Raw genomic sequence first — 109902 nt, forward strand, 5'->3', positions numbered from 1 at the left:
GTTATGGGGGAAGGGGAGCGGGTGGTGTCGTCGGGAAGGCGGGTGCGGCGGTGGGGGTGGGGACTGCTTGCCTGGAGGCGCGGGGCGGGGCCGTCCCGCGCCTCCAGGCCGAAGGTGGCCGGGTCAGGCGTCGTCGTGCGCGGCCAGGAAGGCCGCGACGACCCGGCGGAACTCCGCCGGCTGCTCCAGGTGCGAGCAGTGGCTCGCGCCGGGGAAGACGTGCTGCCGGACGTCGGCGATCCGCTCGACGAACGGCGCCCACGTGGCGGGCGTGGCCTCGTCGTGCTCGCCGGCGACGACGAGCGTCGGCACGGCGACGCGGTCGAGCCGGTCGACTATGGTCCAGTCGCGCATCGTGCCGATGACGTGGAACTCGTTCGGGCCGTTCATCGTGTGGTAGACCGTCGGCTCGCGCTCCATCTGCTCCTCGGAGTCGACGAAGTCTTGCGGCATCGGGACCACGCGGCAGACGTGCCGCTCGTAGAAGACCTGCGTCGCCGCCAGGTACTCGGGGTCGTCGACGGTGCCGGCCGTCTCGTGCCGGGTCAGGGCGTCCTGCACGTCGGCGGGCAGCTGCGCGCGGAGCTCGGCAGCGCCGTCGACCCAGAGCTGCATCGACGCGGGGGAGTTGCAGATCGCCAGCGACCGGAGCCCCGCGGGCTGCTGCACCGCGATCTCGGCGCCGAGCATGCCGCCCCACGACTGCCCGAGCACGTGGTGGTCGCCGAGCCCGAGGTGCTCGACCAGGGCGGCGTACTCGTCGACGAACAGCTGCGGCTGCCAGGTGTCGACCGGCGCGTCCGGGCGGTGGCTGCTCCGGCCGCAGCCGAACTGGTCGTGGTGGACGACGGCCCGGCCGGTCTCGTCGGCCAGGGCCGCGAGGTTCCGGAGGTAGTCGTGGGCCATGCCGGGCCCGCCGTGCAGGACGACGAGGGGCAGCGCGCCCGCGACCGGGGTGTCGGGCGTGGTGACCCGGTACCAGGTCTCGCCGTCGCGGAACGGCATCGTGGATTCGGTGATGCTGGACATGGGGGTCAGCATGGAGCGGAAAAAGGTCCCACGCAATACCTTTTCTGCTGCCTTAACGTGGTCGTAACACCGCAAAGGGGGTCCGTGTTGTCCGATCGTACGACCGAGACGCGCGTCGACAAGGTCGAGGACCGCCTCGTGACCGCCGTCGCCGTGGGCGAGTACCTGCCCGGCGCGAACCTGCCGCCGGAACGCGAACTCGCCGGCCTGCTCGGCGTCGCCCGGGTCACCGTGCGCGGTGCGATCGCCCGGCTCGTCGAACGGGGGCTGCTCGAGACCCGTCGAGGCCGGGGCGGCGGCACGTTCGTCCGCACCGAGTGGCCGGACAACTCATCGGACGCCGTCGGACGGGTGCTGCTCGCCCGGTGGGAGGCGATCCAGGACACCGCCGACGCCATCGCGCTGCTGCACGGCGCGCTCGCGACGGCCGCCGCCGAACGGGTCACCCCGGACGACGCCGCCCTGATCCGTGCACGGCTCGAGGTGTTCCGCGACGCCACCTCGGGCCTCGAGAAGCAGCAGGCCGACGCCGTGCTGCACCGGACGATCATCGACGCCGCGCGGAACGACGCCCTGCGGATGGCGCTCGCCGGGTTGGAGGCGCAGATCTCCATCGCCGCTCCGGCGCACCTGTGGGGCACGGCCGAGGGCATGGCGGAGATGGAGACCCGCGCGCTCCACGAGCACGAACTGCTGGTGGACGCGGTGTGTTCGGGGCGGGCGCCCGAGGCGGGCGTGATCGCCCGGCAGCACGTCGGGATCGACGTCGAACTGCTCGAACGGGCCGTGCGGCGGACGGGGCAGGTGCCCCGCCACTGAGGGGCGGTCTTTCGGTCGGTGCGGCGGTTGGCCGTCAGTGCACGGCGGGTGCCGGCACCGGGTAGACGTCGTCCGGCATCGGCCACGGCGCCCACTTCGGCCGCGGCGCGTACACCAGGTACGGCTGCGGTGTCGGGTAGCTGACGAGCTCGAGCGTCGACCCCCACGGCGTGCGGGTGTACACGAACCGGTTGCCGGCCCCCGCCTCGTCGCCACGCAGGTCGCGCGGGTCGGAGTTCCGGGTGCCGCCGGCCGCCTCGACCCGGGCGAGCGTCTCGTCCAGGTCGTCGGCGTACATCGCCAGGTGCTGCCACCCCAGGTCGGACGGGTGTGCGGCGTTCCGCTGCTCGGGCCCCAGGTACTCGAACAGCTCGAGCCCCGGCCCCTCCGGCAGCGCGAGCATCCGCATGGCCCCTTGCGCCATGGAGCTCGGGATGCCGAGGTAGCCGTGCGCCTCGGAACTGCTGTTCGGCGTCTCGTCACGACGCCGCATGTCGTACAGGACGACGGCGTCGAACGCCGCCTCGAAGAACTGCGTGGCTGCGTCGATGTCCGGCACCGTGACGCCCACGTGGTCGATCCTGATTCCCCTGCTCATGGTCGATTCGTACCACCGGCGGTCCCCGCGGCTCGGGTCGGGGCGAGGTCCGTGCGGGGTCGGTGCCCATCGATGCGGCAAGCCGCACCGCGGCTCCGCGCGCCGCACCGGGAGCGGTCGGCGCCGGTCTCGACCACCGTCCCGGAACAGTCGTTCCAGGACGGGGTGCGGGACACACGACCGTTACACGAGGGAAACGGCGGGGGCGAAGTCGCTCCGTAGCTTCGTGCTCAAGCACGCACCGCCCCGCTTCCCACTCCCTCGGAGGACGCCATGGCTACCGACATCGCGACACCAGTCGCCGCGCCCCACGCCCCCACCACGACCGCCGCTCCCGCCCCAGCGGGCGCCGGTGTCGTCAAGCCCGGGTACGACCCGGCGCTCACGAACGAGGACCTCGCCCCGCTGCGCGAGCAGCGCTGGACGAGCTACAACTTCTTCGCGTTCTGGATGTCCGACGTGCACTCCGTCGGCGGCTACGTCACCGCCGGGTCGCTCTTCGCCCTCGGGATCGCGAGCTGGCAGGTGCTCATCGCCCTGGTGGTCGGCATCCTCATCGTGCAGGTCTTCGCCAACCTGGTCGCGAAGCCGTCGCAGCGCACCGGTGTGCCGTACCCGGTGATCAACCGCGCGGTGTTCGGGGTGCTCGGCGCGAACGTGCCCGCCATCATCCGCGGCCTCATCGCGATGGCCTGGTACGGCGTGCAGACCTTCCTCGCCGCCCAGTCGCTGAACATCATCTTCCTCAAGTTCATCCCGGCGTCCGCGGGGCTGCTCGACCACTCGTTCCTCGGGCTGTCGGCCCTGGGCTGGATCTCGTACGCGATCCTCTGGGTGGCGCAGGGCGCGCTGTTCTGGATGGGCATGGAGGCCATCAAGCGGTTCATCGACTGGGCCGGACCGGCGGTCTACGTGGTGATGATCGTGCTCGCGGTCTACCTGGTCAGCCAGGCGGGCATCGGCAACATCTCGTTCACCCTGTCGGCCGGCGAGCCGCTGTCGTTCGGGGCGTCGATCCCGGTGATGCTGTCCGCGGTCGCCCTGGTGGTCAGCTACTTCTCCGGCCCGATGCTGAACTTCGGTGACTTCTCGCGCTACGGCCGGTCGTTCCGTGCGGTCAAGCGCGGCAACTTCTGGGGTCTGCCGATCAACTTCCTGTTCTTCTCGGTCCTGACGGTCCTCTGCGCCAGTGCGACGGTGCCGGTGTTCGGCAAGCTCATCACCGACCCGATCGAGACCGTGCAGGCCATCGGAGCACCCTTCGCGATCCTGCTCGGTGGCCTGACCTTCGTCACGGCGACCGTCGGCATCAACATCGTGGCGAACTTCATCAGCCCCGCGTTCGACTTCTCGAACGTGGCACCCCGGAAGATCTCGTGGCGGGCCGGCGGCATGATCGCCGCGGTCGGCTCCGTGCTCCTCACCCCGTGGAACTGGTACGGCAACGACCAGGCGATCCTGTACACGCTCGGGGTGCTCGGTGCGCTGATCGGCCCGCTGTTCGGCATCCTCATCGCGGGCTACTACATCGTCGGCAAGCAGCGCATCGCGATCGACGACATGTACTCCACGAGCCGCACCGCCCGCTACTGGTACCGCGGCGGGTTCAACCCGAACGCCATCTGGACCCTCGTGGTCACCGGCGCGATCTCGGTGGCGAGCGCGGTCCTGCCCCCGGCACTCGGTGTGCTGCCGTGGCTGGCGAGCTACAGCTGGTTCATCGGGTGCGGCCTGGGCCTCGTCGTCTTCTGGGCGCTCGAGCGTGTCCGGCCGAGCATGCCCGTGCTCGACGCGGAGGACCCCTCGGTCGACGACGGCGCGGCCGTCGGTCGCGCCTGACAGCCGGCGTCGCGGCCCGTCCTCCACAGGGCGGGTCGCGGCGCTCGGTCGTCCACAGATCCACACCACGGCCGGGAGGCCCGCCCCGCCCCCGCCACGATGGTCACCACCCAGCACCACCGGTTCCACCGCTCCACTCGCTCCACCGGAAGGACCCCGATGCGCATCCGCGTCGTCAACCCCAACACCACCGCGTCGATGACGCGGACGATCGGCGTCGCGGCCCAGGCCGTCGCCGCTCCCGGCACACTGGTCGAAGCGGTCGAACCCTCGATGGGGCCGGCCTCGATCGAAAGCCACTACGAAGAAGCCCTGGCCGTGCCCGGGCTGCTCGAACAGATCGCCCGCGGTGAGCAGGACGGGGTGGACGCCTTCGTCGTCGCCTGCTTCGGGGATCCGGGGCTCGACGCTGCGCGGGAGCTCGCCACGGTGCCGGTGATCGGGATCGCCGAGGCCGGGTTCCACGCCGCCGCGATGCTCGGCCGCCGGTTCGGTGTCGTCACCACCCTGGCGCGGACGACCGGCCGCGCCCACGAGCTTGCCCAGCGCTACGGCTTCGCCCCGCTCGTCACAGAGATCCGGGCGTGCGAGGTCCCGGTGCTCGAGCTCGACGACTACGATTCCGGTGCCCGTGCGCTCGTGATCGAGGAGTGCCGAGCAGTCATCGACGGGGGAGCCGACGCCGTCGTGCTCGGGTGCGCGGGCATGGCCGACTTCTGCGCCGAGGTCTCGCTGGCCATCGGGGCACCGGTCGTCGACGGCGTCGCGGCGGCCACGGTCCTGGCGGAGTCGCTCGTCCGGCTCGGGTTGTCCACGGGCAAGCGCGGCGAGTACGCCCTGCCGCCGGTGAAGGCGATGTCGGGGCTGCTGGCGGGCTTCGAACGCCACCCGGCGGCGGTCGCGACGGCCGGGGCGGGCGCATGACGGGCCTCCCGGCGTGCGACACGGCAGACCTGGTCGTCCGCGCGCAGCGAGCTTGGGTCGACGGGACGTTCCGCCCGGCCTCGGTCGTCGTCGACGACGGCCGGGTCACCGGCGTCCTGCCCGTCGACGCGGTCGTCGACGCCGTGCAGGACCACACCGTGCCGGACGGGCAGGTGCTGCTCCCCGGACTGGTCGACACGCACGTGCACGTCAACGAGCCCGGCCGCACCGAGTGGGAGGGCTTCGCGTCCGCGACCCGGGCCGCTGCGATGGGCGGCGTCACCACGATCGTGGACATGCCGCTCAACTCCATCCCCGCGACGACCACGGTCGAGGCGCTCGCCGTCAAGCGTGCGAGTGCCGAGGGCCGGGTGGCGGTCGACGTCGGGTTCTGGGGCGGAGCGGTCCCCGCGAGTCTCGGCTCGCTCGACGCCCTGCACGATGCCGGCGTCTTCGGGTTCAAGTGCTTCACGGCGCCGAGCGGTGTCGACGAGTTCCCGCACCTCGACCCCGAGCAGCTCCGCGCCGCGATCGCCGAGGTCGCCGGTATCGACGCCCTGCTGATCGTGCACGCCGAAGACCCGGAGCACCTCGTGCCGCACCGGGCGCTCGGCGGCCGGTACGCCGACTTCCTGGCCACCCGGCCCGTCGCCGCCGAACGGTCCGCGATCGCGCAGGTCATCGACGGCGCGCGGGCGACCGGTGCGCGGGTGCACGTGCTGCACCTGTCCGACGCGGGCGCGCTGCCGATGCTCCGCGCGGCGAAGGACGACGGCGTCCGGATCACGGTCGAGACGTGCCCGCACTACCTGTCGTTCGAGGCGGGCACGATCCCGGACGGCGCGACCGCCTACAAGTGCTGTCCGCCGATCCGTGACGACGCCAACCGCGACGCGCTGTGGGCGGGCGTGCTCGACGGCACGATCGACCTCGTCGTGTCGGACCACTCGCCCTCCACCGCCGACCTGAAGACCGACGACTGGGGCCTGGCCTGGGGCGGGGTCGCCGGCCTGCAGGTCGGGTTCCGGGCGGTGTGGACCGAGGCCGAGCGTCGCGGGATCCCGCTCGAGGCGCTGCTCCCGCTGTTCACGACCGGTCCGGCCGCCCTGGTCGGGCTGCGCGACCGCGGGGTGATCGCTCCCGGTGCCCTGGCGCACTTCGCCGTGTTCGACCCGTCCGCCGAGTCCGTCGTCGACGTTGCCGGGCTCGAGCACCGCAACCCGGTGTCCGCGTTCGACGGGCTCCGCGTGCGTGGCAGCGTCACCGAGACCTGGCTCCGCGGCCGTCGCATCGCCACGGCGGACGGCGGCGTGGTCGGCGTCGAGGGGCAGCTGGCCGGACGGCCCGTGCTCGCGGCGGAAACACCCCTGTAACGATCGTTCCCGTATCGTCGGATCAGGAACGGAAGGAACCAGCATGCTCCCAGTGAACCCACCCGCCCGTCTCCTCATGGGGCCCGGTCCGATCGACGCCGACCCGCGCGTGCTCCGTGCGCTGTCGACGCCGCTCGTCGGCCAGTACGACCCGTGGATGACCTCGACGATGAACGAGACGCAGGCGCTCTACCGCCGCGTGTTCGGCACCCGCAACGACGCGACGCTGCTCGTGGACGGCACCTCGCGCGCGGGGATCGAAGCGGTGCTGGTGTCACTGCTCGCCCCGGGTGACCGCGTGCTCGTGCCGGTGTTCGGTCGGTTCGGGCACCTGCTCGCCGAGATCGCAGGCCGTGCCGGGGCCGAGGTCCACACCATCGAGACCGACTGGGGTCAGGTCTTCACGCCGTCCGCGATCGAGTCGGCCATCGCCCGCGTCCGGCCGAAGGTGCTGGCGGTCGTGCAGGGCGACACCTCGACCACGATGAACCAGCCGCTCGACGAGCTCGGTGCGATCTGCGAGCGGTACGGCGTCCTGCTCTACACCGACGCCACGGCGACGGTCGGCGGCAACCCGCTCGAGGTCGACGCCTGGGGGATCGACGCCGTGAGCGCCGGGCTGCAGAAGTGCCTCGGCGGCCCGTCCGGCAGCGCACCCGTCACGTTGTCGCCGAAGGCCGTGGCCGTGCTCGACGAACGGCGGAGCGTCGAGGCCGGCATCCGCGAACCCGGTGACGACGTCGCCGACGAACCCATCCGCTCGAACTACCTCGACCTCGCGATGATCCTCGACTACTGGGGCCCCCGCCGCCTGAACCACCACACCGAGGCCGCTTCGATGCTCTACGCCGCCCACGAGTGCGCCCGCATCCTGCTCGAGGAAGGCCGCGACGCCGTCGTCGCCCGCCACCAGACGGCCGGGCGCGCGATGCTCGCCGGGGTGCAGGCCCTCGGACTCCGGGTCTTCGGCGACGTCGCCCACAAGATGCACAACGTCGTCGCCGTCGAGATCCCGTCCGACGTCGTCGGCGACCAGGTGCGCGGCGCGATGCTCGACGACCACGGGATCGAGATCGGCACCTCGTTCGGGCCGCTGCACGGACGCGTCTGGCGCATCGGCACGATGGGCTACAACGCCCGGAAGGACACCGTCGTCACGACCCTGGCCGCGCTCGAGCACACCCTGCGCCGGGCCGGGCACACGGTCCCGCACGGCGGTGGTGTCGATGCCGCCCTCGACGTCTTCCGCGACGACACCGCAGCGGTCGCTCCCGCCGGGGCGGAGGTGCTCGCGTGAGCGCCGTGCCCGTCCTGAACGCCACCGCCGTGGGCACCGCCGACGCCGAACTCGTCGCCCGCTGGTGCGACGAGCTCGCCGCCCTCAGCGCCGAACCGGGCCGGATCACCCGCGTCTACCTGTCGCCCGAGCACGCCCGGGCGAACGCCGTCGTCGCGGGCTGGATGCAGGACGCCGGACTGTCCACCTGGCAGGACGCCGCCGGCAACCTGCACGGGCGGGCCGCGGGTGCGACGCCCGACGCGCCCGTGCTGCTGCTCGGCTCGCACCTGGACACCGTGGTGGACGCCGGACGGTACGACGGCGTCGTCGGGGTGCTCATGGCGATCCGCACGGTCGCCCGGCTCACCGCCGACGGTCCGCTGCCCGTCGCGCTCGAGGTCATCGCGTTCTCCGACGAAGAGGGCACGCGCTTCGGCAAGGCCCTGCTCGGGTCGTCCGCGGTGGCCGGCGTCTGGGACGACGCCTGGTGGGACCTGGCCGACGGTGACGGCGTCACGCTCCGGCAGGCCTTCACCGACTTCGGCCTCGACCCGGAGCGCGTCGGCGACGCCGCGGTCGACCCGGCCTCGGTGGTCGGCTACCTCGAGGCGCACATCGAGCAGGGGCCGTACCTCGAGCAGGCGGGGCAGGCCCTCGGGGTCGTCACGAGCATCGCGAGTGCCCGCCGGTTCTCGGTCGAGGCCGTGGGAGAGGCCCGGCACGCCGGCGGCACCCCCTACGAGCGCCGGCACGACGCCCTGCTCGCCGCCGCCGAGGCCGCGCTCGCGGTGGAACGGATCTGCCGGGCATCGCACCAGGTCGGCACCGTCGGCACGATGACCGTCGAACCCGGAGCCGTCAACGTCGTCCCCGGGCTCGCACGGTTCTCCGTCGACCTGCGCGGCGAGTTCGACGACGAGCGCGACGAGGTCTGGGAAGAACTCACCAAGGCCTTCACGCTCATCGGTGAACGGCGCGGGGTGAGTGTCACCCCGACCGAGGTGCACCGTGCGCCCGCGGTGTTCTGCTCGCCCCGGCTGATGGACGCCGTCCGCGCCGGGATCGCGTCGACGGGTGAGACCGCACCCATGGAGCTGTTCTCACGAGCCGGCCACGACGCGATGTCGCTCGGGCTCGTGACCGACGTCGGGATGCTGTTCCTCCGCAACCCCGACGGCATCAGCCACCACCCGGACGAGTTCGTGTCGACGCCGGACATCGCCCTCGGCCTCGACGCCCTGGCCGTCGCCGTCGACCGGGTGGCCCGCGCATGAGCACCGCCGGCCCCGACGTCCGCGCCCGGATCGACTCCGTCTGGGAACAGCTCTCGCCCGCCGAACGACGCGTCGCCGCCATGGTCCGCCACGACCCGGAACTCCTGCTCGTCGGCACCTCCGCCGAACTCGCGGCCGAGTCCGGCACCTCTAAGGCCACGGTCTCGCGACTCGTGCGGTCGCTGGGGTTCCAGGACGCCGCCGAGGTCCGGCAGAACCTGATGTCCGCACGGGGCTCGGGCCTGCCCTGGGTCGCCGAGGACGCCGCCCACGTCGACCAGCGCGCGGTCGAGGCGCGGAACCTCGACGCGGCCTTCGCATCCCTCGGCCGAGCGGACCGCCCGCGGCTGGCCCGTCGGATCGTCCGTGCCCGTCGCGTGCTCGTCCTCGGTGAACGCGGCGCGTACCCGATCGCGCTGCAACTGCGGTCCCAGCTGGCGCAGGTGCGGTCCGACGTCCGGGTCGGTCCGTCGCCCGGGCAGCGACTCGGTGAAGAGGTCGCCGACCTGGACCGGCACGACCTCGTGGTCCTGGTGACCGTTCGTCGGCACACCGCCGGGGTCGAACGGATCGTCCGGCACTGCGTCGACTCCGGGGCGGACGTCATCGTCCTCGGCGACCCGACGGCCGCGGTCATCGCCGCTCCCGCCGCCACCGCGATCCTCTGCCCGGTCGACTCACCGTCGGCGTTCGACTCGATGGCCGCGCTGTTCGCCGTCGTCGCCGCGATCACGAACGACGTCTACGACGCTTCCGGTCCCGGTGGCCGGGTGCGGGTCGACGCCGTCGCCACCGCCTACGACGCGCTGGGGGAGCTCGCCGCGCCCTGATCGCCGTCTGACCCGGCGCGCTGCTCGGCACGCAGTTCGGCGGCGAGCGAGGCATTGCGGTCGGCGATGAGCCGCGGCATGTACCGGGCCAGCGCGAGCACCTCGGCCAGGCGGCCCAGCGGACCGAGCGGTGCGCGGAACGTGATGGTGTCGACCATGCGCGTGCCGCCGGCCGACGGCTCGAAGCGGTGCTCGTGGTGGAACCGGGCGAACGGCCCACGCACTTGTTCGTCGACGAAGCGGTGGGGCGCCTCCAGGGCGGTGATCCTGCTCGTCATCCGCCAGACGATCCCGAAGTGCCGCGCACGCCAGGTGACGGTCTCGCCCAGGCCGATCATGCCGGCCGTCGTGCCGGCGACGGCGCGTTCGTCGGTCGCGGCCATCGATCGCTCGTGCGCGCCGATGTCGAGCGACAGCGCGAAGGCGCGCTCCGGCGGAACCGGCAGGTCCGTCACGACCCGGAACGAGACGGTCACGACATCGGCCAGACCATCGGGTCGGACCGGTCGTCGTCGGCGTCGCCGAGCTCGGGGACCGCGAGCACCAATCGCTCGGTGCGGAGGGTGACGGGCTGCACGGTTGGAGCCTAGCCATGACGGCGCGGGCGGTAGCGTCGGGGGATGACGTTCGACGCGCTCCCGTTCCCGGTCATCGACGGCCACAACGACCTGCCCTGGGAGCGCCGTGACAGCCACGACTCCGGCGTCGAGGGCATCGACACCGAGACCGACTCGCTGCACACCGACATCCCGAAGCTCCGCGCCGGCGGCGTCGTCGGGCAGTTCTGGTCGGTGTTCGTGCCCGCGGACGACCCGGACCCCGTGACGACGACGCTGCAGCAGGTCGACCTCGCGCACCGGATCATCGAGCGCTACCCCCACGACCTCGCGCTCGCCCGCACCGCCGCCGAGGTCCGAGCCGCCGTCGACTCCGGCCGGATCGCGTCGCTGCTGGGCGCCGAGGGCGGGCACTCGATCGGTGACGACCTCGCGGTCCTCCGCACCCTGGCCCGGCTCGGCGTCCGCTACATGACGCTCACCCACAACGACGACACCCCCTGGGCCGACTCCGCGACCGGGGAGCGGGCGCACGGCGGCCTGACCGACCGCGGGCGGCAGATCGTCGCCGAGATGGAACGGATCGGCATGCTCGTCGACCTGTCCCACACCGCACCGGCCACCATGCGGGACACCCTCGACGTGGCGACCCAGCCCGTCGTGTTCAGCCACTCGTCGACCGTCGCGATCGACGACCACCCGCGGAACGTGCCCGACGACGTGCTCGCCCGGCTGGGCGACAACGGCGGCGTGGTGATGATCACCTTCGTGCCGAAGTTCGTGTCGCGGGCGTGGGCGGACTGGGAGGAGTCGGGCATGTCCGGCGAACCGCCCCTGGTCACGGTGTCGGATGTCGCCGACCACGTCGAGCACGCCCGCGACGTCGCGGGCGTGGCGCACCTGGGCCTCGGCGGCGACTACGACGGCACCCCGGTGCTGCCGCCGGACCTGCGGGACGTGTCGCGGTACCCGGTGCTCGCGGCGGAGCTCGTCCGGCGCGGCTGGGGTGAGTCGGACCTGCGTGCGCTGGCCGGCGGCAACGTGCTGCGGGTGCTCGAGGCGACCGACGAGCGGTTCGCCCGCACGGCGTTCGTGCGCTGACGCGGTCGATCGCGCCGCGAAAGCGACTCTCCTCGGCGCTGGTCGTGCTCACTCCCGCGAAAGCGACAGAACCCTGCGAACCTTCCGCGGGCATCTGTCGCTTTCGCAGGCCTGGGCAGGAAGGGGCCTGGAGGCGCGACTCGCGTCCGGCGCGCACGCGCCGTCACGGACAGGACCGCCTGGGGTCCGGTCGCTAGGATCGGGCGCACACCGCGCCTCCAGGAAGAGCGATGCGCGACCTGAGCTGCGAAGGACGGACCGGATGAGCGGCACCATCTACGAGAACATCTCCCAGGCGTTCGGCAACACCCCCCTCGTCAAGCTGAACCGGCTGCCGAAGGCGGGCGGGGCCGAGGTGCTCGCGAAGCTCGAGTTCTACAACCCGGGCGCCAGCGTCAAGGACCGTCTGGGCGTCGCGATCATCGACGCCGCCGAGGCCTCCGGCGCGCTGCAGCCCGGTGGCACCATCGTCGAGGGCTCGTCCGGCAACACCGGCATCGCCCTCGCGCTGGTCGGCGCCGCCCGTGGGTACCGGGTCGTCATCACGATGCCCGAGACGATGAGCGTCGAGCGCCGTGCGGTCATCCGTGCCTACGGGGCCGAGATCGTCCTGACCCCCGGGCCCGAGGGCATGAAGGGCGCGGTCGCCAAGGCCGAGTCGATCGTCGCGGAGACCCCCGGCGCGATCCTCGCCCACCAGTTCGAGACGGCCGCGAACGCCGAGATCCACCGGAAGACCACGGCGGAGGAGATCCTCCGCGACACCGAGGAGCACGTCGACGTGTTCGTCGCGGGTGTCGGCACCGGCGGCACGATCACCGGTGTCGGGCAGGTGCTCAAGGAGCGCGTGCCCGGCGTGCAGATCGTCGCCGTGGAGCCGAAGGACTCGCCCCTGCTCACCGAGGGCAAGGCCGGTCCGCACAAGATCCAGGGCATCGGCGCGAACTTCGTGCCCGAGGTCCTCGACCAGAGCGTCATCGACGAGGTGTTCGACGTCGAGCTCGACGACGCGCTCCGGGTCGCCCGTGCCCTGGCGACGCAGGAGGGCATCCTGTCCGGTATCTCGTCCGGCGCGATCATCCACGCGGCCCTCGAGATCGCCGCACGCCCCGAGAACGCCGGCAAGCGGATCGTCGCCATCGTGTGCGACACCGGAGAGCGCTACCTGTCGACGGTGCTCTTCGAGGGGCTCACTGCGTGAGTCGTCCTCTTCGACGAGGCGTGCTGCGGACCATCCGGGAGGACCTGTCCGCAGCACGCCGCGGTGACCCCGCTGCCCGGGGTGACCTGGAGAACGCGATCGTCTACTCCGGGTTGCACGCCATATGGACGTACCGGGTGACCCACCGTCTCTGGAACGCGCAGGGGCTGCCCGGATCCCGGTTCGCGGCCCGCCTGCTCGGTCAGGTCGCACGGTCGGTCACCGGCGTCGAGATCCACCCCGGCGCGCGCATCGGCCGTCGGTTCTTCATCGACCACGGCATGGGCGTCGTGATCGGCGAGACCTCGGTCATCGGTGACGACGTGCTCGTGTTCCACGGCGTCACCCTGGGCGGACGCGGCGGAGACCACGGGCCGGGAGCCCGACGGCACCCGGTGGTGGGGGACCGCGTGGTGCTCGGCGCCGGGTCGTCGCTGATCGGGGCGATCACGATCGGTCCGGACTCCGTCGTCGGTGCCAACACGGTGGTCACGAAGGACGTGCCGGCGGGGTCGGTCGTCACGGGCGTCGCCGGGACTCCGCGTCCCCGGTCCGGGCACGAGGGCGTCCCGACGCTCTGAGCGCGCCGCGCCGGGCACGGCCGCGGGTGCCGGGCACGCAAAACACCGGTGTTCGCGCAGCGCACCCCGGCGTGCGGGTGTTCAGGACGCGAACAGCGGTGTCCTGCCGGTGTCACCGAGCGAGTGGGAGCGTCAGCTCTTCTCGCAGGCGATGCCGTCCTTGTCGCGGTCGAGCTTGGTGTTCGCCTTGTACAGGGCGTCGTCCTTCTTCACCGTGCCCTTGAGCGCACGGTAGGTGGTCTTGCCGCCGGAGACGACCTTGTTCTTCGTGACGGACTTCTTGGCGATGCCGCCGGAGTACACCTTGTGCACCGCGGTGCAGTTGGCGTAGGACTTCGGAGCGGCCTGCGCGGTCGAGGTCCCGCCGACGACGACGGTGGTCGCGAGGACGGCGGTGGCGGCGGCGATGCCGAGGGTACGGATGATGCGCACGGGTTCCCCCTGGAACTGGTGGTGATCGCGCGAGCGACCGCCGCGTCGGGTGCGCGGCGTGGTGATCCTACGACGTGATCGACACTCATGACCTGCCCCCGAACGGGGTGCGCTGTCGGCGGCCTGCGGCATCCTGGTCACATGGACGGCGAGCAGCTGCACGACATCGCGAGTCGCACGGCACTGGGGCTGCCGGCGGCCGTCGAGACCCAGCCGTTCGGCGAGGGCTCGGTGGTCTACAAGGTCGTCGGCAAGATGTTCGTGATGGTGACCGAGGTGCGTGGGACCCCGATCGTGAACCTCAAGTGCGCGCCGCCGCACGGGGCAGCGCTCGTGCGTGACCACGACGAGATCACGCCCGGGTGGCACATGAACAAGCGGCACTGGATCACGCTGACGCCCGGCGACGGCATCGACGAGACCCTGGTCGAGGACCTCGTGGCGAACGCCTACGACCTGGTCGTGGCCGGGCTGCCCGTGGCGAAGCGTCCGATCGACCCCTCGCGCGGCGTGCTGCCGAGCTGATCGGGCTCGAGGGGCCCGACCGGCTCGACCGGCTCGACCGGCTCAGGCCCGCGCCGCGACCTTCGACAGGTCGTGGACGACCTTCGGCGCCAGCCGTTCTCCCGACTCGAGCACGGCCCGCGCACGATCGGGCGCCAGGTCCCCGAAGATCTCGCCGATGGTCACCCCGTGCTCCGGCCGGTGGGTCACCTCGATCGGGTCACCCGCGGCGACCGAACCGGACTTGACCACGCGGAAGTACGCCCCGGGCCGCCCCTCGTCGGCGAACCGCTTGACCCACCCGTCGATCCCCATGCGCCGGGCGAAGGTGCCGCAGGGTGTGCGGGGGACCGTCACCTCGAGCACGAGGGTGTCGCCGATCCGCCAGCGTTCCCCGGTCACGGCCCCGGTGACGTCGATGCCGCTGGTGCGGAGGTTCTCGCCGAACAGGCCGGGCGGGACCTCGCGCTCGAGCAGGTCGGCGAAGTACGCGGCGTCCTCGTCGGCGTAGGCGTACACGGCCTGGTCCACACCGCCGTGGTACTTGCGGTTCGCCTGCACGTCGGCGCGCAGGCCGAGCGGGCGGACCCGGACGCTGCCGGTGACCGGACGCTTGTCGATGGCGGTGACGCCGATGATGCCGGAGTCCGGCAGCAGACGGTCGACGCGGCAGACGGCGGTGACGAGCGACATGGAGCCACTCTGGCGCACGTGGGCCCGTGCACCAAGCCGCGCTCACGCCCGAGCGACACATCGGCGCTAGCGGTTGAGCGTCCCTCGGAACTACGGTGAGCAAGTTCCGGCCTCCCGCCGACGTGGAGGCAGCGGCCAGCCCGCGTCACGAGTGGAACAGGCAACCAGGGAGGCACGAGATGGCGTTCGTCACCACGAGCGATGGGGCAGAGATCTTCTACAAGGACTGGGGGCCGCGCGACGCGCAGCCGATCGTCTTCCACCACGGATGGCCCCTGTCGTCGGACGACTGGGACGCGCAGATGCTGTTCTTCCTGGGCAAGGGCTACCGGGTGATCGCGCACGACCGCCGCGGGCACGGGCGTTCGTCGCAGATCGGCACCGGTCACGACATGGACCACTACGCGAGCGACACGGATGCGGTCGTGCAGCACCTCGACCTGCAGAACGCGGTCCACATCGGGCACTCCACCGGTGGCGGCCAGGTCGCACGGTACGTCGCGCAGTACGGCGAGCCCCAGGGCCGGGTCGCCAAGGCCGTCCTGGTCTCGTCGGTGCCCCCGATCATGCTGCAGAGCGACACCAACCCGGAGGGCACGCCGATCTCGGTGCTCGACGGGTTCCGGAGCGCACTCGCCGCGAACCGCGCCGAGTTCTTCCAGGCGGTCGCCGAGGGGCCGTTCTACGGCTTCAACCGGCCGGGCGCCGAGGTGTCCGCACCGGTGGTCGCCAACTGGTGGCGCCAGGGCATGACGGGCAGCGCCCTGGCCCACTACGAGGGCATCAAGGCGTTCTCCGAGACGGACCAGACCGAGGACCTCAAGGCGATCTCCGTCCCGGTCCTCGTCACGCAGGGCGACGACGACCAGGTCGTGCCGTACAAGGCGGCCTCGCTCAAGCAGGCCGAGCTGCTCAGCAACGCCACGCTCAAGATCTACGAGGGGTACCCGCACGGGATGCTGACGACCCACGCGGACGTCATCAACCCCGACCTGCTCGCCTTCATCCAGCAGTAGGGCGAGCCGACACACACGACGTCGGCGGCGCGCACCGGAACCGTCCGGGTGCGCCCCCGACGTCGTGTGTGACGAATCGGGTGCGACGCACGTCCCATCGGGGACAACACCTCGAGGAGCCGATGTGACCCGCACCGCTGCAGTCCCCAGGAAAGCCCCCGCACACGCGCTCGCCCTGGCGCGTGTCCGCTCGCTCGCCGCCCGGCCCGCCGGACCGTTCAAGGTCGTGCCGGCACGCGGGCGCACCCAGCCGTTCACCATCCACCACCAGTAGAAGGAACGCGTGCACCACCAGTCCCTCGCCGAGCTCGACGACGCGGTCCTCGCCGGCCGGTCGTCCGACGGCGACGTCCGGGCCTTCGAGGTCCTGATCCGTCGCCACACCCCGCTGCTCCGCGCCTACGCCCGTCGGACCCTCGGTTCCACCGACGAACTCGACGACGTCGTGCAGGAGACCTTCATCACCGCGTGGGACCGCCTCGACTCCCTCGAGGACCTCGCACGCGTGAAGTCGTGGTTGATGCGCATCCTGAGCAGGAAGTGCCTCGACCGGATCCGCGCGCGGCGCGTCCACGACGACGTCACCGAGCTCGAGGTCGCCGCGCCGGCCGACGACGCACCCGACCGGGTCGCCGAGGCGCGCTCGCGCGAGGACGCGGTCGAACGTGCGCTGGCCGAACTGCCCGAAGCCCAACGACGGTGCTGGATCATGAAGGAGGTGCTCGAGTACCGGTACGACGAGATCGCCGCCGAACTCGACCTGCCACCCTCGACGGTCCGGGGACTGCTGTCCCGAGCGAGGAAGAACATGATCCGACTCATGGAGGGATGGCGATGACCGACCACGACGGCATCCGGCCGGACCTGCCCGACAGCCCCGAAGCACTCGACGCCCTCGAACCCGGTGACCTCGACGGCCACTCGATCGACGAACTCGCCGACTACCTCGACGCCGGCATGCAGCCGGCGGACCCGAGCATCGACGACTCGCCCGCCTGCCAGAACGCCCTGGCCGCGATCATCCGCGTCCGCCACGCGTCGCTCCGCTCGCTCGAGGCGGCCGCCCGCGACGAGGCCCCGGCCGACGAGTCCTGGATCAGCGGTGTCCTGGCGAACATCTCGATCGAGTCCCGCTCCGGTCGCGACGTCCCGCTCCGCCCCCTGTCCGAGACCGAGCGCCCGGTGATGACCGAGGGCGCCATCCGGTCCCTCATCCGCCGCACCGGCGACGAGGTCCCCGGGGTGCTGGTGGCCCGCTGCCGCCTCGACGGTGACGTCACCGAACTCGCGTCCCCGATCCGGGTGGTCGTCGAGATCGCGATCGCGTCCGGTCCGTCGATCCCGGCGACCGCCGAGCTGGTCCGCGCCGCCGTGGCCGGTGCCCTGGCCGAGCAGACCGACCTGCTCGTCGAGGCGATCGACGTCGTCGTCCGCGACCTGCTGCCGGACCCCGAGCCCGGCACCGACGAAACAGGCACCGACGAGCCCGGCACCGACCCGGAGGAGGCCCGATGAGCACCACCGACGAGACCCTCGCCGCGATCGAGGCCGCCGTCCTCGAGGTCCCCGGCGTCACCGACCTGTACCGCTCCCGCCCGACGGTCGCGAGCGCCGTGCAGGCGGTCCGCAGCATCGCCACGAGCACCGGGCCGCTCCGGATCGTCGTCGACGACGACGCCCTGCGCGTCGTCATCGGCACCGACGGCTTCCGCCCGGCCCCCGAGGTCGCCCGCGCCGTCCACGACGTCGCCCTGGCGACCGCCGCGGCACACGGCCTGGCGCTCAGCCGCGTCGACGTACGCGTCGCGCGGGTGGGCTGACCGCGACCACGCAACGGACGGGAGGCCCGTGGCGGATCCGCCACGGGCCTCCCGTCCGTCTGCCGGTCGCCGTCGCGACCCGCGCCGATCAGTAGAAGTTGTTCGCCTGCGAGTGCCCCCACGCCGCGCACGGGGTGCCGTACGCCGAGCTGATGTACTGCAGGCCCCAGGTGATCTGGGTGGTGGCGTTGGTGCGCCAGTCCGCGGCGATCGTGGCCATCTTCGAGCCGGGGAGCGCCTGCGGGATGCCGGTCGCGCCGCCGTTCGCGTTGACGGCCTGGTAGTTCCAGCCGGACTCCTTGGTCCACAGGTTGTCCAGGCACTGGAACTGGTCGGCACCCCAGCCGTACTCCGACGACGCGAGCGAGCTCGCCGTGGCCTTGGCACCGGCGACGGTGTTGCCGGCGGCGAGCTTCCGGGCGGCCTCCGCTGCCTCGGCGGCCGCCTTGCGCTCGGCTGCGGCCTTCGCTGCGGCCGCGGCCTTCGCGTCGACGTCCCGCTTGTCCTGCGTGGCGCTCGCCTGGGCGACGTGCGTGGTCGACGCGACCGTCGTCGAGATGCGGTTCGTCAGCGCAGCGCCGGACAGGTCCGGGTAGTCGCTCAGCGCGTCGACGCGCTGTTCGAGCGCCGAGGTGTCGACCTTGTGGTTCGCGGTCTGCATGACGGTCTTCGCCGTGGTGATCGTGGCGGCGGCCTGGGCGCGGTCGAGCGCGGTGCCGCGCAGGGCGGGCTCCGCGGTCGCCGATGCGCTCGGGGTGCCGGCCGGCATGCCGAGGGCCTCGCCGATGGCGGGCTGCGTGCCAACGGTCAGGGCGCCACCGGCGACGGCCAGGACCGCCGCGCCGCCGGCGATCAGCGTCGCGCGGTGCCGCAGGGCCCGACGCATCCGGCGGGTGGGGGTGTTCAGGGCTTCACGTCGGGTCGAGGCCGTCGTGGTGGGGAGCTCAGGGGTGTGTCGCATCGGTTCCGCAGGTCGGCGGCTCGCTGGGGGAGGGACTCCTGCTCGCGCGACCGAGGTCGTGCGGGCACGCCGGAGGCTGGCGGTGTCGGTGACACCGTCGACGACGACGAGGAGTCCTCGAGCCGGTGAGGACCGGACGGTGGTGTGGGGCCCGTCCGTCCGCCGGGAGCAGCCGTGGGGTGGCCGCGGTCAGGCGGAGCCGACACCATGACCGGTCAGACTGGGCAGCGCGTCCAGGAACGCTGGCAGAACGGTCCGTCCACCACTTGGTAACGGTTCGGTAACGGTCCTACGGGGCCTAGAAGGTGTGAGGTTCCTGGGCGTGCTCGCCCTGGGCGACACGCTCGAGCGCGGCCAGGGCGCCGGCGATCGCCTGGACGTCCGACTCGTCGAGCTCGGCGATGAGTTCGGCGACGATCCCGGTGCGGTTCGCGCGGGCCTGCTCGACCGCCTCGATGCCCTCCGGTGTGGCCGTCACCATGAACGCCCGGCCGTCGCGCGGGTCGGCCTCGCGCTGGATGAAGCCGCGCTGCTCGAGCTCGGTCAGGATGCGGGTCATCGTGGGCTTCGTGACCACCTCGATCCGCGACAGGTCACCGGGGCGCAGGGGTCCGTGCCGCTGGATCGACGCGAGCGCCGACACGATGCCGTACCCGAGCGAGGCCGAGTCGGTGCGGGCCCGTCGGTTGATCCGACCGACCGCGGCGGCCAGGCGTGCGGCGACCTCGGTACGGTCCGTCGGGCGGGGGTTCATGTGCTGCTCCGGGTGCCTGGTTCAGGTGGTCGCCAGCGATGCTATCGGTCCGCGCGGCCCCGGGACTGGGAGCGTCACGCGCGTGGCCGGGCCACCGACCGGGAGGCCCGTGGAACGTCGACCGCCCGCCTCGCGTGTGCGAGACGGGCAGTTCCTGTACGCGGGTACAGGTGGACTCAGTGCTTCTCGCCCGGCAGCTGGTGGATCGCCTCGGTCGCGAGCTCGGCCGCGACGTTGTCGCCGGACTCGGTCGCCGCCCGGAGACGCCGGAAGTCCTCGGTCATCCGGTCCCAGTCGACCAGTTCGTCGAGGTTCGGCAGTCGCAGTCGGAACGCCAGGCCGTCCATCGTGTCGCGGCAGACGCGCTGCAGGTTCTCGTTGCCGCACTCGGCGACGTACAGGGCGAAGACGTCGAGGGCGTCGTGGTTGACGGCGGCGACCTCGTGGGCCTCGAGCTCGGTGATCGTCTTGTCGAGCTGGGCCAGGATCTTCTTGCGGCTCGCCGAACCGAGGCGTGGGACCGCGAGCCGGACCACGCCGCCGAACAGCACGCCGAGGGTCTGCATCGCTTCGATGACCTCGGCGGGGTCCGGCGTGGTGACCCGGGTGTACCGGTTCGGGGCCATCTCGATCAGGCCGGCGCGGGACAGCTGGCTCAGGGCCTCGCGGATGGGTGTCCGGGAGACGCCGAGCCACGAGATGAGCTCGTCGTCGTTCAGTCGTTCGCCCGGCAGGAGCGTGCCGTCCATGATCGCGTCGTGGATCTTGTGGCGGACGGTGTCACGGAGCAGCTGGTGCTCGGTCGGGGCGCTGCGGGGGACCGGCATGCGTTCTCCTTCGGGGGCGGCGGCGTCGGGGCGCCGGGCGAACGGGCACGGTCGACATCGCACGTGCTCGCATCACCGTACCTGATATGACAACGGCGTTGCGGTCGGCTCAGCGCGTGTCAGTGTCGACGTTCAGATGCCGGTCACGCGTGTCGGGCGTCGTGCGTCGCGTGCGTCACTCGCGACCCGAGTGCTCCTCGAGCAGGCGGACCGTGGCCGGGTCCTCGGCGCCGTCGTACCAGCGGTCCAGCACGGCGGCGAACGGCCGCGGGTCGGTCGCGACCCGGGCGAAGAGCGTCATCGACGACCGGAGCTTCACCGAGTCGATGCCCCCGAGCAGGGCGTCGGCGGAGCGGGCGGGGGCGTGGTGTGCGATGTCGGCCGCGGTGAGCAGACGGGGCCCGAGCACCGGGTGCGTCAGGTAGGCGCGGGCTTCGACCACGCCGGTGATCGCGTAGCGCACGGCCGTGGCGCTCCGCCCCAGACCGGCCAGCTGCGGGAACACGAACCACATCCAGTGCGACGACTTCCGGCCCCGACGGAGTTCGTCGAGTGCGACGTCGTGCACACCCTGCTGGGCCCGGACGAAGCGGTCGAGGTCGAACGGGTCGTCGGCCGGTGCGTCGGGGCGTGCGCCCGTCACCGGACGACCCCGCCCCAGCCGTACCGGACGGTCGTGCCGTCGACCACGAGCAAGGAGTCCGGCGCCCGGTCGAACAGTCCGGGCATGCCGACGGCGTCGGGCAGGTCGCCCTCGAGTCGGTCGAGCGTGGCCGAACGGGTCGTGAGCGCCGGGTGCTGTCGCTGCCAGAACAGGGTCTGCGCCAGGTACCGCGCGTGGATGCCGGCGCGGGTGGTGAGCTCGGCGGCCAGCGGGGTGTCGACGACCTCGCCGGCGGTCACCCGCACCGAGGCAGCGTGCTTCGGCCGCACCGCACCGGTCGGGCGTTCCTGCCGGAGCGACCGCGCCCACCGCACCGGGTGCAGCGCGCGGGTCGGGTGCCGGACGGACCGGTGCGCCACCGCGTCACCGCGGCGACGGGAACGTGCGTGCGCGAACGTGTACGGCACGCCGAGCAGTGCGTGCGCGGCCACGATGGCAGGCACGTTCGCGGTGTCGACCGTGCGGTAGGTCACCCCGCGCCGACCCTGGTCGTCCACCGTGAGGACCTCGATCGTGACCTCGGTCATGGTGCCGAGCCGCCCGGCAGAGGGGAACGGCGGCACCCGGGTCTCCCGGAACACGTACGCCGACAGCCCCACCCAGGCGCTGCCGTCGACCTCGTCCGGACGGGTCCCGCGGGGGACGAGCCGCTGCAACGACGCCGGGTCGTGCCGCCAGTGCGCGAACACGATGTCCTCCCAGGCGTGCTGGGTGACCGGGCGGTGCAGGAGCGGCACCGCCGCGCGGGTCCACGACGGCTGGGTCACGGCTTCGGTGCGTGCCGACCGACGCGCATGCTCCAGAGGACCAGCGGCAGCTGCAGGGGGAGCCGCAGGACCCCGATCAGCCGCATCGCCCGGCTCGAGCGGGGATGGTCGAGCAGGTCGTTCGCCATCTTGACGTTGGCCGGGAACACCGCCGCGAACAGCGCCGCCGCCGCCCAGCCCGAGGCACGGCGGGTGGCGGGGAACGCGAGCCCGGCGGCGATGCCCAGCTCGGCCACCCCGGAGGCCAGCGTGGTCAGCCGCGGGGGCAGGGCCTCCGGCACGATCCGGTCGAAGTGGGTCGGGCGCAGGAAGTGCATGGTGCCCGCCGCGCCGAGGGCCACCGCCAGGATGGTGGCCGTGCGGTTGGCACGTTTGATCCGCTCACGTCGTCGCATGCGCCCCATCGTGCCCGCTCGTCCTCGGAAGCAGCCGGAGACGCTGCTCACGTCAGTGTGCATTCACGTCAGTGTGCATTCACGTCAGGGCGGTCGCGACGAGGTCGAGGACCGCCGTCGCCACCTCGGCCTTCGTGCCGGAGGTCTCGCGGACCACCTCGCCACCGGGCACCAGGACCTCGATCGCGTTCTCCTCGCGCTCGAACCCGGCCGACCAGCCGACGTGGTTCACGACGAGCAGGTCCGCCGGCTTCCGGCTGATCTTGGCGCGTCCGAGCTCGATCCGTGCGTCGCGGTCGGGCTCGGTCTCGGCGGCGAACCCGACGATGATCTGCCCGGTCCGCCGTGCCGCCACGAGGTCGGCGAGCACGTCCGGGTTCCGCACCAGCTCGAGCGTCATGCGCTCGCCCTGCGCGTCCTTCTTGAGCTTCTCGGTGAGCACCTCGGCCGGACGGTAGTCGGCGACGGCGGCGGTCATCACGACGACGTCCGCTTCGGTGGCGGCGGCGTGCACGGCCTCGGCGAGTTCGAGCGCGGACCCGACGGATACCACGGTCGCGTCCAGCCCGGCGGTCAGCGAACCCTCGACGTTCGCGGCGACGAGGGTCACGGACGCGCCACGGCGGATGGCGTCCGCGGCGATCGCGATGCCCTGGCGGCCGCTCGAGCGGTTGCCGACGAACCGCACCGGGTCGAAGGGCTCGCGGGTGCCGCCCGCGCTGACGACGACGCGGACGCCGGCCAGGTCGCCCTGTTCGCCACGGGCCCCGGTGCTGGACGCGGTGCCGGTCTCCGCACCGCGGCGGCCGGCGGGGGCGGGGTGCTGGTCGAGCACGGCGAGCGCGGCGGCGACGATGTCCTCGGGCTCCGCCATCCGACCGATGCCCGCATCGTCGCCGGTGAGTGCGCCGACGACCGGGCCGACCAGGTGGACGCCGCGGTCACGCAGCGTGGCGACGTTCGCCCGGGTCGCGGGGTGCTCCCACATCTGCGGGTGCATCGCCGGGGCGACGACGACGGGTGCCTCGGTCGCGAGCAGAGTCGTGCCGAGCAGGTCGCTCGCCAGGCCGTGCGCCATCCGGGCCAACGAGTCGGCGGTGGCGGGGGCGATGACGACCAGGTCGGCCCGGCGACCGAGCGCGACGTGGCGCACCTCGGCGACGTCGTCCCACACGCTCGTGGTGACGGGGTTGCGGCTGAGGGCCTCGAGCGTCGGCAGTCCGACGAAGCGCAGGGCGCCCTCGGTCGGGACGACGTGCACGTCGTGGCCGCGCTTGACGAGGTCGCGGACGACCCCGACGGCCTTGTAGGCGGCGATGCCCCCGGTGATCCCCACGATGACGGTCAGGGCGCGCTCTGCTGCTGCGTTCACCTGGCTCACGCTACCGGGGCCACGTGCGAGGATCGACGGCATGTGCACCGTCGTCGTCCGCGTCGACCCCGGGGCCGCGTGGCCCGTCACCGTGCTCGCCCTGCGGGACGAGTCGCCCGAGCGCCCGTGGGACCCGCCCGCGGCCTGGTGGCCGGACCGGGACCCGGACCTCCGTGGTGTCCGTGACCGCTCCGCCGGTGGTGCGTGGCTCGCCGCCTCCGACCGAGCCGGCCTGGCCGTGGTGCTCAACCGCGCCGAACCCGTGACGAGCGTCGACGGCACGTGGACGACCCGCGGCGTGGTGCCGGTGGACGCCGTCGCCGACGACCTGTTGCCCGGACACGACGGCACACTGCCGACCACCCGGGCCTTCAACCTGGTGCGCGCCACGGCCGAGGGTGCCTCGGTGCTGACCTGGGACGGCGAACAGGTCCGCACCACCGACCTCGGCCCCGGCGTCCACATGGTCACGCACGGTGCGGCCGACGACCCCGCGGCGCCGCGCATCGGTCGGTGGCTCGAGGCCTTCCGTGCCGTCGACGCCCCGGCCGGCCCACCGGTGCTCGGCCCGTTCGACGAACTCCGCACCGTGGACTCCGGTGGCGACGCCGGGGACGGCTGGGGTGGCTGGTTCGGCGTGCTGGCGGGGTCCGCAGCGCTGCCGAGCGACCACCCCGACGCGATCCTCCGCGACGTGCACGAGGCCGAGGGGCACATGACGACCCTGTCGATCGTGGCCGCGGCGATCGCGCCGGGCCGCATCGTCCTGCAGCACGCACGCCTGACCGAACCCGGGAAGCTGGACGGGTCGGTGGAGCTGCACCGCGCCTGACGCTGGCGGCGTGCCGGACCCGCCCCGGGCCTCCTGGCCGTCCCTCGCCCGCTCCCCAACGCGCACGACGTCCGAGTGGTGCGAGGTTGCGTTCTCGGTGCGACCCGCACCCCCTCGCACCACGTCCGGAACCTCGCACGGGCCGCGGCGCCCCTCGCACCGTGCGAGGGGCGCGGCCAGCGCGACGCCGGCGTCGCGGCTAGAGCGGCGGGCGCGTCCCGGTGAGGTCCTCGGCGACGGCCCAGAGCGAGCGGGCGAGGTCGGCGCTCCGCGCGGACCCGGGGATCGACACGGTGGTGGTCGGACCGGTCATGCCGAACGGACCCGAGGGGCCGTAGTACGCGCCGCCCACGGCGTTCGGCCCGACCGCCGCGTACAGCAGCGGCTCGGTGCCCTGCTCGACCGCCTGGGTGAACGGCAGGGCGCGGTTGCTCGACCGCACCGGCTTCGACCGACCGAGCGAGCGTCCCGCGGCCTGCAGGTTCGTCCGGGTGTAGCCGGGGTGGGCGGCGGTGCTGACCAGGGGCACGTCGGCCTCGACGGTCAGGCGGTGCAGGTGCAGCGCGAGCAGCAGGTCGGCGAGCTTCGACTGCGCGTAGGCGCGCCAGCCGTTGTAGCCGCGCTCCCACTGCAGGTCGGCGAAGCGGATCCGGCCGGGGATCGCGGCGAGGCTCGACATCGTGACGACCCGGGGTGCCTCGGCGAGGGGGGCACCGGTCCGAGCCGCCCCGGCGCGCAGCAGCGACGGCAGCAGCAGGTTCGTCAGGGCGAACGGGCCGAGGAAGTTCGTGCCGAACTGCAGCTCGAACCCGTCGACGGTCTCGAAGCGTTCCGGCGGGGCCATCACGCCGGCGTTGTTGACCAGGACGTCGATCGGACGTTCCTCGTCGACGATGCCGCTGGCGAAGCGGCGGACGCTCGCCAGGTCGGCGAGGTCGAGTTCGCGGACCTCCACGTCGGCTGCGGGGTGGGCGGCGCGGATGCCGGCGGCGGCGGTCTCGCCCTTCTCGGTGCTGCGGACGGCGAGCACGACACTGGCGCCGGCTCCGGCGAGGCGCAGGGCGGCCTCCTGTCCGGTGCCGCTGTTGGACCCGGTGACGACGATGCGGCGTCCGGTCTGGTCGGGGAGGTTCGGCATGCGGGTGACCGTACTCGTCCGTGCTGGCCGACCCCGGTCCGGGCCCGGCCCGGGCCCGTGCCGACCCGGTCGCCGACCCCGTGCGCGCACGCCGCCGTCGTGCTATGTTGATGCAAACGCATGGAAGTGCGACCAGGAGGACACCATGAGCAACGCATTCGGCACCGACCGTCCCTCGGACGTCCCGCCGCCCGCACCCGACCGGATCGGACCGCTGCAGCTCGGCCTCGACACCTTCGGTGACGTCACCGAGCGCGCCGACGGCAGCCTGCAGTCCGACGCGCAGAGCATCCGCGACGTCGTCGACCAGGCCGTCCTCGCCGACCAGGTCGGCGTCGACTTCATCGGCGTCGGGGAGCACCACCGCGCCGACTTCGTCGTGAGCGCCCCCGAGGTCGTCCTCGCCGCGATCGCCGCCAGCACCGAGCGCATCCGGATGGGCTCCGCGGTCACGGTGCTGTCCTCCGACGACCCCGTCCGCGTGTACGAGCGCTTCGCCACCGTCGACGCCCTGTCGAACGGCCGCGCCGAGGTCATCCTTGGCCGTGGCTCCTTCACCGAGTCGTTCCCCCTGTTCGGCTACGAGCTGAGCGACTACGAGGTCCTGTTCGAGGAGAAGCTCCAGCTCTGGGCGGCCCTGCGCGGCGGCGACGCCGTCACCTGGTCCGGCACGAAGCGTGCGGGTCTGGTCGACCAGGACGTCTTCCCGAAGCTCGAGCACGGCGCCATCCCGACGTGGATCGGTGTCGGCGGCTCCCCGCAGTCGGTCATCCGTGCCGCGTCGTACGGCCTGCCGCTGTTCCTCGCCATCATCGGCGGGCAGCCGGCCCAGTTCGCCCCGTTCTCGCGCCTGTACCGCCAGGCCCTCGCGCAGCTCGACCTGCCGCAGCAGCCCATCGCGATGCACTCACCGGGCTTCGTGGCCGCCACCGACGAAGAGGCCGCCGAGCGCTACTGGCCGTACCACAAGGCCGTCACCGACCAGCTCGGTCGGGAGCGCGGCTGGCCGCCCCTCGACGTCGCCGGGTACCGCGCGAGCCTGTCGGCCGGTGGGTCGCTCTACGTCGGCTCGCCGGAGACCGTCGCCCGGAAGGTCGCGCGCAACATGCGGATCCTCGGCGCCTCGCGCTTCGACATGCGGTACGCCACGGGTCGCCTGCCGCACGCCGACATGATGCGCTCGATCGAGCTCTACGGCACCGAGGTCGCGCCCCGCGTGCGCGAGCTGCTGGCGCAGCCCGTCCCCGTCGCCTGACGGTCGCGGGCCCGGTCCGTGCGGGTGACGGCCGGGAGGCCCGGGGCGGCCGCCGAGATCGGCTCACGGGGGCCGCGGGTACGGTCCAGGGCATGTCGTCACGCCCCGACCACGCCTCCGGTCCCGCTGCTGGTCACGCCTCCGACTCCGTCGTCGAACGCCGGTTCCGCGGCCGGATCATGGGCGTCGGCACCACCTCGGGTGTCCGCATCGTCGTCGGCATGTGGGACCGCTCGCCGTTCGGGCCGTTCACGGACGTGTTCCTCGAGCTCCCCGACGGCACCAGCGTGCTGCTCGCACCCGACGAGATCGTCGCCGCGTACGTCTCCGGCACCTACCGCTTCGACACCGTCTCGGTCGTCGACGTCCACGCCCGGCGCACCGCCAGCGGCCTCGAGCTGTCCGCCGGGGCGCTGCAGGCCTCGATTGACGTCGGCGGCATCTCGCCGCTCGGCCGGATCCTGCGCATCGTCCCGAAGCCGATCGCCCGCGATCCGCGCTGGCTCGCCGCGATCGACCCGGTGGCTCGCCTGCTCGCGCCGGGGTCGGGCACGGCGGGTTCGGCGGGCAACGGCCGCCGCGAGTACTACGGCGTGACCGGGGCGCACGACGTCACCGGCGTGCGGGGGACCTGGGCGGGGGAGCCGCTCGGTGACCTGGCGCCGCTCGACCCGCCCGTGGCGTTCGGCTTCGCCTCGATGCCGAAGATCCCCCAGGTCGTCGACGTCGAGACCACCATCCGCGAACCCGCCTGACCCCGGCCGGCCCGGAGTCGGTTCCGTGCGCGTGCATGTTCCGACGATCCGCGCGTCGATCGACTCGTGTCCGGTCGCTCGATGCACGCGCATCCGGTGCTTGTGCATGCAACGACGTTCCACCTGTCGATCGACGCGTGTGCTGTCGCTTCCTGCACACGCATGTGCGGCCCGACGGCCGGGATGCGCCCGGCGGGGGCGGCGTGGCGGACGTGCACCGGGCCTCCAGGCCGACCGTGACCCGGGCACGTCGACGCGCCGGGCTGACGCGTCCAGCGCCGGAGGGGCACACTGGTCGGAACGGTACGGCCCCGTGCACCGACGGTCGCACGTCGGCAGGAGCGGGGCGCATGACGCAAAGGAGCACCATGACCGACACACAGACGGAGCAGCGCGCCGCCATCTCGGACATCGTCCACGGCGCCCACACGGCACTGCTCACCACGGTGAGCGAGGACGGGAACCTGCACGCCAGGCCCCTCGCGGTGCAGGACAAGACGTTCCACGGGACACTGCGGTTCCTGGTGCAGGACGGCAGCGAGAAGGTCGAGGACATCGCGCGGAACCCGCACGTCAACGTCTCGATCGAGTCGCAGGGCGGGTACCTCTCCATCGCCGGGACCGCGACCGTGACCCAGGACGACTCGGTCGTCGACGAGCTGTGGTCCCCGTTCGCCGAGGCCTGGTTCCCCGAGGGCCGTCAGGACCCGTCGATCCGGCTGCTGACGGTCGAGGGGGTCTCGGTCGAGTACTGGACCCAGGACACCGGGCCGGTCGGCAGCCTGGTGCAGATGTTCAAGGCGGCGCTCGGCAAGCAGAGCCAGCCGGACACCGGCGACCACGGCACGATCGAGCTCTGAGGCGCGACGCCTGACGCCTGACGCACGACGCCGTCGTCCTGTCCGGACGGCGGCGTCGCGTCATGTCGGGACGCGTGCCTCCGAGAGCTGTGCGTCAGCCGCTCACGGAGGGCCGAGCAGCCACAGCACCGCGACCAGCACCGGCTGCCCGGCCAACGCGGCCGTCACGAAGGTCCACCGCATCCAGGGCTTCGCGACCAGCTCGGGCGATCCGAACAGCGGCGCGAGCGGCATGAGCAGCCGCGGGGTCGAGGCCATCGGCAGCGACACCGCGAAGATGTACAGCGCGTACGCGGCCGAGTACAGCACCGTCGTGGGCCCGAGCCGCAGCGTCGACCGGCGGAGCAGCCAGATCGGGTACGTGACGAGCAGGAACACCACGATCAGGATCCCGCCCACGCCGAGCCAGCGGCCCGCGATGAGGAACCACGGCGTCAGCGGCACGAAGTCCACCCGGCCGATGAAGTTCACCCACCAGGACATCTCGGTCTCCAGGTAGGCGTTCGGTGTCCCGGTGGCGTGCGAGGCGATCACGGGCCAGGCGAGCCCGGCGAGGACCATGGTCAGGCCCGCGGCGACGACCCGGACCTGCTCGCGCAGCGGGAAGCCCTCGAACACCCGGCCGGTCTCGCGCCGCGCACGGACCCACCGCACGAGTGCGACGACGCCGAGCACGAGCGGGATCGCCAGGGCACCGGGGCGGGTGAAGGCCGCGGCGACGCCGAGTGCCGTCAGGAGCCCGTAGCGCCGACGCTCCAGGGCGAGCAGCGCCCCGAACGACAGCGCGAGGAACATGCTCTCCGCGTACCCGACCTGCAGCAGGAACGACAGCGGACCGCAGCTGAAGAAGAAGACCGCCCACATCGCGGCGGCGTGCCCGGCGCGGTCCCGCACCAGGCGGTGCAGCAGGTAGGTGGCGAGCAGCCCGGCGACGATCGCGACGAGCGGTGCGCCGAGTTCGAACGGCACCCCGGTCGAGGCGGTCAGCGCCCGGATCGTGAAGGGGAACGCCGGCAGGAAGGCCCAGGCGTTCTGCGCGACGTTGCCGGCGGCGTCGAGCGGCAGCGCGTCGGGGTACCCGTGCAGCGAGATCTGCTCGTAGTACTGCCCGTCCCAGGCCACCAGGAACGCGCCGAACCCGTGCTCGTTGCCCCAGATCGCGTTGCCCGGGAGCGCACGACCGATGAGCGGGTACGCGAGCGCGAGCCACAGGGTCGACAGGACCCGGCCGCCCGTCCAGACGAGCAGGACCGCCGCCCACGCCGGCAGGGAAGCCACGGTGTCCAGGACACGTCGTCGACCGCTGGACGTGCCCGCGGCGACCACGCCGGCACTGTCGGTGCGGCTCACGCGCGAGTTCCTCGGCGTTCGGGTGGTCGGGTCGGCACCCGGCCAGGGTAGTCGGCCCGAGCATGAGGATCGCCCGGAACTGCGCCTGGAGGCCCGTCCCGCGTCGTGTGCGCCGCGTCGCGTCCGGTGGGTGGCGGGTGCGGGGTCCGGCGGATGGTCGGTGCCGCGCCCGGTGCCGCGCCCGGTGTCGCGTCCGGTGTCCCGTCCGGTGGGCGGCCCGTCCGTGACGGCGCGGACGTCCGCGGGCATAGTCTCGGTGGGCGATGACGACGACGGCGACGACACCCAGACGACGGACGCGCAGCACGGCGGTCGCCGTGCTGGTGGCCGGGACCTTCTTCATGGAGCTCCTGGACGGCACGATCCTGGCGACCGCCGCCCCGGCCATGGGGCGTGACCTCGGGGTCGACTCCGCCGCGGTGGGCGTCACGATCACCGCGTACCTCGTGACCCTCGCGGTGTTCATCCCGGTGTCCGGCTGGCTCACCGACCGGATCGGTTCGCGGACCGTCTTCGCCTGGGCCATCGCGCTGTTCACGATCGCGTCCGCCCTGTGCGCGCTGTCCACCGGGCTGGTCGAGCTGACGCTGTGGCGCATCCTGCAGGGGCTCGGTGGAGCGCTCATGGTGCCCGTCGGCCGGCTCGTCGTGCTCCGGAGCGCCGGGCGCGAACAACTCGTCACCGCCATCGCCATCCTGACCTGGCCGGCCCTCGCCGCACCGATCATCGCGCCGTTCATCGGCGGCGTGCTCGTCGAGACGCTGTCGTGGCACTGGATCTTCCTCATCAACATCCCGCTCGGCGTCATCGCCTTCGTCGCCGCCCTGGTGCTCGTGCCGCAGGAGCGTGCGGCACAGCGGGTGCCGTTCGACTGGTTCGGGTCGCTGCTCGCCTGCGTCGGGCTCGGCTCGCTCGTGGTCATGGCGTCCTTGCTCGCGCTCGACGTCGTGCCGGTCACCGCGGTCGTCGTCTCCGGCATCCTCGGCGCGGTGTGCTGCTGGCTCGCGATCCGGCACTTCCGCCGGGCTCCCCACCCGATCATGGGGCTCGACGCGTTCCGGCTCGAGACCTTCCGGGTGTCGCACGCCGGCGGCGGCCTGTTCCGCCTGGCGGTGTCCGCGGTGCCGTTCGTGCTCCCGCTGCTGTTCCAGGACGCCTGGGGTTGGAGCGCCGTGCTCGCCGGGTCCGCCGTGCTGTGGGTGTTCGTCGGCAACCTCGGCATCAAGCCGATGACGACTCCGTTCCTCCGTTGGTTCGGCTACCGCCCGGTGATCATCGTGTCGTCGGCCGTCGCCGCGCTGACCGTGGTCGCGATGGCGTTCATGACCGAGGACACCCCGTTCTGGCTGCTCGCCGTCCTGCTCGTCGTCAGCGGTGCCGCCCGCTCGGTGGGCTTCACGGCGTACAACACCATCGCCTTCGCCGACGTCGAGCAGGCCGACATGACCCCCGCGAACACGCTGTCGTCGACGCTGCAGCAGACCGCCGCGGGCTTCGGTGTCGCCGTCGCCGCCGTGGTCATCCGCGCGGCCTCCGGGCTGGGCGGCGACGGGCCGTACGCGGCCGCGTTCTGGGTCATCGCCGCCCTGCTCGTGGTCGCCTGCGTGGAGGGCATCCTGATGAGTCGCACAGCGGGCGACACCGTCCGCCCGGTCCGCCGTGTCCGCGCCTGATCCCGCCGCTGTCCGTTTCCGTCACGGTCACACGGACGAAACCCGGCAGGCGTTACAGTCTCAGCAACCGTCCGCGGTACCCGAGTACGGTGACCGCGGCAGGGTGACCGGAACACCCGGACAGGAAGGCAGCATGGCCGCGCCAGAGCAGCAGAGCACGATCGCATCAGAGCAGACCGTGCAGCCCACGCAGCTCCGTGTCGTCAGTTACAACCTCCGCGAGCACACCGCGAACAGCGAGCTCGCCGCACTGGCCGAGGCATCCGACGCCGACGTCCTGTGCGTGCAGGAGTGCGACAGCAACGACCTCGCTCCGTCGATCGGTGGCCTCTCGCTCGCCGCCTCGACCCGGACCAACCGACTCGGGCTCGCGATCTACAAGCGTGACGACCGCTTCGAGGTGCAGGACTTCAGCATCCACTCGCTGCAGAAGTCGCTGCACGACCGGGTCCTCGCGCCCGCGCACGAACGGCTCATCGCGATGCACCTGCGCGACACCGAGGCCGATGCCGAGGTCGTCGTCGCGTCGTTCCACGCCTCGCCCCTGACCGCGACGAACTCCCTGCGCCGCAAGCAGATCGAGGCGGCGCACCAGTTCCTGCGCGAGCTGGCGAAGGACGTCCCCGCGGTCATGGTCGGCGACTTCAACTACCCGTGGTTCCAGACGAACCTGCGCCGCAAGATCGAGCAGGGCGGGTTCGCGCTGTCGCTGTCCGACCAGCCGACGTACCTGCGCTACCGCAAGTTCACGGGCCACTTCGACTTCGCGACGAGCGTCGGCCTGCACATCGCGGGCGTCGAGACCCTGCCGGCCGGCATCTCCGACCACCGCCCGATCCTGGTCCGTGCCCACTACGAGCACCCCGGCGAGACCGGCGCCGTCACCACCGTCGAAGCTCCCGCCGCCTGACCCGCCGGCAGCCGCTCGTGCCGAGGTCGCACGACATGCCGCGTGTGCATCGCCGGGTGGTCACGAACTGTCGGTTGCGGAGGCGCCAGCCGACACTTCGTGCGACCCCGGCGGAGGTTAGCGGGGAGTCGTGACCGCTCGGCAGCCCGTGCCGAGGTTGCACGACGTGCCGCGTGCGTGCCGCCGAGTGGTCCCGAACTGTCGGTTGCGGGGGCGTCGGGCGACGGTTCGTGCGACCTCGGCAGAGGTGAGCGGGGGGTCGTGACCGCTCGGCAGGGGGCCGTCGGGCGCGTCGGCGGTGCGTGCCGAGGTCGCACGACATGCCGCGGGCGTATCGCCGAGTGGTCGCAAACTGTCGGTTGCGGGGGGCGCCGGGCGACGGTTCGTGCGACCTCGGCGGAGGTGAGCGGGGAGTCGTGACCGCTCGGCGGTGCGTGTCGAGGTCGCACGACGTGCCGCGTGCGCATCGCCGAGTGGTCGCAAACTGTCGCTTGCGGAGACGCCAGTCGACGGTTCGTGCGACCTCGGCGGAGATGAGCGGGGAGTCGTGACCGCTCGGCGGACGACGCTGGGCGCGCCCGTCGGGGCGGCGACGCACCGGAGGCCCGGTGCCGGTCTCGTGGACCGGCACCGGGCCTCCAGGCGGTTGCCCTCGGAACCCGCCCGCGTCAGCGACGCAGCGTCGCCCGCGCCAAGCGGTTGCCGATGAACTGGCCGAGCTGCACGATGACGACGATCGCCGCCACCGAGACGTAGACCACCCACCAGTCGTAGCGCTGCGAGCCGTAGGTGATCGCGTACTCGCCGAGTCCGCCGCCACCGATCAGCGCACCCTGCGCCGTCATGTCGACGATGCCGATGTAGATGAACGTGTAGCCGAGGATCAGGGGGCCGAGACCCTCGGGGATGAGCACGGTCAGCAGGATCGAGACCGGGTGCGCACCCGAGGCCCGAGCAGCCTCGACGACGCCTGGGTCGACCGACAGCAGGTTCTGCTCGACGATCCGGGACACCGCGAAGGCCGCGGCCAACGAGATCGCGAAGGTCACCGCGGGGACACCGATCGTGGTCTGCACGACGACGCGCGACAGCGGCGCGATCGCGGCGAGGAAGATCACGAACGGGATCGGGCGGATCAGGTTCACGAACACGTTGAGCACCGTGTACGCGGTCCGGTTGCCGAGGACGTTGCCCGGCCGGGTCGCGTACAGCAGCAGGCCGAGCGCGAGGCCGATGACCCCGGCGATGACCAGCGAGATCAGCGACATCACGATGGTGTCGCGGATGGCGGCGAGGAAGACGTCGAACGTGTCGATCACGCTCTGGAACGAGTTGTTGTTCACGCGGCGGCCTCCTCGTCGGTCGTGACGCCGTCGGCGCGGAGTGCGGCGATCGCGCGATCGATGGCGTCGGGCTCGGCGCCGGGCGCGCTCAGCTCGTAGGTGAGCGACCCGATCCGACGCTCCCGGATCTCGCCGACCCCGCCGTAGACGAGTTCGGCGGTGACCCCGGCGGCGCGGAACGCGGCGTCGATGCGGTTCTGCAGCCCGGCCTCGTCGGTGATCTGCACCGTGACGAGCCGACCCGGGTGCCGGTCCCGCAGGCGCCGGAGCGTCTCGGGGGAGGGCCGGTCGTGCAGCGCGGTGCGGACGAAGCGCTGCGCGGCACCGGTCTTCGGGGTCGAGAACACGTCGTAGACGTCCCCGACCTCGACGACCCGCCCCTGCTCCATCACGGCGACCCGGTCGGCGATCTGCCGGACGGCGTCCATCTCGTGCGTGATGACGATGATGGTGACGCCGAGCTCTCGGTTGACCCGGCGGAGCAGCGCGAGCACCTCGGAGGTGGTCTCCGGGTCGAGGGCGCTGGTCGCCTCGTCGGCGAGCAGCAGGTCGGGCGACGCGGCGAGGGCGCGGGCGATGCCGACGCGCTGCTTCTGGCCGCCGGACAGCTGCTCCGGGTAGGCGTGGGCGCGCTCGAGCAGGCCGACGAAGTCGAGCAGCTCGGCGACGCGACGGTCCCGCTCGGCCTTCGGCACACCGGCGACCTTGAGCGGGTACGCGACGTTGCCGGCGATCGTGCGGGACCGGAACAGGTTGAACTGCTGGAAGATCATCCCGATGTTGCGACGCGCCAGACGGCGGTCCCGCTCGGGGATCGCCGTCAGCTCGCGGCCCGCGACCGTCACCGTGCCGGAGCTCGGCACCTCCAGCGCGTTGACCAGGCGGACCAGGGTGGACTTGCCGGCACCGGAGTACCCGATGACGCCGAGGACCTCTCCCTGGTGCACGTCCAGGGAGACGTCCTCGACGGCCACCACGGTCTCGCCGGTGTCGGCGCGGCGGTAGTGCTTCGAGACGCCGCGGAGTTCGACGAGGACCGGCACTACTGCTTGGCCGCCTTCGCGTCCTGCTCGACCTGGGCGAGCTCGTCCTGCAGCTTCGAGGCGCTCTCGTCGCGGGCGACGGCCTCGGGCAGGTCCTTCGCGAAGGCCTTCTGCACGGCGTCGTCCTGGAACAGCTCCGCCAGGTCGAGGTAGGTCTTGTTGCCCTTGTCCTCGTCGCGGACGGCGAACACGTTCACGTACGGGGCGGCGCTCGCGCTCGAGGGGTCGTCCTGGTAGATCGCGTCCGAGATCGGCAGGCCGGCGGCGGTGGCGAAGTTGTTGTTCACGACGGCCGCGGCGACGGAGCCCTGCTGCAGCGCGTTCGCGGTCTGCGAGGCGTCGAGAGGCTGGACGTCGACCTTCTTCGTCTCGATGTCGTCCGCGGTGGAGAACGCCGAGCCGCCGTCCTTCAGGGTGATCAGGTCGGCCGCCTGCAGGATCAGGAGCGCACGGGCCTGGTTGATCGAGTCGTTCGGGATCGCGACCTTCGCGTTCGCGGGCAGCTCGGACGGCTTGTCGTACTTCGTCGCGTAGAGCGGCAGCGGGTACACGGCGGTCGAGCCGATCGGCTGCAGGTCGTCGTTCGAGGTGACGTTGTAGTCCGCCAGGTACTGGATGTGCTGGAACTGGTTGATGTCCAGCTGGCCGTCCTTGAGGGCGGGGTTCGGCAGCGAGTAGTCCGAGAAGTTGGTCAGCTTGACGGTGACGTTGAGCTTGTCCTTCGCGAGCTTCGTGTACGTGCTCCAGTAGCCGAGCGACTTGTCCGCGACACCGATCGTGACGGTCTTCGGGGCGGCGTCACCGGCGGCGCCGGCGTCGTTGCTCCCGGAGCGGACGGCTCCGACGATGACGGCGACGACGATCGCCACGACGACGATCGCGGCGGCGATGATCCAGCCGATCGGTCGCTTGCCCTTCGGCTTCTCGGGCAGTGCGGGGGCTGCGGACATGCTGGTGCTCCTCGTGGGCAGTGCGTGTGGGGGAGCCGCGGTGGTCCGCGGCGTGGAGACGAGTGTGACGTGCGGTCCACCCCCGGTGCGAGTTCCGTTCCGTCGTGTTACGCAGCACTCGACCCGTGCCGCCTGCGTCGGAGCACGCGTCCCGACACGACTTGGTTGACTCGGATCGTGCGCAGCATCGAACTCGTCCTCGGCCCGGAGTCGGACGCCGCCGTGCGGTCCGCCTGGCAGGCCCTGATCGACGCCGACCTGCCGAGCCTCGGTCGGCACCCGTCGCCGTCGAACGCCCCGCACGTCACCCTGGCCGCCGGGGACACGCTGCCCGTGCCGGCCGGGTTCCGGACGTCGGTCCCGACCGCGATCCGGCTCGGCGGGCTGCTGCTCTTCCCCGCGGGTGCCGGTCGGTCGGTGCTGGTGCGCGCGGTGGTCCTCGACGCGGCGCTCACGACCTTCCACGCCGAGGTGCACGCGGTCGCCCCCGGCGGCGTCGAGACGTCGCTTCCCGGGCACTGGTCGCCGCACGTCACGCTGGCCCGCCGCGTGCGTGACGAGGACCTGCCGAGCGCCGTTGCTGCGCTGCGCGCCGTGCCCCTGCCGGAGACGCTCGACGTCGGTGGCGTCCGGCACTGGGACGGTGAGACGCGGACGATCACGCCGCTCGCGCTCACGACCGACTAGCGGGGCACTGCCTGGAGGCCCGGGTCAGGTCCCGAGCACGCGCTCGCCGAACGCGGATGCGAACGTCCGCTCCGGGTCGGCTCGGGCGACGAGGTCGCGGAAGTCCGCCAGCCGCGGGTACAGCCCGGCGATGGCCGCGTGGTCGAGTGAGCTCATCTTGCCCCAGTGCGGACGGCCGTCGAATGCCGCGAGCCGGGCCTCGAGGTCGGGCAGGAGCGCGGCGACCTCGGCCGGGTGCTTCTTCCACGTGAAGGCGATGCAGAGGACGTCCTCGCCCTGGGTCGGGCTGAGCCAGAACCCGTCGGCGGCCATCGTCCGGAGTTCGCAGACGTGCAGGTGCGGCTGTATCCGGTCCGCCAGCCCCCGGAGCGCGTCCAGGGCGGCCGCCGCGTGCCGGAGGGGGACGAAGTGTTCGCTCTGCACCTCGGACCCGTGGCTCGGGACGGATCCGATCGGGAAGTGCGGCAGTCGGTCCCACCACGGGCCGACCGACCCGTCGCGGGCGGTGCGGCGGTCGTCACCGGGTGTGCCGGGCAGCCGGGGTGCGCCGACGAGTGCGTCCGGGACGGGCACGTCGTCGGCTCCGTCGGGCACGCGCGACTTCACCAGGACCTCGGTGATCGCGTCGCCGAACACCGTGTACGCGCACACCGAGTACGCGGCGGCGTGCACGTCAGCGACGTTCGCAGTGAAGGTGTCCCAGGGGATCGCGCCGTAGACGTCCTGACGCATCCGGTAGGCCGGTTCGACGTCGAGGGTCACCCGGGTCACGATGCCGAGCAGTCCGAGGTGCAGCACGGCGCCGTCGAACGCGGGGTCCGTCCGGTCGATCGTCCGGGCGGAGCCGTCCGGACCGAGCACCTCGAACGCGCGCACGGCGGTGGCGAGCGACCCCAGTGTCGTGCCGGAACCGTGGGTGCCGGTCGCGACCGCACCCCCGATGGAGATGTGTGGCAGGGACCCCGTGTTGTGCAGGGCGAACCCGGCACGGTTGATGTCGGCCGCGACGTCGCCGTACCGGGTGCCGGCCCCGAGCGTGACGGTGCGGTGCTCGGCGTCGACGACCAGGTCGGTGGGGATCCCGGTCAGGTCGAGCAGGGTGCCCGGGGAGTCGGCGACGTCGTTGAACGAGTGCCGGGTACCGAGGCCGTGCACCCGATCGGCGTCGGCCACGACCTGGGCGGCCTCGTCGATCGACGACGGGCGGACGACCCGTTCGGCCGTGTAGGTGACCGTGCCGGACCAGTTGAGCTCGCTCGTCGTCGACCGCATGGCGCCCACCCTGCCACGCGGTCCGGAGACGGGCGCGGGCCGGGCGCCGGTCCCGTCACGGGTTCGGCGTCCGGCCCGGCTCGTCGGTCAGTGCGCGAGGCTCGTCGGTCAGTGCACCGGCGGGGGCGTCGGCGCGCCCTCGGGCACCTCGGGCCGGCGGACGAACACCGACGCGAGGATGCCGAACAGCGAGATGATCGCGCCGACCATGAAGGCGGTGCCGACGCCCGACGCGGTGGCCACCTGGACCCCGCGGGCACCGGAGCCCTCGACAGCGGTGGCCGCACCGATCGTCAGCAGCGTGACGAACAGGGCCGTCCCCGCCGCACCGGCGAGCTGCTGCGCCGTGCCGAGCACCGCGCTGCCGTGCGAGTACAGCTTCGGGGGCAACCCACCGAGCGCCGCGGTGAACAGCGGCGTGAAGGTCAGGGCCAGGCCGATGCTCAGCACCACGTGCGCACCGAGGACGAACCACACGCTGGTGTCGACGCCCACGGTGGAGAGCGCCCAGAGCACGGCGCTGACGATGATCGATCCGGGGATGAGCAGCACGCGCGGGCCACGGCGGTCGTAGATGCGACCGACGATGGGGGAGAGCAGGCCCATCAGCAAGCCACCGGGGAGCAGCAGCAGGCCGACCTGCAGGACCTCGAGGCCGAGCACGCGCTCCAGGTAGATCGGCAGCAGGATGAGCGTGCCGAACATCGCCATGAAGCTCAGGCCCATCGCGACGATCGGCACCGTGAAGCCACGGGTGCGGAAGGTGCGCAGGTCGAGCAGGGCGCTGTCGGTGCGCTGCAGGCGCGTCTGCCGGACGATGAACACCGCCAGGGCCACGGCACCGACGACCAGGGCGGTCACCGGGACGAGCGGACCGGTCGTGCCGGCTTCACCGATGCTGGACAGGCCGTAGACGATGCCGCCGAACGCGAAGGCGGAGAGGACGACCGAGACGACGTCGATCGGTGCCTTGCGCGGCGTCGAGACGTTCTGCACCTTGACCATGCCGAGGATGAGCGCCGCGATCGCGATGGGCAGCACGAAGCCGAACAGCCAGCGCCACGAGAACGCGTTGAGGATCAGGCCGGAGATCGTCGGGCCGATGGCCGGAGCGACCGAGATGACGATCGAGATGTTGCCCATGATGCGGCCACGGTGCGCGGGGTCGACCAGGGTCAGGACCGTCGTCATGAGCAGCGGCATCATGATCGCGGTGCCGCTGGCCTGCACGATGCGGCCGACGAGCAGGACGGTGAAGCCCGGCGCGAGCAGGGCGATCAGCGTGCCGACCGAGAACAGGCCCATCGCCCAGACGAACACCGGTCGGGTGTTGAAGCGCTGCAGCAGGAACCCGGTGATCGGGATGACGACCGCCATGGTGAGCAGGAAGCCGGTGGTCAGCCACTGGCCGGTCGCGGCGCTGATGTCCAGGTCGTCCATGAGCCGGGGCAGGGCCACGCCCATGATGGTCTCGTTGAGGATGACGACGAACGCGGAGACGAGCAGCAGCCCGATCACGAGTCGGGTCTCGGCAGCGGACGGCTGCGAGACGCTTCCCGTGCGGGGGGCGGAATCGACGGCCTGGGTCATGCGGGTGCTCCTGGTGGGTCACGACGGGTGGAACGGGTGTGGCGCAGGACGCGCAGACAGGCCAACTCCCTGAGTGGATGCGATTATTCCGCTTCGCTCCGACATCCGCAGGTGAACGATCGGTGCCGAGCACGCCGGTCGTCGGCGCAGCTCCCGTGCACGTCCACTCAGTGCAGGATCGCGAACCCGTCGGCGTCGCCGTGCGGCACGACCGACCGCAGGCTGACGTCGGTCACCGTGGCCGACGGCGGACCGGTGCGCAGGCACTCGACCAACGAGTCCACGGCGACCGAGGGTCCCTCGGCCTCGACCTCCACCGTGCCGTCCCAGAGGTTCCTCGCGTAGCCGACGAGGTCGAGCCCGTCCGCCTTCCGAGCGGTCCAGTACCGGAAGCCGACCCCCTGGACCGTCCCCGACACCACGGCATGCACCCTCGTCACCGTCGTCATGTCCTCCACGCTAACCGCGACGGCCCTCCGGGAGTTTTCGGCCCCGTGACGATCTGTTTCCGGCTCGTGACGAGCGCGCCGCGTCGGCAGTGATAGTGTCATCCCAACTCGAACACTTCGAGTCAGATTGACACTATCTCCACCATGGACGAAGCAGGCATCCGCGTCGCGGTCTCCACCGTGATCGTCGCACTGCGCCCGCACCCCGACACCGGGGCCCCGGCGCTGTGGATGCCGCTCGTCCGTCGCGTCGCCGAACCGTTCGAGGGTTCCTGGGCGCTCCCCGGCGGCTGGGTCGGCGACGACGAGGGCCTCGAGGACTCCGCGGCCGCCCGACTGCGCGAGACGACGAACGTCCAGCCGCGGTACCTCGAGCAGCTCTACGCGTTCGGTGACGTCGGACGCTCCCCGAGCCGCGTGGTGTCGATCGTGTACTGGGCACTCGTGCACCCGGACGAGGCGAACGTCGTGCCCGACGACTGGAACGTCCGGTGGTTCCTGGCCGACGAGCACCCGCCGCTCGCCTTCGACCACGACCGCATCGTCGAGTACGCCCTGTGGCGGCTGCGCAACAAGATGTCGTACTCGCGGATCGCGCAGGCGTTCCTCGGCGACCGCTTCACCCTCGCCGAACTCCGCGGCGTGTACGAGGCGGTGCTCGGCCGTGCACTCGACCCCGCGAACTTCCGTCGGCAGGTCGAGAAGACCGACGCGGTCCTGCCGACCGACGAGACCACGAGCGGGGGCCGGCACCGTCCGGCCCGCCTGTACCGCTCGAACCCCGACCTGGCCTACGCGGACAACGGCCCGCTGCAGACCGGGGCCGATCAGCACCAGCAGCGGAACCGATAGGAAGCCCCGTGTCCATCGCCACGACGATCGAACTCATCTCCAACGGCAAGGCCGGCGGCAGCACCTGCACGCCCGACCTCGCCATGCCGACGTGGGACTTCGACTCCCGCCCCGGGTACGGCCCGGGGTCGTCGATGTCCGACGTCATCCCGACGAGCGCCCCGCGCCAGGGCGTCCTGCCCGACGAGTACAAGACGACCCCGACCGACGAGCTCCACGAACGCATCGAGCGGGCGAAGGCCACCCTCGGCGACCGGGTCGTCGTCCTCGGGCACTTCTACCAGCGCGACGAGGTCGTCCGGCACGCGGACTTCCTCGGCGACTCGTTCCAGCTCGCGAACGCCGCCCTGACGAAGCCCGACGCCGAGGCGATCGTGTTCTGCGGCGTGCACTTCATGGCCGAGACGGCCGACATCCTGGCGCGCGACGACCAGCGCGTGATCCTGCCGAACCTGGCCGCCGGCTGCTCGATGGCCGACATGGCCGACATCGACAGCGTCGAGGCCGCGTGGGCGGAGCTGACCGCGGTGTACGGCACCGAGCCCGACGCCAACGGCCGCGTCCCCGTGATCCCGGTCACCTACATGAACTCCGCCGCCGACCTCAAGGCCTTCTGCGGTCGCAACGGCGGCATCGTGTGCACCTCGTCGAACGCCGCGACCGTGCTCGAGTGGGCCTTCGAGCGTGGGCAGCGCGTCCTGTTCTTCCCCGACCAGCACCTCGGCCGCAACACCGCGAAGGCGATGGGCATCAGCACGGACCTGATGCCGATGTGGAACCCCCGGAAGCCCCTCGGCGGCAACGAGACGAGCGACCTCGAAGCGGCGAAGGTCATCCTCTGGCACGGCTTCTGCTCGGTGCACCGCCGCTTCACCGTCGACCAGATCGACCAGGCCCGCCGCGAGCACCCGGGCGTGCAGGTCATCGTGCACCCGGAGTGCCCGATGGCCGTCGTCGACGCCGCCGACCACGCCGGCAGCACCGACCTGATCCGGAAGACCGTCGCCGCGGCCACCGAGCCGACCACCTTCGCGATCGGCACCGAGATCAACATGGTGAACCGCCTCGCCGCCGAGTACCCGCAGCACACGATCTTCTGCCTCGACCCGGTCGTCTGCCCCTGCTCGACGATGTACCGGATCCACCCGGGCTACCTCGCCTGGGTGCTCGAAGCCCTCGTCCGCGGCGAGGTCCTCAACGAGATCGTCGTCCCCGCCGACGTGCAGGCCGACGCCAAGGTGGCGCTCGAGCGCATGCTCGCCGCCAAGCCGCGCGGCTGAGACGCGGACCCGACCGAACGAGGGAGACCACCGTGCACGTCGTCATCGTCGGCTCCGGCATCGCCGGGCTGACCGCAGCGATCCGCGCCAGTGCCCTGCACGACGTCACCCTGGTGACGAAGGGGGCGCTCGCCGACAGCGCCACCGCGTACGCCCAGGGCGGGATCGCGGTGGCGCTCGGTGCCGACGACTCCGCGGCGCTGCACCAGGCCGACACCCACGTCGCCGCGGCGGGCAGCGCCGACGCGCGTGCCGTCGAGGTCCTGTGCACCGACGGCCCGGCCCGCGTCCGCGACCTGCTCGCCCTCGGGGTGCCCTTCGACCGGTCGTCGGACCCGGCGACCCTCGACCGGTACGGCGACGACCTCGCCCGCGGTCGTGAAGCCGCGCACGGCCGGTGGCGCGTCGTGCACGCCGACGGTGACGCGACCGGGGCCGCCATCGAACGCACCCTCATCGCGGCACTGCACCGACGGCACGTCACGATCCTCGAGCGCACGAGCCTGACCGACCTCGTCGTCCGCGGCGGCGTGGTCGTCGGCGTCGACGTCCTCGACCTGCTCGGGGAACCCCGCCGGCTCGACGCGGACGCCGTCGTCATCGCGTCCGGGGGAGCCGGACACCTGTACCGCGAGACGACGAACCCCCTGGTCGCCACCGGCGACGGGGTCGCCGCCGCCTGGCGCGCCGGTGCCGTCCTCGCGGACCTGGAGTTCGTCCAGTTCCACCCGACACGGCTGGCGGTCCCCGGCGGCGGCCTGGTGTCCGAAGCCGTCCGCGGTGAAGGCGCCGTCCTCCGAGACGCCGCCGGGCACCGCTTCATGACCGACGTGCACCCGGACGCCGAGCTCGCCCCGCGTGACGTCGTCGCCCGGGGGATCGCCGCCGCGGTGCGCGACCAGGGCGGCTCGCCTGTGCTCCTCGACGCCACCGGCCTCGACGCCGGGTTCCTGGTCACGCGGTTCCCCGGACTCACCCGGGCCACCCGCGCCGCCGGCTTCGACTGGACCCACGAGGGCGTCCCGGTCGCACCGGCCGCGCACTACTCGATGGGCGGCATCGCGACCGACGCCGAGGGCCGTACCAGCCTGCCCGGACTCCTCGCCGTCGGCGAAGCCGCCTGCACCGGGGTCCACGGCGCCAACCGGCTCGCCTCGAACTCGCTGCTGGAGGGACTCGTCTTCGCGGTCCGCGCAGCGGACGCGGTCGCCGCACCGCGACCCGGCCTGCTCCGCCTGCGCGGGGACGCCGGTCTCCACGTCACCAGCGTGCCCCGAGCGGCCGACGCGATCCGTTCCTCCCGTCCGACCCCGCCTGGAGGCGCGACCCACCTCGACGACGTCGGTGCCGTCCGACAGGTGGTCCAGTCCGTCATGACGGACCGCGTCGGGCTGCTCCGTGACGCCGTCGGGCTGGCCAGCGCGCGCCGCGACCTCGACGCGCTGACCGCGCCGACCGGCGGCGGCGTGCGTGAGCACGAGGACCGTGCGCTGCTCGACCTGGCCCGACTCGTCGCGCTCGCCGCCGAGGCCCGCACCGAGTCGCGCGGGGCGCACGCCCGCACCGACCACCCCGACACCGACCCCAGCGCCCCGGCCTCGTACGCCTGGGTCGCCGACCCCACCGACGCACACCCCGACGAGCACACGGACGAACGCACCGACGGCTCCGCAGTCGTCGCGCAGGAGGTACCCGCATGACCACCGACCCCGGCACCATCCCGCCGCACGCGCTCCGTCGCGTGATCGAGACCTCGCTCGAGGAGGACGCGCCCTGGGGCGACGTCACCAGCGAGACCCTGATCCCCGCCGAGGCGACCGCGACCGCGACCCTCGGCGCGCGCGAGCCCGGCGTGCTGAGTGGCGGCGCGGTGTTCGTCGCCGTGATGCACGCCGTCGACCCGTCGATCCACGCCGTCGTGCACGTCGCCGACGGCACGCGCTTCGTCGCGGGCGACGTCCTCGCGACCGTGACCGGGTCGGCGCGCGCCGTGCTGCGGGCCGAGCGGGTCGCCCTCAACCTGGTGCAGCGGATGTCGGGCATCGCGACGACCACCGCGGCGCACGTCGCCGCCGCCGCTGGCACCTCGGCGCGGATCGTCGACACCCGGAAGACGACGCCCGGCCTCCGAGCACTCGAGCGGTACGCCGTCCGGTGCGGCGGCGGACACAACCACCGCACCTCGCTCTCCGACGCCGTGCTCGCCAAGGACAACCACCTGGCGGTGCTCCTGGCCGGCGGCATCGGCATCGGCGACGCGATCGCCCAGGCCCGCCAGCGGCTCGGGCACACCGTGCACGTCGAGGTCGAGGTGGACCGCATCGATCAGATCGAACCCGTCGTCGCTGCGGGGGTCGACACGATCATGCTCGACAACTTCACCCCGGACGAACTCGTGACCGGGGTCGGCATCGTCGCCGGACGCGCGCTCGTCGAGGCCTCGGGAGGCGTGTCGCTCGACACCGTCGCGGCGATCGCGGCGACCGGCGTCGACGTCATCTCGGTCGGGGCGCTGACCCACTCGGCGCGGGCGCTCGACCTCGGACTCGACATCGACGTCGCGGTGCCGGTCCGGGACTGACCGTGTTCTACCTGGACCGCGCCGCCACCACCCCGGTCCGCCGCGAGGTGCTCGAGGCGATGTGGCCCTACCTGACGGGGGTGTTCGGCAACCCCTCGTCGACGCACGGGGTCGGGGGCGAAGCCGCGCGGGGACTCACCGCTGCACGGTCCGCCGTCGCCGGGGTGCTCGGGTGCCGGCCCGCCGAGGTCGTCTTCACCACCGGCGGCACCGAGGGTGCGAACACCGCGATCAAGGGGATCGCCCTCGCCACGCCCCGTGGTCGGCACGTCGTCACGAGCGCCATCGAGCACGAGGCCGTGCTGGAGAGCTGCGCGTACCTCGCCCGCTTCCACGACTTCGACGTCACCGTGCTGCCCGTCGGCCCGGACGGCCGCGTCGACCCGGCGGTGCTGCGCGCGGCACTCCGCCCGGACACCACGCTCGTCTCGATCGCGCACGCCGACAACGAGATCGGCACCGTGCAGGACGTCCCCGCGCTCGCGGCGGTGGCGCACGAGGTCGGGGCGCGGTTCCACACCGACGCCGTGCAGTCCGCGCCCTGGCTGCCGATCGGTCTCGGGGTGCTGGGCGTCGACGCGCTGTCGTTGTCCGGGCACAAGCTCGGCGCCCCGAAGGGCACCGGCGTGCTCGCCGTGCGCGCCGGCGTCCCGCTCGAGCCGCTGCTGCACGGCGGGGGACAGGAACGGGGGCGGCGGTCCGGTACCGAGGACGTGGCCGGTGCCGTGGCGGTGGCGACCGCCCTCGGGCTGGCGGCGGAGACGGTGCGGTCGGGGGAGGGCACCGCGACCACCGTGCGCGACGCGGTGCTCGACGGCGTGCTCGCTGCGGTCCCCGGCGCGTTCGTCACCGGGTCGCGGGAGCACCGGCTGCCCGGGCACGCGTCGTTCTGCTTCCCGGGCGTCAACGGCGAGACCGTCCTGCTCGAGCTCGAGCAGCGCGACGTGGTGTCGTCGTCGGGCAGTGCCTGTGCCGCGGGCAGCACCGATGCCTCCCACGTGCTCACGGCGCTCGGGATCCCGGAGGACGTGGCCCGCACCGCGCTCCGTCTGACGTTCGACGCGGCCCTCACAGCCGACGACGTCCCGGTCGTCGTCGGGGCCGTCGCCGACGCCGTGGCGACCGTCCGTGCCCTCGGCTGAGGTGTACTAGACGTTCTACTCCATCTCTGGGTACGTGTCCCCCCTTCTGCGGACAACCGATCTGCGTCAGAGTGTCGTCATGGCAAACGCGATGATGACCCGGACACGACGGGACGACCGCTTCCGAGCGGTGCAGCTCCTGCCGGCGCCGGCCACCCTCGTCGCGCTCGCCCTGGCAGCGCAGCACGACCTCGGCACGGCCCCGCTCGGGATCATCGCCGTGGTCGGAGCGCTCGCGACCGCCGGGAGTGCCCTGCTCCCGATGGTCCGGCCAGCCGCCGCCCACCGGTCGATGCCCGCACCGACCGAGACGGACCGGTACCGAGAGGACACCGAACACCCTTGAGGTCCACCACCGTGCGGTTCCCCTGAACCGAGCCGCGCGGTGGACCCAGACCGGATGTCGACCCCCTGATCGACGTCCGGCGCGGGGCGCGACGTTCCCCCTGTCGTCGTGTCCCGCCGTACACCGCGATCCCGCCGTGGGTCGACGTCCGCACCCCTGAGCGGCGTCGGTTCCCCTGCAGCCCACGGCGGGATCCGGTTCCCCGGTAGCGTCGTCGCATGCCCTCGTACCGTGCGACCCTGGCGATCGGTGCCCTCGCGCCCGGCATCGCCCCGGACGCCGTCCTGCCCGCCGCGGCCGCCCTCGTGCGCGAACACGCCGTGGTCGAGGCCGAGGACGTCCGGCTGCTCCGTGGCGTCCCCTGTGCCGTCGTGCGCTTCGAGGCCGAGGACGACCGTGCCGCGGCGGCCGTCCGCGACGCCGCCGTCGACGGGCTGCGGGACGTGGTCGAGATCCGCTCCGACGTCGTCACGCGGCGCGAGGGCGGTCGCTGGATCCCCGTCGCCTGACGGTCAGGCGGTGTGCGTCGCCGGTTCGGGTGTCCCCGGCCAGACGTAGTCCAGGTCGTCCGGCACGTCCGGGAACAGCTCCCGGTAGTGCTCCGGCGCCTTCTGCACGAGCTTCGAGCGGTGCGAGACGTGCAGGGCCTCGTCGTCGTTCCACGGCGGGACCGGCACGTCGCCGCGCTCGTACGCCGCCAGGTCCTCCGGCACACGGCCCAGGTCGAGCAGGGTCTTCTCGAGACACGTGTCGGCGTACCCGCGCTCGGCCCAGACGCGGCACGTGGCCTCCTGGTACGCCATCAGCGCCGGACGGTAGCCGCGCCACATCGCCGTCACCGGGTGGTGCTGCCAGCCGTAGTCGGGGAGCGTCAGTGCGCGCATCACCTGCAGGGTCTCGACCCGCTGCTTGCCGAGCCGCCGGTCGTCGAGGACCTCGGCGGATGCCCGGAAGTCGGCGTACGGCAGGAAGGTCTGCATGGCGCGGACGCTACCCCGACCGACTGGCACCCGACACATGTCGTCACGAACGTGCCGCCCGCCCCGGCAGCGTGTGAGCATCGACCGCATGAGCGGAGAACTGGTCGTCGGCGTCAGTGGCAGCCCATCGGACCCCTCGCGGACCTCGACCCTGGTCGCGGCGACGGTGGCCCGGTTGGCCGAGGAGATCGACGGCGCCCGGACCGAGACCATCGAGATCGGCCCGCTGCTGGCCGACCTCGGAGCGGCGTCGGGTCGCGAGACGATGTCCGACCGCACCCGCCGGGCCCTCGAGACGGTGGAGGCCGCGGACGTGCTCGTCGTGGGCAGCCCGGCCTTCCGGGCGGCCTACTCCGGTGCCTTCAAGCTCTTCTTCGACTGGGTCGGGCAGTACGACCTCGTCGACACCCCGGTGCTCCTGACCGCCACCGGCGGCAGCGACCGGCACGCCCTGCTCGTCGAGCACCAGATGCGCCCGCTGTTCGGGTTCTTCCAGTCCACGACCCTGCCGCTCGGGGTGTTCGGCAACGAGCGAGACTTCACCAAGCGCGAGGGTGGCTACGACATCGCGAGCGTCGACCTCGAGCTCCGCATCGACCAGGCCGTGCGCCGGGCCGTGCCGCTCATCCGCGGCGGCTTCGCCACCGCCGGCCTGACCGACGTGCGGCGCCCCGCCGAGTTCTGATCCTCGTGCGCGCGCCCGGCTCTTCCGGGCGTCCCCGGTGGTTCCGGGCGTCCCTGGTCGAAAGTTCTCACCAGGTATGCCCGGAACCACCTGGCATCGCGCGTGCCATGGGAAGGAACGGGCGCGACCCAGCGTGACCAGATGGCGGACGGGAGGCCCGTGGCGACGCCGCCACGGGCCTCCCGTCCGGTCGTTGGCTCAGCCGAGCAGGGACGCGACGTGCGCGACCGCCAGGCGGTAGCCATCGGCGCCCGCGCCGGCGATGACCGCCGTCGCGGCGGTGGCGACGTGGTCGACGTGGCGGAACGGCTCGCGCTTCCACGTGTTCGACAGGTGCACCTCGACGACGGGGACCCACAGGGCCTCCACCGCGTCGTGCAGCGCGACCGAGGTGTGCGCGTAGGCGGCGGGGTTGATGACGACCGCGGCGAAGTCGTCGAGGGCCTCGTGCAGCCACTCGACCAGCTCGCCCTCGCGGTTCGTCTGGCGGAAGTCGGCCTCGAGCCCGTGCACGGCCGCCTCGGTGTGCACGATCGCCTCGATCTCGGCGAGCGTCACGGTGCCGTACTGCTCCGGGTCGCGGCGCCCGAGGATGTCGAGGTTCGGGCCGTTGAGGACGAGGATGCGCGACGCGTCGGTCATGGGCCGAGCGTAGCGAACCGGGGGCGCGCTGCGCGGCTCGGACGATGCATGCGCTGGCTATGTGAACGGTCACAATCGGTGTAGCGTCTCCGTCCGGGTCGGCAGAGTTGTCGACTGCAACACACTGACGTGGAGATGTGAATGGTTCTCGCTGCAGCGAACGAAGGGATCCGGCTCGACTTGGGCTGGGTCGACTACCTGATGATCATCGTGTACTTCGCGGTCGTCATCGGGATCGGGTTCACCGCCCGCAAGCAGGTCCGGACGAGCATGGACTTCTTCCTGTCCGGCCGCTCGATGCCGGCGTGGATCACGGGCCTGGCGTTCGTGTCCGCGAACCTCGGCGCCACCGAGATCCTCGGCATGGCGGCCAACGGTGCCCAGATCGGCATGGCCACCCTGCACTACTACCTCGTCGGCGCCGTGCCCGCGATGGTGTTCCTCGGCCTCGTGATGATGCCGTTCTACTACGGCTCGAAGGTCCGCTCCGTGCCGGAGTTCATGCTGCGCCGCTTCGGCAAGGCGCCGCACCTGGTGAACGCGATCGCGTTCGCGGTGTCGAACGTGCTCATCGCGGGCATCAACCTCTACGCGATGGCCATCGTCATCGAGGCCATGCTCGGCTGGCCGGAGTGGCTGGCGATCATCGTCTCCGCCGGCTTCGTGCTCGTCTACATCACCCTCGGCGGGCTCTCGAGCGCGATCTACAACGAGGTCATGCAGTTCTTCGTGATCATCGCCGGGCTCATCCCGCTGACGATCGTCGGTCTGCACCGCGTCGGCGGCTGGGACGGCCTGTCGAAGGCCATCACCGAGACCCAGGGCGTGCAGCACCTGCAGGCCTGGGCCGGCACCGGCTTCGGTGACGTCACCAACCCGATCGGCGCCAACTGGCTCGCAATCGTGCTCGGCCTGGGCTTCGTGCTCGGCTTCGGCTACTGGACCACGAACTTCACCGAGGTGCAGCGCGCGTTCTCGGCGAAGAACATGTCCGCGGCCCGCCGCACCCCGCTCATCGCCGCGATCCCGAAGCTCTTCATCCCGGCCATCGTCGTGATCCCGGGCCTCATCGCCGCGGCCGTCGTGGGCAACCAGTTCGCCGACGGCACGCTGACCTACAACGACGCGATCCCGAAGCTCATCCAGATGTACCTGCCGACCGGTGTGCTCGGCATCGCGGTGACCGGTCTGCTGGCGTCCTTCATGGCCGGCATGGCGGCGAACGTCTCGTCGTTCAACACCGTCTTCACCTACGACATCTGGCAGCGCTACATCCGCCCGAACATGCCCGACCTGCACTACCTGAAGACCGGCCGCTGGGTCACCGTCGTCGGCGTCGTGGTCGGCATCGCAACCGCGTTCATCGCGGCCCAGGCGTCGAACATCATGACGTACATGCAGACGCTGTTCTCGTTCTTCAACGCACCCCTGTTCGCCGTGTTCATCCTCGGCCTGCTGTGGAAGCGCATGACGACGCAGGGTGCGCTCTGGGGCTACGTCCTCGGCATCGTGACCCCGACGATCACCTGGATCGCCTACCTGGTCAACCCGGACCTGTTCGCCACCGCGACCGCGGAGACCCTGTACGGCGCGATCATCTCGTTCGTCACCGTGCTGGTCGTCGGCTTCGTCGTCTCGATGCTCACCAAGCCGAAGGACGAGAAGGAGCTCGGTGGACTCGTCTACGGCGTGGGCAAGATCGACCTGCACGGCGACTCGGTCGCGACGGACACCGCCTGGTACCGCTCGCCCGCCCTGCTCGGCACCGTCGCGCTCGTCCTGTGCGTCGTCCTCTACCTCCCGTTCCTCTGATCCGCGAAGGAGACCACTTCTCATGAGTGACACCACCACCCCCGGCGCGATGACCGAGGAGCAGAAGGCAGCCCTCGTCCGTTCCACCCGCCGACTCGACCTGCGCCGCATCCTCGGCGGCCTGTTCGTGCTCTACGGCGTGATCACGACCATCGTCGGGATCGTGCACTGGAACACCGACCCCGAGAAGACCGGCGGGATCCACATCAACCTGTGGGTCGGGATCTCGCTGCTCGTCGGCGGCGGCCTGTTCTTCCTCTGGGACCGCCTGAACCCGGTGCCCGCCGAGGACATCATCGGCCAGGCCGAGGCCGAGTCGCACCAGCGTGCCGCGGGCGAGGGGCGCGAGCTGGCCTGAGGTCGCTCGGGTCGGGCGTCCCCGGCCAGACGCAGAATGACGAAGTCGCTGTCGGACGACAGCGACTTCGTCGTTTCCGGCCGCGGCGGCCGGCGCCTTGACCGGGGCCGGGCGTTGCGGGTAGCATTGATATGTCGATCGGGTGCTGCTCGGTCGAAAGTGATCCTCGGATGTCCTGCAGCCAGCGCGGGCCCGAGGATTTGCGCTTTCGGGGGCTTCCGTCAGGAGACCAGGATCGGGCTCGACAGTCCGTGATCTCCGGCGAGGCCGGCAACATGAGCCCCGCAGGCGATGTCGGCCAACGCGAGGAGCGGCTCCTCGGAGGGGTTGAGGTGCTCGAACCGCACTCCGTGACCGACTCCACGATCGCGGAGCGCATCGAACATCGCTCGGTCATCCTTGTCCCGGGCGGGTCCGCGTGTCTCGAGGACCACGTGCCCGACCTTTCGCAGCTCGAGTTCGTGCACGAGGCGTTCGATGCACCGTCTTCGCCGACGTTCCGTCCGTGCCACGGCGCCGTCGTACCGGACCACGATGACGGCCACCGCATGCCGGAGGAGATCGAGCCACGAGATGCGCTGGCTCGGCAGCGCCTCGTACCAGTGCAGCTTCCGCATCCGCCTCGGAGTCGCCGCTCGGACGTCAGCACGCGCGGCGTCGCTGATCGAGACTGAGATGATCACCGCAGCGAGGACGTACGCGGTGTGGTCCCGTCCACCACCGGGTTCTGACTCGTCCACGTACGCCCGCATCCGACCAGCATATTGTGTACCGGTTGGTTCCCCCACGAAACGGTTGCGCGCTGGACCGGGTGGGTCCAGGTTGAGCGTGACGAAAGGAACCGCCATGGACACGATGGTCTTCATCAACCTGCCCGTCACGGACCTCGAGCGCTCGAAGGCGTTCTACGAGGCGCTCGGGTACTCGATCAACCCGGCCTTCAGCGACGACACCGCGGCGTGCGTGGTGGTGTCCGACACGATCTACTTGATGATCCTGACGACGGCGAAGTTCGCCGAGTTCACGGACAAGACGATCGCCGACACCGACACGATCGAGGTCATCAACTCGCTCAGCGCCCCGTCGAAGGAGGACGTCCACCGCATCGTCGACGCCGCGGTTGCTGCCGGCGGCACCGAGGACCGCCCGGAGATGGACCTCGGCTTCATGTACCAGCGGAGCTTCACCGATCCGGACGGACACCGCTGGGAGTACGTGTGGATGGACGACCAGGCGACGCAGGACGGCCCGCCCGCCGAGTGAGTGATCGGCTGTCGGCGGCGCCCGCCAGGATGGTCGTATGAGCACCGAGCCCGTCGACGCCCCACCCGTGCCCGACCTCGTCACCGGCGACGACGGCCTCGCCCGGCCGGTCTGGGCGTCGTCGGACGAGCTCCTGCGCGACTACTACGACACCGAGTGGGGCATGCCCGTCCGCGACGAACGCGGGGTGTTCGAGCGGCTCTCGCTCGAGGCGTTCCAGTCCGGTCTGTCGTGGCGCACGATCCTCGCCAAACGACCGGCGTTCCGGGCCGCCTTCGCGGACTTCGACGCCGACACCGTTGCGGCCTTCGGCGAGGACGACGTCGCACGCCTGATGGCCGACGCCGGGATCGTCCGGAACCGCGCGAAGATCCTCGCGACGATCACCAACGCGAACGCCACGATCGCCCTGCGGCAGGACGGCGGGCTCGCCGACTCCGTGTGGTCGTTCCGGCCGACGACCACCCCCGAGCCACGGTCGTTCGCCGAGGTCCCGACGAAGTCGGATGAATCCCTCGCTCTGTCGAAGGCGCTGCGGAAGCGCGGCTTCGCCTTCGTCGGACCGACGACGATGTACGCCCTGATGGAAGCGCTCGGCATCGTCGACACCCACCTGATGGGCAGCCACCGGCGCGGGACCTCCGGCGTCTGGAACTGACAGGCGAGCCCAGCCGAGCCGAGCCCCGCCCACGGACACGAGCAGGCACGAGAACGAGAACGCCGGGACTATGGTCACGACATGGCCGACGACATCCGGATCGCGTTCCTGCTGTTCCCGCACCTGACCCAGCTCGACCTGACCGGTCCGGCGCAGGTCCTCAGCTGCGTGCCCGGCGCACGCGTCGAGTACGTCGCGGCGACGCTCGACCCGGTGCCGAGCGACTGCGGCTTGGCGCTCGTCCCCACCGTGACGATCAGGGATGCAGGCCCCGCGGACGTGCTCGTGGTGCCCGGTGGGGACGGTGCCTTCGACGCGATGCTCGACCCGGACGTCGTGGCCTTCGTGCGGCGCCAGGCCGAGCACGCGACGTGGATCACCTCGGTGTGCACCGGCGCCTTCGTGCTCGGCGCCGCCGGGCTGCTCGCCGGCAGACGCGCGACCACCCACTGGGCCTCGAAGCCGATGCTCGAGGCCTTCGGCGCGCAGCCGGTGGACGCCCGGATCGTCCGGGACGGTGCCGTCGTCACCGCCGCCGGGGTGAGCGCGGGCATCGACATGGCGCTGTGGCTCGCCGCCGAGCTCGCTGGACAGCCCGCTGCCGAGGCGATCCAGTTGCAGATCGAGTACGACCCGCAACCGCCGTTCGACCACGGATCGGCCGAGCGCGCCGACGCCGTCGTCGTCACCCGGGCCCGCGCAGCAGCCGAGGAGTCGCGCGGCGCGAGGGTGACCCGGGCCGCCGCAGCCGTCCTGCGCTAGACCAGCGGCTTCCGCATCTGCGCCGACGTCACCTGGTACCCGAGCGCCGCGTAGAGCTCCTGCGCCCCGGTGTTGTAGCCGAACACGTTCAGCCCAATGCTCGTCGCGCCGTTCTCGGCGGCGGCGCGGTGCCCGAGCTCGAGCGCCCGCCGTGCGTGCCCGCGGCGCCGGTGTGCCTCGTCGATCTCGACGTTGAACACCCACCAGTCGGTGCTGCCCGGCGTGAGCGGTCCGATCCACAGGTACCCGATGACGGTGTCGTCCTGGTCGGTGACGTCCCACACGAGGTGCCCGTCGGCGGGGGACCCGCCCGGGAACCAGCGGTCCCGTGACTGCTGCTCGTTCGCCTCGGCCTGCTCGCGGGTCTCGCCCGCCTGCATCCGCGACTCGACGTACTCGGCCATCGTGCGCTGGAGCCAGGCCGGGAGGCGCGTGGCCGGCATCAGTGCCAGCCGCGTGTCCGTCATCGGTTGCCCTTGGAACCCCGGCTCGGCTTACCGCGCATCTTGCCGCGTCCGGGTGTCGGCCCCTTGCCGGTGTTCGACTTCTTGCCGGCGCCGGACTTACCGCTGCCGGGCGACTTCGCCTTGGCCTTGCCGCCGGCGCCCGCGGCGCCGCCCTTGGAACCCGACGCACCCGACCCGCCGGACCCACCCGACCCGCCGGACGCACCCTTGGCACCCGACCCGGCCTTGGCGCTGCCACGAGCCGGACGCGAGTCGTCGTCGGCGTCGCGATCCGGGCCTCCTGGCTGGCGCGAACTGTTGGCGGTCCGCCCGCGCACAACGCCGATGAACTCCTCGGTGGTCTCGGTGGCGTCCTCGTCCCGCCAGACCAGCGCGATGCGCGTGCCCTCGGCGTCCATGAGCGGACGACCGACCAGGTCCTTGCGGCTGGCGGCGCGGAACAGCGACTGGGGGAGCACGACGACGCCGACGTTCGCCTCGACCAGGTCGAGCGATCCGTCGATGTCGGCCGGCACCGGGCCGGCGTCGATCACGTGGACCTCGGCGTCGGCGAGGTCGACCTCGGCGAGTTCAGCGAGGGGGGAGTCCTTGGGCATCGCGACGACGGCCGTCTCGGTCCAGAGCGGGATGGCGTTGTGCTGCTCGGACACGGGCATGCGTGCGAAGACCATGTCGGCCTCGCCGGCCAGCGTGTCGTCGACGTCGTCGGCGCCGATCGGCCGCAGCCGGAGCTCGATGGAGGGGAAGCGTTCCCGCCAGACACGGGCCCACTTTGCGGGGGAGACCCCCGGCACGAAGGCGATGGTGAGAGCCGCGGTCATGCAGACGAGCATAGGGGCCGTACCCTTGTCCTCATGGCGCAGGAACAGACCATGAAGCCCGAGACGGCTGCAAAGAAGCTCGGCATCTTGCTGACGGCGGCTCCGGAGTCCTTCCAGAGCGCTCCCCTCACGCGGACCGCCTTCGACGAGCTCCGCACCGAACCCCCGACCTGGCTCGAGGACCTCCGACGCGACGGCCCGCACCCGCGACCCGTCGTGGCGCAGAAGCTCGGCATCTCCATCTCCGGCCTGAGCCGTGCGGGGATCGACGACGCCCTGACGACGGCGGACATCAAGACGCTGCTCGAGCAGAAGCCCGAGTGGCTCGTCCGCGAGCGTGCGACGCAGGCCGCCGTCCACGCGGAGAACGCCCGCGTGAAGCAGGAGCGCGCCGCCAAGGCCGCTGCCCGCGCCGAGGACTGACCCCACCCCGCACCACTCCGCCGCACCGAGGACGCCCCACGTGCACGAGACCGTCGCCGACGCCATGCTCGTCGTGCCGCAGTTCGCGTCCGTGTGCTGCATCGTCGGTGACCGCTACCGACCGCGCCCGGGCGTGATCGTGCCGGCGGGCGTGATGCTCGTCGCGATGCTGATGCCCGTCGTCGACGCCGGAGCGGTGTGGACGCTGTTCGCCGCGACCCTCCTGCTCCTGCTCGCGCCGTTGCCCGTGATGCGTCGCCGCCGCGCCGACGGTCGCCGCGCGGAGCCGATGGACGTCCACCGCGCGCTCTCCGCCGTCGTGATGGCGGGGATGCTGCTGATGGGCCACGCCTCGGGTGTCGCCGGCGACCACGCGGGGCACGGCATCGCACTGTCCGCGGTCCTCGGCGCCGGCGTGATCGGCTACTGCGCGTTCAGCGGCTGGCTGCTCCGGTACGAGTGGGGCCGCGAGGACCGGCGGGCCGTCCGCAGCGGCGAGGTCTTCGCGATGACCGTCGCCGTGGTCGGCATGACCCTGGCGATGTAGCGGAGCCCGCGCTGGCGGACGCGGCCCCGCAGCCGGTCCGTCCGGTCCGTCAGTCGCGGGCGGCGCTGTCCGTCGGGGCGCCCGCCGCGTGCGTCACCCGCTGCTTCGCCGCCTGGATCGTGTCCTTCGGCACCGGCGGCACACCCCGCCGGATCCCGCGCAGGCCGACGACGAACAGGATCGCGGTCACGATCGCGAACACGACGAAGGTGATCCCGGTCGCCGCCCACAGCGGCAGCGCGAGGGCGAGCAGCGCCACCGCGAAGCCGGCCAGTGCGACCAGGGTCGTCAGGGCGAACCCGACAGCGACACCGGTGAGCACCAGCCCGGTCTTCGCACCGCTCGCGCGCTCGCCGATCTCGCGCCGCGCCGAGGCGACCTCCTCGCGCACGGCGCGCAGCACCGGTTCGAGGGCCTTCTGCACGAGTCCGGCGGTCACGGTGTCGCGGAACGACGGCCGTCCGGGAGTGGTGGTGTCGTCGTGGTCGGTGCTGCTCATGGGGTCTCCTGTCCGGGCGCGGCGGTCCGCGTCCCCTGACAGGACGCGACCGGTCCGATGATCGTCACGCTGACTCGCGTGCGCCCGGTGCGTTCCCAGGTTGTGCAACGGACGGGAGGCCCGCCCCGCGTCGTCGACGCTGGACGGGCCTCCCGGGTGGTCGGGCCCACGGCCCTACTCGGCGACCTCCTCGAGGTCGTCGATCCCACGGGCGGCGGCCGCTGCGCGGCGGGCACGCATGGTCGGCGCGGCGAGCGCGGCGAGCACGGCCACGACCGCCACACCGGTGCACGCCCAGAACCCGATGGTGAAGGCGTCGTCGGTGGGCAGTCCCTGCGGCGTGCTGTGCGAGGTGATCAGCGCGGCGATGACTGCGGTGCCGACGCTCGAGCCGATGGTCCGGACGACCGTGTTGGCGCTGATGGCCTCACCGGTCTGGTTCGCGGGGACGCTCTCGATGATCGCGTTCGAGCAGGCGGCGAGGGCCATGCCGATGCCGATGCCGGTCAGGACGCCGGAGGCCACCACCTGCCACAGCTCGGCGTGTGCGATCGCCGGCAGCACGAACGCGGCGACGATGGCGAACCCGCCGATGAGCATCGGCGGCTTCGGGCCGACCTTGCGCACCAGGATGCCCGCGATGGGCCCGGCGACGACCATCATCACGACGGTCGGCAGCAGGAAGAGACCGGCCTGCGTGACGTCCTTGCCGAAGCCGTAGCCGAGCGCCGTCGGGAGCTGCAGCAGCGTCGGCACGAGGACGAAGGTGCCGAACATCGCGAACCCGAAGACGAGTGCGACGACGTGGGCGGTCCAGACGCCACGGACCGCGAAGAGCCGGACGTCGATGAGCGGCTCGGCGACCCGGAGCTCGACCAGGACGAACACGACCAGTGCGACGGCGCCGAGGACCAGCAGACCGATGGTCTTGCCGTCACCCCAGCCCCAGGTCTCGCCCTCGCTGACGGCGAGCAGGATGGCGACGAGCGAAACCGCGAGGACGAACGTGCCGGCCATGTCCAGGCGGCCGGGCTTCCGGACCGGGGACTCCGGCATCCCGAAGACCGCGCCGAGCAGTGCGATGACGACGAGCACGGCGGGGAGCCAGAACAGCCAGTGCCACGACAGGTGCTCGACGATGGGCCCGGCCGCGACGATGCCGACACCGGCACCGATGCCGAAGATCGCCGACAGCAGACCGATCGTGACGCTGACCTTCTCCTTCGGCAGCTCGTCACGGACGATGCCGATCGACAGCGGCATCACGGCTCCGGCCGCACCCTGCAGCGCGCGCCCGACGATCAGCACGCCGAGGTTCGGGGCGAGGGCGGCGAGCACGGCGCCGACGAGCAGGATCGACAGCACGACGATCAGGACCTTGCGCTTGCCGATCATGTCGCCGAGGCGACCGAGGATCGGCGTGAGCACCGAGGCGGAGAGCAGGTACGCGGTGAGCACCCAGCTCGTCGCGCTGGTGGAGGCGCCGAGGTCCTGCCCGATGGTCGAGAGCGCCGGGGCGACCAGCGACTGCAGGACCGCGAAGGACAGGCCGCCGAGGGACAGGTAGACGATGATCGCCGTGCTGTTCGGACGGCGCCCGTCGGTGGTGGGGTGCGAGCCGGTGCGTGGGCTCTGCATGGTGTCGGTCATCGTGCTCCGTGTCGTCGTGGTCGTCGATGTAAACAATTGCTGACATGACGAGCGTACGCGTTCGAGAGGGCATGTCAACGCTTGCTTACATCCCTGTGAGGACCGGTAGGCTGCGCTCCATGAGCAAGGACGCCGCGGCCACCCGACTCCTGCTCGTGCAGGCCGCCCGGCGTCGGTTCGCCTTCGACGGGTACCGCGCGACGACCGTCCGCGACATCGCCGGGGACGCTGGAGTGAACGTCGCCCTGATCAACCGGTACTTCGGTTCGAAGGAGGGGCTCTTCCGCGCCTGCCTCGACCGGGTCGTCCGCGACCTGGGGGCCGAGGAGACGAGCGAGCAGGGCCTCGAACGGGCGCTGACGGGCATCATCACGCACATCGTGCGGGCCCCGACCGACGACGACTCACTGCAGCTGATGCTCCTGCTCCGGTCCTCCGGTGACGACGGCGCCGATGCCATCCGCCGAGAGACGCTGCGCCGGTACGCCGAACGGCTCGCGGGCACGGTCGGCGGCGCTGGTTCCGAGGAGCTGCTCGTCCGTGCCGAGATCGCGCTGGCGGTGGTGCTCGGGATGTCGATGCTCCGACAGTCCACCGCGGTGGAACCGCTGGCATCCGCCGACGACGCCGTCGTGTCGGCGGCGCTCGAGGACGCCCTCCGCGCCCTGCTCGCGCCGCCGCGGTAGCGTCGAGGCGTGTCCGACCGTCCCGCACGTCGCCCCGACCCCGCTCCGCGCCTCGACGAGGTCGACGAGCGCATCCTCTGGACCCTGTCGGCCGACGCCCGGATCCCGAACAACCGGCTCGCGGCCGCCGTCGGCATCGCGCCGTCGACCTGTCTGGCACGGGTCCGTGCGCTCGAGGACGCCGGGGTGATCCGCGGCTACCGGGCCGAGGTGGACGTCGCCCGGCTCGGGTTCTCGATCGAGGCGATGGTGTCCGTCCGGGTGCACGCAGCGGCCCGCCACGAACTGCGGGACTTCGCCAAGCGCCTGCTGCGGGTGCCCGTCGTGCAGGACGTGTCCTTCCTGGCGGGGGACAAGGACTTCCTCGTGCACATCGCGTGCGAGTCGACCGAGCAGCTCCGGGACTTCGTCGCCGACGAGCTCAGCGGTGACCCCTCGGTGGCGACGACGCAGACGAACATCGTGTTCGAACGCCTCGTCGCCGACCGGGCCACGCAGGGCCGCTCGTTCGACGAACTGCGGCGCTGGCGGGCCTGACGCGCGGAACCCCTGATCAGAGCGGTCGGAACAGCGCCGTCGGGTCAGCGCTTCCGGGTCATCGGGATGTGCGGGATGCGGTCCTCCAGGTACTCGTCGCCCGAGCGCACGAAGCCGAAGCGGCCGTACCACTGCTCCAGGTGCGACTGGGCGCCGAGGGCGATGCTCGGCGAGCGCGACTCGGCGATCGCGGCCTCCATGAGCTGCGCGCCGAGCCCCTGGCCGCGGGCGTGCTTCGCGGTGGCGACCCGGCCGATGCGCTCGGTGCCGTCGGGCTCGCGGAGCAGGCGGAGCGTCGCGTCCACCGAACCGTTGCCGGCCCAGAACTGCACGGTGCCGGGCTCGAGGTCACGGCCGTCGATGTCGCCGTACGCGGCTTCCTGCTCGACGACGAAGACGTCCTGGCGGAGCCGCAGGATCTCGTGCAGCGTGACGATGTCCAGGTTGCGGGTCGGAGCGTTGAAGATCGAGACCACGGACGGCCCTTCCTGAGAATTTCTTCCGAAACAGGGTGTGCTCCGGACCGGATCGGCGTACATTGCCGGTCAACCACTCTACGTGCGCAGCCGAGATCAGGAGGTGAGCGCATGGACCACCCGTTGCGCGCACCCTGGCGCGCCGCACTCCGCATCGTCCTGCTGGGCGTCGGGACCCTCGCCGCCCTCGTGCTGCTGTCCCTGCTCCTCGGCGCGCGACCGGCCTCCGCCGCGACGACCTCCGCCGCACCGACCGAGCAGCGCGGACTCGTCGGCAGCGTCGTCGACGGCGTCGGCGGCACCGTGCAGGGCGTGACCGGCGAGGTCGGCAAGGTCGTCGGTGGCGTGACGGATCCCGTCCGCAAGGCCGTGGCACCTGCACCTGCACCTGCCGCGCCCGCTCCGGCCCCCGCACCTGCTCCCGCTCCGGCACCTGCTCCGGTGGTCGCAGCGCCCGCACCGGCTCCAGCAGCACCCGCTCCAGCTCCCGCAGCCCCCGCGCCGTCGAGCCCCGCTCCGGTCGCGACCACACCGGCTGCCCAGCCGACCACCTCCGCCCCTGCGGCCCACCCGGCCACGCGCCCGGTGCGACAGGTCGTCGACCAGGTGAGCAGCGCCTCCAGGCCGGTCACCGACACCGTCGCGACCGTCCTGCGCCCCGTCACCGGCACCGTGGAACGCGTCACCGACGCGCGCCCGGTGACCACCGTCGTCGACACGGTCGACGACGTGGTCGGCGGCGTCCCGGTGGTCGGCACGGTTCTCGGCGACGACACCCTCGGCACCGTCACCGGCCCGGTCACGGGCCTGGTCGACGACACGCTCGGCTCGGTCGGCACGACCGTCGGCACCGTCCCCGACGTGGTCGAGGGCGTCGTCCCGTCCGTCGGCGGCACCCTGCCAGGAGGCACGGACCCCGTCGTCGACGTCCCCGCGCTCCCGGTGGGCGGCGGCTCGAACCCGTCCGCCGGGCCCGTCCCGTCGGTGCCGGACGCGAACGCCCCCGTCCGGCCCGGAACCGTCGCCCCGCAGGGGGCCACGGTGCCCACCGCACCCGCATCGGCGCGTGTCGTCGCCGCCGATGCCCCGGGCGACCGCGCAGCCGGACTCCGCCCTTCGGAGCCGCTCGCTGCAGCCGCCACGACGGCAACGGCCGGTCCGGTCGTCACGGCCGTCGAGGCGCAGGACGCGACCCTCGGCGGACACGCGCTGCTCGTCCCCGCGGACGGCGAGGGCCACGGGCTCCCGTTCGACGGAGCCGACGTCGGCGTGCTCGGTGGCAGTGCCTCCTCGACCTCCGGTGGCGCAGCAGCCGTCGGCATCGTCGGCTCGACCGACGACATCGTCTCCCTCGCCGCGGGGTCTCGCGGCACGCTCTCCGACGACGCGGTCCCCGCATCGGTCGTCGGCGAGCACGACGTCGCCCCTGACTGAGATCGGTGCGCCTGTCCACCACGGCAGGCACGCACACATCCCGGCTGCGTCCGCGGTCGGTGACGATCTCGATCAGGGAGTACGACCATGAACAAGTACGTCTCCAGAGGGCTCTGGTTCGCCCTCTTCGTCGGCGGGCTCACGCTCGGCGGCACGGCTGCGGCGAACGCGGCCACGACATCCGGTGCCGACGGCACCGTCTCGGGCACCCAGGTGGCCCCGGCCGTGGACGCCCCGGTGTCCCTCGGCGGCAACGCGATCGCCGTGCTCGGCGACGCGGTGTCGACGGCGACGGGGTCCACGCCCGCCGCTCCGGCCCCGGCGCCTGCTCCGGCCACGACCGCTCCTGCCCCCAGCACCTCGGGCCAGGACGGCACGCTCTCGGGCACCCAGGTGGTGCCGGACGTCGCGGCACCGGTGACGGTCGGCGGCAACGCCGTTGCCGTCGCCGGTGACGCGGTCTCGGCCGCCGCACCCGCGGCTGCTCCGGCGCCTGCTGCCCCCGCTCCGGCTCCTGCCGCTCCCGCTCCGAGCACCTCGGGCGAGGACGGCACCGCTTCCGGCACCCAGGTCGCTCCGGCCGTGACCGTCCCCGTGACGGTGTCCGGCAACGGGATCGGCGTCCTCGGCGACGGCACCTCGACGTCGACCGCCCCGGCGGCGGCGACACCGGCGCCGGCTGCCGAAGCCCCGTCGGCGCCCACCACCTCGGGCACCGACGGACTGCTCTCCGGCACCCAGGTGACCGGTCTGGTCGACGTCCCGGTGTCCATCGGTGGCAACGGCATCGGCGTCCTCGGTGACGGGACCGCGACGGGCACGGCGCCCACCGCGGGTTCGGGTACCGGGACCGCTCCGGCGGCCGGTGGTTCGACCTCGGGTTCGGACGGCACGGCTTCGGGCACGCAGGTGTCCCCGGTCGTCTCGATCCCGGTCACCGTGGCGGACAACGGCATCGGGCTGCTCGGGTCGGGCACCGCGACGGGCACGGTGCCCGCCGCAGGCACGGGTACCGGGACCGCTCCGGCGGCCGGTGGTTCGACCTCGGGTTCGGACGGCACGGCTTCGGGCACGCAGGTGTCCCCGGTGGTCGACGTCCCGGTGACGATCGGCGGCAACGGCATCGGCGTCCTCGGTGACGGCACGAGCACCGGCGGCGCCACGGCTCCGGCCACCGGGACCGCTCCGACGGCCGGTGGTACGACCTCGGGTTCGGACGGCACGGCCTCGGGCACGCAGGTGTCCCCGGTCGTCGACGTCCCGGTGACGATCGGTGGCAACGGCATCGGCCTCCTCGGTGACGGCACGAGCACCGGCGGCGCCACGGCTCCGGCCACCGGCACCACGACCCCGACGACCGGCGGTTCGACCTCCGGCGACGGCGGCCTGCTCTCCGGCACCCAGGTCACCCCGGTGATCAGCCTGCCGATCACGATCGGCGGCAACGGGGTCGGCATCGTCGGTGACGGCACCAGCACCACCCCCTGCACCGGCACGAACCCCGGGACCGACCCCGGGACGGACCCGGGCACGGACCCCGGCACCGACCCTGGCACGGACCCCGGCACCGACCCGGGCACCGACCCCGGTACGGACCCCGGTACCGACCCGGGCACCGTCCCCACCGACGGGACGGGCATCGACACCGGCACCACGCCCGGTACGGTGACCATCCCGGTGGGCGTGGTCGACGTCGTCGAGCCGACCCGGGCCTCCACTGCGGGTGTGGTGACCACCACGACCGCTGCCACCAGCGGGGTCCGCACCAGCGCCGGGACCGTCGCGGTAGCAGCCGCGGCCGGTGACGGCCAGCCGGAGCTCGCCTACACGGGAGCCGGCTCGCCGGTCCTGCCCGCCGGGTTCGCGCTCCTGCTGCTCCTCGCCGGAGCGGGCACGCTCGTGCTCCGTCGCCGGCACTGACCGGCGGGTGATCGAGGGGCGTCACACCGTGGCGCCCCTCGTCACCGTGCCCGGAGGGGCGTGCGCGTTCCACGACAGAACACCGGAGGATCGACGGATGTCCTGTCGGAACATGTCGGCGCATCGGATGCGCGTGCATGTTCCGACGGAACGCTCGTCGATCGACTCGTGCATCGTCGCAGTGCGGACGCCCGCCGCCGGACGCGGACGCCGGACACCGCGGGTGCCACGTGCTGACCGCGCCCGGGGGAGACGCCGGGTTACGACGGCGCGGCCACCGTGGCGCGGCCGTCAGCGGCCTGGGGTATCGTTCCGACTACGCAAGCGCTCCGGGGTCGGTGTAATTCCGAGCCGGTGGTGACAGTCCACGAACTGATGACGGGTGCGAACCCGACAGAGGTTGACCCGGTGGGATTCCGGGACCGACGGTGAAAGTCCGGATGGGAGGCGCGCTGGGCGGACAGGACGACCCCACGACCCGTGGGGTGCGACCCGTCCGTCGATGCCGACGATCGTCGAACGCCCCCGGAGTCCCGTTGAGAGGACACCAGTGTTCACCGGCATCATCGAGGAACTCGGCACCGTCACCGCCGTCGAGCAGCAGGGCGACTCCGTCGCGCTCACCGTCCACGGCCCCGTCGTCGTGCAGGACGCCCGGCACGGCGACTCGATCGCGACGAGTGGTGTCTGCCTGACCGTCGTCGAGCAGACCCCCGAGACCTTCACCGCCTTCGTCATGAAGCAGACCCTCGACATGAGCGCCCACGGTGCACTCCGGGTGGGGGACCGCCTGAACCTCGAGCGCGCCGCCTCGGTGGGTGACCGCCTGGGCGGGCACATCGTGCAGGGCCACATCGACGGCACCGCCACGGTGCTCGAGACGGCCGACGGTGACGGCTGGCGGCGTGTGCGGTTCTCGCTCGCGCCCGCACTCAGCCCGCTCGTGGTCGACAAGGGCTCGATCGCGCTCGACGGCGTCTCGCTCACGGTCAGCGCGGTCTCACCCGAGGACACCGCGCCCGACGCGGCCTGGTTCGAGGTGAGCCTGATCCCCGAGACGCTCGAGGCGACGACACTCGGGCTCCGCGTGCCGGGTGACCGGGTGAACGTCGAGACCGACGTCCTGGCACGGCACGTCCGCCGCATGCTGCGGCTCGACGCCGCGGCGCAGTCGCTCGAGACCGTCGGATCGGAGGCCCGGTGATGGTCGCCGAGGCCGGTGCCGTCCCGCAGGCACTCGGGTTGTCGAGCATCGAGGCCGCGATCGCGTCGATCGCCGCCGGTCGTCCGGTGATCGTCGTCGACGACGAGGACCGCGAGAACGAGGGCGACGTCATCCTGTCCGCCGAGCTCGCCTCGCCGGAGTGGATCGCGTGGACCGTGGCGCACTCGTCCGGGTTCATCTGCGCGCCGGTCAGCACCGAGATCGCCGATGCCCTCGACCTGCCGCCGATGGTGGCGAACAACGAGGACGTCCGCGGCACGGCCTACACGGTCACCGTCGACGCGGCCGTCGGCGTGACCACGGGCATCAGCGCCCACGACCGCGCCCGCACGTTGCGGGTCCTCGCCGACCCGACCTCGGTGCGCGACGACCTGCACCGACCCGGACACGTGGTGCCCCTGCGTGCCCGACCGGGCGGGGTCCGCGAGCGCGCCGGGCACACCGAAGCAGCGATCGAGCTCGTCACCGCGGCCGGGCTCCGGCCCGCTGCGGCGATCTGCGAGATCGTCGACGAGGACGGCAGCATGATGCGGCTGCCGGCGCTCGTCGCACTCGGGGCACGCCAGGGCGTGCCCGTCATCACCATCGCCGCGCTCGCCGAGTGGCTGGACGCGGCAGACCGGGCGGCGGCAGCGACCGCAGCGCCCACGGAAGGAACGACACGATGAGCGGAGCAGGCGCGGCGGACCGCGACCAGGTGGACGGTACCGGGATCCGGGTGGCCGTCATCGCCGGACAGTGGCACGACACCATCGCCGCGGGCCTGCTGGCCGGCGCACAGCGTGAGGTCGAGCGGCTCGGGGCGACGGCCGAGGTCATCCCCGTCCCCGGCAGCTTCGAGCTGCCCGTGGTCGCGAAGACCGCGCTCGAGGCCGGTTTCGACGCGGCGGTCGCGCTCGGCGTCATCATCCGCGGCGGCACCCCGCACTTCGAGTACGTCTCGGGTGCTGCGACGAGCGGCCTGACGCAGGTCGCGATCGACACCGGCAAGCCCGTCGGGTTCGGCGTGCTCACGCTGGACGACGAGCAGCAGGGACTCGACCGAGCCGGGCTGCCCGACTCCAAGGAGGACAAGGGCGCCGAGGCCGCACACGCGGCGATCAGCACCGCGGTGACGCTGCGGTCCCTGCGCCTCCCGGTCTGAGGCGCCGGACACGCCACACAGAACGGCCCCGCACCGGTGAGGTGCGGGGCCGTTCTGTGTTTGCTGATCAGTGCTTGCTGGCTAGCGCTTGCCGAACACGTGGATCGGCAGGAAGAAGGAGAGGCTCATCAGGAGCACGCCCGCCATGAAGACGAAGGCCTGGCCCGACTCGACCTGGAAGGCGAACCCGAACAGGTACATCGACACCAGCAGCAGCAGGATCGAGAAAACAGCGGCGATGACGCGGCCCACGGGATACCTCCGGGTGTCGACGAGTGGATCGTTCCCCAGTCTATCCCCAGCCGGGGGTGTGCCGGTTCACGCTCCGGGTCGCGTGGCGATCAGACGGTCGACGACGGTGAGCAGGGTCTCCATGTCGACGCTGCCCCGCTTCGGTCGCACCTCGCTCGCGGCACCGAGTGAGGCCTGGTGGTACAGCCCGTCGCCGAGGAGCTTGACGGCCTGCGCGGTCGGCTCGTCGCCGAGGGCGTCGACGAGGGTCGCGAGCCAGGCGTTCTCGGTGTCGTCGAGGGTACGTCCGGCCTCTTCGTAGCCGGCCTGCTGCAGGCGGCTCGCGGCGAGCAGGGCGAGGTCCAGCTCGCTGCCGACGAACAGGCAGTTGCGGACGAAGTAGCGCGCGGCACCGTCCTCGGCGTCCTGCATGCGCTCGACGTCGATCGCGGACAGGTCGGACAGGCGTTCACAGAGCCCCTCGACCAGCGCGGCCTTGGAGCCGAAGTGGTAGAGCAGGCCGCCCTTCGAGACACCGGCGCGCGCGGCGACGGCGTCGAGCGTGGCGGGACGCTCGCCCTCCTCGCACACGATGGCGACGAAGCTGTCGAGGACGCGGTCGCGGGCACTGGCCATGCCGAGAGTCTAGGAGCAGTTCCGGGGGTCGCGGACGCCGGCTCCTCCGCCGCCGCCGTGAACGCTCACGAATTGCCGTAGGACCATTGCCGATCGCTCTGGCGCCCGCTAGCGTCGAGCCGACCGTGAAGGTTCACGAGACGACAAGGATCCGCATGTCAGCGCAGACGGCGAACACCGCCACCACCCCGACCTCGACCACCACCGACCGCCCCGGGTGGGCCGTCCTCGGCCCCGGCGGCATCGCCCGACGCTTCCTCTCGCAGCTGCCCGCCAGCGGGGGTGTCCTGGTCGCGGCCGGCAGTTCGTCCGCCGAGCGGGCGCAGGTCTTCGCCGACGAGGCCGCCGGGTTCGGGTTCACGGACGTGACCGCCGGCACCTACGACGAGGTCCTCGCCGACCCGCGGGTGGACGCCGTCTACGTGTCGACCGTGCACACCGGGCACGCCCGGCTCGTGCTCGCCGCACTCGAGGCCGGCAAGGCCGTCCTGTGCGAGAAGCCCCTCGCCGTGAACCACGGCACCGCGATGGCGCTCACCGACGCCGCGCGCCAGGCCGGCCTGCCGCTCGTCGAGGCGTTCATGTACCGCTTCCATCCGCAGACCGCGGCACTGCTCGACCTGGTCCGCGACGGCGTGATCGGCGACGTGACCCACGTCGACGCCTCGTTCGCGTTCCGGACGGGTGAGCGCACCGGTCGCCTGTTCGACGTCGACACCGCCGGCGGCGGGATCCTCGACGTCGGCGGGTACCCGGTGACGATGGCCGCGGCGATCGTGCAGGCCGCGACCGGGGTCGCCGTCGCTGAGCCGGTGGACCTCACCGCCACGGGCACGCTCGGACCGACCGGGGTCGACGAGTGGACGGTCGCGCAGCTCACCTACCGGGGCGGGGTCACGGCGACGGTCCGGACCGGCGTCTTCGTGCAGGACGACAACGCCGTGTCGGTGTACGGCTCGCGCGGTCGCATCGTGCTCACCGACCCGTGGACCCTGGGCGACGACCCCACCATCGAGATCCACACCGTCGACGAACCCCCTCGCTCGCTGTCGTTCGCGGGTGAGCACCCCTACGCCCGAGAAGCCGACGCCACCACCGACGCCCTGCGTGCCGGTGCGGTCGAGGCGGCGCAGATGACCATCGACGAGACCCTCGCCACCGCCCGCACGCTCGACAGGTGGCGCGCGGCGATCGGCCTGCGCTACCCCTTCGAGGGCGAGACCGCCGACATCCCGACGGTGTCCGGCCGACCGCTCACCGTGCAGGACGGCAACCCGATGCGCTACGGCGAGGTGCCGGGCGTCGGCAAGCGGATGTCCCGCCTGGTGATGGGCGTCGACAACCAGCCCGACCTGGCACACGCCAGCGCGATCTTCGACCTGTTCGTCGAGCAGGGCGGCAACGTGTTCGACACCGGCTACATCTACGGCGGCGGGGTGCTCGAGGGTCGGCTCGGCAAGTGGATCCAGAACCGGGGGATCCGGGAGGACGTGGTGGTCATCACGAAGGGCGCCCACACCCCGCACTGTGACCCGGAGTCGATCACCCGGCAGCTGCTCGAGAGCCTCGAGCGCCAGGGCACCGACTACGCGGACATCTACATGATGCACCGCGACAACCCCGACATCCCGGTGGGGGAGTTCGTCGACGTGCTCGACGAACACCGCCGAGCCGGGCGCATCCGCGTCTACGGCGGCTCGAACTGGACCCCCGCACGGTTCGACGAGGCGAACGCCTACGCACGGGCCAACGGCAAGCACGGGTTCGAGGTGCTCAGCAACCACTTCGGTCTCGCCGAGGCGTACGACGTGCCGTGGGACGGCTGCGAACACGCGACCGATGCGGCATCGAAGGCGTGGCTGGAGGAACGTCAGGTCCCGTTGCTGCCGTGGTCCTCGCAGGCCCGCGGGTTCTTCACCGGCCGTGCGACTCCCGAGGACACCAGCGACGCCGAACTCGTCCGCTGCTACTACTCGGACGACAACTTCGAGCGGCTCCGGCGTGCGCGCGAACTGGGCGAGCAGTTCGGCGTCCCCGCGACGGCGATCGCACTGGCGTACGTGCTCAACCAGCCGTTCCCGACGTTCCCGCTCTTCGGACCCCGTACGATCGCGGAGGCCCGGTCGTCCATGACCGGCCTCTCCGTCGACCTCTCCCCGGAACAGGTGGCATGGCTGGACCTCCGCGCCTGACCCCGGGCGGCCGCGCGACGATCATCGACGTCGCCGCGGCCGCCGGGGTGTCCCGGCAGACCGTCACCCGCGCGATGAACGGGATGCCCGGCATCAGCGCGGCGACCAAGGACCGCGTGCTCCAGGCCGCGGCGGCGCTCGACTACCGTCCGTCACGGTTCGGCCGCGGGCTCGTCACGGGTGGCGACCACCAGCTCGGGCTCGTCGTCAACGACCTGCGGAACCCCTACGCACCGGCACTCGCATCCGCGGTGCTCGGCCTGGCCGCCGCCCGCGGGTGGAACGTCATGCTCGCCGACGTCGGGCTCGCGAGCGACTCGGACCGGATGGTGGAGTCCCTCGGCGCCCAGACCGACGTCGTGATCGGCTACCTCGGGTCCCGCGCCCCGGAGTGGATCGAACGGCTCGGCTCGGTCCCGGTCGTCGAACTCGACCCCTCGGGGCCGGTGACCCGCGCCGCGGTCCGGATCGACCCGACCGCCGCGATCGAGGACCTCGCCGACCACCTCGTCGACGTCGGGGTGAAGCACCCCGTCGTGCTCGACGCCGCTGCCGACGGCGTGCCGAGCCAGCGCGGGGAGCACATGGTCGCGGCACTCCGGCGTCGCGGGTACCTGCCCGACCTCGTCGTCGCGTCCGCGCCCACCGCAGAGGCCGGTGCCGAACGGACCGAACGGATCCTCGCCGAGCACCGCCGGGTGGACGCGGTCCTGGCGTTCAACGACGTGCTGGCCCTCGGCGTGCTGTCGGCCTGCCGTCGTGCCGGCGTCGACGTCCCCGGGGACGTCCGCGTGGTCGGCGTCGACGGCCTGCCGCTCGGCACGCTCGTCGCGCCGACGCTCACCACACTGGCCGTCGACCTCGACGAGGTCGCGGGCCAGGCCCTCGACCTGGCGCTCGGCATGCTCGCGGGCGAGCTGCCGCGCTCGGGCGAGGCCGTCGAGCGCACGGTGCGCCACCGGTTGCTGCTCCGCGAATCGGCGTAGGCCCGACGACGCGACCAGTGGACCGACGCAAGGCCCGTGGCGGGACCGGCACGGGCCTCCCGGCCGTCGTCTGTTGCATTTGCAACCAAAACCGTCCGGACGGTACACTAACGGAGTCCTGACGGGGCGCGTGTCCATCCCGCGTCCCGTCTCGTCTGCCCCACGTACCACCCGCCGTCGACCTGGTCCGGCTCGAAGTCCCAGGAGTCCGCCGTGTCCGCACTGCTCACCAGCCCCGTCGCCACCCGCGTCACCGGGAGCCGCGCCCGACGGTTCCTCGCGCTCGCCGTGCTCATGCTGCCGGTCCTGCTCATCTCGGTCGACAACACCATCCTGAGCTTCGCGCTGCCGTCGATCAGCCGCGCGCTGAACCCGGACGCCACCACGCAGCTCTGGATCGTGGACGCGTACCCACTGGTGCTCGCCGGCCTGCTCGTCGTGATGGGCAGCATCGGCGACCGGATCGGCCGCCGGCGGATCCTGGTGATCGGTGCGACCGGCTTCGCCCTGTTCTCGGTGGCCGCGGCGTTCGCGACCGACGCCTGGATGCTCGTCGCGGCCCGGATCGCGATGGGCGTGTTCGGCGCGATGCTCATGCCCGCGACGCTGTCGATCATCCGCAACGTGTTCGTGGACGCGGGGGAGCGGCGGATGGCGCTCGCCGTCTGGTCGACGATGTTCGCGGCCGGCAACGCGCTCGGGCCGCTCGTCGGCGGCGCGCTGCTCGCGCACTTCCACTGGGGCAGCGTGTTCCTGGTCGCGGTGCCGATCCTCGTGCTCATGCTCGTCGGCGTGCCGTTCTGCGTGCCGGAGTCCCGCGACCCGATGCCCGGGCCGGTCGACCTGCCGAGCATGTTCCTGTCCCTCGGCGCGCTCGCACCGATCGCCTGGGCCATCAAGTCGGTCGTGCACCCCGAGGAGCGCGGCCTCGCGATCGCCATGCTCGCGGTCGGAGTCGTCTGCGGCATCGCGTTCGTCCGTCGGCAGCTGCGGTCCCGCACGCCGATGCTCGACCTGCGCCTGTTCCGCAGCACGGCCTTCACCGGCAGTGTGCTGATGAACCTGGCGGCGATGTTCTCGCTCACCGGGTTCCTGTTCTTCATCGCCCAGCACCTGCAGCTCGTGGCCGGGCTCGACCCGTTCGCATCCGGCGTCGTCCTCATCCCGGGGTCGGTCCTGACCATCGTCGCCGGGCTCGCGGTCGTGCCGATCGTGGCGCGTGTCGCCCCGCGCTGGGTCGTGTCGGTCGCGCTGCTGTTCTCGGCGGCGGCGTACGCCCTGGTCGCGGTCCTCGGACACCACGCCTCCATCGCCGCCCTGGCGTTCGCGTTCGTGCTGCTCGGGATCGGGATCGGGGCGTCCGAGACGGTGACGAACGACCTCATCATCTCGACGGCACCGGCGGACAAGGCGGGTGCGGCGTCGGCGATGTCCGAGACGGCGTACGAGATCGGCGCCGTGCTCGGGACCGCGGTGCTCGGCACGATCCTGGCCACGACCTACCGGGCGCACGTCGTGGTGCCCGACGGGTTGTCCTCGGCGGCGCACGTCGCGGCGCAGGAGACCCTCGGCGGCGCGGTCGCCGCGGCGGGGCAGCTCGGCGGCAGCGCCGGGCAGGTGCTGCTCGAGTCGGCACGGGCGGCCTTCGACTCCGGCGTGACGATCACGGCGGGTGTCGCCGCGGTGCTCATGGTGGTGGCGGCCGCGGGTGCGCTCGTCATGCTCAAGCGCCGCTGAGCGGCCGCGCGGGCGCGCGCTGCGTCGCTGCGCTTCGCGCGCGCCGCTGCGCTTCGTGAGCAGGAATGGTCGGGTGGCCGTGCGGGACCCGACCATTCCTGCTCACGAAGTGACCGCCACGGCGCGCCCGGCCACGCCCGAACCTGTGAATCGTTGACCTCAACCAGGGTTCAGGTCATACGTTGGGTGACAGCCGCCGAGTGACGGCAGCCCCTCCCGAAGGAACGACCACGATCACCATGCCCGACGAAGCACCGGCAACCATCGCCGACGCGTACAAGTCCGCCTTCCGCGGGCACCCTGCCGGTGTCGCCGTCATCACGGCCGAAGGCCCCGACGGACCGACCGGCCTCACCGCCTCGAGCGTCGCGAGCGTCGCCGTCGACCCGCCCGTGCTGGTCTTCTCGCTCTCGACGAACTCCGGCTCGGCCGGGGTCGTGCTCGGTGCGCCGCTGTTCGTCGTGCACCTGGTCGACTCCCTCGGGGTCGCACTCGCCAAGCGCTTCGCGTCGACCGGCAGCCCGGCCGCCGACGACCCGATCTGGGGCACCCTGCCGTCCGGTGATCGCTACCTGCCGAGTGCGGCGAGTGCGCTCCGCTGCCGACCGCTGTCGACGACGCCGATCGGCAGCTCGACCGTCGTCGTGGCCGAGGTGCTCGACATCATCGTCGGCGCCGACCGCGGCGAGCCGCTGGTCTACCACAACCGGGAATTCCACTCCCTCACCGATCGTTCCCGGCTCTCGTGAGCCGCGGAGCCGCGTCCACAACCCACTGATCGAAAGGACCTCACATGGCTGAGTACACCCTGCCGGAACTGCCGTACGACTACGCCGCGCTCGAGCCGCACATCAGCGGCAAGATCATGCAGCTGCACCACGACAAGCACCACCAGGCCTACGTGACCGGTGCCAACACCGCGCTGCAGCAGCTCGGTGAGGCCCGTGAGTCCGGCAACTTCGGTGCGATCAACAAGCTCGAGAAGGACCTCGCGTTCCACCTCGGTGGTCACGTGAACCACTCGATCTTCTGGACCAACCTCGGCCCGGACACGAAGGTCCCCGAGGGCGAGCTCGCCGCGGCGATCGACGAGTTCTTCGGTTCGTTCGAGAAGTTCCAGGCGCAGTTCGCCGCCGTCGCGAACGGCATCCAGGGCTCCGGCTGGTCCGTGCTGGCCTGGGACACCGTGGGCCAGAAGCTCACCACGTTCCAGCTCTTCGACCAGCAGGGCAACATCCCGTTCGGCCTCGTCCCGATCTTCATGCTCGACATGTGGGAGCACGCCTTCTACCTCGACTACCTGAACGTCAAGGCGGACTACGTCAAGGCCGTCTGGAACATCGTCGACTGGGAGAACGTCGCCGCTCGTTTCGAGAACGCGAAGTCGCAGCGGTTCGTCACGCTCTGATCCGCGTCGGCGGGTCACCACGGTGACCACCTGACGAACGGGAGGCACGGTGCCAGCTGGCACCGTGCCTCCCGTTCGTGGTCCGGGTCACGTTCCGGGCCGTGCGCCGTCCCCGTGTCCCGTCGCCGGGTACGCGAGCGGTCCGCGATCGCGTGCGTGCGTGCGCTCAGCGCACGCGGTCTGCGTCGGCCGTGCTGGCTGCCAGGTCGTGGGCGATGCGACGCAGTGCGGCGTCGGCATCGGTGTGCGCGCCGTCGACGAGCGCGCCCCACTGGGCTCCGCGGGCGGCCATGACCGTGTGCTGGGCCGCATGCTCGGCGAGGACGGGGTCGGCGCCGTGTGCTCGGCACCAGGCCCGGATGGCGGCGACCTGGCAGCGGTGCGCGCGGCGCTGCCGGTCACGCCCGTCGAGGGACTCGACCGACCCGAGTTCGAAGGTGAGCCGTGCGGCCAGCGCACGGTGCGGGTCGTCGAGCCCGCCGAAGGTCGCGATCAGGTGATCGGCGAGGGCGTCCGTGTCGGCGGCGGGGTCGAGCGCGGGCGCTCGGTGCGAGGTCGCGAGGTGCTCGACGACGGAGTCGATCAGGGCGTCGCGGGAGCCGAAGTGGTAGACGACCGGGTAGGCGCTCGTGCCGAGTACGCGGCCGAGGCCCCGGACCGTGACGTCCTCGATCTTGGTCTCGACGAAGTGGTCGACGACCTTCTCGAGGATCGCGGGTTTGCGGGTGGGGTCGGGCTTCCTGGGCATGGCATCTCCGTCGTCGGGGCGGTGGTCGCGCGACCGCCCACATACTAGCAGCCGGTATATCAGTGACACCATCGGTCGATGTGTGCGATCTCTCCACCGAACCTCCGTTTTCACCGATAGAAACGGAGAAAAACTCGGCTCCGGGTAGACTGTCTCGGATGTCCATGCCGTACGAGGGCGCTCTGCCACCGTCACGGCCCGAGGGGACCCGCGCCGGACGGGTGGTCGCGGGCCGTCGTCGTGGCGCCGGAAAACGCTTCCTGGTCGTCGGCGACGTCCTGGACGGCGTCCTTGTGCACACCACCGCGCACCGGATCGGGGTGCACGACCCCGCCGCGGAGATCCGCCACCGGCCGACCGGTGCCGGTGGCAACACGGCCACCTGGCTCGGCTGGCTCGGGGCCGAGGTCGACGTCGTCGCCCGGGTCGGGGTCGATGACGTCTACCGGCACGAGCGCGCACTCGAGGACGCCGGGGTCCGCGCCCACCTGCGCTACGACGCGATGACGTCCACCGGGGTCGTCGTCTCGGTCCGCAACGACCACGGTCGCACCGCGATGTCCGACCCCGCCGCGAGCGGGAAGATCAGCGCCGCCGACGTCCCGCCGTCGGTGCTCGCCCGCGCCGACATCGTGCACCTGACCGGGGCTGCCATGCTCGGCGGCGGGGCCGACCGGCTCGCCGACCTGGTGGCGTGCGCCCGGACCGGCCCGGCGCGCGTGGCGGTGGACCCCTCGTCGGTGGCGGTGATCGAGACGATCGGTGCCGACCGGTTCCTCGAAGCCCTGCGGGGCGTCGACGTGCTCTTCCCCGACCAGCACGAGGCGCTCGCCCTCGCCGGGGGTGACGACCTCGACGCCGCGGTGCGGCGGCTGACCGAGCACGTCCCCCTGGTCGTCGTCACGGCCGGGGCCGACGGTGCGCTCATCGGGCGCCGGGGCCGCAGCGTCCACCGGGTCCCCGCGACACCGGCGACCGTCGTCGACACCATCGGGGCCGGGGACGCCTTCGTCGCCGGGTTCGTCCGTGCGTGGGCGACGGATCCCGTCCGCGTCGGCGCGGCAGCCCGCGAGGGCACCCGGGTCGCCGCGCGGGCACTCGGTTTCGTGGGCGGTCGACCGCCGGTCTGAGCCGACGGGTGTCCGCCTGGTGCCGTCGGGTCAGCGCTCCGACGGTTCGGCGACGACGTTCAGGGTCTGGACGCGCCCCGCGGCGGCGGGGGCGAGCCGGATCTCGACGCGCAGCCGCCCGCAGGTGCCGGGGAGCCACCAGCGCAGGTGCGACGGCGCCGCCGAGTACTCGGACACCGGTGCGGCACCGAGGTCGGCGCCGACGTCCGCGACGGCCTGCGCCACCGCCCGCCGCCGCCGGTCGTACGGAACGTCCATCGCCACGTTGGGCGTGCAGATCGCGTCCGCCAGGTCGTCCCGCCAGTCGGCCAGGAGGCGCGTCACGGCGGCCTGGGCGGCTCGCGTCGCACGGGTGGTCGCCGCCACCCCGGTGCTCGCTCCGGTCACGTCGGTGCTGGCTCCCGGCGCGTCGGGTGTGTGGGCCGTCAGCAGCGCGTCGAGCACGAGGTCATGCGCCCGCTGGGCGGCCGCGGAGACCTTGGCCTGCGTGGCGTTCTCGAACGCGACGACCCCGAGGCCGTCGCGCACGGACCACCGCATGTGCGCGGAGAAGCCCGGGTAGCCGCCGGAGTGCGAGACGAGCCCGCCGAAGCGGTCGTCCTGCTCGACGAACAGCCCGAAGCCGTACGCCGTCGCGCGGGCCGAACCCGGGACGACGGACGACGGGACGACCCGCATGGCCTGCTGCATCAGCCGGCGGTCAGCGGGGGAGACCGGGCCGGGTTCCGGCGCGGCGGAGAACGCCGAACCGAGGTGCATCGCCCAGCGCGCCAGGTCGCGGACGGTCGAGAAGAGCCCGCCGATCGGCGAGAAGGCGCCGGGGCCGGTCATCGGCAGGGGTTCCCAGTCGCCCTCGTGTCCGCGGGCACCGGTGACCACGAAGCCGGTCGACTCGGCCGCGCTGAACACCGTGTCGGTGAGGCCGAGGGGACGGAGCACGGTCTCGCTGGCGGCAGCGGTGAAGGGCTGCCCCGTCACGGCGGCCACGACCCGGCCGAGCAGCGCGTAGCCGAGGTTCGAGTAGGCGAAGCGGGTGCCGGGCAGCGAGTCGAACAGCAGGCCGCCGCGCAGGACCTCGTCGAGCTCGGCGTCCGAGATCGACTCCTGCCGGTCGGCCCAGGGGTCGTCGGTGGGGAACCCGGCCGACATCGTCAGCAGCATCCGCACCGTGGGGACCGGGGAGTCCGCGGTCGGCAGGGTGACGGCGCCGAAGGCCGGCACGAAGTCGGTGATCGGCGCGTCGAGGTCGAGTGCACCCCGGGCGACGAGGGTCAGCAGGGTCGCGGCGGTGACGCTCTTGGTGCAGGAGGCGATGCGGTAGACGGTGTCGGCGTCCGGGCTCCGGCCGTCACCGCGGTCACCGTGCCCGCCGGACGCGACGAGGCCGGAGCGGTCGAACACGCCCCACACGCTGCTCGGCGCGAGGCCCTGTTCGACGCGAGCACGGAACAGCTCGTCGACCTGGTCGACGACCGCAGCGATCGCGGGGTGCGACCCGGTCACGAGCGCCGCATCCGTTCGTAGGCGTCGAGCGCCCGCTGCCGTGACGCCTTCAGGTCGACCATCGGCTCGGGCCGCAGCTCGTCGGCGGGGACCCAGCGGTGGACGTACTCGCGGTGCGGGTCGAAGCGCTCGAGTTGCCGATCGGGGTTGAAGACGCGGAAGTACGGGGCGGCGTCGAAGCCGGAGCCCGCGACCCACTGCCAGTTCGCCGCGTTGTTGGCGGGGTCGGCGTCGACCAGGGTGTCCCAGAACCACTGCTCCCCGACGCGCCAGTCGACGAGCAGGTTCTTCACGAGGAAGCTGCCGGCGGCCAGCCGCACCCGGTTGTGCATGGCCCCGCTGTGCCAGAGCTCGCGCATGCCCGCGTCGACCAGGTCGAAGCCGGTGAGACCCTGCCGCCAGCGGTCGACCTCAGCTGCTTCCGGGTCACGCCACGGGAACGCGTCGAAGTTCCGACGGACGTTGACGGTGGCGATGTCGTCGCAGTGGAAGTACTCGTTCCAGTTGAACTCCCGCCATGCCAGCTGCCGGAGGAACGCGGCGGCGTTCTGGCGCTGCGCAGGCTCGAGCCGCTCGTGCAGGCGGTGCCACACCTGGTACGGGCTGATCTCGCCCCACCGCAGGAACGGCGAGAGGCTGCTGGTGGCCTCCATCGCGGGCTCGTCGCGCTGGTCGTAGTCCTCGAGCGCGTGCTCGACGAAGTGCTCGAGCTGCTGCTGCGCGCCGTGCTCGCCCGGGGTCCAGGCGTCACGGAGGCCGCCGGCCCAGTCGGGCTTCGTCGGCAGCAGTGCCCAGTCGGCCAGCGCATCACCCGTGACGTCGGCCGGAGCGGGCAAGTCGTCGGGGTCGGGCAGGGGATGGCGCGGTTCGGGCAGCGCCTGGACGGCGTTCCAGAACGGGGTGAAGACCTTGTACGGCGCGCCCTGCCCGGTGAGCACCGTCCACGGTTCCCAGAGCAGGTTCGCGGCGAAGCTGTGCGCCTCGACGCCACGGTCGTGCAGGGCCGCCTTGATGCCGGCGTCGACGTCACGCTCGACGGCGCCGTACCGACGGTTCCAGTACACGGCGTCGGCTCCGGTGTCGGCGACGAGCTGGTCGATCGCCGTCGCCGCGGCACCGCGCCGGAGGACCAGCCGGGAACCCCGCTCGCGCAGGTCGGCATCGAGGGCGGTCAGGGAGTGGTGCAGCCACCAGCGGCTCGCGGCACCGATCGGACGGAGCCCGGGGGACTGCTCGTCGAGGACGACCGCCACCGTGACGTCGCCACCGTGGTCGATCGCCGCACGGAGCGCCGGGTTGTCCGACAGCCGCAGGTCGTCACGGAGCCAGACGATCGCGCCGGTCACACCGTTGCCGCATCCGCAGCGGCCACCGGGCGGGCCGTCGACCGCCGGCTCGGTGCCGTGCCGACCGCCAGCCGGAGCTTCGTGCAGAGTTCGGTGAGGGTGCGGAGTTCGGGGTCGGACAGTCCGGCGCCGACCTGCTGCGCGATGCTCGCCGCGTGCTGCACGGCGACTTGGCGGTAGACGTCGAAGCCGTGCGGGGTCAGTGCCACGATCACGCCGCGGGCGTCGGTGGGGTCCGGTTGCTTCTCGACGATGCCGCGGGCGAGCAGCCGGTCGACCAGGCGGCTGACGCTCGGCTGGGTGAGGAGCAGGTGCCCGGTGAGGTCGCGCATCCGGCAGCGGCGGCCGGGCTGGGTCGACAGGTTGAAGCAGACGTCGTACTCGTTGAACGAGATCTCGTCGCCGGGGAAGTCCGCGTTGAGACTCCGCATCACGGCGACCTGGGCGCGGAAGAGCGCTTCCCAGGCGGCGACCGCGGTCGCCTTCTCACTGCGGCGTGTCTCGCTCACGTTCGCGTTCCCTCCGGTCGTACGGTCTGACCACACTACCGACGGGGTCCGACAGGAGCCGGGCGACATGCACGAGGGCCGGCCGCCTGTCGGCGACCGGCCCTCTCCCTTGCACCAAGAGTTTCCTGCAATCACATTCCACAGGCGGTGCCACAGCAAACACCGTCTGCACCACCGACTGTATAACGAAGCGGTAACGGCGCGCCAGCCTCTCCGGGGCCGGTTCGCTGCGAGTTCACCAAGAGCAGCCGATCAGGCTCAGAAGAGGTCGGGCGACGGGGTCGACGCGTACCGCACGGCGACGTCCGCGTGGCGGTCGAAGCGGTAGCCGACGCCGCGCACGGTGCGGACGATCTCCTCGAACGCGCCGAGCTTGGAGCGGAGCCGACGCACGTGCACGTCGATGGTGCGCTCGTTCGGGGTCTCGTCCTCGCCGTCCGACCAGAGGCCCTCGATGATCGCGGAACGGTCGACGGTCTGGCCCTCGCGGAGGACCAGGAACTGCAGGAGTTCGAACTCCTTGTAGGTCAGGGGTGCCGCTTCGCCGTCGAGGGTCACGCGCTTCCGCGAGATGTCGATGACGACGCCGGTCTCCTCGGGCTCGGGCTTCTCGGCCTGCTTGCGGGCGGCCACCGCGGAGCGGTCCTGCAGGGCGAGCCGGACGACGTCGACGTCACGGCCACCGGAGTGCTCGGCGGCGACGGCGACGGCCGCGTAGGTCTCGGACGACGGGACGAGCTGCGCGGTGAGGGCCTTCAGCTGCTCGACCACCGCGGCCAGGCTCGTGCCGGCGGCTGCGGCCTTCGCTTCGTCGATGCCGACGTACAGGGCGAAGCCGCGGGCCTCGGTGCCCTCGGGGAGCGCGCGGTTCCGCTGCGGTGCGATAACGGGGCTCGTCGGCACGGTGACCGGTCCGGTCGCCGCCGGGGAGGCCGGGCGCGGACGGATCGGGGTGACGGTGCCGAGGTCGGTCGGGGCCGGTGCGGAGCGGAGCGCGGTGCGGGGCTGGGCGATGGTGAGCGACATGGTGGTTCTCCGGGCGGTGTGGCCGGTGCGCGGGTGGCGCGGCGGCCGGTGTCGAATGCGTCATCCCGGGTACGGCGGTACGCCGATGTGCCCTGCGGTCCTGCTGCGGACCGGGGCCGACCCGGGGGAACGGGAGACAGACCTCGTGACGTGGTGCGCGTCGCCGACGGTGTCCGTCACCCGGGGATCACGCGCTCGCGACGGGGGTGGTGTCGCGGGGGATCCGGCTGGAACGGGTGCCGATCAGGCACACATTCGACAACGCATGACCGGCATGGTCGGCATCATCACGCCGACGGTCCCCACTGCCCCTGCGGAGGAGCACGCCTCGGAGAGGACGCGGGTGGACACGGTTGCAGTCATGTGACGAGTATCTGCGGTATACCAACATGGTGTCAACCGTCCGCGCGGACGGTGCGCTGGGCGCGACCGCACGGACGTCGAGCGCCACGCCGTTTTTTCCCATTGCGCACGCAACGGAAAGTGGAATCGGGCGTACCGGGTGGAAAGAACCGACCGGGTACGCCCGGAACGACCGGGTACGCCCGGAACGGGCGGGTACGCCCTGAACGACCGGGTACGCCCGGAACGACCGGGTACGCCCGGAACGGGCGGGTACGCCCTGAACGACCGGGTACGCCCGGAACGACCGGGTACGCCCGGAACGGGCGGGTACGCCCTGAACGACCGGGTACGCCCGGAACGACCGGGTACGCCCGGAACGGGCGGGTACGCCCTGAACGACCGGGTACGCCCGGAACGACCGGGTACGCCCGGAACGGGCGGGTACGCCCTGAACGACCGGGTACGCCCGGAACGACCGGGTACGCCCGGAACGGGCGGGTACGGTGGGCGCGACCGCACGCGCGTCGAGTGCCACGCCCGTTCCTTCCCATTGCGCCCGCGATGGAAAGTGGAATCGGGCGTACCGGGTGGAAAGAACCGACCGGGTACGCCCGGAACGGGCGGGTACGCCCGGAACGGGCGGGTGCGGTGAGCGCGACCGCACGGACGACAGGAGGCGCGGTGCCAGCTGGCACCGCGCCTCCTGTCCGTGACGTATCGGGTCTGCGCTACTCGGCCAGGCCGTAGAGCCGGTCGCCGGCGTCGCCGAGGCCCGGGACGATGTACCCGTTCTCGTCGAGCTTCTCGTCGAGCGCACCGAGGACGATCGAGACGTTGCGGTCGCCGACGGCCTGCTCGACCATGGCGAGCCCCTCGGGGGCACCGAGGATGCACACGCACGTGATCTCCTGCGCACCGCGGGCGAACAGGAAGTCGATCGCGGCGGCGAGGGTGCCACCGGTGGCGAGCATCGGGTCGAGCACGAAGCACTGCCGCCCGGACAGGTCGTCGGGCAGGCGCTCGGCGTAGGTCTGCGGCTCGAGCGTCTCCTCGTTGCGGGCCATGCCGAGGAAGCCGACCTCGGCCGTCGGGACGAGCTTGACCATGCCCTCGAGCATGCCGAGCCCGGCGCGGAGGATCGGGACGACGAGCGGCCGCGGCTTGGCGATCGCGACGCCCATGGTGTGCGCCACGGGCGTGTCGATCGGCGTCGCCGTGACCCGGACGCCCCGCGTGGCCTCGTACGCGAGGAGCGTGACGAGCTCCTCGGTCAGGGCACGGAACGTGGGGGAGGGCGTCGTACGGTCGCGGAGCACCGAGAGCTTGTGGGTGATGAGCGGGTGGTCGGCGACGTGGACTCGCATAGGGTCGAGCCTAGCGTGCCGTCGACCGTCAGGAGGTCCCGTGGAGGAGCCCGCAGCCCGCCCGTTCGTCCCGGCGATGGAGCGCGCGCTCGAGGAGGCCCGACGGTGCCTGGAGACCGACGACGTCCCGGTCGGCGCCGTGGTGCTCGACCGCGACGGCCTCGTGGTCGCCACCGGCCGGAACGAGCGCGAGGCGCGACAGGACCCGACGGCCCACGCCGAGGTCCTCGCGCTGCGTGCTGCAGCGGCGGTGACGGGGGACTGGCACCTCGAGGAGCACACGCTCGTGGTGACGCTCGAGCCCTGCCCGATGTGCGCCGGCGCCGTCATGGCCGCACGGGTGCCACGGGTCGTGTTCGGCGCGTGGGACCCGAAGGCGGGAGCCAGCGGCAGCGTCTACGACATCGCCAGGGACCGCCGGCTGCCGCACCGCTCCGAGGTCATCGGCGGCGTGCTCGAGGCAGCGTGTGCCGAGTTGCTCGACGACTTCTTCAGTCCGCGGCGAGGATGACGATCGCCTCGGTCGGCGGCTGCGGCCCGGTGCGCAGGACGTCCGGTTCGACGTAGATCACCCGGGCGATCGGCACGGCGCTCCGGACACGCTGCTCGACGGTGTCGATGCCGGCGGCGACATCACCGAGTCGGCGGTCCCCGTCGACGGCGACCTTCACGCCGACCATCAGCTCGTCCGGCCCGAGGTACAGGGTCTTCAGGTGGATGATCGCGTCGACCTCGGGGCCGTCGAGCACCGCCTGCTTGATGCGCTCGACGTCGGCGGCGGTCGCGCCCTCGCCGACGAGCAGGCTCTTCGTCTCGATGCCGAGCACCACCGCGACCGCGATGAGCAGCGCCGCGATCAGCATGGTGCCGATCGCGTCGAACACCCCGTTGCCGGTGATCGCCGTCAGGCCGACGCCGAACAGGGCGAAGACCAGGCCGAGCAGGGCCGCGGTGTCCTCGAGCATCACGACGGGCAGCTCCGGGGCCTTCGCACGGCGGACGAACTGCACCCAGCTCTGCGAGCCCTTCTGCGGTCGGGCCTCGTTCAGGGCGGTGCGGAGCGAGAAGCCCTCGAGCCCGATGGCGATGACGAGCACCACCAGGGGGAGCCACCAGTTCTCGAGCGGGTGCGGGTGGGCGAGCTTCTCGATGCCCTCGTAGAGCGAGAACACACCGCCGACCGAGAACAGGATGATGGAGACGACGAACGCGTAGACGTAGCGTTCACGCCCGTAGCCGAACGGGTGCTCCTGGTCCGCCGCTCGCCGGGCCTTCCGGCCACCGAGCAGCAGGAGGAGCTGGTTCGCGGAGTCGGCCAGGGAGTGCACGCCCTCGGCCAGCATCGACGCCGATCCGCTGATCGCCGCCGCGATGAACTTCACGATCGCGATGCCGATGTTGGCACCCAGTGCGGCGAAGATCGCCTTCGTGCCTCCGGAAGCGCTCACAGCTGTCCCCTTCTCGTGGTCTGCGACACGATCCTAGGCGGGTGGCGTCGGTAGGGTCGGGAGCATGACGATCGACCTGCCCCGCGCCGCCCTGCTCGGCGTCGGCTCCATGTCCGGCGCGGTCCTCGACGGCCTGCTCGCCGCGGGACTCGACCCCGCCACCGTGACCCTCACCACGAAGTCCGAGGCGTCCGCTGCTGCCCACCGGGAGCGCGGTCTCGACGCGACCGCGAGTGACACCGACCCCGACGCCAACCGGTCGGCCGTCCGTGGCGCGGCCCTCGTCGTCGTCGGCGTGAAGCCGTACATGATCGCGGACCTGCTCGACGAGGTCGCCGACGACCTGGAGCCCGGCGCCGTCCTGGTCAGCGTCGCCGTCGGCACCACCACCGCGAGCATGGAGGCACGGGTGCCCGCCGGCGTCCGCGTCGTCCGTGCCCTGCCGAACACCCCGATCGGCGTCGGCCACGGCGTCACCGGCATCAGCGCGGGCACCTCGGCCGACGCCGAGGCCGTCGCACTGGCGTCGTCGGTGTTCACCGCCTCGGGCGACGTCATCGAGGTACCGGAGTCGCAGCTCGACGCGCTGTCCGCCGTGTCCGGTTCCGGTCCCGCCTACGTCTTCCTGCTGGTCGAGCAGTGGCAGCGTGCCGCCGAGGAGCTCGGCTTCACCCACGAGCAGGCGGCGACGATGGTGCAGGGCACCGTCCGCGGCGCCGTCGAGCTGCTCGAGCGGTCGGGTCGTGAGCCCGCCGACCTGCGCCGCGCGGTGACGAGCCCGAAGGGCACGACGGAGCGGGCCGTCGCGGTGCTGCAGGACGCCGACCTGGCGGACACGCTGCTGCGCGCGTCGCGTGCCGCGATCGCGCGTGCCGAGGAGATCGCCGCCTCGTAGACGCACACCGCGTCGTGGACGCAGCCAGAGTGCGGACGGGAGGCCCGTGGCGACGCCGCCACGGGCCTCCCGTCCGTCCGGTGGTCGCTACTCGTACGCGGCGAAGCGCTCCAGGTCGGTCTCGGAACCCGAGACGATGATGACGTCGTCCTCACCGATGACGCTGTCCGGCGTCGCCGGCACGAACGGGCTGCCGGGCGGCTTGATGCCGAGCACGGTCAGGCCGAAGCGGGTGCGGATCACGGTGGTGGCGAGGTCCTTGCCGCGGACCGCGCGCGGCGGGAACATCTTGACCACGGCGAAGTCGTCGTCGAACTCGATGAAGTCGAGCATCCGGCCGGAGACCAGGTGTGCCGTGCGCTCGCCGGCCTCGCGCTCGGGGTAGACGACGTGGTTGGCGCCGATGCGGGACAGGATCGTGCCGTGCGAGCGGCTGATCGCCTTCGCCCAGATCTGCGGGACGCCGAGGTCGACCAGGTTCGCCGTGATCAGGACGCTCGACTCCAGGTCGCTGCCCGTGCCGACGACGGCGATGGCGAAGTCCTGCGCGCCGATCTGCCGGAGCGCGTCGATGTCGGTCGCGTCCGCCTGCACCGCGTGGGTGACCCGGTCGGACCACTTCTGCACCAGTCCGGCGTCGGTGTCGACGACGAGCACCTCGCGGTCCTGGCGCTCGAGCTGGCCGGCGGTGGCGGCCCCGAAGCGACCGAGCCCGATGACCAGGACGGGGGCGTCGTGACTGATGGCACCGTGCTGGTGCGACGAACGGGTGCGGTCAGCCAACGATCGGCCTCTCCTCGGGACGGCGGAACAGTTGCCGGCTCTGGCTGGCGGCCAGGGCAGCGGCGATGGTCACTGTACCGACCCGGCCGAGGAACATGGTGGCGGCGAGCACGTACTTGCCCGGTTCCGGCAGGTCCGCGGACACGCCGGAGGACAGTCCACTGGTCGAGAACGCCGAGATCACCTCGAACAGCACCCGGTCGAGCGAGTCGTCGGTGATCTGCAGGAGCACCACGGTCGCGACGGCCACGATCGTCGCTCCCCAGAGCACGATGGCCACCGCGACCCGCAGGACGTCGCTCGGGATCCGGCGACCGAAGGCCTCCATGCTCTGGCGACCGCGGGCCTCGGCGACCGCGGCCAGGAACAGCACCGCGAGGGTCGTCACCTTGATGCCGCCGGCCGTCGAGGCGGATCCGCCACCGATGAACATGAGCATGTCCGTGACGAGCAGGCTCGAGCCGTTGAGCTGGTCGAAGTCGACGAGCGAGAAGCCTCCCGAGCGGGTCATCGTCGACAGGAAGAGTGCCTGGAACGCGGTGCGCCCGGCTCCTTCTTCGCCGAAGGTCGTCGGGTTCGACGCCTCGAGTGCGGTGTAGACGACCGCACCGCCGAGGAGCAGGATCGCGCTCGTCGCCAGGGTGAGCTTGACGTGGATCGGCCAGCGCCGCGGGGTGCGCAGCTGCTTCGTCAGGGCACGGATCACCGGGAACCCGATGGATCCCGCCACGACACCGATCATGAGCAGCGTCAGGAACCAGTAGTCGTGGGCGAACGGGTCCAGGCCGTCGGCGTTCGGCGAGAACCCGGTGTTCGTGAAGGCCATCGCCGCGTAGTAGAAGGAGTCGCCGACCGCTGTCCAGAACGGGATGCCGGCGATGAGCACCGACGGCAGGAGCAGCAGGCCGAGGACGATCTCGATCGACAGCGTGCTCACCGCCACCGTCGCGAGCAGGGTGCCGACCTCGCCGAGCCGGACGGCCTGGCCCTCGGGCACGGCGCCGTGGTGGGTGCGGAGCGGGTTCGAGTCGCCGGCCGCCATGAGCTTGGCGCGCAGGCCGAGCTTGCGGGTGACGAACAGCCCGAGGATCGACGCGAAGGTCAGGACCCCGACGGCGCCGATCTGCGTGCCGATGACCACCAGGACCTTGCCGAACACCGACCAGTGCGTCGCCATGTCGACCGTGGACAGCCCGGTGACACAGACCACCGACGCCGCGGTGAACAGGGCGTCCGCGAAGTGGGTGCTGCTGCGGTCCGCGGTGGCCCACGGCGTCATGAAGAGCACCGTGAACAGGAAGATCAGCGCGATGAACACCACGATCGCCAGTCGGGACGGCGACGAGCGCAGCACCGTCGCGATCCGGCTCGCTCGCCGTCGGCCGACGCTCACGTGGTGCGGGATCGGCTCGGTTCGGTCGAGCATGCGTATGCCTCCGAGGACATGGGCCGGGACGGTTCGTCATGGTACATCCGTGGTGCCCCGGCTAGCCTTGCCCCATGGCCGACATCTTCTCCGTCGTGGCGGACCCGACCCGGCGCGAGCTGCTCGGCACGCTGTTGTCCGCCTACGGATCGGACGTCACCGGCGGCGAGCTCAGCGTCGGCCAGCTCGTCGAACGCCTCGGGGTCAGCCAGCCCACGGTGTCGAAGCACCTGCGCGTCCTGCGCGACATCGGGCTCGTCACCAGTCGCGAAGAGGGGCAGCACCGCTACTACCGACTCGACCCGGAGCCGCTCGTGCACCTCGAGGACTGGGTCCTGCCGTTCACGGGCGCGGTCGACGCCGACGGCACCCCGGCCACCACCGCGTGGACGCCGGACGGCCAGCCGGTGTCGATCCGCCGGAACGGCACGGCCGGCAAGGCGACTGTCGAGGTGGGCACCGAGCTCGGTCGTGTGATGGCCGAGGCGTCGTACCGGGCGACCGCGGCGATCTCCGGCGCGCAGCAGGGCTGGGAGCGCGTCGTCGACCGCAGCCGCAAGCGCTTCACCCGCCGGGGCGACGAGGACTGAGCCCTGCCGCTCGGGCTTCCGAGCCCGGGGCGGCGCCGGTGCACGCGGCGCGGACTGATCCTGGACACCGGGTCGCACACGCCTCTACAGTTGCCACTGACCACACAGGTCACACCACTCCCGTGCGCAGCGCGCGTGCGAGCCCCGAAGGCGGACCATGACCGGCAGTTTCGACGACGTGCGCTTCCTCACCGTCGCTGAGGTCGCCGAGATGATGCGCGTCTCGAAGATGACCGTGTACCGGATGGTGCACGCCGGTGAGCTCCCCGCCATCCGCTTCGGCCGTTCCTTCCGCGTCCCCGAGTCAGCCGTCGCCGACGTGCTGCGCGGTGGCGTGGCGGACGTCGGCTGAGCGCGCGTTCGACATCCCAGCGGGCAGCCGGTAGACTCGGGCAGGTTGATTTTCCGCGGTCTCTTCGGCCCGGTGTCCGTACATCAGCATCAGTCCGAGCGAGGTCCACATGGGTTCTGTCATCAAGAAGCGTCGTAAGCGCATGGCGAAGAAGAAGCACCGCAAGCTCCTTCGCAAGACGCGTCACCAGCGACGCAACAAGAAGTAGACCCGCACAGGTCTGCGCAGGTCGGAGGACCTGCACGAGAAGCCCCGGTTCGCCGGGGCTTTCGCGTTCCCGGACTACGCTGGGACCATGCCCGCAGTGACGTTCCTGACGAAGCCCGGATGCCACCTCTGCGACGACGCCCGACCCGTGGTCGAACGCGTCGTCGCCGACCACCCGGGGGTCACCCTGCAGGAACGCTCGATCCTCGACGACGACGCCCTCCGCCAGGAGTACGCGGAGGACATCCCCGTCGTGCTGATCGACGGGCGCGTCCACAGCAACTGGCACGTCGACGCCGACCGGCTCGCACGTGCGCTCGAGAAGGCCGAGGCCCGCGCATGATCTCCCACGTCGTCTCCTGGTCCCTGCGGACCGACCTCGACCGCGCCGCGTCGATCGCCCGCATCCGCGAACTCCTGACCGGTCTGGTCGGCACCGTCGAGTCGATCCGGTCGCTCGAGGTCGTCGAGAACGTCGCCTACCCGGACAAGAACCACGACGTCGCCGTGGTCGCCAGCTTCGACGACCTCGCCGGACTCGACGCGTACCAGGTGCACCCGGAGCACCAGGCCGCGGCAGCGGAGATCCGCGAACTGGTCACGGCGCGGGCCGCCATCGACTGGCAGAGCTGAGCCGAGCCTCCCGTCCGCGCGCGCTCGTCGCTCCACGTCGCGCTTCGTGAGCAGCAATGGTCGCCTCCCGCGTCGGGAGGCGACCATTGCTGCTCACCGTGTGCGCGCGGCGTCGCCGCGCACGGTGACTACGGGGTCAGGCGCGTCGGACCACGGAACAGGTACGTGACCTCGCGGATCGACGGCTCACCGAGCATCAGCATCAGCACGCGCGCGAGGCCCATGCCGAAGCCGCCGTGCGGCGGGACGCCGTAGCGGAAGAAGTCGAGGTACCAGCCGAGCTCCTCCGGGTCGAGGCCCTTCTCGACGGCCTGCGCCTCGAGCACGTCGACGCGGTGCTCACGCTGGGCGCCCGTGGAGATCTCGGCGCCGTTGAAGATGAGGTCGTAGCTGTTGGTGACCGACGGGTCGCCGGGCTTGCGCATGTGGTAGTACGGCCGGATCGAGGCGTCGTACTCCGTGACGAACACGAACTCGGAGCCGTGGTGCTCCTTCGCCCAGGCGGCGACGCGGCGCTCGCCCTCGGGGTCCAGGTCACCGTCGGCGCGGACGACGTCGTAGCCGCTGTCGGCGACGATCTTGCGCGCGTCGGCCAGGGTCACGCGGGGGAACGGCGTCGCGGGGACCTGCAGCTCGAAGCCGAAGACCTCCGCGATGTCCTTGCCGTACTTCTCCTTGACGGCGGTGATGCCGGCGACCAGGACCTCTTCGTGCATCGCCATGACGTCCTCGTGGGACTCGATCCACGAGAACTCGGCGTCGACGCTGGTGAACTCGGTGGCGTGGCGGCTCGTGAAGGACGGGTCGGCGCGGAAGGCGTCGGCGATCTCGAACACGGCACCGAAGCCGGCCGGCTGCGCCATCTGCTTGAAGTTCTGCGGCGACTGGGCCAGGTAGGCGGTCGTCTCGAAGTACTCGAGCTGGAACAGCTCGGCGCGCGACTCGGACGCCGACGCCATGAGCTTCGGCGTGTGGATCTCGATGTAGTCGCGGTCGACCCAGTACGTGCGGAACGCGTGCTCCAGCGTCGTCTGGATGCGGAAGATCAGGTTCTGCTTGCGGTTGCGCAGGTCGAGGAAGCGCCAGTCGAGGCGCTTGTCGAGCGACGAGTCGTCGGCGATCGGGGTCTCCGGGATCGCGGCGCTCACCACCTGCAGCGCACCGATCTTGACCTCGAGCCCGCCGAGCTTCACGCGCTCGTCGTGCTTCAGTGTGCCGGTGACGTGCACGAAGGTGCCGTGCGCCAGGCCGGAGATCTCGTTGGTGGTCGCGAGGGCGGACTGTGCGGCGTCGTCGCCGTCCTCGGCCTCGCGCGTCGCCGGGTTCACGAGCTGGACGGCGCCGGTCTCGTCGCGCAGCACGACGAACTGCACCTTCTTCTGGTCTCGGACGGTCTCGACCCATCCGGCCACGGAGACGGGACCGTCGGGGAGGGCTGCCAGGTCGGCGATGCGGGTGCGTTCGATCACGGTGGTCGAGTCTAACCGCCTGCGTCCGGGGGCGTGGGCGGCAGGGTTCTTCCCTCCACAGGGCCGCCTGCGTCCGGCGTTCTCCACCGATGGCCGGGAGGCCCGTGGCGGCGTGCGTGGACTCCGTAGCGTTCTCGACGTGGCCAGGTCGCGGGACGAGAGGGGGACCGGGTGGGGACGGGGACGGGGGAGCTCGCGACCTGGCCGCCTGCGGCGGTCGCGGTGGTTGTGGCGGCGCTCTGCACGGCGGCGTTCACGCTGCTCGTGGCGGTCGTCGGTGGGCTGTGGGCGGTCATCCGGTGGCGGCGGGACGTCGCGCGGGAGCAACGGGACCGCTACTGGGCGCGGTTGACCGTGGTGTTCGACCTGATCACCGCGGCCGAGGTCGGGCGTCGCGAGATCGGCCGGAATCTGGCACAGGCGATGTACGACATGCAGAAAGTGCCTGCCGGAGAAGAACCCGCTGCAAGGGTGTTGGCGGAACTGTTCATCGAGAAGAGGAGACAGTGATGACGACTCGTCTGCGCCGTGCCTGGCGAGAGCTGGTACGGAAGGAAGACACGGTTCCCGCGGAGCGGCCGTACATCGGTCCTGCGCCCGGCGAGAGCATGTGGGACTGGGCGCAACGTGGGGCGATCGACTGGCAGCTCCACGTGGAAGAGGGGGAGCTCAAGCTCGAACTCGAGCGGCAGCGCATGCGCGCCAGGGTGCTCGCCGAGGACACCGCGACATCAGGGGAGCGACGCGCGGAGTGACCCGAGCGTGCCGATGAACTCCTCGGCCATGCCGGCCCGCTCGACGAGCTTGGCGTGCCGGGCGCGGGCATCCTCGAGGTACGCGTCGAGGCGGGCTGCCAGTGCTGGTTCGTCCTCGGGGTCCTTCGTCGCGAGGGCGTCGACCACGCGGAGCAGCTCGGCCATCTCGTCGAGCGTGAACCCGAGCGGCTTCATCCGGCGGATCACGAGCAACCGTTCGAGGTCCTGCGCCGTGTAGACCCGGAAGCCGCCGGTGGTGCGGCCGCTCGGCACGAGCAGCCCGACCTCGTCGTAGTGCCGGATCGTGCGCAGGGACATGCCGGCGCGGTCGGCGAGCTCGCCGATGTGCATCGTGTCGGGGACGTCGCTGGTGCTCACGGCGTACGACTCTACCCTCACGTGAGGGTAGAGTTCCGATCGATGTCCGTGATCACACACGCGCCGACGGCCCCGAGCGTCCTCGCCGCCCTCCGCTCGCCCCGCATGCTCACCCGAGAGGTGCTGGCCGGCATCGTCACCGCGCTGGCCCTCATCCCCGAGGCGATCTCGTTCTCCGTCGTCGCCGGGGTCGATCCCGCGGTCGGCCTGTTCTCGAGCGTCGTCATCGCGATCGTGATCTCGATCGTCGGTGGTCGCCCCGCGATGATCTCCGCAGCCGCCGGCTCGGTGGCGCTCGTCATCGCCCCGCTCGTCCGGGAGCACGGGATCGAGTACCTGGTGCCCGCGATCGTGCTGGGTGGCGTGTTCCAGCTCGTGCTCGGGTTCCTTGGGGTTGCACGGCTGATGCGCTTCATCCCGCGCAGCGTCAACGTCGCGTTCGTGAACGCCCTGGCCATCCTCATCTTCACCGCCCAGCTGCCGAACCTGCTCGGCGACGACGTCCCGTTCGTCGTCTGGCCGCTGACGGCGCTCGGCATCGCGATCATCGTCGGCTTCCCGTTCCTGACGAAGGCGATCCCCGCACCGCTCATCGCGGTCGTCGTCGTCACCGGTCTCACGATGGTGTTCAGCATCGCCGTGCCGACGGTCGGAGACGAGGGCGAACTGCCGACGGCGCTCCCGGGCTTCGGCGGCATCACGACGCCGTTCACCTTCGAGACGCTGCAGATCATCGCCCCGTACGCGTTCGGTGTCGCGATCGTCGGGCTGATCGAGACCCTGCTCACCGCGCAGCTCGTCGACTCCATCACCGAGACGGGCTCGAGCAAGTGGCGCGAGTCGTGGGGTCAGGGCGTCGCGAACATCGCGTCCGCCTTCTTCGGTGGGACCGGCGGCTGCGCGATGATCGGCCAGACGGTGATCAACGTGAAGACCGCTGGTGCCCGGACCCGCGTCTCGACCTTCGCGGCCGGTGTCTCGGTGCTGGTCCTGACGATCGTGCTCCACGACCTCGTGGCCCAGATCCCGATGGCGGCGCTGACGGCGGTCATGCTCATGGTCTGCGTCGCGACCTTCGACTGGCACAGCATCCGACCGCGCACCCTCCGACGGATGCCGCTCGGTGAGATCGCGGTCATGCTCGTCACCGTTGTGGTGGTCGTCGTGACCGAGAACCTCGCGACCGGGGTGCTCGTCGGTGTGGTCGTGGCGGCCCTGGTCTTCGCCCGACGGGTGGCGCACGTGGTGACCGTCGTGCGCGAGCCGGTCGACGACCGCACCGTGCGGTACCGGGTCCGCGGGGCGCTGTTCTTCGCCTCGTCGAACGACCTCGTCACACGGTTCTCCTACGCCGAGGACCCGGAGCACGTGATCATCGACCTGGCCGACGCCCACGTGTTCGACGCGTCCACGGTCGCGGCGCTCGACGGGGTCGAACAGCGGTTCGCGAAGCACGGGTCGACCGTCGAGGTGGTGAACCTCGACACGGGGTCGATCGCGCTGCACGGGCGGCTCTCCGGTGAGCTCGGCGGCTGAGTGCTTCCGCATCCGGTGAATCACCTGAGGGGGCGGTGGGAACCGCGGGCGACCTACACTGGAACCCATGCCCGCGACCCGTCTCCACCTCGTCCGGCACGGAGAGGTGCACAACCCGGGCCGCGTCCTCTACGGCCGGCTCCCGGGCTTCGGGCTGAGTGACCTCGGCACGCGGATGGCGCAGGCCTCCGCGACCGCCTGGAAGGACGCCGGCGTCGACGTGCGTCGGATCGTCGCCTCCCCGCTGCAGCGCACGCAGGAGTCCGCCGCACCCTGGTCGGCCGCCTACGGGCTCGACGTGACGCTCGACGAGCGCCTGATCGAACCGACGAACCGCTACGAGGGGCAGCCCCCCGGGTTCACGAAGCGCTCGCTCGGCCGCCCGGCGGAGTGGCCGTGGATCGCGAACCCGCTGCGTCCCAGCTGGGGCGAGGCGTACGAGTCGATCGCCAACCGCATGCTCGCGGCGATGACCACGGCATGGGAGAGCGTGGACGAGGGCGACGTCGTCCTGGTCAGCCACCAGCTGCCGATCTGGATGGTCCACCGGAAGCTCGCGGGGGAGCCCCTGTGGCACGACCCGCGCAAGCGCCGCTGTGACCTGTCGAGCATCACCACCGTCGAACGTGTGCCCGCCACGTCGACCGGTCGGTTCACCGAGGTCGGGTACGCGGACCCCGCGCAGGAACTGCGCGCGAACGCGGTCGACGAAGGAGCAGTGTGAACAGCACGAAGCGTGCGCGCGTCATCAGCAAGCGGTTCGCGGTCCTCGCAGCGACGACCGTGGCCGCAGTCCTCGTCCTGTCCGGGTGCTCGTCGGACAGCGGCGGCATCGCGAAGCAGTACGGCAACGGCACGACCCAGAACTACATCTCCGGTGACGGCGCCGTGACCGAGGTCTCCGCGAAGGACCGCACCGATCCGGTCACCTTCCGGGCCGAGGACTCGAACGGCGACACCGTCTCGTCGAAGGACCTCCGCGGCAAGGTCGTCGTCCTGAACTTCTGGTACGCCAGCTGCCCCCCGTGCCGTGCCGAGGCGAAGTACCTCAACAAGGTGCACGACGAGTACGCCGACGCCGACGACGTCGCGTTCATCGGTGTCAACGTCCGCGACGAAGCAGCGACCGCGGCCGCCTTCGAGCGCACCTTCGACGTGCAGTACCCGACCGTCCTCGACCAGCGCACGGGCACGATGCAGCTGGCGATGTCCGGGCAGATCGCGCCGAACGCAGTGCCCGCCACGATCGTCCTCGACACCAAGGGCCGCGTCGCCGCCCGCGTCCTCGGCGCGATCGACGGCACGAGCATCCTGCAGACCCTGGTCAGCGACGAGCTCGACGCCGGCAAGGCTTCCTGACCCGTGACCTCCAACCCCTTCGCCGACGCGATCCTGAGCGGCCAGATGGCCGTGGCGCTGCCCGTGGCGGCGCTCGCCGGGCTCGTGTCGTTCCTGTCCCCGTGCGTGCTGCCGCTCGTTCCGGGGTACCTCGGGTACGTCGGCGGTGTCGCCGAGGGCGGGCAGCGTCGGGGTCGTGTGGTGCTCGGCGTGCTGCTGTTCATCGCCGGGTTCACCGCGGTGTTCGTGGCGTACACGACGGTGTTCGGCGCGCTCGGCTTCTGGCTCGTGCGGTGGCGCGACCTCATCACGCAGATCCTCGGGGTCGTCGTGATCGCGATGGGCCTGGTGTTCGTCGGTCGGTTCACGTTCCTGCAGCGCACCATCAAGCCCAGCTGGACCCCGGCCACCGGGCTCCTCGGCGCCCCCCTGCTCGGCATCGTGTTCGGCCTCGGCTGGACCCCGTGCCTCGGCCCGACCCTGGCGGCCATCAACCTGCTCAGTGTCCAGTCGGGCAGCGCCTGGCAGGGCATGTGGCTCGGGGTGGCGTACTGCCTCGGGCTCGGCATCCCGTTCGTCCTCGTCGCCCTCGGCGCCGGTTGGGCCACGGGGGCCATCGCGGCGGTGAAGCGTCACATGCGCACCGTCAACATCATCGGAGGAGCGATCCTGATCGTCATCGGTCTGCTCATGGTCACCGGTATCTGGTCGGCCGTCATGTCGAGCGTCGGGGCGGTGATCCAGAGCTTTGTCCCCGCGGTCTGACCTGAACGAGCACATCCCGACGGGCGCAGGCGACGGGGCCGACAGCGCCTCCGACCCGCAGCGGCCGTCCGACCACGTCGACGGCTCCGGCCCCACCGACGGCGGCATCAACCAGCCGAAGCTCGGCTTCGTCGGGTACCTCCGGTTCTTCTGGCGGCAGCTGACGAGCATGCGCACGGCACTGTTCCTGCTCATGCTGCTCGCCCTCGCGGCGATCCCGGGCTCGCTCGTCCCGCAGCGCACCGCCGACCCGAACGGCGTCGTGCAGTACAAGGCGGACCACCCGCAGCTCTACCCGGTCCTCGACAAGCTGCAGGTCTTCGACACCTACACCTCGGTGTGGTTCTCCGCGATCTACCTGCTGCTCTTCATCTCGCTCATCGGCTGCATCGTGCCCCGCACGAAGCACCACTGGCAGGCGCTGCGGACCCGTCCGCCGAAGACCCCCGCGCGCCTGACGCGACTGGCGGGCTTCCGCACGCTGGCGGTGCAGCCGGACGCCATGATCGACGGGACGACCGGGATCGACGCGACCACGGGCCTCCCGTCCGCCGAGCACGCGGTGACGCGCGCGATGGCGATCCTGAAGCGGTCCGGTTACCGCGTCGAGCGGTTCGGCGACTCGGTGAGCGCGGAGCGCGGCTACCTGCGCGAGACCGGCAACCTGGTGTTCCACGCCGCCCTGGTCGGGGTGCTCCTGGCGGTCGGCGTCGGTGGCGGCTTCGGCTTCACGGGACAGCGCCTGCTGGTCGAGGGCCAGACGTTCTCGAACGTGCTCGGCTCGTACGACTCGTTCAACCCCGGTCGCTGGTTCCAGCAGACCGACCTCAAGGGCTACAACCTCCGGCTCGACAAGTTTGTGACGAAGTACGAGGAGCGCAACCTCGACGCCCTCGGGCAGGCGCTCGACTACTCGGCCACGGTCACGAGCACCGAGAAGGGCGGCGAGCCGAAGACGAGCCGCCTCGGTGTGAACGACCCGCTGCACGTCGGCGGCACGAACGTCTACCTGCTCGGCAACGGCTACGCGATGCAGGTCACAGTGCGCGACGGCGACGGCAACGTGGCCTTCAAGGACGTCGTGCCGTTCCTGCCGGAGGACGCGAACTACACCTCCACCGGTGTCATCAAGGTGCCGGACGCGAAGCCGGACCAGCTCGGCATGGTCGGGTTCTTCTACCCCACCGCGTCGAAGCTCGCGAGCGGCGCCTACTCGAGTGCCTACCCGGACACCCAGAACCCGCTGCTGACGCTGCAGGTCTACACTGGCGACCTCGGGCTCGACAGCGGAGTCCCGCAGAGCGTGTACACGCTCAGCACTAAGGGGCTCGACCAGATCGCCGGTCGGCAGTCGGACACCGCGAGCATCGCGCTGAAGCCCGGCCAGACGAAGAAGCTCCCGGAGGGCGCCGGGTCGATCACGTTCGACGGCGTCAAGCGGTACGTCTCCCTCGACGTGCACCACGACCCCTCGCAGCTCTGGGTGGGCGGGTTCGCCCTGCTCTCCACCCTCGGCCTGCTCACCTCGCTGTTCGTCCCGCGCCGCCGCGTCTGGGTGAAGGTCGTCCCGCGCACGGACACGGCGGGCGGCGAGTACGACCTCGAGTACGCCGGACTCGCACGCGGCGAGGACCCGAACCTCGAACGGGCCGTCGCGGACATCGCACAGCGCCACACGTCGGACCTCGGAGTTAGGATGCCCCAGTGAACGACATGACCACGAACCTCGCGACCTACTCGGTCGTGCTCACGTACTCCGCGATGGCGGTGTACGTGGTCGCGTTCATCTCGTTCGCCCTCGACATGGCCAAACGCTCCGGCGACGTCACGGCCGCCGCGAAGAACGCGGGCGCCGACGACAGCTCTGCCGACGCGGCCAGCGCTGCGGCAGCACCCGGCGCGAAGACGGTCGCGACCGTCCGCGGCGGCACCGTCGTGCTCGAGCAGGTCGCCGCACCGCCGTCAGGCGGTTCCGCCGGCCGCGGCACGAAGTTCGAGCGCGTCGGCATGGCGATGACGATCCTCGCGCTCGTCCTGCACGTCGCCTCGGTCGTCCTCCGCGGCATCGCGGCCGACCGTGTGCCGTGGGGCAACATGTTCGAGTTCTCGCTGACCGGCACGGCGCTGATCACGCTGATCTTCCTGCTCGTGCAGTTCTGGCAGAACCTGAAGTTCCTCGGTGTCTTCATCACCGGCCTGACGATCATCCTGCTCGGCATCGCGACCGTGAACTACTGGGTCCCCGTCGTCCCGCTGCAGCCGGCCCTGCAGTCGTACTGGCTGGTCATCCACGTGTTCGTGGCGATCGCCGGCACCGGGTTCTTCGCGCTCGGCGCGGGGCTCGCGGTGGCGCAGCTCGTGCAGACGTACCGCCAGGGCCGCACGGCCTCCGGCAAGCTCCGCTTCATGGCGACGCTGCCCGACGCCGACCGGCTCGAGGTCCTGACCTACCGCGTCCTCCTCGTCGGCTTCGTCCTGTGGACCTTCACGCTCATCGCCGGTGCGATCTGGGCCGAGCGCGCCTGGGGTCGCTACTGGGGCTGGGACACGAAGGAGGTCTGGACCTTCATCATCTGGGTCGTCTACGCGGGCTACATCCACGCCCGTGCGACCCGTGGCTGGCGCGGTGCGCGGTCGTCCTGGCTGGCCCTCATCGGCTTCGCTGCGGTGATGTTCAACTTCTCGGTCGTGAACGTCTTCTTCAAGGGCCTGCACAGCTACTCGGGTCTGTGAGTCACGCGGGTCGCTGACGCGGCCCTGGTCGCGACCACGACCGGACGGGAGGCACGGTGCCAGCTGGCACCGTGCCTCCCGTCCGTCGTCCGGGGTGCGTCGAGAGCCGCGACCGGTCCGGCGGGACCCCGCCAGCGGTCACGACATGCCGTGTGCGGAGCGGCGTGGTCGCACGAACCGTCGTTCCGGGGCCGTTCGAACGACGGAACGGGTGACCTCGGCGAACGCGAGTGGCGTGTCGTGCATCCTCGACGGACCCGACCGAGCGGCGGGCGCGCTACCCGGCGGCGAGCAGCGCGTGCACGCGCGTCACCCGCTCGCGCCACCACGCCGTGCGCTCCGGCGACGCGGCGTACCGCTCGACCAGCTCCGCAGCGACGTCGACGCGGCGCACCGGCACCCGACCGCCGACCGGCAGCAGCGGATCGGCCGTGACGTCCCCGGCGAACATGGCCGCCGTCCCGAGGCCGGCGGCGTACCCGGGCGTCATCGCGGCAGCGGCCAGGAACGCTCCCATGCCGAGCCCGACCGAGGTGTCGAGCGCACTGGAGACGACGCACGGCAGCCCGGCGTCGGCGATGACGGCACGGGCCGCGGTGATCCCCCCGAGCGGCTGGGCCTTCACGACCAGGACGTCGGCGGCGCCGGCCCGGGCGACGGCGAGGGGGTCGCTCGCCTTCCGGACGCTCTCGTCCGCGGCGACCCGGACGCCGAGGCCGGCGATCCGCGACCGGAGCTCCGCGAGCTCGGGCACCGTCGCGCAGGGCTGCTCGGCGTACTGCAGGTCGAACGGTGCGAGCCGCTCCAGCGCCGCGGTGGCCTGCTCCACGCTCCACAGCCCGTTCGCGTCGACCCGGACCGCGGCCTCGGGCCCCATCACCCGGCGGACGGCGGCGACCCGGGCGACGTCGTCGTCGACGGTCGTGCCGGGTTCGGCGACCTTGACCTTGGCCGTCGTGCAGCCGGGGTACCGGGCGAGCAGGTCGGCGACGTCGTCGGCGGCGATCGCCGGGACGGTGGCGTTGACCGGTACGGAGTCGGTGACGGGTTCGTGGTCGGTCCACCCGAAGTCGACGGTGGCGCGCAGCCAGGCGGCGGCTTCGGCATCGTCGTACTCGACGAACGGCGAGAACTCGGTCCATCCGGCGGGGCCGCGCAGCACGACCGCCTCGCGCGTGGTGATGCCGCGGAACCGCACCCGCATGGGCAGAGCCACCACGTGGGCGTCGGCGAGGAGGTCGGCGAGGTCGGGAAGCACGTCCGCCATCCTCCCACCGCACCCAGGGGCCCTGCCGGTTCCTCGGAGGGGACCGCCAGGGCAGGGCACTAGCATGCATCGGTCGGCCTCGGTCGGCGAGGGGAACGACCCGGAACGAGGGAGGCTCGGTGGCGGTGGATCCGCGGCAGCGCGCAGCACAGCAGCGCGCATCGCAGCGCCCGTCCGACCCGTCGAGCGCCGGAGCGGCACGCCCGGCAGCATCGGCTCGTCCGGCAGCTGCAGCCCGACCCGCGGCGGCGACCCGCCCGGCAGCGGGCGCTCGATCCGCGGCGGCTCCCGGGCGCGACTCCGACGACTTCGCCCGCCTCATGCAGCGCAACACCGTCGACGTGCGGCAGGCGGGTGGCACGAAGCGCCGCAACCCGGTCGTCGGCAAGATCGCCCTCGGCCTGGCCGTGGTGTCGGCCGCGGTGGACGCCAGTGCCTTCGCCGTGTTCATGGGCGGTGACACGAACTTCGCCTTCGGGATCTGCTTCGTCGTCGTGTTCCTGACGCTCATCGCCGCCGTGCTCGGGTTCGTCGCCGCCGTCGGCTCGTTCGGACGCTGGTACGGCGCCGTCGGGGTGGTCCTGGCGTTCTTCGCGAACCCCGTGATCCTCATCGTGATCATGGTGTTCGTCGCGCCGGAGATCCTGACCGACATGGGCGCCTGACCCGACGGACGCCCGGCGGTACGTTGGGAGCATGGCTGCTCCCGTCTCCGACCTGTTCGACCCCGACGTCTGGACCACCGCTCCGATCGCGGAGCAGTTCACCGACATCACCTACCACAAGCACGTCTCCAAGGGCATCGTCCGGGTCGCCTTCGACCGTCCCGAGGTCCGCAACGCCTTCCGCCCGCGCACGGTCGACGAGCTCTACCGCGCCCTCGACGACGCGCGGCAGGACCCCCGTGTCGGCGTCGTGCTGCTCACCGGCAACGGCCCGAGCCCGAAGGACGGCGGATGGGCGTTCTGCTCCGGCGGCGACCAGCGCATCCGGGGGCGGAGCGGCTACCAGTACGTCGGCGACGAGGGAGCCCCGCCCGAGGGTGTGGACCCCGCGGCCGCCCAGGCGTCGATGGGGCGGCTGCACATCCTCGAGGTCCAGCGGCTGATCCGGATGATGCCCAAGGTCGTCATCGCGGTCGTCCCCGGCTGGGCCGCGGGCGGTGGGCACTCCCTGCACGCGATCTGCGACCTCACCATCGCGAGCGCCGAGCACGGGAAGTTCAAGCAGACCGATGCCGACGTCGGCTCGTTCGACGGCGGCTACGGCAGCGCCTACTACGCCAAGCAGATCGGGCAGAAGTTCGCCCGCGAGGTCTTCTTCCTCGCCCAGGAGTACTCCGCCCAGCGCGCGTACGAGATGGGTGCGGTGAACGCCGTGGTGCCGCACGCCGACCTGGAGCGCGAGGCGATCCGCTGGGGCGAGATCGTGCTCGGAAAGTCCCCGACGGCGATCCGGATGCTCAAGTACGCGTTCAACGCCGTGGACGACGGCATGGTCGGCCAGCAGGTGTTCGCGGGCGAGGCGACGCGGCTCGCCTACGGCACCGACGAGGCCGTCGAGGGCCGCGACTCGTTCCTCGAGAAGCGCGCTCCCGAGTGGACCGCGTTCCCCTGGCACTACTGATGCCCCGTTCGCTGGTCGCGACCGGTACGTCGGACCCGGCGGCCGTGCTGCGCGGCCTGGAGGCAGCACTCGCCGGCGGCCCCGCACTGCTCCCCGTCGCCGAGGGGGCACCGGCGCTGCCGACGCCACCTCCGGCCGAGGTCCGGCAGGCGGTCGCCCTGGTGGTCGAGACGAGCGGGTCCACCGGGACCGGAAAGCGCGTGGCGCTCTCGTCCGAGGCGCTGCTCGCCGGTGCCGCCGCGGCGGACGCGGCACTCGGTGGGCCCGGGCGCTGGGTGCTCGCGCTGCCGACGCACTACATCGCCGGCATCAACGTCCTGACCCGCTCGATCACCGCGGGCACCGAACCGGTCGTCGTGCCCTCCGGGCACTTCGCGGCCGCCGCGTTCACCGCGGCGGCCGAACGGCTCGTCACCGGTCCGGCCGCGCCGCGTCGCTACACCTCGCTGGTGCCGGTGCAGCTCGCCCGGGTCCTCGATGACCCGGACGCCACCCGTGCGCTCGCCCGGTTCGACGCGGTCCTGGTCGGCGGGCAGGCCACTCCGGCGCCGCTCCGGCAGCGTGCGCTCGACGCCGGGGTCCGGGTCGTGTCGACGTACGGTGCGAGCGAGACGAGCGGCGGATGCGTGTACGACGGCGTCCCGTTCGGCACGGTGCGCACCGCACTGGTCGACGGCGAGCTGCAGCTGGCGGGGCCGATGCTCGCCGAGGGGTACCTCGACGACGATGCCCGCACGGCGTCGGCCTTCGTCGAACGGGACGGGCTGCGCTGGTACCGGACCGGGGACACGGCGTCCCTGTCCGACGGCGTGGTCCGCGTGCTCGGACGCCTCGACGACGTGGTGATCTCCGGCGGCGAGAAGGTCCAGCTCGGTGCGGTCGAACGGCTCGTCCGCGGGCTCCCCGGGCAGGAGACCGCTGTCGTCGCCCGGCGCTCGGCAGGGGAGTGGGGCGAGGTCCCGGTCGTCGTCACCGAGCAGCCGCTCGACCTCGACGCCGTGCGTGCGCACGTCGGAGCCACCCTGGGCCGAGCCGCCCGGCCGGCGGACGTCGTCGTCCTGGACCGCATCCCGATGCTGTCGTCGGGCAAACCCGACCGTCGGGCCGTGCAGGCGCTCGTGGAGCCGGGGCGCCCGTAGGGACCGCGAGCGGCCGGGCGGCGCATCGGCAATATGATCGGTGCTCGTGGCACGAACGAAGAACTCGACGCAGAAGCAGGGCCGGTCCGGCAACCCGGCGAAGGCCGCTGCCCCCGCCCGCACCAAGCGGAAGGCGACCGCGCGCGACTGGATCGGCGGCGCACGCCTGCGCACCCTGACCCTCGGTGTCGTCCCGGTCGTGCTCGGCACGGCCGTCGCGTTCGTCGACAGCGGGGAGCCCGGCGACTTCGGCGACTACCTGGCGAAGGACGGCCATCTCGCCGTCGCGCTGCTCGCCCTGGCCGTGGCGCTGTTCCTGCAGATCGGTGTGAACTACAGCAACGACTACTCCGACGGGGTCCGCGGCACCGACGAGTACCGCGTCGGCCCGGCACGACTCACCGGAGCTGGTCTGGCCAAGCCCCGGACCGTGCTCACCGTCGCCCTGACGTTCTTCGGCCTGGCCGCGGTCGCCGGCCTGGTCATCGTGCTGCTCACCCAGCTGTGGTGGCTGCTGCTCGTGGGGGCCGCCGCCATCGTCGCCGCCTGGTTCTACACCGGGGGCAAGAAGCCGTACGGGTACAACGCCCTCGGCGAGGTCTTCGTCTTCGTGTTCTTCGGGCTGGTCGCCGTGCTCGGCACCCAGTTCGTGCAGATCCGCGAGGTCACGGTCAGCGGCTGGGCAGCCGCGGTGGCCGCCGGCTTCTTCGCCTGCGCGGTCCTGATGGTGAACAACATCCGCGACATCGACGAGGACCAGCTGGCGGGCAAGCGCACGCTCGCCGTGGTCGTGGGCCGTCCGGTGGCCCGCGTCCTGTACGGCCTGTTCCTGATGCTGCCGTACGTCGTGCTGCTCTGGTTCGTGCTGCTGTACTTCCGCACGGGCTTCACGTACTTCTCGCTGCTGCTGGCGCTGCCGGCGCTGGCGATCGGGGTGTCGTCGCGGAAGCCCCGCGAGCTCATCACGGCCCTGCAGCTCTCGTCGTTCGCCTCGCTCGCCTTCGGCGTGGTGCTCGGGATCACCCTGGCCATCCAGCCGTAGCCGTTCCGGCTGCACGACCGGACGGCCCCGCCCGGCTCCGTCTGATCAGTCGGCGTCGGTGTCCCGGCGCGCCTCGTGCCGGTCGGCGTCGGACACCGGACGGACGGTGGGGGTGGCCGCGGCGTCGGAGTCGGCGGCGTCGACGAAGTCGTCCTCGAAGTCCGAGTCCGCGTCGCGCTCCGGGGTGCCGCGGCGGTTCGCCAGGCTCAGGGCCACCTGCGTGCGCAGTCCGGACAGGGCGATGTACGAGATGAGCAGGCCCACCAGGGCGGCCACGATCGTCGCCCAGTACCACGGCATCGGCGTCAGGAGCAGGAGGAGCACGAGCGCCACCACGAAGATGCCGAGCCGAGCCAGGGTGTACAGGAGCCACGCTTTCACACGGTGAGTCTACGGAGCGCCGACCGGCAGGGGCATCACAGGGTCGCGACCTAGACTTCACCACATGGTCCGCTTGTGGTTGATCGTCGCCGTGGCCGCCGTCGCCTTCACGGTGTACGCGGCCATCGACTGCGGCACGATGCCCCGTCAGCGCGTCCGTTCCCTGCGTCGCGGCGTGTGGCTGCTGCTCGTGATCATCCTGCCCGTCCTGGGCGGCGTCCTCTGGTTCCTGCTCGGTCGCACCCCGGCGGCCGACCCCGGTGCGTCGGCCCGGTACCGTGGACCCGAAGACGACCCGGACTTCCTCGGCACTACGCCGGAGCCGGGCACCACCCTCACGGACAAGGACCAGGACGACGCGACCCTCCGAGACCTCGAAGACCAGTTCCACGAGCGCGACGACGACGGCCGCACCGATCGCTGACGGCCCCGCCTGTTCGGGCAGCCCGGCGACGGACACCGCGCTCGCCCTCCTGCAGGAACTCGTGCGTGCCGGCGTCACCGACGTCGTGGTGAGCCCCGGTTCGCGGTCCCAGGCGCTCGCACTCGCGGCGGTCGCCCTCGAGCGCGCCGGCGGGCTGACCGTGCACGTGCGGTTGGACGAACGGACCGCCGGGTTCTTCGCACTCGGGCTCGCGGTCGAGACGCACCGACCGGCAGCGGTGGTGACGACGTCGGGCACCGCGGTGGCGAACCTGCACCCCGCCGTGCTCGAGGCGCACCACTCCGGCGTGCCGATGATCGTGCTGAGCGCCGACCGTCCCGACGAGCTGCGCGGCATCGGCAGCAACCAGACCACCGTCCAACCGGGGATCTTCGGCCAGGCCGTCGCCTTCGTCCGCGACGTCGAGGCCCCGTCGTCGCACGGCGTCGACGCCTCGGTCCGCGACACCCTGCGCACCCTCGCCCGCCAGGCGGTCGCCGCGGCAGCCGGACACACCGGACAGCCCGGACCCGCGCAGCTCAATGTCGCGTTCCGTGAGCCGCTGTCCGCCGGACTCGCTCCGGAGCACGTCGGCCCCGTGCCCGAGGACGAGGTCGACCTGGCGTTCGCGACCCGCCGGGCGCACACGGGTCTGCCGGTCGCCGAACTCACCCCGGACGACGAACCGGGCACCGTCGTCATCGCCGGGCACGACGCCGGCGAGGACGCCGAGCGGATCGCCTGGGAACTCGGGGCGCCGCTCCTCGCTGAGGTCTCGAGCGGCGCGCGCTTCGGCCGCAACCTGGTGGTGGCCTACCGCGAACTCCTGCGCGACGCCGACCACGGCGGCGCCGTCCGCCGAGCCGTCGTGCTCGGCCACCCGACCCTCAGCAGAGAGGTCCCCGCGCTCCTGCAGCGCGACGGGGTCGAGACGATCGTCGTCCGGGGACCGGCGGCCGACCCCTTCGACCCGGCCCGTTCCTCCCGACCGGACGCCACGACCACCTTCGTGTCCGACGTCCGCGTGACGGGGCGGCCCCGGCCGGAGCACCGCGCGTGGGTCGGCCGCTGGGTCGGCGCCAGCCGCCGGATCCTGGGGGACGGCGACGCCGGCCCGGACCTCGACGCCAAGCGCTCCGCCGACCGCGCCGAGCGGAACAAGTTCCTGCGTGACGAGGTCGCGCTCCGTCGCCGACCCGTCGACCGGGCCATGCTCGCCGAGGCCGTCTGGGGCGTGACCTGGCCGCACGACCGGCTGGTCCTCGGGGCGTCGCAGCTCATCCGTGAAGCCGACGCCCGGGTGCTCGGCAAGAAGATCCGGGTGCACGCGAACCGCGGGCTCGCGGGTATCGACGGCACCGTCTCGACCGCACTCGGCATCGCCGCGGCGCTCGAGCAGTCCTCCGCCTCCGTGGGCACCACACGCGTGCTCCTCGGCGACCTGACCCTGCTGCACGACCTCGGAGCGTTCGTCACCGGCACCGAGGAACGCACCCACCGGGTGCAGGTCGTCGTCGGCAACGACCACGGCGGCGCGATCTTCCGCGGGCTCGAGGTGGCGAAGACCACGCCCGAAGCCGACATGCGGCGGATGATGTCGACCCCGCAGCACGTCGACGTCGAACGGGTCGTCACGGGCCTCGGGTGGGAGTACCGCCGGGCGGCGACGTGGGGTGACCTGGAGCGGGTGCTCACCGACCCAGCCGAGCGGGTCGTGATCGAGGTCCCGCTGGCCGACTGACCGGCCAGCGGCTGTCGGGGACCGCGCGACCGCGAGGGTCGCGAGACCGCGCGGATCGCGCGACCACGTGGGTCGCGCGCCTGCCTCAGGCCAGCGCGTCGGTGATCGGCCGGAACTTCAGGGCCGTCTCGGCGACCTCGCGCGCCGGCTCCGAACCGGCGACGATCCCGGCCCCCGCCCAGGCCCGCACGGTGCCGTCGTCGTCGATCCGGGCGCTGCGGAGCGCGAGCATCCACTCGCCGTCGCCCGTCGCGCTCATCCAGCCGACCGGCCCGGCGTAGCGGCCGCGGTCGACGCCCTCGAGCTCGGCGACGAGCCGCACGGCCACGTCCGTCGGGGTCCCGGCGACCGCGGCCGTCGGGTGCAGGGCGTCGGCGACGTCCAGCGACGTGGTGTCAGGCGGCAGCGTGGCCTGCACGTCGGTCGCCAGGTGCCACAGGTTCGGCAGCTGCAGCCGGAACGGTTCGGCGTCGGCGCGCAGGTCCGTCGCGAGCGGTGCGAGTGCCGCGAGCAGACTGTCGATCGCGAAGGTGTGCTCCTCGACGTCCTTGGCGCTGCTGGCCAGGGCCTCGGCGGCGGCCCGGTCGGACACCTCGTCGGTGCCCCGGGCGGCGCTGCCGGCGAGCACCCGTGCGGTCAACCGCGTGCCGTCGGTGCGGGCGAGGGTCTCGGGGGTGGCGCCGACCAGTCCGTCCACCGCGAAGGTCACGCACTGCGGGTAGGCGGTCGCGAGGTCGAGCAGGACCGCCCGTCGATCGGCTCCCGGCGGCAGCGTGCCGACGAGGTCGCGGGCGAGCACCACCTTGCGGGCATCCCCGGCCACGATGCGGCGGACCGCCTCGGTCACGTTGGCGGCGTAGGTGTCCTCGTCGATGTGCCCGGGACGCAGCGCGACGGACACGTGCGGCCCGACGTGGGGGACCGGGACCGAGGTCCGGGTGAAGGCCAGGGGCTCCGCGCCGAGCGTGGTGTCGATCGCGGTCAGCCAGGCCTTGCCGCGACGCCGACCGAGGACCACCCGGGGCACGATGAGCATGCTCTCGTCGGCGGAGTCGTCGGCGAAGGCGAACGACCCGAACGCGACGAGCCCCGAACCGCGCAGCTGCACCGGGTCGTCGACGACGGCGGTCTCGACGATGCTGCGCCAGAGGGCCGCGGCGTCCCGCATCCGGTCGGGGCCGGTGAACGTGAACCGGAGCGCCTCACCGATGCCGACGATGCCGTCGCCGTTCCGGACGAAGGCGAGGGGACGGTCGCGGAGCGTGTGGCGGAGGACGGCGCCCGGGTCGTCGAGGATCCGGGTCGAGACCGTCAGCGGGGGCGCCGCCGTGGTGGTTCGGGTCACGGCTCCGATGCTACGCGCCGATCCCGCACCGCCCGGGTGGCTGCGAGTCCGGTGAACGCTCGGTCGGGACCTCTAGGATTGATCGTGTGAGCAGAGCGGACCTGAACAAGCGCCCGGACGAGGTGGCGGCGATGTTCGACGACGTCGCGGCCAAGTACGACCTCACCAACGACATCCTGTCGGCGGGCAACGCCCCGCTGTGGCGTGTCGCCACGGTCCGCGCGGTCGACCCGCAGCCCGGCGAGAAGGTCCTCGACATCGCCGCGGGCACCGGGACCAGCGCAGCGGCCTTCGCCAAGAAGGGCGCCGAGGTCACCGCGCTCGACCTGTCCGCCGGCATGATCGCCGTCGGCCGCGAACGCCACCCCGAGATCACCTTCGTCGAGGGCGACGCCGAGCAGCTGCCCTTCGACGACGACACGTTCGACGCCGTCACGATCTCGTTCGGGCTGCGCAACGTGAACGACCCGAAGCAGGCGCTCGCCGAGATGCTGCGCGTCCTGAAGCCCGGTGGCCGCGTCGTCATCTGTGAGTTCTCGACGCCGCCCCGCGCCCTGCTGCGCCTCGGTTACGGCACCTACCTGAAGCGCGTGCTCCCGGGCATCGCGCGGCTCTCGAGCAGCAACCCGGCCGCCTACCGCTACCTCGCCGAGTCGATCGACGCGTGGCCCGACCAGCAGGTGCTCACCCAGTGGCTCCGCGGTGTCGGCTTCTCGGTGGTCGCCTACCGCAACCTGACGGCCGGTATCGTCGCACTGCACCGTGGCCGCAAGCCCGTCGCCGACACGGTGCGCGAGTCCGCGGCACGACGTGCGAAGGCCCGCCGTGACCACCAGAACACCGGCGAGCAGCCGCGCGTCGACCCGGCCGCCGACTGACCGGTCACCACCCCCGAAGACGGAGCAGCACTTGAATCCGAGCGTCCCGGTCGCACGTCGCGCGCCGAGCCTGCGCGCATCGCTGGGCATCGGCGAGCGGTTGTTCGCCACGCCCGCCGACCGACGCTTCATCTCCGCGGTCGACGACGGGCTCGAGCTCGTCGAGCAGGGGCTCGAGGACGCCATGCGCTCGACCGACACCCTCGCCGACACCACCAGTCGGTACCTGCTGTCCGCCGGTGGCAAGCGCATCCGTCCGACCCTGACGCTCCTCATCGCGCAGCTCGGTGACGGCGTGACGGACGCCGTGGTCAAGGCCGCGGTGAGCATCGAGACCACGCACCTGGCGTCGCTGTACCACGACGACGTCATGGACGAAGCGCCCGTGCGCCGCGGGGTCCCCGCCGCGCAGATCACCTACGGCAACAACGTGGCGATCCTGACCGGTGACCTGCTCTTCGCCCGCGCCAGCCTCATCACTGCCGACCTCGGCACCGAGGGCATCCGGATGCAGGCCGAGACCTTCCAGCGCCTCTGCATGGGGCAGCTGCACGAGACCACGGGGCCGCAGCCGGACGACGACCCGCTCGAGCACTACATCCAGGTGCTCAGCGACAAGACCGGCTCGCTCATCGCCACCGCCGCCCGCGCCGGCGTGATGTTCTCCGGTGCCGACCGCGCCTACCTCGACGCCGTCGGTACCTTCGGCGAGAAGGTCGGCGTGGCCTTCCAGCTCGTCGACGACGTCATCGACCTCGCCCCCGCGACGGACAAGACCGGCAAGATCGCCGGCAACGACCTGCGCGCCGGCGTGGACACCCTGCCGGTCCTGCAGCTGCGCCGGATGGCCGCGACCGACCCGTCCGCGCAGCACCTGGTCGAGCGCATCGAGCGCGACGTCAACGGTGCACCCGACGACGTCGTCGACTCCGCGCCGTACCAGTCGGCCGTCGCCGCGCTCCGCGAGCACGAGGCCACCGCGGCGACCCGAGCCGTCGCCGTCGCCTGGGCCCGCGAAGCCGTCGCCGCCCTCGCCCCGCTCCCCGACGGCACCGTGAAACGGGCACTCACCCGCTTCGCGGACTCCGTCGTCGACCGAAGCCGCTGAACACCCCTCCCGACGGCGCACGCACTGCGGCCCGGTCGGGAGGCCCCCGGGAACCCCCACCCGAACGAACTGGAGACGATCAGTGCCCACCCTCCGACTCGCCATCGTCGGCGCCGGCCCGGCTGGCATCTACGCCGCGGACATCCTGCTGCGCGAGGCCCACGGCTACGACGTGTCGATCGACCTGTTCGAGCAGCTCCCCGCGCCCTACGGTCTGGTCCGGTACGGCGTCGCCCCCGACCACCCGCGCATCAAGGGCATCATCAACGCCCTGCGCGACGTCCTCGACCGCGGTGTCGTCCGGCTGTTCGGCAACGTCCGCTACGGCGAGGACATCACCCTCGAGGACCTCAAGAAGCACTACAACGCGGTCGTGTTCTCGACCGGCGCGATCAAGGACGCCGACCTCGACATCCCCGGTGTCGACCTCGACGGCTCGTACGGCGCCGCCGAGTTCGTGAGCTGGTTCGACGGCCACCCCGACGTCCCGCGCACCTGGCCCCTGAACGCCGAGAGCGTCGCGGTCATCGGCGTCGGCAACGTCGCCCTCGACGTCTCCCGCATCCTGGCGAAGCACGCCGACGACCTGCTGCCGACCGAGATCCCCGCGAACGTCTACGAGGGCCTCAAGGCGTCGCCCGTGACGGACGTGCACGTCTTCGGTCGCCGCGGCCCGGCGCAGGTGAAGTTCACGCCGCTCGAGCTCCGCGAGCTCGGCGAGGTCCGTGACGTCGACATGGTGGTCTACGACGAGGACTTCGACCACGACGAGGCGTCGAAGACCGCGATCGCGACGAACAAGCAGGTCATGGTGATCAACCGTGTCCTCGAGCAGTGGCGCACGCGCGAGGTCGGCCAGGCCAGCCGCCGGCTCCACCTGCACTTCTACGCGAAGCCGATCGAGTTCGTCGGCGACGAGCAGGGCAAGCTGACCGCCATCCGCTACGAGCGCACCCGTCCGAACGGCGAGGGCGGCGTCGAGGGCACCGGCGAGATCCGCGAGATCCCGATCCAGGCCGCCTACCGCGCGGTCGGGTACTTCGGTTCCCCGCTCCCCGATGTGCCGTTCGACGAGCGGCACGGTGTCATCCCGAACCACGAGGGCCAGGTCCTCGACGACGACAACCAGCAGATCCCCGGCGTGTACGCCACCGGCTGGATCAAGCGCGGTCCGGTCGGGCTCATCGGGCACACGAAGTCCGACGCGATGGAGACCGTCCAGCACATCGTCAACGACCAGGCGAGCTGGTGGACGCCGGAGGACCCCTCCGACGAGGCGATCCCGGCCCTGCTCCGCGAGCGCGGCGTCGAGTACACCGACCTCGAGGGCTGGCACCACCTCGACACCCACGAGCAGGCGCTCGGTGCGGTCGACGGGCGCGAGCGCATCAAGGTCGTGCCGCGCGACGAGATGATCGAGGTCTCGCTCGGACGCGTCGACACCCCGACGAGCTGACGACCATGACCGACACGCGCCCCGTCCCGCCCACAGCGGTGCGGGGCGCGTCCGCGTCGGGGATGCGGCTGCAGGGCGTCGACGTGGCCCGTGCGGTCGCGCTGCTCGGCATGATGGCCGCACACATCGGCGGCATCGCGGAGCAGCTCGACTGGACCGACCCGGCCACCTGGACCGCCGTCGCCCACGGGCGCCCGTCCACGCTGTTCGCGGTCCTCGCCGGCGTCTCGATCGGTCTGACGAGCGGCCGCACCGACCCGCCCGGCCCACCCACCATCGGCCGTATCCGTGCCCGGCTCGCGATCCGCGCCGTGGTGGTCGTCGTCATCGGGTTCGCCCTGATGGCGCTCGACACCCCCGTGTACGTGATCCTGCCGACCTACGGAGTGCTGTTCCTGCTCGTGGTCCCCGTGCTCCGCGTCCGACCGGCGGCGCTGCTCGGCATCGCCGCGGTCTGCGCGGTGCTGTCGCCGCTCGCCGCGCTGACGATGGCGCCAGCCTACGCGGACGCCGGCATGATCGGCGTCCAGCTCGGCCTGGTCTACCCCGTGGTCACCTTCCTGGCGTACGTCCTGGTGGGGCTCGCGGTCGCCCGGGTCGGCCTGGAGGACCGTGGCCGGCAGGTCCTGCTCCTGGCGTCCGGCGCGCTGGTCGCCGCCACCGCGTACGTCGCCGGGTCCGTCCTCGCCCCGGCGCCGGACGACGCGGCCCTGGCGTTCCCCGGGGTCCCGTACGCGGGCGAGGCCTCGACCCCCGGCCAGGCCCTCGCGCAGCTGTTCCTGTCCCCGCGCGACCACTCGTCGTCGGTCGTCGACGTGGTGGGGACAGCCGGGGTGGCGGTCGCGGTGATCGCCCTCTGCCTGCTCGTGTTCGACGGCCGCGGGCCAGTCGCCGACCGGATCGCGTTCCCCCTGGCGGCCGTGGGGTCGATGCCGCTGACGGTGTACTCGGGGCACCTCGTGGTCATCGCGATGCTGCCGACGTACCCCGAGTCGGCCGAGGCCTGGGGCTGGTTCGCCCTCGGCTCGGTGGTCTTCGCGATGCTGTGGCGGCGGTTCCTCGGCCGCGGCCCGCTCGAGCGGGTGGTCGGGGCCCTGGCGTCCCTCGTCCCGATGCGCTGAGCGCACCTGGCGGACCCGCACCGGGCCTCCAGGCGGGCTACTGCAGCGCCGCCGTGAGCCGCGCGACGTTGTCGAGCACCTTGGACCGGCGCGGACGGTCGACCCACTCGTCGAGCGTGAGCTCGAAGCTGTGCTCCTTGTACGCTTCCTGCACCTCGCGCAGGGCGTCCACGAAGCGGTGACCGCGCACCATCACGGAGACCTCGAGGTTCAGGCTGAACGAGCGCATGTCCATGTTGCTCGACCCGATCACCGACACCTCGTCGTCGATCGTGAAGTGCTTCGCGTGCAGGATCGTCGGCGCGCGGTACAGCCAGATCCGCACACCGGCGCGGAGCAGTCCCTCGTAGTACGAGCGCTGGGCGTGCCAGGTCATCGCGTGGTCGCCCATCTCACCGACGAACAGCTCGACGTCGACCCCGCGCTGGGCCGTCGTGGTGATGGCGTAGAGCATCGAGTCGTCCGGCACGAAGTACGGCGACGTGATCGAGACCTTCTGCTGCGCCGAGTAGAGCAGCGCGTTGAACAGGCGCAGGTTGTTCTCGCCGTCGAACCCCGGGCCGGACGGCACCACCTGGCAGTCGAGCGCGTCGCCGCGGTCGGCCCGCTGGACGGGGTCGCTCTCGCGCAGCAGCAGCTCGTCGGTCTCGCTGTACCAGTCCGTGACGAACAGGGCGTTGAGCCCCGCGACGACCGGTCCCTCGAACCGGGCGAACAGGTCCTTGTAGACCATGCCCTTCTCGACGTGGGACTTGATGTCGTAGGACGCGTCGATCAGGTTCTGCGAGCCGGTGAACGCGACCGAGCCGTCGATCACCATGATCTTCCGGTGGTTGCGGAGGTCGGGGCGCTGGAACTTCCCCTGCAGCGGCAGGAGCGGCAGCATCAGGTGCCACTCGATGCCCGCCTGGTCCATGAACGACAGGGTGTCCTTGTAGCCCGGGTAACCGCGGCTGGCCCAGTGGTCGAGCAGGAACCGCACGGTGACGCCACGTGCC

General features: G+C 72.0%; 121 protein-coding genes and 1 riboswitch (1 of these 122 only partly in view). Of the genes, 76 read left to right on the plus strand and 45 right to left on the minus strand.

Features of this window, described 5'->3' with window-relative positions; all coding sequences use genetic code 11:
- Window positions 1–123: 123 nt before the first annotated feature.
- On the minus strand, window positions 124–1029 hold the full coding sequence (locus DEJ21_RS08205; RefSeq protein WP_258374963.1) for a proline iminopeptidase-family hydrolase: 906 nt from the start codon (window positions 1027–1029) through the stop codon (window positions 124–126).
- 84 nt (window positions 1030–1113) lie between these two features.
- On the opposite strand from DEJ21_RS08205, the gene DEJ21_RS08210 reads away from it, so the two are divergent.
- On the plus strand, window positions 1114–1848 hold the full coding sequence (locus DEJ21_RS08210; RefSeq protein ID WP_258374964.1) for a FadR/GntR family transcriptional regulator: 735 nt from the start codon (window positions 1114–1116) through the stop codon (window positions 1846–1848).
- 34 nt (window positions 1849–1882) lie between these two features.
- On the opposite strand, the gene DEJ21_RS08215 is transcribed toward DEJ21_RS08210, so the two are convergent.
- The gene (locus DEJ21_RS08215) at window positions 1883–2446 is read right to left on the minus strand and encodes a VOC family protein (protein WP_111224298.1); all 564 of its coding nucleotides are present in this window, start codon (window positions 2444–2446) and stop codon (window positions 1883–1885) included.
- Between the two features lie 273 nt (window positions 2447–2719).
- On the opposite strand from DEJ21_RS08215, the gene DEJ21_RS08220 reads away from it, so the two are divergent.
- The 6 genes from DEJ21_RS08220 (at window position 2720) to DEJ21_RS08245 (ending at window position 9965) form a co-directional block, all read left to right on the plus strand.
- Window positions 2720–4285 (plus strand): NCS1 family nucleobase:cation symporter-1, encoded by a 1566-nt coding sequence (locus DEJ21_RS08220; RefSeq protein WP_111224299.1) that lies wholly within the window; start codon window positions 2720–2722, stop codon window positions 4283–4285.
- Window positions 4286–4444: 159 nt separating this feature from the next.
- Window positions 4445–5209 carry an aspartate/glutamate racemase family protein gene (locus DEJ21_RS08225; RefSeq protein WP_111224300.1) on the plus strand — a complete coding sequence of 255 codons (765 nt, stop codon included), beginning with the start codon at window positions 4445–4447 and terminating at the stop codon, window positions 5207–5209.
- Window positions 5206–6582 carry an allantoinase AllB gene (allB, locus tag DEJ21_RS08230; RefSeq protein ID WP_181435826.1) on the plus strand — a complete coding sequence of 459 codons (1377 nt, stop codon included), beginning with the start codon at window positions 5206–5208 and terminating at the stop codon, window positions 6580–6582. Before DEJ21_RS08225 ends, allB begins: the two co-directional genes overlap by 4 nt.
- Window positions 6583–6625: 43 nt before the next feature.
- Entirely contained in the window at window positions 6626–7879 is a 1254-nt protein-coding gene (locus DEJ21_RS08235) for an alanine--glyoxylate aminotransferase family protein (RefSeq protein WP_111224301.1), read from the plus strand.
- Window positions 7876–9135 (plus strand): allantoate amidohydrolase, encoded by a 1260-nt coding sequence (locus DEJ21_RS08240; protein WP_111224302.1) that lies wholly within the window; start codon window positions 7876–7878, stop codon window positions 9133–9135. The genes DEJ21_RS08235 and DEJ21_RS08240 overlap by 4 nt, the downstream gene beginning before the upstream one ends.
- On the plus strand, window positions 9132–9965 hold the full coding sequence (locus tag DEJ21_RS08245; RefSeq protein WP_111029315.1) for a MurR/RpiR family transcriptional regulator: 834 nt from the start codon (window positions 9132–9134) through the stop codon (window positions 9963–9965). The genes DEJ21_RS08240 and DEJ21_RS08245 overlap by 4 nt, the downstream gene beginning before the upstream one ends.
- Here the strand turns inward: DEJ21_RS08245 and DEJ21_RS08250 are convergent.
- On the minus strand, window positions 9932–10441 hold the full coding sequence (locus tag DEJ21_RS08250) for an SRPBCC family protein (RefSeq protein ID WP_111224303.1): 510 nt from the start codon (window positions 10439–10441) through the stop codon (window positions 9932–9934). The genes DEJ21_RS08245 and DEJ21_RS08250 overlap by 34 nt on opposite strands.
- A gap of 144 nt (window positions 10442–10585) precedes the next feature.
- Here DEJ21_RS08250 and DEJ21_RS08255 point away from each other — a divergent pair, with 144 nt between their 5' ends.
- The 3 genes from DEJ21_RS08255 (at window position 10586) to epsC (ending at window position 13405) form a co-directional block, all read left to right on the plus strand.
- On the plus strand, window positions 10586–11623 hold the full coding sequence (locus tag DEJ21_RS08255) for a dipeptidase (RefSeq protein ID WP_111224304.1): 1038 nt from the start codon (window positions 10586–10588) through the stop codon (window positions 11621–11623).
- Window positions 11624–11885: 262 nt separating this feature from the next.
- Window positions 11886–12824: a cysteine synthase A gene (cysK, locus tag DEJ21_RS08260; RefSeq protein WP_111022171.1), complete on the plus strand. Its 939-nt coding sequence runs from the start codon at window positions 11886–11888 to the stop codon at window positions 12822–12824.
- 20 nt (window positions 12825–12844) lie between these two features.
- On the plus strand, window positions 12845–13405 hold the full coding sequence (gene epsC, locus DEJ21_RS08265; protein ID WP_111224305.1) for a serine O-acetyltransferase EpsC: 561 nt from the start codon (window positions 12845–12847) through the stop codon (window positions 13403–13405).
- A 132-nt stretch (window positions 13406–13537) separates the two neighbouring features.
- On the opposite strand, the gene DEJ21_RS08270 is transcribed toward epsC, so the two are convergent.
- The gene (locus DEJ21_RS08270) at window positions 13538–13837 is read right to left on the minus strand and encodes an excalibur calcium-binding domain-containing protein (RefSeq protein WP_209049853.1); all 300 of its coding nucleotides are present in this window, start codon (window positions 13835–13837) and stop codon (window positions 13538–13540) included.
- Between the two features lie 141 nt (window positions 13838–13978).
- On the opposite strand from DEJ21_RS08270, the gene DEJ21_RS08275 reads away from it, so the two are divergent.
- Window positions 13979–14362: an MmcQ/YjbR family DNA-binding protein gene (locus tag DEJ21_RS08275; protein WP_111022173.1), complete on the plus strand. Its 384-nt coding sequence runs from the start codon at window positions 13979–13981 to the stop codon at window positions 14360–14362.
- A gap of 42 nt (window positions 14363–14404) precedes the next feature.
- Here DEJ21_RS08275 and DEJ21_RS08280 read toward each other — a convergent pair whose 3' ends face one another.
- Window positions 14405–15034, minus strand: coding sequence for an MOSC domain-containing protein (locus DEJ21_RS08280; RefSeq protein ID WP_209082207.1), 630 nt, complete (start codon window positions 15032–15034; stop codon window positions 14405–14407).
- A gap of 179 nt (window positions 15035–15213) precedes the next feature.
- Between DEJ21_RS08280 and DEJ21_RS08285 the strand changes: the two genes are divergently transcribed.
- From DEJ21_RS08285 to DEJ21_RS08300, 5 genes are all read left to right on the plus strand, one after another.
- Window positions 15214–16050 carry an alpha/beta fold hydrolase gene (locus tag DEJ21_RS08285; protein WP_111038163.1) on the plus strand — a complete coding sequence of 279 codons (837 nt, stop codon included), beginning with the start codon at window positions 15214–15216 and terminating at the stop codon, window positions 16048–16050.
- A 124-nt stretch (window positions 16051–16174) separates the two neighbouring features.
- Window positions 16175–16324 (plus strand): hypothetical protein, encoded by a 150-nt coding sequence (locus tag DEJ21_RS18205; RefSeq protein WP_181435827.1) that lies wholly within the window; start codon window positions 16175–16177, stop codon window positions 16322–16324.
- Between the two features lie 9 nt (window positions 16325–16333).
- Complete coding sequence (locus DEJ21_RS08290) at window positions 16334–16888, plus strand: RNA polymerase sigma factor (protein WP_027466268.1); 555 nt, start codon at window positions 16334–16336, stop codon at window positions 16886–16888.
- Window positions 16885–17565 (plus strand): hypothetical protein, encoded by a 681-nt coding sequence (locus DEJ21_RS08295; protein ID WP_146247729.1) that lies wholly within the window; start codon window positions 16885–16887, stop codon window positions 17563–17565. The genes DEJ21_RS08290 and DEJ21_RS08295 overlap by 4 nt, the downstream gene beginning before the upstream one ends.
- Window positions 17562–17870, plus strand: a complete 309-nt coding sequence (locus DEJ21_RS08300) for a hypothetical protein (RefSeq protein ID WP_110863466.1) — start codon at window positions 17562–17564, stop codon at window positions 17868–17870. Before DEJ21_RS08295 ends, DEJ21_RS08300 begins: the two co-directional genes overlap by 4 nt.
- 88 nt (window positions 17871–17958) lie before the next feature.
- Here the strand turns inward: DEJ21_RS08300 and DEJ21_RS08305 are convergent, their stop codons facing one another.
- The 7 genes from DEJ21_RS08305 to DEJ21_RS08335 all read right to left on the minus strand — a co-directional run bounded on the left by DEJ21_RS08305 (window position 17959) and on the right by DEJ21_RS08335 (window position 23586).
- Entirely contained in the window at window positions 17959–18831 is an 873-nt protein-coding gene (locus DEJ21_RS08305; RefSeq protein ID WP_111224308.1) for a phospholipase, read from the minus strand.
- A 298-nt stretch (window positions 18832–19129) separates the two neighbouring features.
- Entirely contained in the window at window positions 19130–19585 is a 456-nt protein-coding gene (locus DEJ21_RS08310; protein WP_027466277.1) for a MarR family winged helix-turn-helix transcriptional regulator, read from the minus strand.
- A gap of 176 nt (window positions 19586–19761) precedes the next feature.
- The gene (locus tag DEJ21_RS08315; protein WP_071405086.1) at window positions 19762–20412 is read right to left on the minus strand and encodes a GntR family transcriptional regulator; all 651 of its coding nucleotides are present in this window, start codon (window positions 20410–20412) and stop codon (window positions 19762–19764) included.
- Window positions 20413–20587: 175 nt separating this feature from the next.
- Window positions 20588–21055 carry a DUF1810 domain-containing protein gene (locus DEJ21_RS08320; protein WP_111224309.1) on the minus strand — a complete coding sequence of 156 codons (468 nt, stop codon included), beginning with the start codon at window positions 21053–21055 and terminating at the stop codon, window positions 20588–20590.
- The gene (locus tag DEJ21_RS08325; RefSeq protein ID WP_181435828.1) at window positions 21052–21843 is read right to left on the minus strand and encodes a YqjF family protein; all 792 of its coding nucleotides are present in this window, start codon (window positions 21841–21843) and stop codon (window positions 21052–21054) included. Before DEJ21_RS08325 ends, DEJ21_RS08320 begins: the two co-directional genes overlap by 4 nt.
- Window positions 21840–22238 (minus strand): hypothetical protein, encoded by a 399-nt coding sequence (locus tag DEJ21_RS08330; RefSeq protein ID WP_181433219.1) that lies wholly within the window; start codon window positions 22236–22238, stop codon window positions 21840–21842. Before DEJ21_RS08330 ends, DEJ21_RS08325 begins: the two co-directional genes overlap by 4 nt.
- Window positions 22239–22317: 79 nt before the next feature.
- Window positions 22318–23586 (minus strand): phosphopantothenate--cysteine ligase family flavoprotein, encoded by a 1269-nt coding sequence (locus tag DEJ21_RS08335; RefSeq protein WP_111224380.1) that lies wholly within the window; start codon window positions 23584–23586, stop codon window positions 22318–22320.
- A gap of 64 nt (window positions 23587–23650) precedes the next feature.
- On the opposite strand from DEJ21_RS08335, the gene DEJ21_RS08340 reads away from it, so the two are divergent.
- The gene (locus DEJ21_RS08340) at window positions 23651–24442 is read left to right on the plus strand and encodes an NRDE family protein (protein WP_181435829.1); all 792 of its coding nucleotides are present in this window, start codon (window positions 23651–23653) and stop codon (window positions 24440–24442) included.
- Between the two features lie 199 nt (window positions 24443–24641).
- Here DEJ21_RS08340 and DEJ21_RS08345 read toward each other — a convergent pair whose 3' ends face one another.
- Entirely contained in the window at window positions 24642–25580 is a 939-nt protein-coding gene (locus tag DEJ21_RS08345) for an SDR family oxidoreductase (RefSeq protein ID WP_111095255.1), read from the minus strand.
- Window positions 25581–25725: 145 nt separating this feature from the next.
- On the opposite strand from DEJ21_RS08345, the gene DEJ21_RS08350 reads away from it, so the two are divergent.
- From DEJ21_RS08350 to DEJ21_RS18210, 3 genes are all read left to right on the plus strand, one after another.
- A complete protein-coding gene (locus DEJ21_RS08350; protein WP_111233255.1) occupies window positions 25726–26835 on the plus strand; it encodes an LLM class flavin-dependent oxidoreductase in 1110 nt (369 codons plus the stop codon).
- Window positions 26836–26927: 92 nt separating this feature from the next.
- Window positions 26928–27590, plus strand: coding sequence for a hypothetical protein (locus DEJ21_RS08355; protein WP_111224312.1), 663 nt, complete (start codon window positions 26928–26930; stop codon window positions 27588–27590).
- 368 nt (window positions 27591–27958) lie between these two features.
- The gene (locus DEJ21_RS18210; RefSeq protein ID WP_181435830.1) at window positions 27959–28450 is read left to right on the plus strand and encodes a pyridoxamine 5'-phosphate oxidase family protein; all 492 of its coding nucleotides are present in this window, start codon (window positions 27959–27961) and stop codon (window positions 28448–28450) included.
- A gap of 102 nt (window positions 28451–28552) precedes the next feature.
- Here the strand turns inward: DEJ21_RS18210 and DEJ21_RS08365 are convergent, their stop codons facing one another.
- A complete protein-coding gene (locus tag DEJ21_RS08365; protein WP_111224314.1) occupies window positions 28553–29800 on the minus strand; it encodes a hypothetical protein in 1248 nt (415 codons plus the stop codon).
- Between the two features lie 263 nt (window positions 29801–30063).
- Here DEJ21_RS08365 and DEJ21_RS08370 point away from each other — a divergent pair, with 263 nt between their 5' ends.
- Both DEJ21_RS08370 and DEJ21_RS08375 read left to right on the plus strand, forming a co-directional pair.
- Window positions 30064–31473 (plus strand): MFS transporter, encoded by a 1410-nt coding sequence (locus DEJ21_RS08370; RefSeq protein ID WP_111224315.1) that lies wholly within the window; start codon window positions 30064–30066, stop codon window positions 31471–31473.
- A 133-nt stretch (window positions 31474–31606) separates the two neighbouring features.
- Window positions 31607–32383 carry an endonuclease/exonuclease/phosphatase family protein gene (locus DEJ21_RS08375; protein ID WP_071405095.1) on the plus strand — a complete coding sequence of 259 codons (777 nt, stop codon included), beginning with the start codon at window positions 31607–31609 and terminating at the stop codon, window positions 32381–32383.
- 668 nt (window positions 32384–33051) lie between these two features.
- On the opposite strand, the gene DEJ21_RS08380 is transcribed toward DEJ21_RS08375, so the two are convergent.
- Genes DEJ21_RS08380 through DEJ21_RS08390 form a run of 3 tightly spaced genes read right to left on the minus strand, consistent with a single transcriptional unit; the run spans window position 33052 to window position 35719 of the window.
- Window positions 33052–33726 (minus strand): methionine ABC transporter permease, encoded by a 675-nt coding sequence (locus DEJ21_RS08380; protein WP_017888525.1) that lies wholly within the window; start codon window positions 33724–33726, stop codon window positions 33052–33054.
- Window positions 33723–34769, minus strand: a complete 1047-nt coding sequence (locus DEJ21_RS08385; RefSeq protein WP_111224316.1) for a methionine ABC transporter ATP-binding protein — start codon at window positions 34767–34769, stop codon at window positions 33723–33725. Before DEJ21_RS08385 ends, DEJ21_RS08380 begins: the two co-directional genes overlap by 4 nt.
- On the minus strand, window positions 34769–35719 hold the full coding sequence (locus DEJ21_RS08390) for a MetQ/NlpA family ABC transporter substrate-binding protein (RefSeq protein ID WP_111224317.1): 951 nt from the start codon (window positions 35717–35719) through the stop codon (window positions 34769–34771). Before DEJ21_RS08390 ends, DEJ21_RS08385 begins: the two co-directional genes overlap by 1 nt.
- 177 nt (window positions 35720–35896) lie before the next feature.
- On the opposite strand from DEJ21_RS08390, the gene DEJ21_RS08395 reads away from it, so the two are divergent.
- Window positions 35897–36406 carry a 2'-5' RNA ligase family protein gene (locus tag DEJ21_RS08395; protein WP_258374966.1) on the plus strand — a complete coding sequence of 170 codons (510 nt, stop codon included), beginning with the start codon at window positions 35897–35899 and terminating at the stop codon, window positions 36404–36406.
- Window positions 36407–36430: 24 nt separating this feature from the next.
- On the opposite strand, the gene DEJ21_RS08400 is transcribed toward DEJ21_RS08395, so the two are convergent.
- The 3 genes from DEJ21_RS08400 to DEJ21_RS08410 all read right to left on the minus strand — a co-directional run bounded on the left by DEJ21_RS08400 (window position 36431) and on the right by DEJ21_RS08410 (window position 39717).
- The gene (locus tag DEJ21_RS08400) at window positions 36431–37678 is read right to left on the minus strand and encodes a D-arabinono-1,4-lactone oxidase (RefSeq protein WP_111224381.1); all 1248 of its coding nucleotides are present in this window, start codon (window positions 37676–37678) and stop codon (window positions 36431–36433) included.
- A gap of 108 nt (window positions 37679–37786) precedes the next feature.
- Window positions 37787–39268 (minus strand): MDR family MFS transporter, encoded by a 1482-nt coding sequence (locus DEJ21_RS08405; protein WP_027466292.1) that lies wholly within the window; start codon window positions 39266–39268, stop codon window positions 37787–37789.
- Window positions 39269–39435: 167 nt separating this feature from the next.
- Window positions 39436–39717: an acylphosphatase gene (locus DEJ21_RS08410; RefSeq protein WP_071247546.1), complete on the minus strand. Its 282-nt coding sequence runs from the start codon at window positions 39715–39717 to the stop codon at window positions 39436–39438.
- A 144-nt stretch (window positions 39718–39861) separates the two neighbouring features.
- On the opposite strand from DEJ21_RS08410, the gene DEJ21_RS08415 reads away from it, so the two are divergent.
- From DEJ21_RS08415 to DEJ21_RS08445, 7 genes are all read left to right on the plus strand, one after another.
- On the plus strand, window positions 39862–40569 hold the full coding sequence (locus DEJ21_RS08415; protein WP_035808830.1) for an NUDIX domain-containing protein: 708 nt from the start codon (window positions 39862–39864) through the stop codon (window positions 40567–40569).
- Window positions 40570–40577: 8 nt separating this feature from the next.
- Window positions 40578–41849 (plus strand): quinolinate synthase NadA, encoded by a 1272-nt coding sequence (gene nadA / locus DEJ21_RS08420; RefSeq protein WP_111224319.1) that lies wholly within the window; start codon window positions 40578–40580, stop codon window positions 41847–41849.
- Between the two features lie 32 nt (window positions 41850–41881).
- The gene (gene nadB / locus DEJ21_RS08425; RefSeq protein WP_111224320.1) at window positions 41882–43549 is read left to right on the plus strand and encodes an L-aspartate oxidase; all 1668 of its coding nucleotides are present in this window, start codon (window positions 41882–41884) and stop codon (window positions 43547–43549) included.
- Window positions 43546–44430 carry a carboxylating nicotinate-nucleotide diphosphorylase gene (gene nadC, locus DEJ21_RS08430; protein WP_111224321.1) on the plus strand — a complete coding sequence of 295 codons (885 nt, stop codon included), beginning with the start codon at window positions 43546–43548 and terminating at the stop codon, window positions 44428–44430. Before nadB ends, nadC begins: the two co-directional genes overlap by 4 nt.
- A 2-nt stretch (window positions 44431–44432) precedes the next feature.
- Entirely contained in the window at window positions 44433–45572 is a 1140-nt protein-coding gene (locus DEJ21_RS08435) for a cysteine desulfurase family protein (RefSeq protein WP_111224322.1), read from the plus strand.
- A gap of 79 nt (window positions 45573–45651) precedes the next feature.
- Window positions 45652–45918 carry a hypothetical protein gene (locus DEJ21_RS08440; protein ID WP_111233264.1) on the plus strand — a complete coding sequence of 89 codons (267 nt, stop codon included), beginning with the start codon at window positions 45652–45654 and terminating at the stop codon, window positions 45916–45918.
- Window positions 45919–46136: 218 nt separating this feature from the next.
- A complete protein-coding gene (locus tag DEJ21_RS08445) occupies window positions 46137–46427 on the plus strand; it encodes a hypothetical protein (RefSeq protein WP_071405104.1) in 291 nt (96 codons plus the stop codon).
- Between the two features lie 3 nt (window positions 46428–46430).
- On the opposite strand, the gene DEJ21_RS08450 is transcribed toward DEJ21_RS08445, so the two are convergent.
- Window positions 46431–46898 carry an MSMEG_6728 family protein gene (locus DEJ21_RS08450; protein WP_111029349.1) on the minus strand — a complete coding sequence of 156 codons (468 nt, stop codon included), beginning with the start codon at window positions 46896–46898 and terminating at the stop codon, window positions 46431–46433.
- A gap of 88 nt (window positions 46899–46986) precedes the next feature.
- Here DEJ21_RS08450 and DEJ21_RS08455 point away from each other — a divergent pair, with 88 nt between their 5' ends.
- Window positions 46987–47583, plus strand: a complete 597-nt coding sequence (locus DEJ21_RS08455) for an NAD(P)H-dependent oxidoreductase (protein WP_027466300.1) — start codon at window positions 46987–46989, stop codon at window positions 47581–47583.
- 198 nt (window positions 47584–47781) lie between these two features.
- Here the strand turns inward: DEJ21_RS08455 and aroQ are convergent, their stop codons facing one another.
- Window positions 47782–48225, minus strand: coding sequence for a type II 3-dehydroquinate dehydratase (gene aroQ, locus DEJ21_RS08460; protein ID WP_027466301.1), 444 nt, complete (start codon window positions 48223–48225; stop codon window positions 47782–47784).
- A gap of 141 nt (window positions 48226–48366) precedes the next feature.
- On the opposite strand from aroQ, the gene DEJ21_RS08465 reads away from it, so the two are divergent.
- Both DEJ21_RS08465 and DEJ21_RS08470 read left to right on the plus strand, forming a co-directional pair.
- Entirely contained in the window at window positions 48367–50037 is a 1671-nt protein-coding gene (locus tag DEJ21_RS08465; protein ID WP_071405106.1) for a sodium:solute symporter family protein, read from the plus strand.
- A 22-nt stretch (window positions 50038–50059) separates the two neighbouring features.
- Window positions 50060–50395 carry a hypothetical protein gene (locus DEJ21_RS08470; protein ID WP_027466303.1) on the plus strand — a complete coding sequence of 112 codons (336 nt, stop codon included), beginning with the start codon at window positions 50060–50062 and terminating at the stop codon, window positions 50393–50395.
- 221 nt (window positions 50396–50616) lie between these two features.
- Here DEJ21_RS08470 and DEJ21_RS08475 read toward each other — a convergent pair whose 3' ends face one another.
- Entirely contained in the window at window positions 50617–51147 is a 531-nt protein-coding gene (locus DEJ21_RS08475; RefSeq protein ID WP_111038136.1) for a DUF3800 domain-containing protein, read from the minus strand.
- 94 nt (window positions 51148–51241) lie between these two features.
- Here DEJ21_RS08475 and DEJ21_RS08480 point away from each other — a divergent pair, with 94 nt between their 5' ends.
- The 3 genes from DEJ21_RS08480 (at window position 51242) to DEJ21_RS08490 (ending at window position 53078) form a co-directional block, all read left to right on the plus strand.
- Window positions 51242–51658, plus strand: a complete 417-nt coding sequence (locus DEJ21_RS08480; RefSeq protein ID WP_111224323.1) for a VOC family protein — start codon at window positions 51242–51244, stop codon at window positions 51656–51658.
- Between the two features lie 37 nt (window positions 51659–51695).
- Window positions 51696–52316 carry a DNA-3-methyladenine glycosylase I gene (locus DEJ21_RS08485; RefSeq protein WP_111224324.1) on the plus strand — a complete coding sequence of 207 codons (621 nt, stop codon included), beginning with the start codon at window positions 51696–51698 and terminating at the stop codon, window positions 52314–52316.
- Between the two features lie 81 nt (window positions 52317–52397).
- Window positions 52398–53078 (plus strand): DJ-1/PfpI family protein, encoded by a 681-nt coding sequence (locus DEJ21_RS08490; protein ID WP_111224325.1) that lies wholly within the window; start codon window positions 52398–52400, stop codon window positions 53076–53078.
- Here DEJ21_RS08490 and DEJ21_RS08495 read toward each other — a convergent pair.
- Complete coding sequence (locus DEJ21_RS08495; RefSeq protein ID WP_111224326.1) at window positions 53075–53545, minus strand: GNAT family N-acetyltransferase; 471 nt, start codon at window positions 53543–53545, stop codon at window positions 53075–53077. The two genes, DEJ21_RS08490 and DEJ21_RS08495, sit on opposite strands and share 4 nt — an antisense overlap.
- On the minus strand, window positions 53542–54366 hold the full coding sequence (locus DEJ21_RS08500; protein WP_220036565.1) for a LysR family transcriptional regulator substrate-binding protein: 825 nt from the start codon (window positions 54364–54366) through the stop codon (window positions 53542–53544). Before DEJ21_RS08500 ends, DEJ21_RS08495 begins: the two co-directional genes overlap by 4 nt.
- Window positions 54367–54399: 33 nt before the next feature.
- Here DEJ21_RS08500 and DEJ21_RS08505 point away from each other — a divergent pair, with 33 nt between their 5' ends.
- Window positions 54400–54789, plus strand: coding sequence for a DUF5997 family protein (locus DEJ21_RS08505; RefSeq protein WP_017888549.1), 390 nt, complete (start codon window positions 54400–54402; stop codon window positions 54787–54789).
- Between the two features lie 40 nt (window positions 54790–54829).
- Window positions 54830–55336 carry a hypothetical protein gene (locus DEJ21_RS08510; RefSeq protein WP_017888550.1) on the plus strand — a complete coding sequence of 169 codons (507 nt, stop codon included), beginning with the start codon at window positions 54830–54832 and terminating at the stop codon, window positions 55334–55336.
- Window positions 55337–55385: 49 nt separating this feature from the next.
- Here DEJ21_RS08510 and DEJ21_RS08515 read toward each other — a convergent pair whose 3' ends face one another.
- Complete coding sequence (locus tag DEJ21_RS08515; RefSeq protein ID WP_111224328.1) at window positions 55386–55835, minus strand: phage holin family protein; 450 nt, start codon at window positions 55833–55835, stop codon at window positions 55386–55388.
- A gap of 174 nt (window positions 55836–56009) precedes the next feature.
- Window positions 56010–57485, minus strand: coding sequence for an MFS transporter (locus DEJ21_RS08520; RefSeq protein ID WP_111224329.1), 1476 nt, complete (start codon window positions 57483–57485; stop codon window positions 56010–56012).
- 119 nt (window positions 57486–57604) lie between these two features.
- Here DEJ21_RS08520 and DEJ21_RS08525 point away from each other — a divergent pair, with 119 nt between their 5' ends.
- Window positions 57605–58171, plus strand: a complete 567-nt coding sequence (locus tag DEJ21_RS08525; RefSeq protein WP_111022213.1) for a TetR/AcrR family transcriptional regulator — start codon at window positions 57605–57607, stop codon at window positions 58169–58171.
- A 9-nt stretch (window positions 58172–58180) separates the two neighbouring features.
- Window positions 58181–58708: an Lrp/AsnC family transcriptional regulator gene (locus tag DEJ21_RS08530; protein ID WP_027466312.1), complete on the plus strand. Its 528-nt coding sequence runs from the start codon at window positions 58181–58183 to the stop codon at window positions 58706–58708.
- Window positions 58709–58752: 44 nt separating this feature from the next.
- Here DEJ21_RS08530 and DEJ21_RS08535 read toward each other — a convergent pair whose 3' ends face one another.
- A complete protein-coding gene (locus DEJ21_RS08535; RefSeq protein WP_027466313.1) occupies window positions 58753–59184 on the minus strand; it encodes a GNAT family N-acetyltransferase in 432 nt (143 codons plus the stop codon).
- 111 nt (window positions 59185–59295) lie between these two features.
- Between DEJ21_RS08535 and DEJ21_RS18215 the strand changes: the two genes are divergently transcribed.
- The 5 genes from DEJ21_RS18215 (at window position 59296) to ribH (ending at window position 64907) form a co-directional block, all read left to right on the plus strand.
- Window positions 59296–60618: a hypothetical protein gene (locus tag DEJ21_RS18215; RefSeq protein WP_181435835.1), complete on the plus strand. Its 1323-nt coding sequence runs from the start codon at window positions 59296–59298 to the stop codon at window positions 60616–60618.
- An 87-nt stretch (window positions 60619–60705) separates the two neighbouring features.
- Complete coding sequence (locus DEJ21_RS08545) at window positions 60706–62538, plus strand: hypothetical protein (RefSeq protein WP_111224330.1); 1833 nt, start codon at window positions 60706–60708, stop codon at window positions 62536–62538.
- A gap of 321 nt (window positions 62539–62859) precedes the next feature.
- Window positions 62860–62994, plus strand: a riboswitch (FMN riboswitch).
- A 94-nt stretch (window positions 62995–63088) separates the two neighbouring features.
- Window positions 63089–63742, plus strand: a complete 654-nt coding sequence (locus DEJ21_RS08550) for a riboflavin synthase (RefSeq protein WP_071247477.1) — start codon at window positions 63089–63091, stop codon at window positions 63740–63742.
- Window positions 63742–64431: a 3,4-dihydroxy-2-butanone-4-phosphate synthase gene (gene ribB, locus DEJ21_RS08555; protein WP_111224331.1), complete on the plus strand. Its 690-nt coding sequence runs from the start codon at window positions 63742–63744 to the stop codon at window positions 64429–64431. The genes DEJ21_RS08550 and ribB overlap by 1 nt, the downstream gene beginning before the upstream one ends.
- Window positions 64428–64907, plus strand: coding sequence for a 6,7-dimethyl-8-ribityllumazine synthase (gene ribH / locus DEJ21_RS08560; protein ID WP_071406282.1), 480 nt, complete (start codon window positions 64428–64430; stop codon window positions 64905–64907). The genes ribB and ribH overlap by 4 nt, the downstream gene beginning before the upstream one ends.
- 81 nt (window positions 64908–64988) lie before the next feature.
- On the opposite strand, the gene DEJ21_RS18220 is transcribed toward ribH, so the two are convergent.
- Window positions 64989–65159, minus strand: coding sequence for a hypothetical protein (locus DEJ21_RS18220; RefSeq protein WP_017888559.1), 171 nt, complete (start codon window positions 65157–65159; stop codon window positions 64989–64991).
- A gap of 66 nt (window positions 65160–65225) precedes the next feature.
- Entirely contained in the window at window positions 65226–65774 is a 549-nt protein-coding gene (locus DEJ21_RS08565; protein WP_071406283.1) for a TetR/AcrR family transcriptional regulator, read from the minus strand.
- A 155-nt stretch (window positions 65775–65929) separates the two neighbouring features.
- Here DEJ21_RS08565 and DEJ21_RS08570 point away from each other — a divergent pair, with 155 nt between their 5' ends.
- From DEJ21_RS08570 to DEJ21_RS08590, 5 genes are all read left to right on the plus strand, one after another.
- Window positions 65930–67966, plus strand: coding sequence for an aldo/keto reductase (locus DEJ21_RS08570; protein WP_111224332.1), 2037 nt, complete (start codon window positions 65930–65932; stop codon window positions 67964–67966).
- Window positions 67945–68952, plus strand: a complete 1008-nt coding sequence (locus DEJ21_RS08575) for a LacI family DNA-binding transcriptional regulator (protein ID WP_111224333.1) — start codon at window positions 67945–67947, stop codon at window positions 68950–68952. Before DEJ21_RS08570 ends, DEJ21_RS08575 begins: the two co-directional genes overlap by 22 nt.
- Window positions 68953–69165: 213 nt before the next feature.
- The gene (locus tag DEJ21_RS08580; RefSeq protein ID WP_027466321.1) at window positions 69166–70689 is read left to right on the plus strand and encodes an MFS transporter; all 1524 of its coding nucleotides are present in this window, start codon (window positions 69166–69168) and stop codon (window positions 70687–70689) included.
- Window positions 70690–70928: 239 nt separating this feature from the next.
- Window positions 70929–71438 (plus strand): flavin reductase family protein, encoded by a 510-nt coding sequence (locus DEJ21_RS08585; RefSeq protein ID WP_027466322.1) that lies wholly within the window; start codon window positions 70929–70931, stop codon window positions 71436–71438.
- Between the two features lie 44 nt (window positions 71439–71482).
- Window positions 71483–72097, plus strand: a complete 615-nt coding sequence (locus tag DEJ21_RS08590; RefSeq protein WP_027466323.1) for a superoxide dismutase — start codon at window positions 71483–71485, stop codon at window positions 72095–72097.
- Between the two features lie 166 nt (window positions 72098–72263).
- Here DEJ21_RS08590 and DEJ21_RS08595 read toward each other — a convergent pair whose 3' ends face one another.
- On the minus strand, window positions 72264–72845 hold the full coding sequence (locus DEJ21_RS08595; RefSeq protein ID WP_111224334.1) for a TetR/AcrR family transcriptional regulator: 582 nt from the start codon (window positions 72843–72845) through the stop codon (window positions 72264–72266).
- A gap of 158 nt (window positions 72846–73003) precedes the next feature.
- Between DEJ21_RS08595 and DEJ21_RS08600 the strand changes: the two genes are divergently transcribed.
- Window positions 73004–73975, plus strand: coding sequence for a carbohydrate kinase family protein (locus tag DEJ21_RS08600; RefSeq protein ID WP_111224335.1), 972 nt, complete (start codon window positions 73004–73006; stop codon window positions 73973–73975).
- Window positions 73976–74005: 30 nt separating this feature from the next.
- On the opposite strand, the gene DEJ21_RS08605 is transcribed toward DEJ21_RS08600, so the two are convergent.
- From DEJ21_RS08605 to upp, 5 genes are all read right to left on the minus strand, one after another.
- On the minus strand, window positions 74006–75478 hold the full coding sequence (locus tag DEJ21_RS08605) for a serine hydrolase (protein ID WP_181435831.1): 1473 nt from the start codon (window positions 75476–75478) through the stop codon (window positions 74006–74008).
- Window positions 75475–76824, minus strand: coding sequence for a deoxyribodipyrimidine photo-lyase (locus DEJ21_RS08610; RefSeq protein WP_111224337.1), 1350 nt, complete (start codon window positions 76822–76824; stop codon window positions 75475–75477). Before DEJ21_RS08610 ends, DEJ21_RS08605 begins: the two co-directional genes overlap by 4 nt.
- Complete coding sequence (locus tag DEJ21_RS08615) at window positions 76821–77333, minus strand: MarR family winged helix-turn-helix transcriptional regulator (RefSeq protein ID WP_171907864.1); 513 nt, start codon at window positions 77331–77333, stop codon at window positions 76821–76823. Before DEJ21_RS08615 ends, DEJ21_RS08610 begins: the two co-directional genes overlap by 4 nt.
- 258 nt (window positions 77334–77591) lie before the next feature.
- The gene (locus tag DEJ21_RS08620; protein ID WP_111224338.1) at window positions 77592–78359 is read right to left on the minus strand and encodes a winged helix-turn-helix domain-containing protein; all 768 of its coding nucleotides are present in this window, start codon (window positions 78357–78359) and stop codon (window positions 77592–77594) included.
- A 1073-nt stretch (window positions 78360–79432) separates the two neighbouring features.
- A complete protein-coding gene (gene upp, locus DEJ21_RS08625; protein WP_071406290.1) occupies window positions 79433–80068 on the minus strand; it encodes a uracil phosphoribosyltransferase in 636 nt (211 codons plus the stop codon).
- Between the two features lie 76 nt (window positions 80069–80144).
- Here upp and DEJ21_RS08630 point away from each other — a divergent pair, with 76 nt between their 5' ends.
- A complete protein-coding gene (locus DEJ21_RS08630; RefSeq protein WP_111224382.1) occupies window positions 80145–80579 on the plus strand; it encodes a nucleoside deaminase in 435 nt (144 codons plus the stop codon).
- Here DEJ21_RS08630 and DEJ21_RS08635 read toward each other — a convergent pair.
- Entirely contained in the window at window positions 80560–81516 is a 957-nt protein-coding gene (locus DEJ21_RS08635; protein ID WP_111029369.1) for a cation diffusion facilitator family transporter, read from the minus strand. The two genes, DEJ21_RS08630 and DEJ21_RS08635, sit on opposite strands and share 20 nt — an antisense overlap.
- 64 nt (window positions 81517–81580) lie before the next feature.
- Between DEJ21_RS08635 and proC the strand changes: the two genes are divergently transcribed.
- Window positions 81581–82411: a pyrroline-5-carboxylate reductase gene (gene proC / locus DEJ21_RS08640; protein WP_111224339.1), complete on the plus strand. Its 831-nt coding sequence runs from the start codon at window positions 81581–81583 to the stop codon at window positions 82409–82411.
- A gap of 87 nt (window positions 82412–82498) precedes the next feature.
- Here proC and DEJ21_RS08645 read toward each other — a convergent pair whose 3' ends face one another.
- Entirely contained in the window at window positions 82499–83194 is a 696-nt protein-coding gene (locus DEJ21_RS08645; RefSeq protein WP_217499818.1) for a TrkA family potassium uptake protein, read from the minus strand.
- A complete protein-coding gene (locus tag DEJ21_RS08650) occupies window positions 83187–84620 on the minus strand; it encodes a TrkH family potassium uptake protein (RefSeq protein WP_071406293.1) in 1434 nt (477 codons plus the stop codon). Before DEJ21_RS08650 ends, DEJ21_RS08645 begins: the two co-directional genes overlap by 8 nt.
- Window positions 84621–84694: 74 nt before the next feature.
- Here DEJ21_RS08650 and DEJ21_RS08655 point away from each other — a divergent pair, with 74 nt between their 5' ends.
- The 5 genes from DEJ21_RS08655 (at window position 84695) to DEJ21_RS08675 (ending at window position 86402) form a co-directional block, all read left to right on the plus strand.
- Window positions 84695–85210, plus strand: a complete 516-nt coding sequence (locus tag DEJ21_RS08655) for a helix-turn-helix transcriptional regulator (RefSeq protein WP_051596885.1) — start codon at window positions 84695–84697, stop codon at window positions 85208–85210.
- A 157-nt stretch (window positions 85211–85367) separates the two neighbouring features.
- Window positions 85368–85562, plus strand: a complete 195-nt coding sequence (locus DEJ21_RS08660) for a helix-turn-helix domain-containing protein (protein WP_017888579.1) — start codon at window positions 85368–85370, stop codon at window positions 85560–85562.
- A 109-nt stretch (window positions 85563–85671) separates the two neighbouring features.
- Window positions 85672–85770 carry a 30S ribosomal protein bS22 gene (locus DEJ21_RS08665; protein ID WP_003792170.1) on the plus strand — a complete coding sequence of 33 codons (99 nt, stop codon included), beginning with the start codon at window positions 85672–85674 and terminating at the stop codon, window positions 85768–85770.
- An 87-nt stretch (window positions 85771–85857) separates the two neighbouring features.
- Window positions 85858–86112, plus strand: a complete 255-nt coding sequence (locus DEJ21_RS08670) for a glutaredoxin family protein (protein ID WP_071247435.1) — start codon at window positions 85858–85860, stop codon at window positions 86110–86112.
- Window positions 86109–86402: a Dabb family protein gene (locus DEJ21_RS08675; protein WP_111029371.1), complete on the plus strand. Its 294-nt coding sequence runs from the start codon at window positions 86109–86111 to the stop codon at window positions 86400–86402. Before DEJ21_RS08670 ends, DEJ21_RS08675 begins: the two co-directional genes overlap by 4 nt.
- Before the next feature lie 128 nt (window positions 86403–86530).
- Here DEJ21_RS08675 and aspS read toward each other — a convergent pair whose 3' ends face one another.
- Window positions 86531–87871 carry an aspartate--tRNA(Asn) ligase gene (aspS, locus tag DEJ21_RS08680; protein WP_027466337.1) on the minus strand — a complete coding sequence of 447 codons (1341 nt, stop codon included), beginning with the start codon at window positions 87869–87871 and terminating at the stop codon, window positions 86531–86533.
- A 171-nt stretch (window positions 87872–88042) separates the two neighbouring features.
- Here aspS and DEJ21_RS08685 point away from each other — a divergent pair, with 171 nt between their 5' ends.
- The gene (locus tag DEJ21_RS08685; RefSeq protein ID WP_111224340.1) at window positions 88043–88381 is read left to right on the plus strand and encodes a hypothetical protein; all 339 of its coding nucleotides are present in this window, start codon (window positions 88043–88045) and stop codon (window positions 88379–88381) included.
- Window positions 88381–88626: a hypothetical protein gene (locus tag DEJ21_RS08690; RefSeq protein WP_111233288.1), complete on the plus strand. Its 246-nt coding sequence runs from the start codon at window positions 88381–88383 to the stop codon at window positions 88624–88626. Before DEJ21_RS08685 ends, DEJ21_RS08690 begins: the two co-directional genes overlap by 1 nt.
- Here the strand turns inward: DEJ21_RS08690 and DEJ21_RS08695 are convergent.
- On the minus strand, window positions 88603–89004 hold the full coding sequence (locus DEJ21_RS08695; protein WP_371830603.1) for a MerR family transcriptional regulator: 402 nt from the start codon (window positions 89002–89004) through the stop codon (window positions 88603–88605). The genes DEJ21_RS08690 and DEJ21_RS08695 overlap by 24 nt on opposite strands.
- 42 nt (window positions 89005–89046) lie before the next feature.
- Between DEJ21_RS08695 and DEJ21_RS08700 the strand changes: the two genes are divergently transcribed.
- The 6 genes from DEJ21_RS08700 (at window position 89047) to ccsB (ending at window position 95376) form a co-directional block, all read left to right on the plus strand.
- Window positions 89047–90540 (plus strand): SulP family inorganic anion transporter, encoded by a 1494-nt coding sequence (locus DEJ21_RS08700; protein WP_111224341.1) that lies wholly within the window; start codon window positions 89047–89049, stop codon window positions 90538–90540.
- A gap of 67 nt (window positions 90541–90607) precedes the next feature.
- Window positions 90608–91264 carry a histidine phosphatase family protein gene (locus DEJ21_RS08705; RefSeq protein ID WP_111032008.1) on the plus strand — a complete coding sequence of 219 codons (657 nt, stop codon included), beginning with the start codon at window positions 90608–90610 and terminating at the stop codon, window positions 91262–91264.
- A complete protein-coding gene (locus DEJ21_RS08710; protein WP_258370551.1) occupies window positions 91261–91899 on the plus strand; it encodes a TlpA disulfide reductase family protein in 639 nt (212 codons plus the stop codon). Before DEJ21_RS08705 ends, DEJ21_RS08710 begins: the two co-directional genes overlap by 4 nt.
- A 45-nt stretch (window positions 91900–91944) precedes the next feature.
- Window positions 91945–92643, plus strand: a complete 699-nt coding sequence (locus DEJ21_RS08715; RefSeq protein ID WP_071247888.1) for a cytochrome c biogenesis CcdA family protein — start codon at window positions 91945–91947, stop codon at window positions 92641–92643.
- A complete protein-coding gene (locus DEJ21_RS08720) occupies window positions 92627–94351 on the plus strand; it encodes a cytochrome c biogenesis protein ResB (RefSeq protein WP_258374978.1) in 1725 nt (574 codons plus the stop codon). The genes DEJ21_RS08715 and DEJ21_RS08720 overlap by 17 nt, the downstream gene beginning before the upstream one ends.
- A gap of 5 nt (window positions 94352–94356) precedes the next feature.
- Window positions 94357–95376, plus strand: coding sequence for a c-type cytochrome biogenesis protein CcsB (gene ccsB, locus DEJ21_RS08725; protein ID WP_110863489.1), 1020 nt, complete (start codon window positions 94357–94359; stop codon window positions 95374–95376).
- A 277-nt stretch (window positions 95377–95653) separates the two neighbouring features.
- On the opposite strand, the gene DEJ21_RS08730 is transcribed toward ccsB, so the two are convergent.
- A complete protein-coding gene (locus DEJ21_RS08730) occupies window positions 95654–96643 on the minus strand; it encodes an o-succinylbenzoate synthase (protein ID WP_111224342.1) in 990 nt (329 codons plus the stop codon).
- Window positions 96644–96762: 119 nt separating this feature from the next.
- Here DEJ21_RS08730 and DEJ21_RS18225 point away from each other — a divergent pair, with 119 nt between their 5' ends.
- From DEJ21_RS18225 to DEJ21_RS08750, 4 genes are read left to right on the plus strand one after another with little or no spacing between them, the layout of a single operon-like run.
- A complete protein-coding gene (locus tag DEJ21_RS18225) occupies window positions 96763–97308 on the plus strand; it encodes a hypothetical protein (protein ID WP_181435832.1) in 546 nt (181 codons plus the stop codon).
- A 31-nt stretch (window positions 97309–97339) separates the two neighbouring features.
- On the plus strand, window positions 97340–98269 hold the full coding sequence (locus DEJ21_RS08740; RefSeq protein ID WP_071406303.1) for a 1,4-dihydroxy-2-naphthoyl-CoA synthase: 930 nt from the start codon (window positions 97340–97342) through the stop codon (window positions 98267–98269).
- Window positions 98269–99408: an AMP-binding protein gene (locus tag DEJ21_RS08745; RefSeq protein ID WP_111224343.1), complete on the plus strand. Its 1140-nt coding sequence runs from the start codon at window positions 98269–98271 to the stop codon at window positions 99406–99408. The genes DEJ21_RS08740 and DEJ21_RS08745 overlap by 1 nt, the downstream gene beginning before the upstream one ends.
- A 40-nt stretch (window positions 99409–99448) precedes the next feature.
- Window positions 99449–100450 carry a 1,4-dihydroxy-2-naphthoate polyprenyltransferase gene (locus DEJ21_RS08750; RefSeq protein ID WP_111032004.1) on the plus strand — a complete coding sequence of 334 codons (1002 nt, stop codon included), beginning with the start codon at window positions 99449–99451 and terminating at the stop codon, window positions 100448–100450.
- A 45-nt stretch (window positions 100451–100495) separates the two neighbouring features.
- On the opposite strand, the gene DEJ21_RS08755 is transcribed toward DEJ21_RS08750, so the two are convergent.
- Window positions 100496–100831 (minus strand): DUF4229 domain-containing protein, encoded by a 336-nt coding sequence (locus DEJ21_RS08755; protein ID WP_111032003.1) that lies wholly within the window; start codon window positions 100829–100831, stop codon window positions 100496–100498.
- Window positions 100832–100895: 64 nt separating this feature from the next.
- Between DEJ21_RS08755 and DEJ21_RS08760 the strand changes: the two genes are divergently transcribed.
- Together DEJ21_RS08760 and menD are read left to right on the plus strand one after the other, a co-directional pair.
- On the plus strand, window positions 100896–101255 hold the full coding sequence (locus DEJ21_RS08760) for a PLDc N-terminal domain-containing protein (protein WP_071406307.1): 360 nt from the start codon (window positions 100896–100898) through the stop codon (window positions 101253–101255).
- A gap of 49 nt (window positions 101256–101304) precedes the next feature.
- Window positions 101305–102996, plus strand: a complete 1692-nt coding sequence (gene menD / locus DEJ21_RS08765) for a 2-succinyl-5-enolpyruvyl-6-hydroxy-3-cyclohexene-1-carboxylic-acid synthase (protein WP_309146988.1) — start codon at window positions 101305–101307, stop codon at window positions 102994–102996.
- A gap of 85 nt (window positions 102997–103081) precedes the next feature.
- Here the strand turns inward: menD and DEJ21_RS08770 are convergent, their stop codons facing one another.
- Window positions 103082–104341, minus strand: a complete 1260-nt coding sequence (locus DEJ21_RS08770; protein WP_111224344.1) for an isochorismate synthase MenF — start codon at window positions 104339–104341, stop codon at window positions 103082–103084.
- 86 nt (window positions 104342–104427) lie between these two features.
- Between DEJ21_RS08770 and DEJ21_RS08775 the strand changes: the two genes are divergently transcribed.
- From DEJ21_RS08775 to DEJ21_RS08790, 4 genes are all read left to right on the plus strand, one after another.
- Window positions 104428–105219: a demethylmenaquinone methyltransferase gene (locus DEJ21_RS08775; RefSeq protein WP_111029382.1), complete on the plus strand. Its 792-nt coding sequence runs from the start codon at window positions 104428–104430 to the stop codon at window positions 105217–105219.
- 31 nt (window positions 105220–105250) lie between these two features.
- On the plus strand, window positions 105251–106327 hold the full coding sequence (locus DEJ21_RS08780) for a polyprenyl synthetase family protein (protein WP_027466355.1): 1077 nt from the start codon (window positions 105251–105253) through the stop codon (window positions 106325–106327).
- Window positions 106328–106409: 82 nt separating this feature from the next.
- Window positions 106410–107783, plus strand: coding sequence for an FAD-dependent oxidoreductase (locus tag DEJ21_RS08785; RefSeq protein ID WP_111022240.1), 1374 nt, complete (start codon window positions 106410–106412; stop codon window positions 107781–107783).
- Between the two features lie 5 nt (window positions 107784–107788).
- Entirely contained in the window at window positions 107789–108904 is a 1116-nt protein-coding gene (locus tag DEJ21_RS08790; RefSeq protein WP_111224345.1) for a heparan-alpha-glucosaminide N-acetyltransferase domain-containing protein, read from the plus strand.
- A gap of 37 nt (window positions 108905–108941) precedes the next feature.
- Here the strand turns inward: DEJ21_RS08790 and cls are convergent, their stop codons facing one another.
- Window positions 108942–109902 carry the 3' portion of a cardiolipin synthase gene (gene cls, locus DEJ21_RS08795; RefSeq protein ID WP_111224346.1) on the minus strand. Its footprint extends 500 nt past the window's final position, so the window shows 961 of its 1461 coding nt (coding positions 501–1461); its start codon lies off the right edge, out of view; it ends in the stop codon at window positions 108942–108944.

This window comes from Curtobacterium sp. MCSS17_006 (genome assembly GCF_003234215.1).
GTDB lineage: Bacteria > Actinomycetota > Actinomycetes > Actinomycetales > Microbacteriaceae > Curtobacterium > Curtobacterium flaccumfaciens.

Coding starts and splice junctions, on each gene's coding strand:
- DEJ21_RS08205 (WP_258374963.1), bottom strand. CDS start 1,029: ATGTCCAGCATCACCGAATCCACGATGCCGTTCCGCGACGGCGAGACC.
- DEJ21_RS08215 (WP_111224298.1), bottom strand. CDS start 2,446: ATGAGCAGGGGAATCAGGATCGACCACGTGGGCGTCACGGTGCCGGAC.
- DEJ21_RS08220 (WP_111224299.1), top strand. CDS start 2,720: ATGGCTACCGACATCGCGACACCAGTCGCCGCGCCCCACGCCCCCACC.
- DEJ21_RS08225 (WP_111224300.1), top strand. CDS start 4,445: ATGCGCATCCGCGTCGTCAACCCCAACACCACCGCGTCGATGACGCGG.
- allB (WP_181435826.1), top strand. CDS start 5,206: ATGACGGGCCTCCCGGCGTGCGACACGGCAGACCTGGTCGTCCGCGCG.
- DEJ21_RS08235 (WP_111224301.1), top strand. CDS start 6,626: ATGCTCCCAGTGAACCCACCCGCCCGTCTCCTCATGGGGCCCGGTCCG.
- DEJ21_RS08245 (WP_111029315.1), top strand. CDS start 9,132: ATGAGCACCGCCGGCCCCGACGTCCGCGCCCGGATCGACTCCGTCTGG.
- DEJ21_RS08255 (WP_111224304.1), top strand. CDS start 10,586: ATGACGTTCGACGCGCTCCCGTTCCCGGTCATCGACGGCCACAACGAC.
- cysK (WP_111022171.1), top strand. CDS start 11,886: ATGAGCGGCACCATCTACGAGAACATCTCCCAGGCGTTCGGCAACACC.
- DEJ21_RS08275 (WP_111022173.1), top strand. CDS start 13,979: ATGGACGGCGAGCAGCTGCACGACATCGCGAGTCGCACGGCACTGGGG.
- DEJ21_RS08280 (WP_209082207.1), bottom strand. CDS start 15,034: ATGTCGCTCGTCACCGCCGTCTGCCGCGTCGACCGTCTGCTGCCGGAC.
- DEJ21_RS08285 (WP_111038163.1), top strand. CDS start 15,214: ATGGCGTTCGTCACCACGAGCGATGGGGCAGAGATCTTCTACAAGGAC.
- DEJ21_RS08295 (WP_146247729.1), top strand. CDS start 16,885: ATGACCGACCACGACGGCATCCGGCCGGACCTGCCCGACAGCCCCGAA.
- DEJ21_RS08300 (WP_110863466.1), top strand. CDS start 17,562: ATGAGCACCACCGACGAGACCCTCGCCGCGATCGAGGCCGCCGTCCTC.
- DEJ21_RS08305 (WP_111224308.1), bottom strand. CDS start 18,831: ATGCGACACACCCCTGAGCTCCCCACCACGACGGCCTCGACCCGACGT.
- DEJ21_RS08310 (WP_027466277.1), bottom strand. CDS start 19,585: ATGAACCCCCGCCCGACGGACCGTACCGAGGTCGCCGCACGCCTGGCC.
- DEJ21_RS08315 (WP_071405086.1), bottom strand. CDS start 20,412: ATGCCGGTCCCCCGCAGCGCCCCGACCGAGCACCAGCTGCTCCGTGAC.
- DEJ21_RS08330 (WP_181433219.1), bottom strand. CDS start 22,238: ATGCGACGACGTGAGCGGATCAAACGTGCCAACCGCACGGCCACCATC.
- DEJ21_RS08340 (WP_181435829.1), top strand. CDS start 23,651: ATGTGCACCGTCGTCGTCCGCGTCGACCCCGGGGCCGCGTGGCCCGTC.
- DEJ21_RS08345 (WP_111095255.1), bottom strand. CDS start 25,580: ATGCCGAACCTCCCCGACCAGACCGGACGCCGCATCGTCGTCACCGGG.
- DEJ21_RS08350 (WP_111233255.1), top strand. CDS start 25,726: ATGAGCAACGCATTCGGCACCGACCGTCCCTCGGACGTCCCGCCGCCC.
- DEJ21_RS08355 (WP_111224312.1), top strand. CDS start 26,928: ATGTCGTCACGCCCCGACCACGCCTCCGGTCCCGCTGCTGGTCACGCC.
- DEJ21_RS18210 (WP_181435830.1), top strand. CDS start 27,959: ATGACCGACACACAGACGGAGCAGCGCGCCGCCATCTCGGACATCGTC.
- DEJ21_RS08370 (WP_111224315.1), top strand. CDS start 30,064: ATGACGACGACGGCGACGACACCCAGACGACGGACGCGCAGCACGGCG.
- DEJ21_RS08375 (WP_071405095.1), top strand. CDS start 31,607: ATGGCCGCGCCAGAGCAGCAGAGCACGATCGCATCAGAGCAGACCGTG.
- DEJ21_RS08390 (WP_111224317.1), bottom strand. CDS start 35,719: ATGTCCGCAGCCCCCGCACTGCCCGAGAAGCCGAAGGGCAAGCGACCG.
- DEJ21_RS08400 (WP_111224381.1), bottom strand. CDS start 37,678: ATGCGGTCGACGACGAGCGAGCTCAACTGGTCCGGCACGGTCACCTAC.
- DEJ21_RS08405 (WP_027466292.1), bottom strand. CDS start 39,268: ATGACCCAGGCCGTCGATTCCGCCCCCCGCACGGGAAGCGTCTCGCAG.
- DEJ21_RS08410 (WP_071247546.1), bottom strand. CDS start 39,717: ATGACGACGGTGACGAGGGTGCATGCCGTGGTGTCGGGGACGGTCCAG.
- DEJ21_RS08415 (WP_035808830.1), top strand. CDS start 39,862: ATGGACGAAGCAGGCATCCGCGTCGCGGTCTCCACCGTGATCGTCGCA.
- nadC (WP_111224321.1), top strand. CDS start 43,546: ATGACCACCGACCCCGGCACCATCCCGCCGCACGCGCTCCGTCGCGTG.
- DEJ21_RS08440 (WP_111233264.1), top strand. CDS start 45,652: ATGGCAAACGCGATGATGACCCGGACACGACGGGACGACCGCTTCCGA.
- DEJ21_RS08445 (WP_071405104.1), top strand. CDS start 46,137: ATGCCCTCGTACCGTGCGACCCTGGCGATCGGTGCCCTCGCGCCCGGC.
- DEJ21_RS08450 (WP_111029349.1), bottom strand. CDS start 46,898: ATGCAGACCTTCCTGCCGTACGCCGACTTCCGGGCATCCGCCGAGGTC.
- DEJ21_RS08455 (WP_027466300.1), top strand. CDS start 46,987: ATGAGCGGAGAACTGGTCGTCGGCGTCAGTGGCAGCCCATCGGACCCC.
- aroQ (WP_027466301.1), bottom strand. CDS start 48,225: ATGACCGACGCGTCGCGCATCCTCGTCCTCAACGGCCCGAACCTCGAC.
- DEJ21_RS08465 (WP_071405106.1), top strand. CDS start 48,367: ATGGTTCTCGCTGCAGCGAACGAAGGGATCCGGCTCGACTTGGGCTGG.
- DEJ21_RS08470 (WP_027466303.1), top strand. CDS start 50,060: ATGAGTGACACCACCACCCCCGGCGCGATGACCGAGGAGCAGAAGGCA.
- DEJ21_RS08475 (WP_111038136.1), bottom strand. CDS start 51,147: ATGCGGGCGTACGTGGACGAGTCAGAACCCGGTGGTGGACGGGACCAC.
- DEJ21_RS08480 (WP_111224323.1), top strand. CDS start 51,242: ATGGACACGATGGTCTTCATCAACCTGCCCGTCACGGACCTCGAGCGC.
- DEJ21_RS08485 (WP_111224324.1), top strand. CDS start 51,696: ATGAGCACCGAGCCCGTCGACGCCCCACCCGTGCCCGACCTCGTCACC.
- DEJ21_RS08490 (WP_111224325.1), top strand. CDS start 52,398: ATGGCCGACGACATCCGGATCGCGTTCCTGCTGTTCCCGCACCTGACC.
- DEJ21_RS08495 (WP_111224326.1), bottom strand. CDS start 53,545: ATGACGGACACGCGGCTGGCACTGATGCCGGCCACGCGCCTCCCGGCC.
- DEJ21_RS08500 (WP_220036565.1), bottom strand. CDS start 54,366: ATGACCGCGGCTCTCACCATCGCCTTCGTGCCGGGGGTCTCCCCCGCA.
- DEJ21_RS08505 (WP_017888549.1), top strand. CDS start 54,400: ATGGCGCAGGAACAGACCATGAAGCCCGAGACGGCTGCAAAGAAGCTC.
- DEJ21_RS08515 (WP_111224328.1), bottom strand. CDS start 55,835: ATGAGCAGCACCGACCACGACGACACCACCACTCCCGGACGGCCGTCG.
- DEJ21_RS08520 (WP_111224329.1), bottom strand. CDS start 57,485: ATGACCGACACCATGCAGAGCCCACGCACCGGCTCGCACCCCACCACC.
- DEJ21_RS08525 (WP_111022213.1), top strand. CDS start 57,605: ATGAGCAAGGACGCCGCGGCCACCCGACTCCTGCTCGTGCAGGCCGCC.
- DEJ21_RS18215 (WP_181435835.1), top strand. CDS start 59,296: ATGGACCACCCGTTGCGCGCACCCTGGCGCGCCGCACTCCGCATCGTC.
- DEJ21_RS08545 (WP_111224330.1), top strand. CDS start 60,706: ATGAACAAGTACGTCTCCAGAGGGCTCTGGTTCGCCCTCTTCGTCGGC.
- ribB (WP_111224331.1), top strand. CDS start 63,742: ATGGTCGCCGAGGCCGGTGCCGTCCCGCAGGCACTCGGGTTGTCGAGC.
- ribH (WP_071406282.1), top strand. CDS start 64,428: ATGAGCGGAGCAGGCGCGGCGGACCGCGACCAGGTGGACGGTACCGGG.
- DEJ21_RS08565 (WP_071406283.1), bottom strand. CDS start 65,774: ATGGCCAGTGCCCGCGACCGCGTCCTCGACAGCTTCGTCGCCATCGTG.
- DEJ21_RS08570 (WP_111224332.1), top strand. CDS start 65,930: ATGTCAGCGCAGACGGCGAACACCGCCACCACCCCGACCTCGACCACC.
- DEJ21_RS08575 (WP_111224333.1), top strand. CDS start 67,945: ATGGCTGGACCTCCGCGCCTGACCCCGGGCGGCCGCGCGACGATCATC.
- DEJ21_RS08585 (WP_027466322.1), top strand. CDS start 70,929: ATGCCCGACGAAGCACCGGCAACCATCGCCGACGCGTACAAGTCCGCC.
- DEJ21_RS08590 (WP_027466323.1), top strand. CDS start 71,483: ATGGCTGAGTACACCCTGCCGGAACTGCCGTACGACTACGCCGCGCTC.
- DEJ21_RS08595 (WP_111224334.1), bottom strand. CDS start 72,845: ATGCCCAGGAAGCCCGACCCCACCCGCAAACCCGCGATCCTCGAGAAG.
- DEJ21_RS08600 (WP_111224335.1), top strand. CDS start 73,004: ATGTCCATGCCGTACGAGGGCGCTCTGCCACCGTCACGGCCCGAGGGG.
- DEJ21_RS08620 (WP_111224338.1), bottom strand. CDS start 78,359: ATGTCGCTCACCATCGCCCAGCCCCGCACCGCGCTCCGCTCCGCACCG.
- upp (WP_071406290.1), bottom strand. CDS start 80,068: ATGCGAGTCCACGTCGCCGACCACCCGCTCATCACCCACAAGCTCTCG.
- DEJ21_RS08630 (WP_111224382.1), top strand. CDS start 80,145: ATGGAGCGCGCGCTCGAGGAGGCCCGACGGTGCCTGGAGACCGACGAC.
- proC (WP_111224339.1), top strand. CDS start 81,581: ATGACGATCGACCTGCCCCGCGCCGCCCTGCTCGGCGTCGGCTCCATG.
- DEJ21_RS08650 (WP_071406293.1), bottom strand. CDS start 84,620: ATGCTCGACCGAACCGAGCCGATCCCGCACCACGTGAGCGTCGGCCGA.
- DEJ21_RS08655 (WP_051596885.1), top strand. CDS start 84,695: ATGGCCGACATCTTCTCCGTCGTGGCGGACCCGACCCGGCGCGAGCTG.
- DEJ21_RS08660 (WP_017888579.1), top strand. CDS start 85,368: ATGACCGGCAGTTTCGACGACGTGCGCTTCCTCACCGTCGCTGAGGTC.
- DEJ21_RS08665 (WP_003792170.1), top strand. CDS start 85,672: ATGGGTTCTGTCATCAAGAAGCGTCGTAAGCGCATGGCGAAGAAGAAG.
- DEJ21_RS08670 (WP_071247435.1), top strand. CDS start 85,858: ATGCCCGCAGTGACGTTCCTGACGAAGCCCGGATGCCACCTCTGCGAC.
- DEJ21_RS08675 (WP_111029371.1), top strand. CDS start 86,109: ATGATCTCCCACGTCGTCTCCTGGTCCCTGCGGACCGACCTCGACCGC.
- DEJ21_RS08690 (WP_111233288.1), top strand. CDS start 88,381: ATGACGACTCGTCTGCGCCGTGCCTGGCGAGAGCTGGTACGGAAGGAA.
- DEJ21_RS08700 (WP_111224341.1), top strand. CDS start 89,047: ATGTCCGTGATCACACACGCGCCGACGGCCCCGAGCGTCCTCGCCGCC.
- DEJ21_RS08705 (WP_111032008.1), top strand. CDS start 90,608: ATGCCCGCGACCCGTCTCCACCTCGTCCGGCACGGAGAGGTGCACAAC.
- DEJ21_RS08715 (WP_071247888.1), top strand. CDS start 91,945: ATGGCCGTGGCGCTGCCCGTGGCGGCGCTCGCCGGGCTCGTGTCGTTC.
- ccsB (WP_110863489.1), top strand. CDS start 94,357: ATGACCACGAACCTCGCGACCTACTCGGTCGTGCTCACGTACTCCGCG.
- DEJ21_RS08730 (WP_111224342.1), bottom strand. CDS start 96,643: ATGGCGGACGTGCTTCCCGACCTCGCCGACCTCCTCGCCGACGCCCAC.
- DEJ21_RS08740 (WP_071406303.1), top strand. CDS start 97,340: ATGGCTGCTCCCGTCTCCGACCTGTTCGACCCCGACGTCTGGACCACC.
- DEJ21_RS08745 (WP_111224343.1), top strand. CDS start 98,269: ATGCCCCGTTCGCTGGTCGCGACCGGTACGTCGGACCCGGCGGCCGTG.
- DEJ21_RS08760 (WP_071406307.1), top strand. CDS start 100,896: ATGGTCCGCTTGTGGTTGATCGTCGCCGTGGCCGCCGTCGCCTTCACG.
- DEJ21_RS08790 (WP_111224345.1), top strand. CDS start 107,789: ATGACCGACACGCGCCCCGTCCCGCCCACAGCGGTGCGGGGCGCGTCC.